This window comes from Actinoplanes missouriensis 431, from assembly GCF_000284295.1.
Taxonomy (GTDB): Bacteria; Actinomycetota; Actinomycetes; order Mycobacteriales; family Micromonosporaceae; genus Actinoplanes; species Actinoplanes missouriensis.
Window position 1 is genome coordinate 1884729 of the sequence record NC_017093.1, and the last position, 114916, is coordinate 1999644.

Consider the following 114916-nt stretch of genomic DNA (forward strand, 5'->3'; position numbering starts at 1 on the left):
TCCTCGGGGACGCCCGGGCCGCTGTCCTCCAGTCGCAGGTAGACCCGGCGGGCGTCGGAGTGGATACGGATCCGGGTGGCGCCACCGGCGTACTTGTCGGCGTTGGAGAGCAGGTTGAGCAGAATCTGCTGCAGGTGGCCGGGGTGGAAGAGGATCTCCGCGTCCTCGCCGACCACGGGAACGCCCGGCCCCTCGAGCACCTGCTCCAGCTCGTGGCGCACCGAGAGCCTCTGCCGTACCGCGTGGATGTTGCCGGTGTCGATGGTGACCATGGCGATCATCTCGCGGACGATGTCGTCGAGACGCTGCGCGTGCCGGTTGATGATCGCGATCGACCGGCCGTGCGGGGTCTCCGGCGGCAGGTCGTCGGCGAGCAGGTCGCTGTAGCCGAGGATCGCCGACAGCGGGTTGCTGATCTCGTGCCCGAGCATGCCGATGATGTCGAGCTTGAGGGCGTTGGCGGTCTCCAGTTCGGCGTTGCGCTCGGCCAGGGTGGCGGCCGCCTGGTCGCGGGCGCGTTCCGCGGCACGGCGCGCGGACGTGTCGGTGCAGACCAGGATGAGGTGCTTCGGGCGGCCGTCGGCGTCGCGGACCAGCGAGACCGTGGACTCGATGTCGACCAGCCGGCCGTCGGCGTGGCGGACCTGGATCTCCTGCGTGTACGAGTCGAACTCGCCGGCGAAGAGCGCGGCGATCTGCTGGTGCGCGGCACGCCTGTCCTCCGGCGTCATCACCTCCTCGTCGACGATCCGGCCGACCAGGTCCTCCGGGCGGCGGCCGAGCATCCGGGCGAACGCCTTGTTCACGGCGATCAGCGTCCCGTCGAGGGCACGGATCGCCTGACCGGCGGCGGAGTGCGTGAACTGGGCCCGGAACCGCTGCTCGTTGAGCGCGAGGGCCTGCTCGGCGGCGCGCGCCGCGGTGATGTCGGTGTTGATCTCCAGGACGTGCGGCGGCCCGTCGGACTGGTGGACGACCTGGCGGCTGAGCACCGTGACCGTACGGCCGGTGGCGGTCAGATGCTGCAGCTGACCCTCCCAGCGGCCGTCGGCGGCGAGCGCCGCGGACTGCTCGGCGAACGAACCCTCGCCGAGGAACGTAGTGCCGAGCAGCCGGTGCGTGGGCTTGCCGCGGGCGGCGTCGAGCGACCAGCCGTACAGCGTGGCGGCGCCGGAGTTCCACCACTCGATGGTGCCGTCCATGTCCCGCACGATGATCGCGGCGGGGATCGTCTCCAGCAGTTTCGCCTGCTGACGCAGACGCGCGTCGGCGGCGCGCTGCGCGGTGACGTCCTCCGCCTGCACCACGACGTAGGACGCCACGCCACCGGACTCGCGGACCACCGCGATCCGGACGTCCACCCAGATGGTGCGCCCGTCCTTGTGCCGGTACCGCTTCTCGGTCCGGATCGTGTCGACGCCCTCGGCGACCATCCGGCGCAGCGAGGTCTCCGTCGCCGGCCCGTCGTCCGGATGCTGCAGATCCCGGAAGCTCATCCGGGTCAGCTCCTCGGCGGTGTACCCGGTGATCGCTGTCATCGCGGGGTTGACCTGGAGATATCGGCCGAACATGGCGGGGTCGACGCTGGACAGGGCGAGTCCGAGCGGCGAGTTCTCGAAGGTCAGCCGGAACCGGGTCTCGCTCGCCTCGAGCGCCTTCAAGGCCCGGACCCGCCGGGCGTAGTCGTCGGCGTGCATGAGCGCTGACGCCAGCCCGGTGGCGAGCAGCTCCAGTTGGTGCACGTCGTCGTCGTCGAACGCGTCCCGCTTCGCGCTCGTCACCTTGAGCACGCCGATCACGTGGTCGCCGTAGTAGAGCGGCGCGACGCAGAGCGACCGTGCGTGGAGCCGCCGGCAGGCGTCGCGGTCCGCTCGCGGATCTACCCGGGTGTCCCCGGAGCAGGTCGCCTTGCGATCGAGGACGGCCAGGCCGCTGACTGATCCGCCGACGGGCAAGCGGTACCCGGCGTACTCGATCATGGTGCCCGCGCCGGACGTGTAGACGAGCTCGTCGCCCTGGAGCAGCTCGACCGCGGCGCCGTCGGCGGCCGGGAAGACCGTCACGGCCTGCTCGGCGACGACCCGCAGGGCCAGGTTCCGGTCGTGGGTGGCGAGCGTGACGGCCCGCTGCGCCTCGATCGTGGAGAGCAGCGCGTCGGTGCGCCGGGCCGCCCGCTCGGCAGCCGCCCGCTGCTCCGAGGTGTCCCGCAGGAACGCGTAGAAGTGCCGCTGCCCCTGCACCCAGGACGGCCAGATGGTCAGCTCGATCTCGACGCGGGACCCGTCGCGGTGCAGCGCCGGCAGGCTCACCGGGTGACCGATCACCGCCGGCCGGCCGGTGGCCATGTAGCGGGCCATTCCGGCGGTGTGCGCGTCGCGCAGCTCGGCGGGGATCAGCGTCTCGGTGAGCGGCTTGCCGACGACCTCGTCGGTCTCCCAGCCGAGCAGGCGGGTGGCGGCCGGATTCCAGACCGTGATCAGCCCGGCCTCGTCGATCGAGACGAGTCCGGTCGGGCCGGTGGCGATGACTTGGCGGAGCCGTTCCAGTTCGGCTCGCTCGTCCGCGCTGATCGCGTTCTGGGCCACATCTCGCCTAGTCGGCAGCGGCGGCGTGAACCTGAGCGGGGCGGTCGCGCCGTCCTGTCCCACGGGTCCGCGTGGTCCGTGGCCTGCTCTGTCGCCGGCGGGCCTGCTGTGTCGCCCGGCGGGCCTGCTCCCCGCCTTCCGGGACTGCTCCGTCGTCCGGCAAGCCTGCTCCGCGGCCGGCGGGCACGCTCTGCGGTGCGGCGGCATGCTTCGTCACCCGCGGGACCCGCTTCGTCAGGCGGCGGGGCGGAACACTCCCTCCAGCACCAGGTCGACCGATCGGTCCGCGGCGGCCCGGGCGGCCGTCACGTCGCGCGTCGTCTCGGCGACGGCCTGGACCATCGCGAAGAGCAGCACCAGATCCTCCGGGACCAGGTCGGCGCGGACGTGCCCGGACTCGCGAGCCCGGCGCAGCGGCACGGCGAACGCGGCGACGACCCTCTGCAGGAACCGCTCCTGCATCGCCGGATCGAGCCGGCGGGCCAGGCTGACCAGGCCGCGCAGGGTGATCAGGGAGTGCAGGGTCTCGCGGAGCAGGCGGCGGAAATCGGTGTGCGCCGCGTGCGTCTCCAGCCGCTCCAGCTGGTGGCCGATCACGCCGGCGAGCAGGGCGTGCCGGTCGGCGAAGTGACGGTAGAGCGTGGCCTGACCTACGCCGGCCCGGCGGGCGATCTCGGGCATCAGGGCGAAGCCCTCGCTGCGGGTCAGGACCTCGCTCGCGGCCTCGAGGATGGCCACACGGTTGCGCTGTGCGTCACGGCGACGCGTGGCCGGGGCTCCGTACAGCAACCTGCACCCCCTTTGCTACCGACGAGTCACGTTACTAGCCGGTAACGAGAATGTCACCATCGTCGAATTCTCGGAACCGGCGACGCGGTCGCCATCGGCGGCGTCCCGTCCCGTCCCGTCCGTCAGTCCCGGCCGGCCGGCCGCGGATCGTGGAACTTCGCGGGCCGGCTAGTGCACAGTGTCGCGAGAGGGGCCGGACGGCCTGGGGGATCGCTGAGGTCGCGGGGCTTCTCGGGGACGGGATCGGTGCTTCTGGGGGCTGCCGATCGCGTACTAGATCGGTTTGGTGCGGAGGGTGCGCAGCGAGGTCTGGTAGAGGTGGTTTTTCAGGGTTTCGTCGGGTAGGTCGGACAGGGACGGCTCGGCGCCGGCCATCACCAGGCCGCCGGCGACCATGAGGACGTCGACCCTGGTGGCGGGGGAGGGGTCGGGGCCGGTGAGCAGGTCGACCAGCCGGGTGATCGTGGACATGGCGGGGTGGCGGCGGACCAGGCGGGTGACGACCGGGTCGAAGCTGAGGACGGCGGCCAGGCGGCGGTGCCGGACGATCTCGTCGATGGCGGCGCCCAGGATGTAACGGCGGCGGGCGGCGGTGGTGCGGCGCCGGGCGGCCTCGGTGGCGATCGGCTGCAGACCCTCCATGATCGGGTCGATGACCGCCAGGACGATCTCCTCCTTGGTGGGGAACTGGTGGTAGACCGCCGCCTTCGTGACGCCCATCCGATCGGCGATCATCTGCAGCGACGTGCCGCTGACGCCGTGCTCGGCGAAGAGCTCCAAGGCTGCGGCCACGACCCGGTCCCGTGCGGTGCGCATGCCCGACAGCGTAACCAGATCTTGTCTGCTGATAGCCGAGCGGCTAGGTTGCCGAGCAACCAGCAGTAGCCGATCGGCTAGGAGATGCGACGTGGCGTTTGACCGTGAGATCGATGTGCTCGTGGTGGGTACCGGTGCGGCCGGGCTGACCGCCGCGATCGCCGCCGCCGACGCGGGGGCGAAGGTCCTCGTCGTGGAGAGCACCGGCAAGTGGGGCGGCACCACGGCGCTCAGCGGCGGCGGGCTGTGGATGCCGACGAACCCGCTGATCCGTGGCGAGGACTCGGTGGAGAAGGCGCTCACCTACATGGAGGCGGCGATCGGCGACGCCGGGCCGGCCAGTTCCCCGGAGCGCCGGAGGGCTTTCGTGGAGACGGTTCCCGAGGTGTACGCCCTGCTCAGCCGCCTGGGCGTGCGATGGGTCGCCTCGCACGACTACCCGGACTACTACCCGGACCGGCCGGGCGGCATGGTCGGGCGGGGCATCGAGGTCGAGCCGTTCGACACCAAGAAGCTGGGTGACTGGTTCGCGACGTTCCGCGGGCGGGACAGCATGCCGGCGCCGCTGAAGACCGACGACGTGTGGCTGCTGTCGCGGGCCTGGTCGACGCCGAGCGGATTCGTGCGTGGCGCCCGGTTCGTCTTCCGGGCGCTGTTCGGGCTGCTCAGCGGGAAGCGGCTGTTCGGGATCGGGTCGGCGCTGACGGCGAGCCTGTTCACGATCGTGCGGAACCAGGGGACCGAGGTGCTGCTCAACACGCCGCTGACCGAGCTGATCGTGGAGGACGGTGCGGTGGCCGGGGCGGTTGCCGGAAGTCTGCGGATCAAGGCGTCCAAGGTGATCCTCGGGGCGGGCGGGTTCGCCCGTAATACCGCCTGGCGGGAGAAGTATCACGGGGTGAGCGGCTACAGCTCCGCCGCCGACGGCGACACCGGTGACGTCATCCGGATCGCGGCCGACGCGGGCGCGCGGCTGGAGCTCATGGACGACGCCTGGTGGGGAGCGTCGGTGCCGCTGCCGGACGGGCATCACCAGTTCGTCCTCTCCGAGCGGTCGATGCCGTACAGCATCGTGGTGAACCAGCTCGGCGACCGGTACACCAACGAGTCCGCCAGCTACATCGACTTCGGTCACGCCATGCTGGAGGCGGAGAAGGCGAACCCGAGCTGGCTGATCCTGGACGTGCGGCACCGGCGGCGCTACCTGTTCAACGCGTTCCTGACCGGCACCAAGAAGCTGCGCGAGGCGGGCATCGTGCGCTCCGCGGACACGATCGAGGATCTCGCCGGGTTGCTCGGCATGGAGCCGGCCCGGCTGCGGGCCACGGTCGAGCGGTTCAACACCTTCGCCCGCAGCGGCGTGGACGCCGACTTCGGCCGGGGCCGGACCGTCTACGACAACTATTACGGCGACCCGACCGTGAAGCCCAACCCGAACCTCGGCGCGCTCGCGAAGGGCCCGTTCACCGCGGTCCAGCTGGTCCCCGGCGACCTCGGCACGAAGGGTGGTCTGCTCACCGACGAGTATGGCGCGGTGGTCGGGGTTTCCGGGCTCTACGCGGCGGGAAACACCACGGCGTCGGTGATGGGCCGGACCTATCCGGGACCCGGTTCGACGATCGCTCCGGCGGTGGTCTTCGGGTACCGGGCGGGCAGGGCAGCAACGGCGGACCTGCTCACCCGGTAACCTGGGAACTTCGCATCTCCAACAGCGAAGGAGTTGATTTCCGCCGTGGGCGGATACGGTTGGCAAGTTGTCCTCGTCGTAGTGCTTGTCCTGCTCAACGCGGCTTTCTCCGGCAGCGAGATGGCACTCATCTCGCTCCGCGAAGGCCAGCTGCAGAGGCTGGAGAAGCAGTCACGCACCGGGAGGACGCTCGCCAAACTGGCGCGGGATCCGAACCGGTTCCTGGCCACCATTCAGATCGGCATCACGCTTGCCGGCTTCCTGGCCTCGGCGGCCGCCGCGGTCTCGCTGGCCCAGCCGCTGATCGACCCGCTGAGCTTCCTCGGCTCCGCCGCGGAGTCGGTGGCCATCGTGCTCGTCACCATCGTGCTGACCTTCTTCACCCTGGTCGTCGGTGAGCTGGCGCCCAAGCGGATCGCCATGCAGCGCGCCGAGGGCTGGGCCATGCTCGTCGCCCGGCCGCTCGACGTCATCGCGACGCTGAGCCGCCCGGTGATCTGGCTGCTCGGCAAGACCACCGACCTGGTGGTGCAGCTGGCCGGCGTCGACCCGAACGCGGGTCGTGAGGAGGTCAGCACCGAGGAGATCCGCGACATGGTCGCCCAGCAGCAGGACTTCACGGCCGAGCAGCGCACCATCATCAGCGGCGCGTTCGAGATCGCCGACCGGATCCTGCGGGAGATCCTGGTGCCCCGCCGCGACGTGCTCATCCTGCCGGCCGACACGCCCGCCGTGGAGGCCCTGGACCGGCTGGTCGCAGGCGGTCACTCGCGGGCGCCGGTGACCGGTCCGATGGGGCTCGACGACGTGCTCGGCGTGGTCCACCTGCGTGACCTGATCGGCGCGTCCGGCCCGGTCCGCGACTACATGTTCAACCCGCTGTTCCTGCCGGAGACCCTCAAGGTGTCCGACGCGATGCGCCAGCTGCGCGCCCAGCACCAGCAGTTCGCCATGGTGGTGGACGAGCGCGGCGCGATCGACGGCATCGTGACCATGGAGGACCTGGTCGAGGAGGTCGTCGGCGAGATCTACGACGAGACCGACCGGGACGTGCAGTCGGTGATCCGGGAGGACGACGGGGCGATGCTGCTGCCCGGCACGTTCCCGATCCACGACCTGCCGGACATCGGGGTCGACATCGAGGAGCTCGACGCGGGCGACTACACCACTGTCGCCGGCCTGGTCCTCGCGCGGCTGGGTCACATCCCCACCGAGCCGGGCGAGACGGTCACCATCGACGGCCACGCCGCCGAGGTCGTGGAGATCACAGGGCGGGCCATCACCCGGTTGCGCCTGCGTCCGCTGGCGGAGAAGCCGGCGGAGGAGGAGGACGCTCACGTCTGACGCGCTCCCCGGTCGCGGTCCGGGGACACGCGCCTTACGCTGCGCTCCATGATCATCTCGCTGGCGCTACTCGGCGCGGTGCTCGCTTTCGCGGTGGCGCGGCCTCGGGGACTTCCCGAGGCCGCTGCCGCGGTTCCCGCGGCGTTGCTGGCCGTGGTGCTCGGCCTGGTCACCCCGGCGGCGGCCCTCCATGAGGTACGGGAACTCGCACCGACCGTGGCATTCCTGGCAGCCGTGCTGGTCCTGGCGTTCGCGGCGGAGAAACACGGCGTGTTCAGCTACGCCGGGGCGATCGTGGCCCGCTCCGGCAAGGGCCGGCCGCGCCGCCTGCTCACCGCGGTCTTCGGCGCTGCCGCGCTGACCACCGCCGTGCTCAGCCTGGACGCCACCGTCGTGCTGCTCACCCCGGTGGTCTTCGCGGTGGCGGCCCGCGCCGGAGTCCGCCCCCGCCCGCACGCCTACGCCTGCAACCACCTGGCGAACTCGGCGTCCCTGCTGCTGCCGGTCTCCAACCTGACGAACCTGCTGGCGTTCGCGGCGAGCGGCCTGACCTTCGCCGGCTTCGCGGCGCTGATGGCCGCACCCTGGATCGCCGTGATCGCGGTCGAATACCTGATCTTCCAGTTCTTCTTCGCCCGGGACCTGGCCGAACCGCCGGCGGCGGAACCAGCCCCGCCCGGACCGGCGCCGCGCTACGCCCTCGCGGTCCTGGGGGTGACATTGGCCGGGTTCGCCGCGTTGCAACCGCTCGGGGTCTCGCCGGCCTGGGTGGCGTTCGGCGGGGCGGTGCTGCTGGCCGTGCCGTTGCTGCGGCGGCGCTCGATCACGGCGCGGGCTCTGCTGGTCGAGGCGAACCCGGCGTTCTGCGCGTTCGTGCTGGGTCTGGGGGTGGTGGTGCTCGCGGTCCGGGACAACGGGCTCGGTGAGTGGGTGGACCGCCTGGTGCCGCAGCACGACGATCTGCTGGGGTTGCTGGGCGTGGCCGTGCTCGCGGCCGTACTGGCGAACCTGCTGAACAACCTGCCGGCCACGCTGGTGCTCCTGCCGGCCGTGTCGTCGTCGCCGGGGCTGCTGCTGGCGGTGCTGATCGGCGTGAACGTGGGACCGAACCTGACGTATGTGGGGTCGCTGGCGACCCTGCTGTGGCGGCGGATCCTGCACACGCGGGACGCGGCGCCGCGGGCGGGGGAATTCGTCCGGCTGGGCGCGGTGACGGTGCCGCTGGGGCTGGTGGCGGGGGTTACGGCGTTGTGGGCGGGGCTGCACCTGTCCGGCGTTTAGGGCGGGTGGGACGCGCTGGTCGGGCTGGGCTCGGGCACACGGTGGACCTTGAGCGGGGTGGGCGATCGGGGTTCGGGTGGGGCGGCGGGACGGGTGGGCTGTGGCGTACGGCGTCAACAGGGTGTGAATAACGCGGCCCGGGGCGTCTGCGCGGCGTGAACGGATCTGTGCACGCCACGCGCGGCGAGATTTGCTTCCGGGGTAAGCGAAAAACCCTTTCCTCAGGAGTTACCCCGTGGCTGATCTCGGGTTCGTCGTTCTCACGGTGGCGCTGTTCGCAGGCCTGACCGTGCTGATCCGGGCGGCCGAACGCTGATGAGCGCCGTCAATCTGGTCGGCCTGGTGCTGGCTGTCGTGCTGGCCGCCTTCCTGGTCGCCGCCCTGCTCTTCCCGGAGAAGTTCTGATGGCCGGCTGGATGTTCGTGTTGTCGCTGGTCGCGGCGATCGTCGTGGTGCACCGGCCGTTCGGCGACTACATGTACCGCGTGGTGTCCGGCACCCGGCACACCGTGGTGGAGAGGGCGGTCTACCGGACTGTCGGCGTGGACGCGGCCGCCGGGCAGACCTGGGGTGTCTACGCCCGGTCGGTGCTGGCGTTCTCGGCCGTCTCGCTGCTCTTCCTCTACCTCTTCCTGCGCGTGCAGGACGCGCTCTGGCTCTCCCTCGGGCTGCCGGCCGTGACCGACCACATCGCCTGGAACACCGCGGTCAGTTTCGTGACGAACACGAACTGGCAGGCGTACTCCGGTGAGTCCACGATGGGTCATCTGGCGCAGATGGCCGGGCTCGCCGTGCAGAACTTCGTCTCGGCGGCGGTCGGCATCGCGGTCGCGGTGGCGCTGATCCGGGGGATCGCGGCCCGGAAGAAGACCACGCTCGGCAACTTCTGGGTCGATTTGACCCGGATCACGCTGCGGATCCTGCTGCCGGTCTGCGTGCTCGCCACAGTCGTTTTCATGATCGCCGGGATGGTGCAGAACCTTTCCGGGGGTACGGAGATCAGCACGCTGACCGGCGGGACACAGCACATCACCGGCGGGCCGGTCGCCTCCCAGGAGGCGATCAAGGAGCTCGGCACGAACGGCGGCGGCTTCTACAACGCCAACTCGGCGCACCCGTTCGAGAACCCGACGACGTGGACCAACTGGCTGGAGATCTTCCTGATCCTGCTGATCCCGTTCAGCCTGCCGCGGGTGTTCGGCCGGATGGTCGGCCAGAACCGGCAGGGCTACGCGATCGCCGCGGTGATGGCCGTCCTCGCGCTCGGCAGCATCGCGCTGACCGTGGGGTTCGAGACGCACGGCGCCGGTACGGTCCCGCAGGCGGTGGGCGCGGCCATGGAGGGCAAGGAGACCAGGTACGGGGTGACGAACTCGGCTGTCTTCGCGGCGGCCACGACGCTCACCTCGACCGGCGCGGTCAACTCGTTCCACGACTCGTACACGTCGCTCGGCGGCATGATGCCGATGGTCAACATGATGCTCGGCGAGGTCGCGCCCGGCGGTGTCGGCTCCGGCCTCTACGGCATGCTGATCCTCGCCGTGATCACGGTCTTCGTCGCCGGCCTGATGGTCGGCCGCACCCCGGAGTACCTGGGCAAGAAGATCGGCGCCCGGGAGATGAAGCTGGCGTCGCTCTACTTCCTGGTGACACCGATCGTGGTGCTCGCCGGGACCGCGGCGGCGTTCGCCACCGGCAACAACGCGACGGCGCTGAACAGCGGACCCCACGGCCTCTCCGAGGTCCTGTACGCGTTCACCAGCGCCGCCAACAACAACGGCTCCGCCTTCGCCGGCATCACGGTGAACACCGGCTGGTGGGACACCGCGCTCGGCCTCGCCATGCTGCTCGGCCGGTTCCTGCCGCTGATCCTGGTCCTGGCGCTGGCCGGATCCCTGGCGAAGCAGCAGCCGGCGCCCGAGTCCGAGGGCACGCTCCCCACCCACCAGCCGCTCTTCGTCGGCATGGTCGCCGGGGTGACCGTCGTGCTCGTCGCGCTCACCTTCCTTCCCGCTCTCGCTCTCGGACCCCTCGCGGAGGGCCTGTCATGACCGCCGTACTGGAGAAACCCGCCGCCGCTCCCGCCGAGACCTCGGTGCGCGCCGGCGGAATCGACCCGAAGCAGTTCCGCCGGTCGCTGCCGGACGCGCTGCGCAAGCTCGACCCGCGCACCCTGTGGCGCAACCCGGTGATGTTCCTGGTCGAGGTCGGCGCGGTCTTCACGACCGTGCTGTCGATCGCCGACCCCAGCCTGCTGGCCTGGCTGATCACGGTCTGGCTGTGGCTCACCGTGCTGTTCGCGAACCTGGCCGAGGCGGTCGCCGAGGGCCGGGGCAAGGCGCAGGCCGCCGCGCTGCGGTCCGCCAAGCAGGACACCGTCGCGTTCCTGGCGGACGGCCGGGAGGTCGCCGCCACCGAGCTCCAGCTGGGCGACGTGGTGGTGGTCGAAGCCGGTCAGATCATCCCCGGCGACGGTGACGTGATCGAGGGCATCGCCAGCGTCGACGAGTCGGCGATCACCGGCGAGTCCGCGCCGGTGATCCGGGAGTCCGGCGGCGACCGGTCGGCCGTCACCGGCGGCACCAAGGTGCTCAGCGACCGGATCGTCGTGCGGATCACCCAGCGGCCCGGCGAGAGCTTCGTGGACCGGATGATCGCCCTGGTGGAGGGTGCGAACCGGCAGAAGACGCCGAACGAGATCGCGCTGAACATCCTGCTCGCGGCACTGACGATCATCTTCCTGCTCGGGGTGGTGACGCTGCAGCCGCTGGCGATCTACTCGAAGGCGTACCAGGCGGCGGCGCCGGACACCTCGGCGATCGACGCGCACGGCGTCACCGGGATCGTGCTCGTGTCGCTGCTCGTCTGTCTGATTCCGACCACGATCGGCGCGCTGCTGTCGGCGATCGGCATCGCCGGAATGGACCGTCTGGTGCAGCGCAACGTGCTGGCCATGAGCGGGCGGGCCGTGGAGGCGGCCGGTGACGTGAGCACGCTGCTGCTCGACAAGACCGGCACGATCACGCTGGGGAACCGCCAGGCCGCTGAGTTCGTACCCGTCGACGGGGTTGATCCGAAGGATCTCGCCGACGCGGCGCAACTGTCCAGCCTCGCTGATGAGACGCCCGAAGGGCGGTCGGTGGTGGTGCTGGCGAAGGAGCTCTTCGGTATCCGGGAGCGGGAGCCGGGGCTGATGGCGGACGCGACGTTCGTGCCGTTCACCGCGCAGACCCGGATGAGCGGGGTGGACATCAGGGACGGCCTTCAGTCCGACAAGGGGCGGGTGGCCGGGCGTCAGATCCGCAAGGGCGCCGCGGCTGCGGTGATCAAGTGGACCGGTACGGCGAGCGCCGAGGTCGACGCGATCGTCGACCGGATCAGCGACGAGGGCGGCACCCCGCTCGTGGTGGCCGAGAACGATCGGATCCTCGGCGTCATCCACCTGAAGGACGTGGTCAAGTCCGGGATGCGGGCGCGGTTCGACGAGATGCGCCGGATGGGCATCCGGACCGTGATGATCACGGGCGACAACCCGCGTACCGCGGCCGCGATCGCCGCCGAGGCCGGTGTCGACGACTTCCTCGCCGAGGCGACCCCGGAGGACAAGCTCGCGCTGATCAAGAAGGAACAGCAGGGCGGGCGCCTGGTCGCGATGACGGGTGACGGCACCAACGACGCGCCGGCCCTCGCGCAGGCGGACGTCGGCGTCGCGATGAACACCGGCACGTCGGCCGCGAAGGAGGCCGGCAACATGGTCGACCTCGACTCGGACCCGACCAAGCTGATCGAGATCGTGGAGATCGGCAAGCAGTTGCTGATCACGCGCGGCGCGCTGACCACCTTCTCGATCGCCAACGACATCGCCAAGTACTTCGCGATCATCCCGGCCATGTTCGCGGCGGTCTATCCCGGCCTGGACACGCTCAACATCATGCGGCTGCACTCGCCGGGCTCGGCGATCCTGTCCGCGGTCGTCTTCAACGCCATCGTGATCGTCTTCCTGATCCCGCTCGCGCTGCGGGGCGTGCGGTACCGGCCGTCGTCGGCGAGCGCGCTGCTGCGCCGGAACCTGCTCGTCTACGGCCTCGGCGGCGTGATCGCGCCGTTCCTCGGCATCAAGCTCATCGACCTGTTCATCCAGTTCATCCCGGGGATCTGATCCGTTATGAGACTGCCTTCGTGGCTGAGCCAGCACCTCGCGGCCCTGCGGGCGCTGCTCGTCTTCACCGTCCTGCTGGGCCTCGCGTACCCGTTGATCTTCGTGGGTGTGGGCAAGATACCCGGCATATCCGACAGGTCCGGGGACCTGACGCTGATCGGCCAATCGTTCACCGACGCGGACGGCAACCCGGTGACCAGGTACTTCCAGAGCCGCCCGTCCGCCGGCGGCTACGATCCGACCGCCACCGGGGCCAGCAACCTCGGGCCGGAGGACGTGGTCGACACGCCGGATCGGCAGAGCCTGCTCACCCAGGTGTGCGCCCGCAGCCTCGCCGTCGGCAAGCTGGAGGGTGTCGACGGCAGCCGTCCCTTCTGCACCGCCGACGGGGTGGGCGCGGTGCTCGCGGTCTTCCACCGCGACGGCTTCACCGGGCCGATCACCCGCGTCGTGTCGGTCAACCAGACCGGCGTCCCGTTCGTCGCGACATATCAGGGCGTCGTCGTCGAGCCGGCCCGGGAGGGCGACGACTACCGGGCGCTCGGCGGCGTGATCACGCCGATCCGCGGGGACGCCCCGGCGGAACCGGCAGTCCCGGCGGACGCGGTCACCGCCAGTGGCAGCGGCCTCGACCCCCACATCAGCCCCGCGTACGCCGAGATCCAGGCGCCCCGCGTGGCGCGCGAAAGGGGCATCAGCCTCGATCGCGTCCGGCAACTGATCACTGACAACACCGACGGGCGAGCGCTGGGCTTTCTCGGTCAGCCGGTCGTGAACGTACTGAAATTGAATCTGGCATTGGACCGCCCATCCAACCACCCCGACCACCGCCCCTGAAAAGGACTGAAGGCTGTCTGTCATGGCTCGCGGCGAGTTGCGGATCTACCTGGGCGCGGCGCCCGGCGTCGGCAAGACCTACACGATGCTGGAGGAGGCGCACCGGCGGGGCGAGCGCGGCACCGACGTGGTGATCGCGCTGGTCGAGACGCACGGGCGCAAGCACACCACCGCGATGACCGCGGGCCTGGAGGTGGTGCCGCGCCGGGAGGTGACCTATCGCGGCGCCGCCTTCGCGGAGATGGACCTGGACGCGGTGCTGGCCCGCCGGCCGGAGCTGGCCGTGGTGGACGAGCTCGCGCACAGCAACGTGCCGGGCTCGCGCCACGCCAAGCGCTGGCAGGACGTCCGGGAGCTGCTGGAGGCCGGGATCAGCGTGCTGACCACGGTCAACGTCCAGCACCTGGAGTCGCTCAACGACGTGGTCGCCCGGATCACCGGCGTCCCGCAGCGGGAGACCGTGCCGGACGCCGTGGTCCGCGCGGCCGAGCAGGTCGAGCTCGTCGACATGACGCCCGAGGCGCTGCGGCGGCGGATGGCGCACGGCAACATCTACCGGCCGGAGAAGGTCGACGCGGCGCTCGGCAACTACTTCCGTACCGGGAACCTCACCGCCCTGCGCGAGCTGGCCCTGCTCTGGCTCGCCGACAAGGTGGAGCAGCAGCTCGGCCAGTACCGCGCCGACCACGACATCGACTCCACCTGGGAGACCCGGGAACGGGTGGTGGTCGCGCTGACCGGCGGGCCGGAGGGGGACACGCTGATCCGCCGGGCAGCCCGGATCGCCGCGCGCAGCAAGGGCGCCGACCTGCTCGCCGTGCACGTGGCCCGCAGCGACGGCCTGGCCGGCGCGAACCCCGCCGAGCTGGCCCGGCAGCGGGTGCTCGCGGAGAGCCTCGGCGGCACGTACCACCAGGTCGTCGGCGCGGACGTGCCGCGGGCGCTGCTCGACTTCGCCCGCGGGGTGAACGCCACCCAGATCGTGCTCGGCGCGTCCAGCCGGGGCCGGTTCGCGCAGCTCTTCGCGGCGGGCGTGGGCGTCACCACGATCGCCCGGTCCGGCTCGATCGACGTGCACCTGGTCACGCACGAGCTGGCCGGCCGCGGTCGCCGCCGCGGGCCGCTGCCGCCCGCGCTCTCCCGGAAGCGGCGGATCATCGGGTTCGGCGTCGCGCTGCTCGGCCTGCCGCTGCTCACCGTCGCGCTGGAGGCCGGCCCGCCCCTGCCGCTGATCGACGACATCCTGCTGTTCCTGGTCGCGGTCGTCGGGGTGGCGCTGATCGGCGGGCTCTGGCCGGCGCTGCTCGCGGCGGTCGGCGGGTCGCTGCTGCTGAACTGGTTCTTCACCGCGCCGGTCGGCCGGTTCACCATCGCCGAGGGGCAGAACCTGCTGGCCCTGGCGATCTTCGTGCTGGTGGCGGTGGCGGTCAGCTGGGTGGTGGACACCGCGGCCCGGACCACCCGGCAGGCCGCGCGGGCGTCCGCCGAGGCGCAGACCCTGGCGGCCGTGGCGGGCGGCGTGCTGCGCGGCGAGCGGCCGCTGACGGCGCTGCTCGACCGGTTGCGGGAGACGTTCGCGCTCGACTCGGTGACGCTGGTGGAGAAGGGGCCCGGCGGGACCGGGACCGTCGTCGCGTCCGTGGGTGATCCGGTCTGCGTCTCGCCGGGCGCCGCCGACGGCGAGGTGACGGCGGACGGCGACCTGATGATCCTGCTGCGCGGGCGCACCCTGGAGGCGTCCGACCGGCGGATCGTGGAGGCGTTCGCGGCGCAGGCCGCCGTGGCGCTGCGTCAGGAGCGGCTGGCCGCCGAGGCGGCCACCGCGAAACCCCTGGCCGAGGCGGATCGGTTGCGCACCGCGTTGCTCGCGGCGGTGAGCCACGATCTGCGTACGCCGCTCGCGTCGGCGAAAGCAGCAGTGGCCTCGCTGCGCAGCTCCGAGGTGGAGTTCGACGACGAGGACCGGGCCGAGCTGCTCGCCACCGCCGACGAGTCGCTGGAGCGTCTGGACCGGCTCGTGGCGAACCTGCTCGACATGAGCCGGCTCCAGGCGGGCGCTCTCGGGGTGGTCCCGATCGAGGTGGGCGCGGAGGAGGTCGTACCCCGGGCTCTTGATGATTGTGGCCCGGAGGGCCGGAAGGTGGCCGTGCGCGTCCCGGAAGATCTCCCGCTGCTGCGGGCCGACCCGGGACTTCTGGAACGGGTGCTGGTGAACCTGGTCGCGAACGCGCTGCGCCACAGCCCGCCGGACGCGCCCCCGATGATCACCGGGAGCACCCACGGGGACATGGTGGAGCTGCGGGTGATCGATCACGGTCCGGGTATTCCGGCGGATCGGTGGGACGACGTGTTCCTGCCGTTCCAGCGGCTCGGCGACCGGGACAACCACACCGGCGTGGGTCTCGGTCTCGCGTTGTCCCGGGGCCTGACCGAGGCGATGGGTGGCACGCTGACGCCGGGGGAGACGCCCGGCGGCGGGCTGACCATGGTCCTGGCCCTTCCGGTGGCCCGGCTGTGCTGATCGTTACCGGACCGGGTAGTTGATCATGGGGCGGCGTAAGTTCGACACGTGGCGGGCGGGGAGTTCTGGGAGTGGATAGGTCGCGGCGCGTGGCGGACACCCACGCCGGCGCTGTCCCGCCGCCGGCGGGCCGCCGGATTCCTCGTCGTCATGCTCGGGCTGCCGTCGCTCACCGCGATCCTGCTCGCCGTGCCGGAGCAGCAACTCGTCACCGCGATCCTGCTGTTCCTGGTCGTGGTCGTCGGCGTGGCGCTGATCGGCGGACTCTGGCCGGCCCTGCTCGCCGCGGTCGGCGGGTCGCTGCTGCTGAACTGGTACTTCATCCCGCCGTACGGGCGGTTCCTGATCGCGCAGGAGCAGAACCTGCTGGCCCTGGCGATCTTCGTGCTGGTGGCGGTCGCGGTCAGCTGGGTGGTCGACGTCGCGGCCCGGACCACCCGGCAGGCCGCGCAGGCCTCCGCCGAGGCGCGGACTCTCGCCACCGTGGCGGGCAGTGTGCTGCGCGGCGAGCGGCCGCTGATGGCGCTGCTGAGCCAGCTGCGGGAGACGTTCGTGCTGGAGTCGGTGGCGCTCTGCGAGGGCGGGGAGACGGTCGCCGCGGTGGGCCGGCCGGTGCTGCGCCCGGAGCTCGCCGACGACACCGTGAAAGCCGACGGTGACCTGGTGATCCTGCTCAAGGGGCATCCGCTGGCGGCCGCCGACCGGCGGATCGTGGAGGCGTTCGCGGCGCAGGCCGCTGTCGCGCTGCGTCAGGAGCGGCTGGCCGCCGAGGCGGCCACCGCCAAGCCGCTCGCCGAGGCCAACAAGCTGCGGACCGCGCTGCTCGCGGCGGTGAGCCACGATTTGCGTACGCCCCTCGCGTCCGCAAAAGCAGCTGTCGCCTCGCTGCGCAGCTCCGAGGTGGAGTTCGACGACGACGATCGGGCCGAGCTGCTCGCCACCGCCGACGAGTCGCTCGACAAGCTGGGCCGGCTCGTCGCGAACCTGCTGGACATGAGCAGGCTGCAGGCGGGCGCACTCGGGGTGGTCCCGATCGAGGTGGGCGCGGAGGAGGTCGTACCCCAGGCTCTTGATGATCTTGGGGTTGAGGGGCGTGCGGTGACCGTGCGTGTGCCCGATGACCTGCCCCTGCTCCGCGCCGATCCCGGTCTGCTGGAACGGGTGCTGGTGAACCTGGTCGCGAACGCGCTGCGCTACAGCCCGCCGGACGCCCCGCCGATGATCACCGGAAGCGCGCGCGGTGACACGGTGGAGCTGCGCGTGATCGACCATGGACCCGGCATTCCCGCCGACCGGTGGGACGACGTGTTCCTGCCGTTCCAGCGGCTCGGCGACCGGGACAACCACACCGGCGTGGGTCTCGGCCTCGCGCTGTCCCGAGGCCTCACCGAGGCGATGGGCGGCACCCTCACTCCCGACGAGACGCCCGGAGGCGGCCTCACCATGATCATTTCGCTGCCGGCGGTCGCGTCGTGACCCGGATCCTGGTGGTCGACGACGAGCCGCAGATCGTCCGGGCCCTCCGGATCAACCTCAAGGCCCGGGGGTACGAGGTGGACACCGCCCGGGACGGCGCCTCCGCACTCCACCTCGCCGCGCACCACCATCCCGACCTGGTGGTTCTCGACCTCGGCCTGCCCGACATGGAGGGCACCGAGGTGATCGGTGGCCTGCGCGGCTGGACCACGGTGCCGATCATCGTGCTCTCCGGGCGGGCCGACAGCACCGACAAGGTGGCGGCGCTCGACGCCGGCGCGGACGACTACGTGACCAAGCCGTTCGGCGTCGACGAGCTGCTCGCCCGGATCCGGGCGGTCGCCCGCCGGGCGCAGCCGGTCGACGCCTCGCCGACCGTGCGGATCGGCTCCCACGTCGTGGACCTCTCCGAACGCTCGGTCACCCCCGACGTGCGGCTCACCCCGACCGAATGGCAGCTGCTGGAACACCTGGTCCGGCACCCCGGCAAACTGATCACCCAGCGGGACCTGCTGCACGACGTGTGGGGACCGCAGTACCAGACCGAGACGAACTACCTGCGGCAATACATGGCCCGGCTGCGCCGCAAGCTGGAGACCGACCCGGCCCGGCCGCAACACCTGATCACCGAACCGGGCATGGGATATCGCTTCCGCCCGTAGGCTGCTCACGTGCGGTTGTTCGGATCCCGTCAGACGGCCCCGGAGGTCGTGCGCCCGGTGCCGCGAGACGTCGAGGCCCTCGAGGAGCTGATGCTGGCGCTGGACAGCGCGATCGACGAGAGCACGGCCTGGCGGATCACGGTGGCCAGCACCGTCGAGTCCTACGGATTCGGGTACGGGGCGATCTGGGTGCCCGACGGCGGCCAGTTGCGGCTGTTCCACGAGACCGGCCGGATCACCCCGCAGCTGCAGGCCGCGTCCGGGGGGCTCACGCCGGGGCGGACCATGGCGGCCGACGACGGGATGGTCGGCAAGGCGTACCGGACCCGGCAGCCGATCTACATCGAGTCGCCCGAGGACGGCGTGGGGTGCCGGCGCACGCAGGCCGCCTTCCAGGCCGGCATGGTCGGGGCGGTCATACTGCCGATCTCGCGGGGCGCCGACGTGCACGCCGTCCTCGAGTACTACTCGCCGGCGCCGCTGCACATGGACGCGAACCGGCGGGACAAATTCAGCGCGATCGCCCGGATCGCCGAGCGGGCCCGGGCGGCCGCCGTCGCCTCGGCCGAGCTGCGCCAGGTGGCCGACGACCGTACCGCGGTGACCACCGTCGTCACGAAACTCGGCGAGGCCACCGACAGTCAGGTCGCGATCAAGATGGCCCTGGACAGCGTGCGCAGCGCGTTCGGCTGGGCGTACGGGTCGTACTGGGAGGTGGACCCGGACGCCAACGTGCTGAAGTTCGAGATCGAATCCGGCTCGGCCGGTGACGAGTTCCGCCGGGTCACGCTGGCCGCCACGTTCGCCGAGGGGACCGGCCTCTCCGGCCGCGCCTGGCGGGCCCGCGACCTGGTCTTCGTCCGCGACCTGGCCGAGCTGACCGACTGCGTGCGGGCGCCGGCGGCGCAACGGGCCGGGGTCCGCTCCGGCGTCTGCTTCCCGATCATGAGCGGCGACCGGATCATCGGCACGATGGACTTCTTCACCACCGAGTACATCGATCTGTCCGCGTCCCGGGCCGCCGCGCTGCGCAACGTGCAGCAGCTCGTCTCCCAGCGGCTCGACGTGATGCGCGCCGCCGAACGGTCCGCGGCGAACGCCCGCGCCCTGCTGGACACCGTGGAACGGCTGCGCAACGCCAGCGGCGACGCCACCTCGGTCGCCGAACAGGCCGTCGACCGCGCCTCCGCGATGACCGCCGAGGTCGCCGCGCTCGGCCAGGCGTCCGCCGCGATCGGCGACGTCATCAAGATCATTGAATCGATCGCCGAGCAGACCAACCTGCTCGCGCTCAACGCCACCATCGAGGCCGCCCGGGCCGGCGAGAGCGGCAAGGGCTTCGCCGTCGTCGCCGGCGAGGTGAAGGAGCTCGCCCGGGAGACCGCCGAGGCCACTCAGAAGGTCGCCGAGCAGATCGCCGGGATCCAGGCCAGCGCGGAGACCGTGGCGGCCGGCATCCACACCACCAGCGAGACGATCGGGATGATGGACAGCGTGCAGGCCCGGATGAACGAGGTCCTCGCCGAGCAGGCGGAGATGGCGCGGGCGCTCCAGGGCTGATCTTCCCTCGGCTTTCCCGACTCGTTCGGTCGAACATGCGTTTCAACCCCCACAGGTCCGCAGCGATGGGCCAGGATGTGTCATACGGCACACCGAGGGGAGCAGACATGAGCGGCGTTCGATTGCTGGTGGGCACCCGCAAGGGCGCTTTCGTCCTCACATCCGACGGCAAGCGGCAGGACTGGGAGGTGAGCGGGCCGCACTTCGCGGGGTGGGAGATCTACCACGTGAACGGCTCTCCCGCCGACCCGGACCGGCTCTGGGCGTCGGCGTCCGGGGGCTGGTTCGGGCAGGTCATCCATCGCTCCGACGACGGCGGGACGACCTGGCGGCAGGTCGACCACGACTTCACCTATCAGCCGCCGGTCGGAGACCATCTCTGGTACGACGGGACACCGCGCCCGTGGGAGTTCAAACGCATCTGGCACCTGGAGCCGTCCCGCACCGACCCCGACGTCGTCTACGCCGGGGCCGAGGACGCGTCCCTCTACAAGTCCACCGACGGCGGCCAGAAATGGGTGGAGCTGGCCGGACTCCGTACCCATGTCTCGGCACCGAAATGGCAGCCCGGCGCCGGTGGGCTCTGCCTGCACACGATCATCCTCGACCCGGTGAACAAGGACCGGATCTTCGTGGCCATCTCGGCCGCCGGCGCGTTCCGCAGCGACGACGGCGGCGTCAGCTGGCAGCCGATCAACCGGGGCCTGGTCTCCGAGGGCATCGCCGACCCGGACGCCGAAGTGGGCCACTGCGTGCACCGGCTCGCCATGCACCCGTCCCGGCCGGACACGCTCTTCATGCAGAAACACTGGGACGTGCTGCGCACCGACGACGCCGGCGGCAGCTGGCGCGAGGTCAGCGGCAACCTGCCCACCGACTTCGGCTTCCCGATCGCGGTGCACGCCCACGAGCCCGAGACGATCTACGTCGTGCCGATCACCAGCGACTCACTGCACTACGTCATGGACGGCAAGCTGCGGGTCTACCGCAGCCGCACCGGTGGCGAGCAGTGGGAGCCGCTGACCGTCGGACTGCCGCAGGAGAACTGCTACGTCAACGTGCTCCGCGACGCGATGGCGGTCGACACGCTCGACGAGTGCGGCATCTACTTCGGGACCAGCGGCGGTCAGGTGTACGGGTCGTCGGACAGCGGGGACAGCTGGCGGCCGATCGTCCGTGACCTGCCGCCGGTGCTCTCCGTCGAGGTGCAGGTGCTGCCGTGATCAGGGTGATTCTGCCGCCGCACCTGCGCACCCTCGCGAGCGTCGGCCGGGAGGTGCAGGTCGAGGTCTCCGGGGCGGTGACGCAGCGGACCGTGCTGGACGCGGTGGAGCGGGAGTACCCGATGCTGCTCGGCACGATGCGGGATCGGGAGAGCGGGCGGCGGCGGGCGTTGGTGCGGTTCTTCGCCTGCGAGGAGGACCTGTCGAACGAGTCGCCTGACGCTGAGCTGCCGGATCGGGTGATCAAAGGGGAGGAGCCGTTCATGGTGGTGGGGGCCATGGCCGGCGGGTGAGGTTCGCCGGTACCGATTCCGGCGGCCGGGCGTTGGGGCCGGCCGCCGGAGGGGTGCGGGGTCAGCTGGTGACTCCGGTGACGATGGTGACGGTTTCGGGGCTGCTGGTGGTTTCGGTGCCGGTCGTCGTTTCGGCGCCGGTGGTGCTGGTGTCGGTGGTGGCCGCCGTGGTTTCGGTGGCGGTCGCCGTGGTGTCAGCGCCGGTGGTTTCGGTGCCGGTCGCGGTGGTGTCGGTGCCGGCTGTGCCCGTGGCAGTCTCGGTGCTGGTCATGCCCGCACCGGTGTCGGTGCCCGCTGCGCCGGCGCCGGTGTCGGTGCCTGTGGTTCCGGTGTCCGTGCCGGTTGCCGCAGTGCCCGTGTCGGTGGTGCCGGCTGTGGTGTCCGCGCCGGTCGTGCCCGTGTCGGTGCCGGTTGTTCCGGTGTCGGCACCGGTCGCGCCGGTGTTGGTGCCGGTTGTTCCGGTCGCGGTGTCGGTCGATCCGGCCCCTGTGTCGGCGCCGGTGGTGCTGGTGGCGGTGTCCGCTCCGGTCGCGCCGGTGTCGGTGGTTCCGGTGGCGGTGTCAGTTGTCCCGGTTCCTGTGTCGGTGGCGGTTGTTCCGGTTCCGCCCGCCGTGTCTGTGCCGGTTGTTCCGGCGCCAGTTGCGGTGTCCGTGCCGGTCGTTCCGGTGCCAGCCGTGGTGTCCGTGCCGGTTGTTCCGGTGTCGGTGTTGGCGCCGGTGGTGCCTGCGCCTGCGGTTCCGGTGCCAGTGTCGGCGCCGGTGCCGGTGTCAGTGGTCCCGGCTCCGGTCGTTGCGGTGCCGCCTGCGCCGGTGTCTGCGCTGCCGCTGCTCGTGCCGCCGCTCGTGTCGGCGCCGCCACTGGCCGGGGCGCTGCCGCCGTTGTCCGCGCCGCCGCTCGTGGTGCCGCCGCTCGTGGCTCCGCCGCTCGTGTCGCCGCCGCTGGGGGCGCCGGCGTCCGTGGTGCCGGTACCGGTGTTGTGATCGGAGGGCATGCCCTGGTCATGGGGCTTGTCCGGCATGCCACTCTCGTACTCGATGTAGAGCACGTACAGCCGGTGTGTCCCGCCGAGATGCTTCTCGCAGTCGCCGAACTTGTCGTCCCACATGCCGAGGCGCGAGGCGATCCGGCTGAGGGCGTCGCACGCCAGCTTGGTGTCCTGGTACCCGGCGACGCTGTCGAGCTTCTCCGGCTGCGGAATCCCGGGGGACGCCTGCGCCGCGCTCATCCCGATCGTCGCGCCGGCCAGCACTCCGAGGCCGGCCGTGGTCAGGCACCGTTTTGCCTTGCTCATGTCGTACCTTTCTATCCGATTTGCCGTGTCCTGGTTAGCTGAGCACGCTTTAGGTGAGCGGTTCTCGCGTTCCACCGGGGCTGGCCCATCGGGGGCAAGGTGGGAGTCGGCTTACGATCGGAATATGGTCAGGCGTACGGGTGAAGCGACCCGCGAGGAGATCCGCACGGCGGCGACCCACCTGTTCCGGGAGCGCGGTTTCGCCCGGACCTCGGTGCGTGACATCGCCGCCCTCGCGAGCAGCAACCCGGCGCTGGTGATCCGGCACTTCGGCACCAAGGAGCTGCTGTTCCTGGAGACCATGCACCTGACGATCGACGACGAGCCGCTGTTCGACGTGCCGATGGAGCAGTTCGGGGAGCGCTTCATCGAGGTGCTGCTCGCCGACGACGACATCCGCGGGGTCTATCTGGCCCTGGTCCGGGGCAGCAACGAGCCGCAGATCAGGACCCGGTTGCAGGACATCCACGAGAAGATGTTCGTCGGCCCGGTGCGGGCCCGGCTCGCCGGTCCGGACGCGGACATCCGGGCGCGTCTGGCGGCCGCGGTCGTGGGCGGGCTGCTCTACGTGCTGTGGGTGGTCGGCGACGAGGCGCTCGTCGCCGCCGAACCCCGTGAACTGGTGGTGCGCTACGGCGCGCTGCTCCAGCAGGTGTTGACCGAGCGGCACTGACTCCGTCGGCAGGGCAGCGCTGAGCACCAGCCGGACCAGCCGGACCAGCCGGACCAGCCGGTGAACGGAAGGCTTTCCCCGGGGCGATCGGCGCACACGGAGGCCGTTCGTGGGCGCTCATCGCGCGCGGGGGGCGGCGGCCAGCGCACACGGAAGCCCGTTCGTGTGCGCTGATCGCGCGGGGGTGGCGGCCGGTGCACGCGGTGGGCTTTTGTGCGCTGACGGCTCGCGATCCCGCGGCTGTCGATCGTGGAAAGCTCGAGGCCGGCTGGCTGTCAGCGTTCACAAAACGGACACCAGGCAGCACTGGCAGCCAGCCGGGCAAGGCGAGCTGGCGCTCAGTGCTGTCGGCCGCCGCCGCGCCGACACTGAGCACCAGCCGGACCGGCTGGTTGTGGGTGCTGTCCGCACTGCACTGGGCGCCGGCCGGACCGGCCGGCCCAGCCGGCGCTCGGGGTCGCCGGCAGAGCCCGCGCGGGCGACTCGATCCACAGATGGACTACTGCACCGACCAGCCGCCGTCGGACGGGAGGATCACGCCGTTCAGGTTGATGCCGTCGTCGCTGAGCAGGAACGTGATGGACGCCGCCAAGTGCTCCGGCATCGCCACGCCCGGGATCGTGCGGATCAGCGGGCCGGTCCGGGCCATGCCGAACTCGGACTGGTCGCGCGGGACCATCCCGGTCGCCACGCCGCCCGGTGCGACCGCGTTCACCCGGATGCCGTCGGCCCCGTACATGAACGCGGTGTTCTTGGTGATGCCGACGACGGCGTGCTTGGACGCGGTGTAGGCGACGCCTGCCGCGCTGCCGCGCAGGGCCGCCTCGGAGGCCACGTTGACGATGGAGCCGCGCTTGGCGGCGAGCATCGACGGGATGACGGCGCGGGTCAGTTTGAAGACGCCGTCCACGTTCACCGCGAAGACCCGGTCCCAGATGGCGTCGGCGGTCTCGTGGATGGGGGAGAAGTCGTCGACGATGCCGGCCACGTTGGCGAGGCCGTCGATCGTGTCGCCGGCGGCCTCGACGATCCGGGCGATGTCGGCGTCGACGGTGATGTCCCCGGCCACCGGCACGACCGCGTCGCCGAGGTCGTCGACGAGCGCCTTGAGCTTGTCGGCGGTGATGTCGACGGCGATCACCCGGCCGCCCTCGCGGACGATGCGGGACGCGGTGGCCCGGCCGATGCCGGAGGCGGCGCCGGTGACGATCACGGTCTTGCCGTCGAAGCGGCCGCCGGTGACCTGCTCACGCCAGGCGCCGGACGACTCCTCGGCGGGTGCGAAGCCCCCGTTCACGGCCATGACGAGCTGGTCGACGGCCTCCTGCGGGATCTGGCCCTGGCTGAGGGCGACGAGCTGCTGGAGCGGCAGGCCCCGGGCGGGGGCGAGACGGGACTCGTCGAAGTCGCCGCCCTGCCCGAGAAGTGCCCGGATGGCCGGTCCGCCCTCCGGGTGGTCCAGCCATTCTCCGACCGTGCTGCCCGCGGTGAGCGCCATTTCGAATCCCCTCTATAAAAGCGAACGCAAAGCGAAGTCAACTTAGTTTACTTCGTCGAAAAGGCCAATGCCCGGAAGGGAAAGGAAGAGGATCAGGATCATGCCCGTCCTGAGCCGGCGACAGATCAACGTCGTCTTCGTCGCGATCCTGCTCGGGATGCTCCTGGCGGCCCTGGACCAGACGATCGTCTCGACCGCCCTGCCGACGATCGTGGCCGATCTCGGGGGCGCCGGGCACATGTCGTGGGTGGTCACCGCGTACCTGTTGGCGGAGACCATCGCCACGGTGCTGGCCGGCAAGTTCGGCGACCTCTTCGGCCGCAAGGTGATCTTCCAGATCAGCGCGGTGGTCTTCGTGGGCGGCTCGGCGTTCTGCGGCGTCGCGCAGGACATGCTGATGCTTGTCGCCGCGCGGGTGGTCCAGGGCATCGGCGCGGGCGGCCTGATGGTGACCGCGATGGCCCTGATCGCGGACGTCATCCCGCTGCGCGAACGCGGAAAATATCAGGGCGCGCTCGGCGCGGTCTTCGGCGTCACCACGGTCGTCGGACCGACCCTCGGTGGCCTCTTCACCGACCATCTGAGCTGGCGCTGGGCGTTCTACGTCAACGTCCCGATCGCGATCATCGTGATCGCGATGGCCGCCAAGACCATTCCATCGGTACGGTCCGAGGGCCGTCCCGTCATCGACTACGCCGGCATCGGCCTGATCGCCGCCGCCGCGACCACGATGATCCTGGCGCTGGAGTGGGGCGGCAGCGAGTACGCCTGGAGCTCGCCCACGATCATCGGGATGTTCGCCGGCTCGATCGCCCTCTTCGTGGCGTTCGTCGTCGTGGAGTCGCGTGCCACCGAACCGATGCTGCCGATGGGCCTGTTCCGCAACTCGGTCTTCACGGTCTGCTCGACGCTCAGCTTCATCGTCGGCTTCGCGATGCTCGGCGCGATGACGTTCCTCCCCACCTACCTGCAGTACGTGGACGGCGTCTCGGCGACCGCCTCCGGGGTGCGCACCCTGCCGATGGTGGCCGGTCTGTTCCTGATGTCGATGCTCTCCGGCAACATGGTGAGCCGCACCGGCCGGTACAAGATGTTCCCGATCGCCGGCGGCGCCGTGATGTCGGTCGGCCTCTATCTGATGTCGACCATGGGAGCGTCGACGAGCACGTGGCTGGAGTCGCTCTACATGTTCATCCTGGGCTGCGGCATCGGGTTGTCCATGCAGGTGCTCACGATCGCCGTGCAGAACACCGTCCCGTACGCCGATCTGGGGACGGCCACCTCGGGCGTGACCTTCTTCCGTACCCTCGGAAGTTCGTTCGGAACGGCGATCTTCGGCACGCTCTACAGCGGGCGGCTGGAGGACCGGCTGGCCGAGGCGCTCGCGCAGACCGGTGTCCCGGCCACGGTGGCGCAGAACCCGGAGGCGCTGAACGCGCTCGACCCGGCGCAGTCCGGGCCGATCATCGCGGCCTACGCCGACTCGATCAACTACGTGTTCCAGTGGGTGGTCCCGGTCGCGGTGCTCGGCTTCGTGGTGGCCTGGCTGCTCAAGGAGGTGCCGCTGCGGGACAGCGCGCGGGTCGCCGCGACCGACGTCGGGGAGGGTTTCTCGCCACCGGCGACGGACGACCGGGTCGGTCAACTGGAGCGACAGATCAGCGACACCATGCGGCGGGCGCGCGACGACCGTACCGTGCTCGATCGGGTGTTGGCGGACTCCGGCGCCGACGTCAATCCGTCACAGGCGTGGGCGATCGGACAGACGCATCTGCACGTGACCGCGAAGGGCCGCGCCGAGCTGCCGGCCATCGCCCGTCAGCACCGGATGCCCCCTGAAGTGCTGGAACCCACCTTCACCGATCTCGCGCAGGCCGGATATGCCCGGGTGGAGGGGGATCAGGTGCACCTGACCGAGGCCGGTCAGGAGCAGTTCGAGCGGGTCCGGCACGCGTGGCGGCAGTGGCTCGACGCGAACCTGGACGACATCGCGCGCACCGATCCGGACGACCGGATCCTGATCGATCAGGCGTTGAACAACATCGCCACCCGGCTGGTCGACGAGCATCGGCCCGCTTGATCTAGGGCCCGGCAGGCTACCGTGCACCAATGGGATTGCTGGACAGGTTCGTCGGCTCACCGCAGCGCCGGTTCGCCCAGCTCGCCCTCCGGGTGGCCCGCAACACCCCGGGGGTGGACCGCGCGACCTACCAGCCGGAGGAGTTCGCGATCGCCATTCATCGCACCGGCGACGCGGGTCCGGCCCATCTCTACCTGTCCAACGTCTTCCGGGAGACCGCCGACGCGACCCCGGCGGAACGCCGGGAGAGACTGGAGCGTCTGGTCCGGCTGATGGCCTCGCCGCCGGCCGAGGACACCTGGGAGACGGTACGGGGAAAGCTCCGTCCCGTGATCCGACCGGTGACGTTCGGGGCCGCCGGCCCGGTCGGCATGCGTCCGCCGCTGTCCCGCCCCGCCATGCCGTTCCTGCGGGAGCTCGTGGTCGTCGACAGCCCGGACGCGATGGCGTACGTGATCCCGGACCGTCTCGACGAATGGCACGTCTCCGCCGACGAGGTCTTCGACGCCGCCCGGGAGAACCTGGCCGAGCTGGCCCGCCGCTCGCTGAGCCGGCCGTGGCCGTCCGGGCCGAGCCTGATCCGGATGCTCGACGACGGCGACGGGTACTTCACGTCCCTGCTGCTCGCCTCCGGCTGGCTGGCCGACGTCGGCGAGCGGATGGGCACGCCGGTCCTGGCCTTCGCCCCGGACAACAACACGCTGCTCCTCAGCCCGCTGCCGGAGAACGAGGCGGACCAGCTCTACGCGGTGGTGGAGCGGACCTTCCAGGACGCGGTGCGCTACCTGTCCCCGGTCGGCTACGTAACGGCGCCCGGGGGCGCGGTGGTGCCGTACACGCCGCCGCCGGGTCACCTGCACTACCTGCCGGCCCGGCGCGCCGAGGCGGTGCTGGCGCTCACCGAGTACTCCAACCAGACCGACTGGCTGACCGAGCAGTACGAGAAGGCCGGCGTCGACGTCCACGTCGGCAAGCTGATCGCGGTCGAGCCGCCGGACGGCGGACCGGCCGAGACGATCGCCACCTGGGTCGAGGGTGTCAGCACGCTGCTGCCGCGCGCCGATTCGGTGGCGTTCGCCCGGGCCGACTCCGGAGTGGAGTTCCGGGTGCCGTGGCGGGTCGTCGAGCAGGAGGCCGGCCTGAGCCCGGAGCCGCTGCTCGCGCCGTCCCGTTACCGGGTGGAGGACTGGCCGGCCGCGGGTGTGCTGAGCAGCCTGCGACAGAGCGAGATCTGAGGTTGTTTGCTTGTCGATCTTCACGGCAGCAGACTGTGGCGCATGACGGACGAGGACGCCTCGCTACGGATCGGCGCTCCGGCGGACCACGCGGCGGGGCTCCCGGCCGTGCGGCTGAGCCTGGTCAACGCCGTACAGCGGATGGGTGTGCGCGCCGCGGTGCGCAACCTGCGCACGCTGAATCAGCACGACGGTTTCGACTGCATGAGTTGCGCCTGGCCGGACCCGCAGGGCCATCGGCACGCCGCGGAGTTCTGTGAGAACGGCGCGAAGGCGGTCTCCTGGGAGGCCGACCGGGCCACGGTCGGTCCGGACTTCTTCGCCGAGCACTCGATCGCCGATCTGGCCGGGCAGACCGATCACTGGCTGGAGAAACAGGGCCGGCTGACCCACCCGATGGTCCGGCGCGAGGGCGCGACGCACTATGAGCCGATCTCCTGGGACGAGGCGTTCGCGCTGGCCGGCTCGTTTCTGGCGGCACTTCCCAGCCCGGATGAGGCGGCCTTCTACACATCCGGGCGGGCCAGCAACGAGGCTGCGTTCGTCTATCAGCTCCTGGCCCGCGCGTTCGGCACCAACAACCTGCCGGACTGCTCCAACCTGTGCCACGAGTCCACCGGCACGGCGCTGCTGCGCACGATCGGCGTCGGCAAGGGCTCGGTCACCCTGGACGACCTGCACCGGGCCGACCTGATCGTGGTCTCCGGGCAGAACCCGGGAACGAACCACCCCCGGATGCTCACCGCCCTGGAGATCGCCAAGCGGGACGGCGCGAAGATCCTCGCGATCAATCCGCTGCCGGAGGCCGGGCTCCGGCGTTTCGACAACCCCCAGAGGGTACGGGGGATGGCCGGTCACGGCACCGTCCTGGCGGATCGGCTGCTCCGGATCCGATCCAACGGCGACCTGGCGTTGTGGCAGGCGATCGGGCACCTGCTGCTGCGGCGTGGCGTGGCCGACCGGGAGTTCATCGACAACAGCACCGTCGGTTTCGAGGCCTGGGCCCGGCATCTCTCCGAGATCGACAGAGACGCCGTGGAAGCGGCCACCGGCCTGCCCTGGGCCGAGATCGACGAGGCCGCCGACATGCTGGCGAACGCGAAACGGATCGTGCACTGCTGGGCGATGGGAATCACCCAGCACCGCAACGCGGTCGCCACCATCAAGGAGTTCGTCAACGTCGCGCTGCTCCAGGGCATGATCGGCAAGCCGGGCGCCGGACTCTGCCCGGTCCGCGGGCACTCCAACGTGCAGGGCGACCGGAGCATGGGCATCTGGGAGAAGCCGCCGCCCGCGCTGCTGGACGGGATCCGCGCCGAGTTCGGCTTCGAGCCGCCGCGGCATCACGGGTTCGACGCCGTGGACACGGTGAAGGCGTTCCGGGACGGCCGGGCGTCGGTGCTCGTGGCGCTCGGCGGCAACTTCGTCGCGGCGATGCCGGACACTGCCGTCACCGCGGCGGCGATGCGCGGAGCCGCGCTGACCGTGCAGATCTCCACGAAGCTGAACCGCAGCCACGTCGAGGCCGGGCGCACCGCGCTGATCCTGCCGACGCTGGGCCGCACCGAGCGGGACCACACCGGCGGCCGGGAGCAGCGGATCACCGTGGAGGACTCGATGTCCGCGGTGCACGCCTCGCGGGGCCGGTCCGCGCCCGCCGGTCCGCTGCTGCGCTCCGAGGTGGACATCGTCTGCGGCATCGCGGCGGCGACACTGGGCGATCGGCACGGGATCCCGTGGGAGGCGTTCGCGTCCGATTACGACCAGATCCGGGAGCGGATCGGGCGGGTCGTGCCGGGGTGCGCCGGGTATGCCGCCAAGATCCGTGACGAGGGCGGGTTCACGATGCCGCATCCGCCACGTGACGCCCGGACGTTTCCGACGCCTGAGGGCAAAGCGGTGTTCACCGTCAGCCCGCTCGAGGTCATGACGGTTCCGCCCGGGCGGCTCGTGCTGCAGACCCTGCGCAGCCATGACCAGTTCAACACCACGATCTACGGCCTCGACGACCGCTATCGAGGCGTCTACGCGGGCCGGCGGGTCGTCTTCATCAGCCGCGCCGACCTGGACGAACTCGGCTTCGCCGACGGTGACATCGTCGACCTGATCTCGGAGTTCTCCGACGGGGTGGAGCGGCGGGCCGACCGTTTCCGCCTGGTCGAGTACGACACCCCCAAGGGCTGCGTCGCCGCCTACTACCCGGAGACGAATCCGCTCGTACCCCTGGAATCGCAGGCCGCGGAGAGCGGCACACCCACCTCCAAGTGGGTCGTGGTCCGCCTGGTGCCGCGATGACAGGCTTCCTGGTGGGTCCTTCCGATCTTCGGGTACGGGCGACGCACACTCCCGTGGTCATCCTCGACGCGACGGTCGAACTCGCCAAGCCCGCGCGGGACGGTGACCACCGTTCGGCGCCCGGGCTGGCCGGCTGGGCGGAGGGCGGCATCTCGGCGACCACGCTCGGGCTGGCGCTGCGTGCGCTCGGGCGGGAGGACGTCGCCATCTATGACGGTTCCCTGGAGGAGTGGTCGGCCGACCCAGCGCTGCCGCTCGACCCGGGCCGGACGCTGCCGCCGGGCCGGGACCTGGCGCTGCCGGTTGACCGGGAACCGGCGCGGCCGCCTGGCCGGGACCTGGCGTTGCCGCATGGCGGGGAACCGGCGCTGCCGCCTGGCCGGGACCTGGCGTTGCCGCATGGCGGGGAACCGGCGCTGCCGCTCGACCTGGGCCGGGCGGGATGAGTGGACCGTGGGATGCCGCCGTTGACCGGGTCGTCGGCTGGGCCCGGCAGCAGCCGCCGTCGGCCGGGGACCGTCGGGTCATCGCGGTCGAGGGCCGTTCCGGATCCGGCAAGACCACCCTGGCCCGCGCCGTGAGTGAGCGGCTGGGCGCGCCACTGATCTCGATGGACGACCTGTACGCCGGGTGGGACGGCCTGGACCGGGGCGTGACCGCTCTGCGGGACTGGGTGCTGCGGCCCCTCGCCGAGGGCCGGCCCGCGTCCTGGCGGCGGTGGGACTGGGCGGCGGGGGAGTATGCCGGTCACTTCGCGGTACCGGACGGCGAGTGGCTCGTGGTTGAGGGGGTGGGTGCGGGTGGGGCGGTGGTCAGGCCGTACCTGTGTGGGGTCGTCTGGTTGGAAAGCCCCGCCGCGCTGCGCAAACGTCGGGCGTTGGCGCGCGATGGGGAGACTTATGCGCCGCATTGGTCGCGGTGGGCGCGGCATGAGGACGCGTTCTACGCGGCGGAGGCTGTTCGTGAGCACGCCGCCCTGGTGATCGAGAATGATGACGAGATGCCCGGTGCATCCGCCTGAGCTTTTTATAGCGTTTCGTGCGTTTTGTCGCGCTCACGTTCGCGCTCGCGGCGAGGCGGGTGGCGTGCGCGGCGAGGTAGGTGGCGTGCGCGGTCAGCTTGGGCGTGCGCCCGGTGGCGGCCCAGCGGTTGTCGATCTTGGAAACGCCGGTGCCGGCTGGTTCTCAACGTTCCCAAAACGGACATACGGCAGCACTGGCAGCCAGCCGAGCGGGACGAGCTGGCGCTGAGTGCTGCCATCGGCTCGCGCGCCAGCACTCAGCGCCAGCCGGACCGGCTGGTGGGGAGTGCTGTCCGGGCAGCGATCCGCGTCGGCCGGACCGGCTGGCGCGGAGAGTCGGCGGCCGGCATCAAGGGGGAGCGCGAAACGGGTCAGGGCGCGCGCTGAAGGCGCCCGCTACCCGTGGATCGGGGTGAGGCGGACGCGTTTGGTGAGCTCGGCTATCGCCTCGCTGCGACCCGTGCCGAGGCCGTGCCGCGTCACGTTGAGGGCGCCTGCCGCCGCGCCCGTCCGGACCGCCTCGTGCGGCTTGCCGCCTCGGGCCAGCACCGTCGCCACCCCGGCGGTCATCGAGTCGCCGGCGCCGCGGTGGTCGACCACCTGAAGCGTGGGCAGCTCCACGAGCAGCGGCTCCTCGTCGTCGATCAGGGCGATGCCAGGCTCACCGGCCCGGCTGATCAGCACCGAACCGGCTCCCTGTTTGCGCAGGTCGCGGGCCGCGTCGACGAGTTCTTCGACGCTGTCGCCGGTGGCCCGGCCGGCGTCCATCAGCTCCTCGTGGCTGACCTTGAGGAAGTCGACGCCGCCGTCGAGGACCGCTGTCAGATGGTCGCCGGAGAGGTCGGCGACGACTGTCGCGCCGTTCGCGCCGAGGTCGGCGGCGAGCCGGCGGTACACGTCGGAGGAGATCACGCCGGGCGCCGCCGGGCCGCTGAGGATGCTGACCCGGGTACGCATCCCGGCCGCCAGCGTGACGTTGTAGATCTCGTCGAGGGTGTGCCGTCCGAGCGCCTCGCCGGCGTGCTGGGCCACCTCGTCACGGGAGCCGTCGCGCCTGTCGTGCACGTACCATCCGCTGCCGGAGGAGCGGCGGACCGTGCGTACCTCGATCTGCTCGCTCTGCAGCAGAAGCGCGATGATCTCGCCGATCTCGCCGCCGACGGCGGCGCAGAGGGTGACCGACGCGCCCAGGCCGGCGCACATCCGGGCCTGCCAGACTCCCTGGCCGCCGGGGTGGACGTGCAGTTCGGGCTCGCCCGACTGCTGCTCGACGGTGACGGTCAGTTGGGGCACCGGTGCGAACACCATGATCGTGCCGGGCTCGTCAGCGGGCATCCCCGAGGCCTACCCGCTTGACCGGGCCTCAACCCTTCACCGGCCAGCTGTGACGCCCGCCACAGTCACGCGGAGGCCACCAGGCTCGGTGCCCGGTGTTCCGCGGACGCCGGGATGGTGAAGGCGAAGATCGTGCCGCCGCCGGGATTGGGCGCGGCCTCGATCCGGCCGCCATGCCGCTCCACGATCCGGCGGCAGATGGCCAGCCCCAGCCCCGTACCCGGATGGGCTCCGCCGTTGCTCGCCCGGTGGAAACTGTCGAAGACCAGGGCGTGCTCCCCGTCCGGGATGCCGATGCCCCGGTCGGCGACCTGGACCCGCACGTCACCGTCCGGCTCCCGGCGGCCGGTGATGTCGATCCGGGGCGCCTGGCCGGGCGGGGTGTACTTGATCGCGTTGCCGACCAGGTTGTCGATCACCTGCCGGAGCAGAACCGGGTCGGCCTGCACGGGTGGCAGCGAGCCGACGAAGATGTCCGGGCGCAGATCCGGGCCGTCCAGGTGGTCGGTCCGGGCGGTCACCACGTCGTCGACCAGCGAGCGCAGGTTCACCTCGTCGAGTCGCAGCGTGGCGTCCCGGGCCGCGGCGTAGTCGAGCAGCTCGCTGATCAGCTGTTCCATCCGGACCGCCCCGCTGATCACCTTGCCGGCGCTGCGGCGGGCCTGCTGGAGAGCGTCCGCGCCGCCACCGGCCTCCAGGTCGTCGAGGGCGTCGCCGATCAGCTCGGCGAACCCCCGTACCGCGGTGAGCGGGGATTTCAGGTCGTGCGCCACCACTCCGGCGAACCCGCGCAGCTCGGTCTCGACATGCTTGCGCTCGGTGATGTCGTGGAAGACCGCGACCGCGCCGCGCTCCCCGGTGGTGGTCTCGATCGGCCGGGCCGACACGCTGATCACCCGGCCCTCGGGATGGTCCGGGTGCCGGATGACCATCTCGACCTGGTCGCTGTCCTGCCCGGCGAGCGCGCGGACCAGCGGCAGCTGCTCGGTGTCGAACGGGGTGACACCGTCCACCTGGAACAGCCCGTAGTGCCCCTGCCAGGACTCCACCCCGGCCTCCGGGTTGCCCTTGCCGAGCATCCGGATCGCCGCCGGGTTGTGCAGCAGGAACTTGCCGTCCGGGCCGACCACGCCCACGCCGTCGCTGATCCCGTCCAGGACCGCACCGAGCAGATCGGCCTGACGGCGGCTCGCGGCCTCACCGGCGCGCAGCTCGGCGGTGGCCGCACGGACCCGGACGCGGGCCCGGTCCCGGCTGCTGGCGAGCACCCAGACCAGGGTGCTGAGCAGGGCGGTCAGCACCAGGCCGCCGAGGGCCATGGAGAGCGGGAACGCGCTGCGGGCGCCCGGCAGACCGGCCGCCGGCGCGCTCACCCGCAGCGTCCAGCTCTTGTCCGCGACCGGGATGTCGACGGTACGGACCAGGTCGCGCTCGCCCTCCGACGCGGCGCCCAGTTCGGCGACCGTCACCTCGCGCCGATCCGTGCCGGCCGCCATCAGTGTCAGGTCGAGCAGGCCCTGTCCCGCGTGCTGGAGGGTGTCGCCCATGAAGTTCTGCCCGCGTACACCGAGCATCACCCAGCCGAGGAACTGCTGCTCGGCGCCGCGGAAGACCGGCGCGGCCATCACGAACGAGTTCTGCCGCTGGTCCGAGGGCAGGTCCTGGTCGACGAGCAGCTGATACGTGTCGGAGACCGCCGGCTGGCCGCTGCGGCGCGCCTGGGCGAGCGTGTCGGCCGGCGCCACGGCCTGGGTCATGTCGATGCCGCCGAGCGGGCGGGTGCCGTCCAGCGGGATGCCGGCCACCACGAACGCGTGCTCGCCGTTGCCCTTCGGGGTCAGGGTGAGGTCCGGCGACCCGAGCCGCCGCCACCGTTGCTGGACCTCGGCCACCTCGTCGTCGGTGGCCGGCACGATCAGGACGATCGCGGTGGCGCCGGCCAGCTTCATGGTCTTCAGCGGCTGGACGATGTGCCCGTACTCGGTGGCGGTCAGGGTGTCCTGCGCCCCGGCCGCGGCCGCCGTGGTGCGCAGGATCTCCACGTAGCGCCGCGTCTCGGAGCGCACCGCCTCGGCGGCCGCCGCGGTACGCCGGTCCATCTGCACCTCGGCCGCCGCGTTCTCCCGCCGCACCAGCGCGGTGAAGACGGCCAGGGTGATGGCACAACCGATGACGGCCACCATCGCACTGAGGGCCGCCGTACCCGGTCGCTTCCGGCTCACCCTTACCTGATCGACCGGGAGGCCGGGGCTGCTGAGAGCAGCCCCGGACGAGCGTCAGGAGCTGACCGGGACCGGCGGCGGGGCGGCGGCCTCGGTGGCGGTGGCCTGTCCCAGAGCGGCCCGCGCGTTGATCTGGCGGCTGGTGACCGCCCGCTCCGGCCGGCGCCGGCCCAGGAAGGCGACCGCCCAGCGGATCAGCGAGCTCGCCCGGTTGCGTCCCCGCGGCAGGTACGCCCAGTGCACCCCGAGCCAGAGCAGCCAGCCGGCGAGCCCGCTCAGCCGCAGGCCGCGCAGGTCGGCGACCGCGGAGAACCGGGCGACGGTGGCGATGTTGCCCTTGTCGAAGTAGTGGAACGGCCTACCCGCAGGCTTGCCCGCGAGCCGGTCCCGGATGGTCCGGCCGACATACCCGCCGCTCTGGATGGAGACCTGGGCGACGCCGGGCAGCCGATCGAGGCTCATCAGGTCGCCGATCACGAAGATCTCCGGGTGGCCGGGGACGGTCAGGTCCGGGTTCACCTGGATGCGGCCGGCGCGGTCGGCCGGGGCGCCGGTGGCCTCGGCGAGACGGCGGGCCAGCGGGGCGGCCGCGACGCCGGCGCTCCAGATCTTGGTCATCGCCGCCAGTCGTTCGGTGCCCGCGGACGTCTCGACGGTCACGCCGGTGGCGTCGATGTCGACCACCTTCGTGCCGAGCCGGACCTCCACGCCGATCCGGCGCAGACGCTTCTCGGCGGCGGCCGAGGACTGCGCGGAGAACGTCGGCAGCACCCGGTCGACCGCGTCGACCAGCACGATCCGGGCCTTCGACGGGTCGATCCGGCGGTACTCGCCGGGCAGCGTGCGGCGGGCGATCTCGGCGAGCTGGCCGGCCAGCTCCACGCCGGTCGGGCCGGCGCCCACGACGACGAACGTGAGCCAGCGCTCGGCGGCGGCCGGGTCGGTCTCCAGCTCCGCCATCTCGAACGCGGAGAAGATCCGGGCGCGCAGCTCGACGGCGTCGTCGATGCTCTTGAGACCGGGGGCGAACTCGGCGAACCGGTCGTTGCCGAAGTACGACTGCCCGGCGCCGGCCGCCATGATGAGGGTGTCGTAGGGCACCTGGTAGGGCGTCCCGTCCGCGCCGGTCGCGGTGACCGTGCGGCTCTGCACGTCGACGTCGGTCACCCAGCCCTGCAGCACCTCGGTGTTGCGCTGGCCGCGGAAGAACTCGCGGACCGGGGTGGCGACCTCGCCGGGGGAGAGCAGGCCGGTCGCGACCTGGTAGATGAGCGGCTCGAACACGTGGTGGTTCGTCCCGTTCAGGATCGTCACCCGGGCGTCTGCCCTGCGCAGCGCACGGGCGGCGTACTTGCCGCCGAATCCGGCTCCGACGATGACGACTCGGTGCTGTCCCTGCTCGGTCATCATTTCACGCTCCTTGATCCACTTAATAGAACCGCGGATCAGGTACGGAAATGCCGTACGACAGTGATGACGATGATCACCAGGGGCGGCTGTCACAAACCGGTTGGTCATCTCGTCACACGGGGAAGGGGCCCGGCCCCTTCCCCGTGTCTCAGCAGGTGGTTGCGTTACTGGGCGACGAAGAGCAGGCGGTTCGGCGATCCCGAGCCGGGGCTGGTGACCACGTTCGGGGTGGCGCTGCTGATCAGCGACGAGGAGACCTGAGCCGGGGTGTAGCCCGGGTTGCGGGAGAGCACGAGCGCCGCCGCGCCGGCCACGTGCGGCGAGGCCATCGAGGTGCCGCTGATCGTGTTGGTGGCCGAGGTGCTGGTGTACCAGGCCGACGTGATCGAGGAGCCGGGCGCGAAGATGTCCAGCACGCTGCCGTAGTTGGAGTAGCTGGCCCGGGCGTCGGTACGGGTCGTGGCGCCCACCGTGATCGCCGAGGCGACGCGGGCCGGCGACGAGCTCGACGCGTTGGTGTTCGAGTTGCCGGCCGCCACCGCGTACGTGATGCCGGAGGCGATCGAGTTGGCGACCGCGTTGTCCAGCGCGGTGCTGACGCCGCCGCCGAGGCTCATGTTGGCGACCGCGGGCTTGACCGCGTTGGAGGTGACCCAGTTGACGCCCGCGATGACGCCGGCCGTGGTGCCGCTGCCGGAGCAGCTCAGCACCCGGACGCCGACCAGCTTGACGGCCTTCGCGACGCCGTACGTGCTGCCACCGACCGTGCCCGCGACGTGCGTGCCGTGGCCGTTGCAGTCCACCGCGCCGCTGCCGACCGCGTCGTATCCGGCCCTGGCCCGGCCGCCGAACTGGCTGTGGCTGTAGAGAATGCCGGTGTCGATGATGTAGGCCGTCACGTTCGACGCGGTCACCGGGTACGTGTAGGTGGTGCTCAGCGGGAGCGCGCGCTGGTCGATCCGGTCGATGCCCCAGGTCGCGTTCGTCTGGGTGGCGGCCAGGGAGACGACCTGGTTCTGCTCGACGTACGCCACCTTCGAGTTGGCCGCGAGCCGCTTGGCCTGGGTCTCGGTCATGGCGGCCTCGAACCCGTTGAGCGCCTTGCCGAAGCTGCGCTTGACGGACGCGCCGTAGGCCTTGCTCAGGGACGACTGCTGCGCGCCGGACTTGAGGACCACGATGTAGCTGCCGTCCACCGCGGTAGCGGAGCCGGCCAGGCGGATCTGTCCGAGCACCGGCGCCGCGGCCTCCGCCGGTGTCGCCGCCGCGACCGCTGCCAGTGCGAACAGACCTGCGGCCAGGATGCGGCCGTGCCGTCGAATCGCCATGTTCTTCCTCTCTCACGCCTGCCGGCGAACGTCCGGGGGGTATTGACGTTTGTCACTCGGCTTTGGGGAGAGCGTAGGCGGGAAGCCGCATCCCATCTATATATCGAAATGGATATATCAATTCAGTTAACCGCCGGACGTGCCGAACAGGCAGGTGTGACGAGGATGTCCGTTCCCGGCACGGCGGGCTTCGCGGCGCTCTACCTGCTCGCCCTGCCGGCAGGCCGGGCGACGATGCTGGCCGGTGAGCCGGTGGTGTGGCCGGCGGCCGGTGTGGCGGCGGTCTGGCTGCTGATCCGCTGGGAGTCGCGGTGGCGCTGGCTCGACGTGGCCCTGCTGGGCGCGCTGACCCTGGGCGGCCTGCTGGTGGCCGGGGCCGGCGTCCAGGCCTCGGCCGTGCACGCGGTCGCGGCGATGCTGGCGGCGACGGCCTTCGCGGTGGCGGCCGCCCGGCTGCTGCCCGGCGTCTGGACCGGCCCCGAAGGCGGCCGCCCGGTCGCCAGCCTCGCCGACCTCTGGCGGCTGCTGCTGGCCGCGGCGCTCGCCGCCGCGGTGGCGTCCTGTGCCGACCTGTTCGGCGGCCGGGGCCTGGGCGAGGAGGGCACGGCCCTGGTCTTCGCCGCCCGGGTGGTCCGCGACGTCGGCAGCGTTCTGATCTTCGGGGTCGCGGTCCGGCACGCCGGTTACCTGTTCCGCCGGGAACGGCCGTCGCTGCCGCGCAACCGCGCCCTGGAATGCCTCGCGATCCTCGTCGTCTCGGCCGGGGCGTACTACTACACGTTCACCGTCAACCACAGCCTGCCGATCGGGTTCGCGCTGCTGCCGCTCACCGTCTGGGCCGCGATCCGGATGCCGACGATTCTGGCGATCGGCCACTACCTGCTGTTCGGCTGCGCCGCGGCGATCTTCACGCAGCAGGGCCTGGGCCCGTACGCGGAGATCGCCGCCCCGGACACCCGGCTGCTGGTGATCGAGATGTACACGGTCATCCTCGCCGTGGTCGGCCTCGCCCTGGCGCTCAGCCGCGACGAGCGCGACGGGCTGATCGCCCGGCTCCGGGTCTCCGAGCAGGAGGCCACCGAGAAGGCCGGGATGATGACCACGATCGTCAACTCGATGACCGAGGGTCTGGCCATCCTCGACCAGAACGGCCGGCTGGTGCTGCGCAACCCGGCGGCCGGACGGCTGATCGGCAACGTCAGCACGGTCGGCGGCGGCGTGGCGCTCGGCAGCGATCACGGCTTCTTCCACCCGGACGGCGCCCCGCTCGCCGACGCCGACCTGCCCTACGCGCGAGCCCTGGCCGGCCAGGACGTGCCGCCGATGGACGTGCTGGTCCGCAACGCCGCGGTGCCGGAGGGCCGGATCGTGCGGTTCAACGTGGCCCGGATCGCCATGCGGCCGAACGGCCCGCAGCACGTGGTCGTGGTCTTCCACGACGTCACCGCGGACCGGCGGCACCGCGACGAGCTGATGTCGTTCGCCGGGCGGGTCGCGCACGACCTGCTCAACCCGCTCACCACGATCGAGGGCTGGGCCGAGGTCCTGGAGCAGGAGCTGGCCGGATACCAGCCGGCCGAGCGGGTCGGCCGGATCCAGCGGGCGGCGGCCCGGATGCGGACGTTCCTCAACGGCCTGCTCGCCTACACCGCGGCCCGCGACGGCAAGCTGATGCCGACCACGGTGAACCTGTCCCTGATGCTCGGCGACATCGTGAACAGCCGGTGGGATCTCGCGGAGAGCACCGGCTCGGCGCCGCCGTACTTCGAGATCGGGCAGATGGAGGCGGTCGAGGCGGATCCGGTGCTCACCCGGCAGCTGCTGGAGAACCTGATCGACAACGCGCTCGGGCCGGCGCCGCCGGGCGTGGCGCCCTACGTCGGCGTCTCCTGCCAGCCGGCGCCGAACGGGATGCTGCGGATCGACATCCTGGACAACGGCATCGGGCTGTCGGCGAGTCAGCGGCGGGACGTCTTCACGAGCTTCCACAGCGGCCGGGACGAGCGGGGCAACGGGATGGAGCTCGCCGTCTGCAAGCGGATCGTGGAACGGCACGGCGGGACGATCGAGGCGATGGTGAATCCCTACGGCAGCGGGACCCGGATGTCGTTCACGCTGCCGGCCGGGCGGTCGGCGTACGCGCGCACGCTGGAGACCCAGTGGGCGTCGCGGACCCCCACCCGTTAGAAGGCGCTCTCCAGCGTCAGGCTGAAGACGCTCCCGACCGGGTCGCCGGGCTGGTAGTCGACCGAGCCGCCGTTCGCCTCGGCCAGGCTCGCGACGATGTGCAGGCCCAGCCCGTGCCCGGAGGTCTGGGTGCCACCGGCCCGGGTGTAGCGCTCGAACAGGTGCTCGCGCAGCTCCGCCGGCACGCCGGGTCCCCGGTCGAGCACCACGATCCGGGTCGTCCCGGCCTCCGGGGTCACCTCGATCCCGGTCGCCCCGCCGCCGTACTTGCGGGCGTTGGTCAGGAAGTTGACCACGATCTGCCGCAGGTGCGCCGGGTTGACAAGCACCGTCGCGTGCGACGGGCAGTGCAGCGGGACGACCTGGTCGGCGGCGTCCAGCGCGTCCTGCAGCGCCTCGGCCAGCCGGACCGGGTGCCGGTCGGCGTGCAGCCGGGTCTCGCTCAGCATGCACATCGACAGCACGTTGAGCCGCAGCTCGTCGATCCGGTGCGCGGCGTTCATGATCTTCTCGGTGGGCTTCGCGAGGGGCTGCGGCAGCTCGCTCTCCACCAGCATCTCGCCGTACCCGAGGATCGCGGTCAGCGGCGTGCCGATGTCGTGCGACAGCATTCCCATGAGGTCGAGTTTGAGCAGGTTGGCGCGTTGCAGCTCGCTGTTCGCCCGTTCCAGCTGGGCGTTGCGCTCGGCGAGCACGGCCTGGGCCGCGTCGCGTTCCCGCTGCGCGCGCAGCCGGGCGGTGATGTCCTGGATGACGCCGATCAGATGCAGGGGAGCGCCGTCCGCGTCACGCACCAGCCGGACCCCGATGTGCACGTCGACCGAGTGACCGTCGGCGTGGATCAGCCGTTTGGTCCGCTCGTACGACTCCTGCTCCTCGGCGAAGAGCCGGGCCGTCATGAGAACGCCCTCGGCGCGGTCGTCCGGGTGCGTGAAGTCCTCGTTGCGGCGGCCGATCAGCTCCTCCGGCGAGTGCCCGAGCATCCGCGCGTACGCCTCGTTGACGTGCCGGATCACCCCGTCCAGCCCGACGATCGCCTGTCCCACGGTGGACTGGTGGAACTGTGTCCGGAACTGCCGCTCGCTCGCCTCCAGGCGCTCCTCGGCCCGCCGGCGCTCGGTGATGTCGGTGTTCGTCTCGATCACCTCGGGGCCGGCCCCGCCGGCGTCCGGGCGGACCACGTGCCGGCTCAGCGCGGTGAGCGTCCGCCCGTCGGCCCGGCGGTGCGTGACCTGGCCCTCCCAGCGGCCCTCCTCGTGCAGGGCCCGCTCGATCACGGCCTCGTCGTCGGGGAAGACGGTGGCGAGAAGACGGTGGATGTTCCGGCCGACGGCGGCGGCGGCCGGCCACCCGTACATCTGCTCGGCGCCGTTGTTCCAGAAATTGATCTTGCCGGTCGGGGTGCGCACGATGATCGCGGCCGGTGCCGCGTCGATGAGCTCGGCCTGCCGGCGCAGCTGGCTCGCGGCGGCGCTGCGCTCGCTGATGTCGTGCAGGAACGCGTGGAAGACCACGCGCCCGTCGTGCCGGGTGGACTGCACGGTGAACTCGACCGGGAAGCGACGGCCGTCCCGGCCCACCGCGGGGAGCTCGATGCGTTTGCCGGCGAGGGTGGACTGCCCGGTGGCGCGGACCCGGGCCAGCCCGGAGTGATGCGCGTCCCGGAACTCCGCCGGGATGATCAGCCCGGCCAGGTCGGCGCCGACCGCCTCCGCCCGGGACCGGCCGAAGAGGATCTCGGCCGCGGGATTCCACTCCAGCACCACACCTGCCGCGTCGATCGAGATGTACGCGTCCTGCGACACCTCCAGGATCCGCCGGACCACCGCGGACGTCTCCTCGGCGTGCCGGGCCGCCCGGAGCAGCGCGATCTCCGTCGACACCGCCGCGGCCAGGTCCTCCAGCACGGCCAGGTCGTCGGGAGACCACTCGCGGGGCTGCCCGTCGATGGCGCAGAAGGAGCCGAGCGTCCGGCCGTCGACCCGGATCGGCATCCCGGCGTACGCGATCACCCCGATCTCCGGGATCGCGAGGTTGTCCTTCAGCCGGTCGTTGAGCCGCGCGTCGCTGACCACGAGCGGCCTGTCGTCGTCGACGACGTGCCGGCAGAACGAGTGCGACAGCGGCGTCTGCCCGCGCTCGGCCCACGGCTCGGGCAGGCCGATCTGGCTGGCGAAGACCTGCCGGTCGTCGAGGACCAGGGAGACCAGCGCCGTGGGGCTGCCGACCAGGCGGGACGCGAGCCGGGTCAGGCGGCGCAGGCCGGGCGGCTCGGGGCTGTCCAGCACGCCGGTGGCGTGGACCGCCGCGACGCGTTCGGGGTCCTTGGTAGCGGCCACAACAACCTGATCGGCCCCGATCCGGGAGGACTTAGGGCACCGCGCCCAGCATCGCGAGAACCCCGGTGAACAGGGCGCTGGTGGCATCCTGGTCGAGATGCCGCGCCTGCCAGCCCCGGCTCTCGGTGCCCTGCAGCACGCCGGCCACCGTGGTCCGCACGGTGCGCAGCGTGGCGGGGGAGAGCAGCACCGCGGAGGTGCCGTCGGCGTGCGCGGCGCGCTCGGCGGCGCCGAGCGCCACCAGGGCCGCCGCGGCGCCGTTCAAGATCTGGGCGACGTGCAGGCGGTCCCGGTCCAGATTGAAGGCCGCCACGTGTACGGCCAGACCGAGCGCCGTGATCAACCGGCCGGTCTCGTCGCCGCTGAGCACGGCGGGCATGGTGGCCGCGTCGTCCTCGCTCGTCGTCGCCCCGGCGCAGAAGCCCTCGATGAGCTCACCGGCGATCTCGCCCGGCAGCACGACCGAGGGAGCCGGCGTGGCGCCGGGGAAGCGGCGGCTCAGCGCGGCCTCGACGGCATCGCGGACGATGTACTCCGGGACCACCCGCTGCTGCTCGCCGAGCCGGCGGACGATCTCCGCGACGACATCGCCGACCTTCATCGCACCGGGCCGATCCATCTTCTCACCGTAATGGTTGTCCGCCCGGTCCTTCAGCGGGCGCCGGGCAGGCGGATCCGGGCGGAGACGCCGTCCGCGGTGTTCCGCACGGTCAGCTCGCCGCGATGGGCCTGCACGATGTTGCGGGCGATGGTGAGCCCGAGACCCACACCGGGCACCGCCTGCTCCCGGGCGTGCCGGCCGCGGTGGAAACGATCGAAGACCAGGGGCAGCTCGTCCTCCGGGATGCCCGTCCCGCCGTCGCGCACCTCGATCGCCGGCCGGGGCGCGCTCTCCACCCGTACCGTGATGGGCCGGTCCGCGGGGGTGAAGGCCAGCGCGTTACGCAGCAGCTGCTCGACCGCGTGGGCGAGCCGGGCCAGGTCGGCGCGGACCAGCACGGGCCCGTACGAGGCCACGTCCACCGGGTCGCCGCGCAGCGTGATCAGCGACCGGCACGAGCTGAGGGCGGCCGCGACCACCGTGTTCAGGTCGACCGTCTCGACCGGCGCGGGGATCGGCGCCTCCGGCGGCCGGGTGCCGGCCAGGATGTGGTCGACCATCTCGACGAGACGCCGCCCGTTGCGGTGGATCGGGTCGATCAGCCGGCGGTACTGCTCCAGGCCGTCCTGGTCGCCGAGGATCTCCAGGTAGCCCTGGATGATCGCGACGGGCGTCCGCAGCTCGTGGGTGATCGTGGCGACCAGCTCGTCCTCACGCTGCGCCGCGCGGGCCAGCTCGTCGCCGAGGTCGGCCACCCGCAGCCGGCCGCGGACCGCGGACAGGTGACCGGCGGCCTGCCGGGCGAACGTCACCAGGTTGTCCACCTGACGGTCGCTGATCTCGCGGGCCTCGGTGTCGACCACGCACATGGCGCCGAGCACGTGGCCCTCCTCGTCGATCACCGGCGCGCCGGCGTAGAACCGGATGCCCGGCTCGCCGGTGACGTTCGGGTACGCCGCGAACCGGCTGTCCCGGGTGGCGTCCGGCACGATCAGCGGCGCCCGGGCCGGCACCACGTGCCGGCAGAACGACACGGCCAGCGGGGTCTCCGCCTCGGCCAGGCCGACCTGGCCGGCGAACCACTGCCGGTCCCGGTCGACGAGCGAGACCGCGGAGATCGGGGTGTCGAACATGCCGGCCGCGAGCTTGGTGAGGTCGTCGAGAACCACCGGACGGGGACGATCGAGGACCTGGTAGGAGCGGAGGGCGGCGAGTCGTGCGAGTTCGTCCGGATCTTGGCTCATCGGCGCGGTTCCCTCCACGACTGCTCTTCGGCCCGGGGGAGGTCGAACTGAGCGGATCCGGGGCCGGGCGGGATGGTGAACGTGAAGATCGATCCGCCGGCCGGGTTGTCGGCGGCGCCGATCGTGCCGCCGTGCCGCTCCACGATCCGTTTGCAGATCGCCAGGCCGAGACCGGTGCCGGCGTACGTGGCGCCACGGTGGGCACGGTGGAAGTTGCCGAAGATGGCGTCGTGCTGCCCGGCCGGGATGCCGATGCCGTTGTCCGCGATCCGCACCCGTACCAGGTCGTGGTCGGGTTCCGCGGTGATGGTGAGCTCCGGTGTCACCCCCGGCGCGGTGTACTTGATCGCATTGCCGATCAGGTTGTCCAGCAACTGCCGGATCAGCACCGGGTCGGCCTGCACCCGGGGCAGGTCGCCGACGATGAAGCGGGGCACCGGGAGCCCGGCCGCGATCGCCGCGTCCAGCCGGGCCACGGTCACCTCGGTCACCACATGACCCAGATCGACGGGTACGGTCGCCACCGTCGCGTCCCGTGCCGTCGTGTACGCGAGCAACCCGTCGATCAGCGCCCGCATCCGCTGGGCCGCCCGGTGCACCCGGGTCAGGCCGTCCCGTGCCTCCGCCACTTCCGGGCCGTCCGGCAGCAGGTCCAGCGCCTCGCCGGCGAAGTCGCTCCAGCCCTCGATCGTGGTGACCGGGTTGAGCAGGTCGTGCGCGACCACCCCGGCGAAGTTGGTCAACTCGTCGCGGTGCCGCCGCTCGGCCGTCGCGTCGTGGAAGAGCACCACCGCGCTGCGCCGTCCCGTCCCGTCGGTGAGCGTCGCGGCCCGGACGCTTATCACCCGGCCCTCCGGCACGCCCGGATTGCGGATCAGGATGTAGACGTCCTCCAGCACCTCGCCGGCCAGCGCCCGGACGTGCGGCATCTCCTCGTCGGTGAGTGGCGTGCCGTCCAGATGATGGAAGCCGGAATGGCAGGCCCGGGCGGGCTGCCCGGCCGGGCTCGTGTACCCGCCGAGCAGCCGGGAGGCTGCCGGGTTGCGCAGCGTGACCCGGCCCTCCTCGTCCACCACGGCGAGGCCGTCCGCGGTCGAGTCGATGATCGCCCGGAGCAGCTCGGCGCGCTGCGAGGCCTGTTCCCGCTGCTTCGCCAGCTCGGCCTTCTCGGCGGCGAGTTCGACCACGAGCGCGCTCCGCTCGTCGCGGCCGAGCGCCAGGGCGAGACCGATGAACGCGGTGAGCGACACGAAGAGCTGGGCGACGACGGCCCGTGAGGCATGATTGCTGATCTCCGCGAACGGCCCGGTGCCGTGGAGGGTGAAGAGCACCACGATGACCCCGGCCATCAGGTTGTGCAGCGCCACGAACGAGGTCGCCAGCCGGGTGCCGGCCCAGGCCGTGACGCCGATCAGCAGGAACGCCAGCGGGAGGCCGTGGCTGTAGGCGAAGCCGGCCAGGTAGGCGCCTGTCGAACAGACCACCAGCGCGATGTACTCCGCGATCCGGGTGCGGCGCATGTGCCGTACCCGATCGGTGGTCTCCCGCCAGGCTGCCGCGCCCCGGGAGAGCGCCGGACCCAGGCAGAAGCCCACCGCGCCGACCACCAGGATGCTCGCGACGTTGCGGGACAACCACACCGACGTCGCCGTCCAGGTGTAGTCGTTCGTCGCCAGCCAGACCAGGCCCGGCCCGAAGAACGCGCTGGTCAGCGTCGCGCCGGCGGCGGCGGCCAGCAGCGCCCAGAGATCCGGCGGGCTGCGCATCGGCTGGGTGCCGCCGGCGCCCCAGAGGGTGGGACGCCAGCGGCCGATCAACTGCGTGAAGGCGTACGCCTGAGCGAGGTTCGTGGCCACGAAGATCACCGACATGGCCGGCGCGGCGCCGGTGCCGGTGTTCACCACGACGGTGACGACCGCGAGGGCCAGCGCGTCCAGCCACCGCAGCGGGGCCTGCCGCTGCCGGCAGAACCAGATCACGGCGACTCCGGCGGCCGGCCAGACCAGGCCGATCGGCGAGTCGTCCAGGATGCTGGCCCGGCCCGCGTAGGTCGCTATCGCGTACGCCACCGTGAAGATCCCGGTGCGCGCCAGCGACCTGCGATAGGTCATCGCCCCGTCCTCCCGGAACCGACGTGTCCAGGGACCAATCGGCTGGAACCGGGGCGAACTGAGCGTCAGCTCACGGCGGCCCGGCGGGCGGTGTACTCGCCGGTGCGGTGACCCGGGTAGGGCGCCAGGTTGTCCGCCTGCTCCTCGTACGCGGTGTCGGCCCAGCGCCGGCCGGCCTGCTCCAGCGGCTCGGTGTCGTAGATCGACCGGTTGTGGAATCGCTGCGCGTACTCCATCATCCCGTCGACCAGCCGGTCCACGTCGGCGCTCGGGCGCACCACGAGACGCATGAACTGGCTGGTCATGCCGAGCTTGTTGCCGCACTCACGGGTCATGATGCCGTGGTTCGCGACCAGGTAGTCGCGCAGCGCCACACCGGACCACTCGGTCGGCAGCTTCACCAGGAAGAAGTTGCCCTGCGACGGGAAGACGGTCAGCCCCGGCACCCGGCTCAGCTCGCGGGCCATCGACCGGCGGTCACGGCTCAGCAGGCGCAGGCTCTCCTCGTACTCCATCTCGTGGTCGGAGATCATGTGAACGACCTTCTCGGCCAGCGAGTTGAGGTTCCACTTCGGCAGCATCTTGGCGATCTTGCCGGCGATCGCGGGGTTGGCCAGCAGATATCCGAAGCGGATGCCGTGCAGGCCGAAGTTCTTGCCGAGGCTCTTCAGCACCACCGCGTTCGGGCGGATCACCGCGTCCGGGCCGACCGAGGGATAGCGTTCGGCGTCCGAGAAGTCGATGAACGACTCGTCGACGACCACCAGGTCCAGGTCACTGAGCGCGTCCATGAAGCGGATCACGTCGCGGCGCGGCAGGTAGTTGCCGTCCGGGTTGTTGACGTTGCAGATCACCGCTACCCGGGACTTGCGCTCCCGGATGAACTCGACGTATTCCTCGAGGTCGAGGCGGAAGCCGTCCCGCTCCTGCAGCGGGAACATGTCCACCCGCTTGCCGGTCTCCAGCGGCTGGTCGGTCCACCGGCCGAAGGTCGGGATCGGGATCGCCAGGCTCTCCTTGACCAGCAGGTGGTCGATCCAGGTGATCAGCTCGGTGGAGCCGTTCGCCATCGCCACCGTCTGCGGGTGCAGGCCGAGCACGCTGGCCAGCTTCTTCGTGATCGTGGCCGAGTCGCTCGGGTAGTACTTGAGGATGCTCTTCAGGTCCCGGGTCAGCTCGTCGAACATCTCCGGGGTGGGGAAGTACGGGTTGCACGGAATGCAGAAGTCGACGATCTCCGCACCCTCGCCGGCCGCGCGAGCCAGGTCGAAGTAGGACGCACTGTGCGCTCCCTTGTGCAGGATCGACGTGTCGATTCCGGTCCGTGCCACGGTGTCCTCCCTCAGTTGGGCGTGCCGCAGTCCAGTACGGGCCGGAACCCGGAATCGTTCAGGGAAGCATCGGCGGGGACGGCCGGCCCGCTCGTGGCGCCATGCCGGCGGAACGCTTTCATCCTCGCCGGATGAGGCGCCCGCGGGCTCCTGGAACCAGGCTCGGGGCTGGTATCCCCGAGCGCCCGGAGGACGGCATGACCGGTATGAACGCACCGCTCGATCCGACGCCGCGCCCCGCGGTGAACGGCGGGAAGCTCTGGGCCGGCGGCGGGGCGACCGCCGCCGTCGCGGCCCTGATCGCCATCGCCGGCATCCTGCTCGGCCGGGGTCTCTTCGACATCGACGTGCTGGCGCCGAAGGGTCAGGGGACGTGGGGTGACGCGAGCACCGGCTGGTACGCCCTCGGCGCCGCGATCGCCGCCCTGGTCGCCACCGGCGTGGTGCACGCGCTGATCCTGACGACGCCGCGCCCGATGCGGTTCTTCGGCTGGGTGGTCGGGCTGAGCACGGTGGTCGCCATGCTGGCGCCGTTCGTCACGGACTCAAGCCTCGGCGCCCGGCTCTACACGGCCGGGCTCAACCTCGTGCTCGGTGTGGCGATCGGCTCGCTGATCTCCGGGGTGGCCCGCTCGGCGACCATCCTGATCCCACCCCGGCAGGCGCCCCGCCCCTACCCGCAGCAGTACCGCTGAGGACCACGACCGGAGTGAGGGATTCGCGATGAGCATGCTGGGACTGCTGCGGTTCGGCGACGTGGCGCTCGGCGCCGCGCTCCGTGCCAGGGAGAGCACCGCCGAGGTCGTGGAACGGTTCCGGGCGGCCACGCCGCGCCAGACCCTGCAGTCGAACCTGCAGGTGAACCTGCAACCGCACGCCGACGAGCTCCGGGAGAAGCTGGAGGCGCTGCGACTGCGGGGCGCGGCGGAGCGGCAGCGCGGTCAGGGCGCGGTGAGCGGCGCGATCGACGCCGCGATGACCGCGATCGCCACGTCCCCCCTGGTGAACCGGATCGTCGAGGTCCAGGCCGACCGGATGCTGGGGATGCTGGAGAAGGAACCGGAACGGATACAGGGCCTGGTCCGCAGCCAGCGCGACACCGTGGTCGGCGAGATGGTCGGCCGGGTGCGCAGCGGGGCGGCGGCCGGTGACGCGGCGGTGGACCGGCTCACCCTGCGGATGACCCGCCGGGGTGGCGCCGAATCGTCGTGAACGGTTATGGCGGGCTGGTCAGCAGGTCGATGGCGTACGCGGCGGACGCGTTCCTCATCGCCCTGCTGGCCGGCGGCTCGGCCACCGTCTTCTCCATGGTCGCGTCGGTGATCGGCGCGGAGGCCCGGCAGCTCGGCCAGATCGTCGTCTCGTCCTACCTGATCCTGCTGCCCGCGTTCATGGCCGTGTACTGCGCGCTATTCTGGCACCTGGCCGGCTGCACACCGGGCATGGCGCTGCTCGGCCTGCGCGTGGTCCGCGTCGACGGCCGGCCGATCGGCTGGGTGTCCGCGCTGGTCCGGGGGCTGCTGCTGGCCTACCTTCCGATCATCGCGCTCTGGCTGCTGGTGGATCGCCGCCACCAGGGCCTGCACGACAAACTGGCGAGGACCACGGTCGTCAGAGACCTTCGTTCCGGTACGGGCGGAGCCGCCCCGATGGGCCGGATCGCCCGCTGACTCCCGGCACACGGACTCCTGGCACACGGACTCCTGGCACACGGACGCGCCGGCCGCCGCGCGGACATGCGCTGCGACGGCCGGCGCGAGGCCGGTTCCCTACTGGTTGAGGATGCGGCTCTTCTGCGCGTCGAACTCGGCGTCGGTCAGCACACCCTGCTCCTTGAGCTCGCCGAGCTTCTGCAACTGCTCGATCTTCGCGGCCATCGGGTCCGGTGCCGGGGCGGGCGGGGGAGCGTACTGCGGCTGCGCGTATTGGGGCTGTGGCGCGGGCTGTGGTTGTTGCGGCTGCTCGTACTGCTGGCGCATCTCCTCCTCCTCGGCCTGGCGGGACCAGCGGCCGGCCTGACGGCGGGAGACACGGTTGGAGACGGCCGTCGCGGTGCCGGCGATCACGGCGGTACGGGCGATACCTCTCAGCAGACCAGGCATGCCGATCACCGCCCGCCGAGCTGGGAGACGGCCGGCACGAACGCCGACTCGGTCTCGTCGAGGGCTGCGAGCAACGCTTGCACCGGGATCCGGCCGCCCGCCACCAGCTGGGCGCCGTTGCGCCGCAGCGTGATCGCGAGGGGAGCCGCCCAGGTGTTCTCGTAGACCAGGATGGCCGCGGCGGAGCCGGCCGTCAGCACCTCGCCGGCCTCGCGCAGGTCGTCGCCGCCGAGCATGCCGGACGCCGCCCCGTGGAACGCGCCGAGCTCCTCGAAGTCGAGGTCCCGGCCCTCCATGGCGGTCACCGTGCCGTCCAGGTTCTTGCGGACGAACGCGATGTCGAGCACCCGGATGATGTGCCGGTCCACCAGGTCGAGCAGCAGCGGGAAGGCGTTTCCTTTGAGGCTCCCGTCCGGGAACTCCACGCACAGGTAGTCGATCGGACCCATGTCCTGCAGGTCGTCGGGCATCAACAGTCTCCTCAGATCGTCGTTCCGGTCAGGATTCGGCCGTGTCCCGGCGCGCCCGGGATGTGGGTGAGCGCCACGATGTTTCCCCGTGACGCGGCGATCGGGCCCGCGAGATCACGAACCCAGTGGTGCTCCAGCAGCACGGCGAGGGCGTCCGTCTGGTCGTCCACCATCGCCGCGACCTCGTCGATGTCCGACTCGGTGATCAGCCCGGTTGCCAGCCGGGCCAGTCGCACCCGGTCGCCGTGCAGACCGGGGAGCTCGCTGAGCTCCACGGCGCACGCGCCGCCCGCCGCGTCGGTGCGGACCACCAGCACGTCGACGATCCGCATCTCCCCGGCCGTGGTCAGCCTGTTCAGGGTGGCGCGGACACCGGCGGTGAGTTGGTCGGCGGGGAAGGACAACACCATCAGTTCGAGCGGGCCGAATGCCATTGCCTCAGCGTGCTCGACTCCGGGCGGGGCAGGCTCACCCGCCGCGGATGAACTCGGTGCCACTTCGGGGTTCATCCGCGGCGGGTGAGGTGCCGGCACACCCGCCGCGGGAGGGTCGGCGCTGTGCTGTCGGCGTGTTCCGCCGCCGGCGACTCGAGGAGGTCAGATGACTGTCCCGGCTGGTGAGTCCTATCTCGCGCGTCCGGACGAGCCGGACGAACCGGAGCGCTCGGGGGCGGCTCCGGTTGCGGTTGGTGAGGGGGCGTACCCCGTACCGGATGATCCGGAGATCGTGCGACTGCAAGCGGAAGTGGCCGCGTTGCGTGCCCAGTTGGACGCACGCCCCCGGCGGCGGCCGATGGCCCGGACCATCCGCTCGGGCCTCGCCGCCGTGCTCGTCGTGCTGGCGGCGTTCTGCCTGGTGACGAGCGTGGTGGGGCTGTGGGCGGCGCGCACCACGCTGAACACCGAGCGCTGGGTGGCGACGGTGGCGCCGCTGCCGGAGGATCCGCGGATCAACGCGGCCGTCGCGGAGTACGCCACCACCCAGCTGTTCGCCGTCGTCGACGTGCAGCAGCGGCTGCGGGAGGTGCTGCCGCCGCAGGCCGCGTTCGTGGCCGGGCCGATCGCCGGCCAGGTGCGCGAACAGGTGCACGACACGGTGGAGAAGGTGCTGGCCAGCGACCGGTTCGAGACGATCTGGGTGTCGCTCAACCAGCAGCTGCACCAGCGGGCGCTGGCCGTGCTGGAGGGGCGCAGCGAGGTGGTCACGGCCACCTCGGACAGCGTCCCGATCGACCTGTTGCCGCTGATCAACCAGGTGTTGCGGGAGTTGAGCGCGCAGCTGCCCACGATGTTCGGCAAGCAGATCACGCTGCCGGACCTGAGCAGTGGGGAGATCCCGCCGAACCTGCGGTTGCGGATCGAGGAGGCGGTGGGGGTCACGCTGCCGCCGAACTTCGCGCAGTTCACTGTCTACGATGCGGGGCAGTTGTACGAGGCCCAGCAGGCAGTGGTCGCCGCAAAGCGGTATCTGGTGGGATTTGTCGTTCTGACCGTTCTGCTGGTGCTCGCGGCCTTCGCGATCTCGCCGGGGCGCCGGCGCACCATGGTCCAGCTCGGCGTCTGGCTGGTCATCGCCGCGGTCGCGGTCACGGTCGTGCTGCGCGCGATCCGCCGGGAGATCCTGGAAGCCGTCCCCGAGGGCGTCTACCGGGACGGCGTCGACGCCACCGTCACCACGGTCTTCAGCGTGCTCCGTGAGCGCGGCGTCCAGCTGATCGTGATCGGCGTGCTGCTCGCGCTGATCGGGTACCTGGCCGGGCCCGGCCGGTTCCCGCGCTGGTTGCGCGGGCAGACCCGGCGCGGCGCGGTGGCCGCCTGGCACGGCGTGGCGGCCGGCGGGCGTGCGGTGACGACGCACGGGCCGGGATTCGCGGCCCGCAACCTCGACCCGATCCGGATCGGCGGGGCGATCGTGGCGGTGCTGGCGGCGCTGATCTGGTCGTCGTGGACCGGGCTGTTCGTGATCGTGATCCTGCTCGTGGTGTTCGAGGCGGGGGTGACGCTGCTGGCCCGGCGCACGGACGCCCCGGCCGAGCCGATCCCCGGCTGACACCCACGCAGCGTGCGGATGTCGGGTGTGCTGCGCACCCGACATCCACACGCGACGGTGGTTGCCCCGCAGCGTGTGGAGTGCGCCCGCACTCCACACGCTGCGGGGCGACTGTCAGATGCCGGGCCGGCTCTCCAGCTCGCCGCGCTCGACCGCCCCCGCGAACGCGGCGTGATCGCGCTCCGCCCGGTCGGCGTAGAGCTCGGCGAACTCCGCCAGCGCCTCGTCGAACTTCGGGCTCGAACCGAGGTACGCCGCGATCGCGATCCGGTCCCCGCAGCGGGCGTGCGCCCGGGCCAGTGTCCACGCGCAGAGCCCGCCGTAGACCCGCATCCCGGTCGCGTCCATCTCCTCGACCACCGCCCCGCCCTTCCAGTCGCGCAACTGGCGCACGTAGAAGTCGCGGGTCTTGCCGTCGAAGCCCTCGACGGTGTGCCAGCCGAGGAAGATGTCGCTGGCGGCCTGCATGAGCCGCTGCCCGGTGACCACCCGGCGTCCCTGCGGCTGGTCGGGCGGCGCGTCGCCGGGGTCGAGGACCGAGCGGCCGGCCTCCTTCACCTGCAGCAGCAGCGGGTCCTCGTCGTCCCGGCCGGTCAGCAGCACGATCCAGCAGCGGGTGCCGACGCTGCCCACGCCGACCACCTTGCGGGCCAGGTCGACGAACTCGAACGCGTCGAACAGGCGGCGCCGGTCCTCGGCGAGACTGTCCCGGTACCCGTCGAGCAGGATCCGGATCTGACTCTCCAGCTGCTTGCGGGCCAGGTCGGGAACGAGGTCCTGGACCGGCACGAGCAGCGGCGGGTCGGCGACGATCCGGCGCTCGCCGTCCACCACCGCCGTCAGTTTCCGGTACGCCTGCAGGCTGGTCCGGGTGCGCGCCTTCGCGCCGGCCTTGGTGAGCCGGGCAAGGCGGCTCTTGCCGAGCTGGTCGCCGAACTGGTCGTGCAACTCGTCCACGTCGGCGTGGGCGTACCAGAGGTCCAGCTCGCGCATCGCGGCGAAATCGATCATCGCCTCCCGGTAACGGCGGGCCGCGTACCGGACCGCCGTGGCCCGGTCCCGGCGCCGGAAACCGTTCGCCCGGCCGGCCATCGCGATGCTGGTGACGAGGCGTTTCACGTCCCACTCGAAGGGGCCCGGGAAGGTCTCGTCGAAGTCGTTGAGGTCGAAGACGAGGCGGCGCTCGGGTGAGGCGTACAGGCCGAAGTTGAACAGGTGGGCGTCACCGCAGAGCTGGGTGATCAACCCGGAGTGCGGCGCGGCGGCGAGGTCGGCGGCCATCACCCCGGCCGAGCCGCGCAGGAACGCCAGCGGTGACGCCGCCATCCGGGCGTGCCGGATCGGCAGCAGCTCCGGGAGCCGGTCCGCCTCCTCGGCGGTGAGCAGCGCGACCGGATCGGCCCGGTCGCCGCCGGCGCTCCAGCCGGCGTGCGCCGTGAGCGGCGCGAGCTTGCGGGCGGCGCGGCCCGCTGCCGCGCGCGCCGCCGGGTTGCGATTCTCGGGGGTACGGGTCATCGCGTGTGATCCCCGAACGTCTGGAGCAGGATCTCCTCCTCGCCCTCCGTCAGGTTCGTCGCGATCAGCTTGCTGTGCAGGCCGTGGAAGCGTTCGCCGAGCCGGTCCAGATTGCCGTCGGTGGTGACCAGGAAGAGCGCCGACGTCCCCTCGGTGATCTGGGTGCGGATGCGTTCCAGCTCGTCGCGGCCGATGCCGGTGCCCTGCAGCGACTTGTCCAGCGCGCCGACGCCGGCGCCCAGCACACCGCCGACGACCGGGACCAGGAACAGGCTGCCGATCATGAAGCCCCAGAACGCGCCCCAGCCGGCGTGCCGGAACGAGCTCGCGTGCTCGTGGTGGGTCTCCGGCTTCTCGGCGCCTTCCGGCCAGGTGACGACCGTGTAGTCGACGATCTTCACGAGGCCGTCGGCGGCGGCGTCGTGCAGGATCCGCGACATCTGCTCGGCCCGGTCCGGGTCGTCGAACTTCCATACCGTGAACGTGGTCATGACGTGCTCCTCGCGGGTCTGGTCGGTGGTGGTTCGGGGCTTGGCTTCGTCTCACTGGAGAGAAGGACGTTCACCCAGCGGGTGTCCGGGTCGATGTCGACGAGCAGGCCCTTCGCCAGCAGGGTCAGAGGGATCGCCAGCAGGGCGCCGAGCCCACCGAGGACCCAGGCCCAGAAGATCAGGGAGAGGAACGAGACAGTGGCGGAGAGCCCGACCGCGTTGCCGACGATCTTCGGCTGGATCACCGACTGGATGACGAAGTTGATCACGCAGTAGAGCGCGATCACGGTGAGCATCAGCTCCGGGCCGCCCTGCAGGAGGCCGAGCAGCGCGGGCGGGATGACCCCGATCACGAAGCCGATGTTGGGGATGTAGTTGGTGATGAAGGAGAGCAGGCCCCAGAGCAGCGGCAGCGGCACTCCGAGCGCCCAGAGCGCGAGCGCGTCGATCACCGCGACGATCAGGCCGAAGACCGTGGACACCCACAGGTAGCGCCGGGTGCCGGTGGAGAACGACCGGAACGCGGTGACCACCTGCGGCCGTTCGGCCATGGTGGCCTGGAGCCGGTCCGGGAAGGACACCGCGTCGAGGCACATGAAGAGCAGGCAGGCGAGCAGGAAGAGCGTGCTGGACAGGGTGCCGGCCAGCCCGCCGAGCAGACTCTCGATCACCTTGACCACGTTGCTCGGGTCGGCGCCGGCCACCGCCTTCTGCAGCTGGTCGGTGCTGATCCCCAGCCCGCTGAGACCGCTCACCAGGCTCGTGCGGAGATCGGCGAACTGCGACGCGTACTGCGGCATCAGGTCGATCAGCTGGGCGATCGAGACCGCCAGGGCCGCGCCCAGCGCGATCAGGATCGTGTTGACCGCCACGATCATGGCGAGCACCGCGACCCAGACCGGGGCGCCGTGCCGGCGCAGCCAGCCGGTGATCGGGCTGACCGTCACGGTCAGCATCAGCGCCAGGAAGACCGGCCCGATCAGGTCGGCGACGCCGCGCATGCCGCCCACCACCACGACGAGGCAGGCGGAGCCGAGCAGGACGATGACGCCACGGGGCAGGACCGCCTGAGTCAGCACGGCCCTGCCCGGGCGGGCGTCAGTACCGGACCTCACGGCCGTGCACGGTCAGCGCGTAGATGACGAGCACGTCCAGGGCGATCACGATGGTGGACCAGATCGGGTACGCGGGGAGGAACGCCAGGTTCGCCAGGGCGCTCAGAACCGCGATGATCACACCGACGACGCGGGCCCAGGTCTGTCCGTAGAGGATGCCGAAGCCGGCGCCGAGGGTGACCGCGCCGATGATCAGGTGGGTCCAGCCCCAGGCGCTGAAGTCCATCGGGATGATCAGACCGGCGTCGGTGGTCACGAAGAAGTCGTCCCGGAAGAGCGCGACGAGCCCCTCCACGATCTGGAACCCGCCGAGCATCAACAGCATGACGCCGGCGAACACCACCATGCCGACCCACCCGGTGGACTGGGGGCGCGCGGGGGAGCTGTACGGCGGGTCGTCGTACGACCGCTTGGATTCTGTGTCGGTCATGCTTCATCTCCTCGTCAAAGGTGCGGAGTCTCGATCGTGTGACTCGGGACCCGCGGGCACGCCATCCGTGGCGAATGAACCGGGCGTGACACGGCTCAGGCAGACCAGGTCGAGGCCGGACCTGTCCAGGCTGGTGAGCAACCGTTCCAGGTCTCGGTCGGTGAGCCGGCCGCGGATCGTGCTCTGCGCCGGCAGGGTGCGGCAGCGCAGGTCGCCGAAGGCCTTCCGCAACAGCGGGCCCAGAAAGCCGCGTACCCGGATCTCGTAATGCTCAGCCATCACCTGCTCCTTCGATGTGCCGGTACCGGATGACCGACGGTGGCCGCAAAGGCGTACCCGATGCCTCCCCCGCCGGGGATGAACGGCCCGCGGCGGGCCCGGGGGTGTGAAACGGATCAGTCCGCGGGGCCGGAGAAGTCATCCGTCCGGAATGAGGGAAGCCGATGCGTGCCGTGGCTGACTGGTTCGCAGACGCCGTGCCGCGCCGCGGCGGCACAGCACGAGAGGAGAAACTCCATGTCAACTCTGGTCGCCATCGGGTACCCCGACGAGACCACGGCGACGGCGGCGTCGCTGGAAGCCGACCGCCTGTCCAAGGACCTGATCATCCAGCCGGACGCGATCGCCGTGATCATCCGGGACCGCGAGGGCAAGTTCCACGTCACGACGAACCATCACGCCGTGGCCGGGGGCACGACCTGGGGCATGTTCTGGGGTCTGCTGTTCGGGATGCTCTTCTTCATCCCGGTTCTCGGCATGGCGATCGGCGCCGGCCTGGGCGCGCTGACCGGCAAGCTCACCAAGAACGCGATCAGCAAGGAGTTCCAGGACCGGATCCGCGAGGAGCTGCAGCCCGGCACGTCCGCGCTGTTCCTCGTGGTCGAGGCGGTCACCCCGGACAAGGCGGTCGAGGCGCTGAGCAGGTACGGCGGCACCGTGATCAAGTCGTCGCTGTCCAAGGAGGCCGAGGCCGACCTGCAGGAGGCCCTGCACGGTGGTGCCCAGCAGTAATCTTCGATCATGGCCGGACGCCGCCCGGATGACCGGGCGGCGTCCCTCGTGTCAGGGAGCGCACATGGCAGCGGCGGACTGGGTCCCGGGCTTGAAGGCCGTGTCCACCTATCGACCGGCCTGGCTGCCGAAGGACGTGATCGCCGGCATCGTGCTGACCACGCTGCTGGTCCCGCAGGGCATGGCGTACGCCGAGCTGGCCGGCCTGCCCGCGATCACCGGGCTCTACACCTCGGTCCTCTGCCTGCTCGGCTACGCCGTGTTCGGTCCGTCCCGGGTCCTGGTGCTCGGACCGGACTCCTCGCTCGGCCCGATGATCGCCGCGGTGATCCTGCCGATCGTCGCCTCGGACGGCGACCCGGCCAAGGCGATCGCGCTCGCCTCGATGCTCGGCCTGCTGGTCGGCGTCTTCATGACCGCGGCGGGCGTGCTGAAACTGGGCTTCATCGCCGACCTGCTGTCGCATCCCACCCAGCTCGGTTACGTCAACGGCCTGGCGCTGACGATCCTGATCGGCCAGTTGCCGAAGCTCTTCGGCTTCTCGGTGGACGGCGACGGGCTGATCGAGGAGACCACCGGGTTCATCCGCGGGGTCGCGGCCGGGGAGACGGTGCCCGCGGCCCTCGCGGTCGGCGCCGGTGGGCTGCTGGTGATCCTGCTGCTGCGGCGCTTCCTGCCGAAGATCCCGGGCATCCTGATCGCGGTGGCCGGCGGGATCCTGGCGGTCGTCGTCCTGGGCCTCACCGACGACGGCGTCGACGTGGTCGGACCGCTGCCGCAGGGTTTCCCGCCGTTCACCGTCCCGACCGTGTCCTGGTCGGATCTGGGCCTGCTCGCGGCCGGCGCGCTCGGCATCACGCTGGTCTCGGTGACCGACACCATCTCCACGGCGTCGGCGTTCGCCGAGCGCACCGGCCAGGAGGTGCGGGGCAACCAGGAGATGATCGGTATCGGCACGGCGAACCTGGCGGCCGGCCTCTTCCAGGGCTTTCCGGTCAGCACCAGCGGTTCACGGACCGCGGTGGCGTTCACCGCGGGTGCCCGCAGCCAGCTCACCGGCGTGGTCGGCGCGGGGGCGATCACGCTGATGCTGGTGTTCGTTCCGGGCCTGCTGAAGGACCTTCCGCAGCCGATGCTGGCCGCCGTGGTGATCGCGGCCTCGTTGTCGCTGGCCGACCCGGCCGGGCTGCGCCGGCTGTGGCGGCAGCGGCGCATCGAGTTCGGCCTGGCGGTGGCGGCGTTCCTCGGTGTCGCGCTGCTCGGTGTGCTGCCCGGCATCGCTGTCGCGGTGGCGCTCTCGGTGCTCAACGTGTTCCGCCGGGTGTGGTGGCCGTACCAGGCGGTGCTGGGCCGGGCCGAGGGCGTGGACGGGTACCACGACCTGCGCGAGTACCCGGGCGCCGAGCGGATCCCGGGTCTGGTGATGTTCCGCTTCGACGCGCCGCTGATCTTCGCGAACGCCCGGACGTTCCGTGAGGAGATCCGGCGGCTGGCACACGCCGACCCGGCGCCGCGGTGGATCCTGGTGGCGGCCGAGCCGATCACCGACGTCGACACCACCGCCGCGGACATGCTCGAGGACCTCGACGAAGAACTGAACGCGGCCGGGATCTCCCTGGTCTTCGCGGAGATGAAGAGCCCGGTCCGAACCAAGATCGACAGGTACGGGCTGACCCGCACGATCGACCCGGCGCACTTCTACCCGACGATCGAGGAGGCGGTGGCGGCGTACCGCATGATTTCATCCCTCCCGGAGGAACCCGCGACCTAGGGCCGGGCCGACGGTGGAGGCATGGCCACCTCTTCTTCCGGTTCTTCCGGCGCCGAACAGCGGCGCCTGCACGACGCCGACCACGCCGCCGCCGGTTGGCGGCGCTGGGGACCGTACCTCAGCGAGCGGCAGTGGGGCACGGTCCGCGAGGACTACAGCAAGGACCAGGACGCCTGGCACTTCCTCAGTCACGACGAGGCGCGCTCCCGTGCCTACCGCTGGGGTGAGGACGGGATCGCCGGGTTCTGCGACGACGAGCAGTCCGTCTGCATCGCGCTGGCGATGTGGAACGGCCACGACCCGATCCTCAAGGAACGGTACTTCGGGCTGACGAACAGCGAGGGCAACCGCGGCGAGGACGTCAAGGAGTACTGGTTCTACGTCGACGCGACGCCGACCCACTCGTACCAGAAGATGGTCTACAAGTATCCGCAGCGGGAGTACCCCTACAACGACCTGGTCGCCACGAACCGGGCCCGGGGCCGTGACGACTTCGAGTACGAGCTGCTGGACACCGGGATCTTCGCCGAGGACCGCTACTTCGACGTGGTCGTGGAGTACGCGAAGGCCGGGCCGGAGGAGATCCTGGCCCGGATCACCGTGCACAACCGGGGGCCGGAGGAGGCGAGCCTGCGCCTGCTGCCGACGATCTGGTTCCGCAACACCTGGTCCTGGGGGACACCGGGCCCGCGTCCGAGCCTGCGGGCCGCCGGCCGCTCGGTGATCGAGGCCGAGCACGAGCGGATCGGCACCCGCTGGTTCTCCGTGCACGGCGACCACCAGCCGATCTTCACCGAGAACGAGAGCAACGGGACCTACCGCAAGGACGCCTTCCACCGGTACGTCGTCGACGGCGACAAGGACGCGGTGAACCCGGCCGGGACGGGCACCAAGGCGGCCTTCGACATCGACCTGAGGGTGCCGGCCGGGGGCGCGGAGACGGTCCTGCTGCGGTTCGCCGACTCCCCGGCGGGACCGATCGGCGAGGAGGTGTTCGCGCAGCGGATCGCCGAGGCGGACGAGTTCTACGCCGCGTGCTTCGCGCCCGCCCTCGGCGACGCCGAGCGGCAGGTGTCCCGCCAGGCGGTGGCCGGGATGCTCTGGAGCAAGCAGTACTTCGGCTACGACGTGGAACGGTGGCTCACCGAGCACGGCCGGGACCCGCTGCAGGCCCGTGACCTGCGCAACGGTGACTGGTTCCACATGATCTGCCACGACGTGATCTCGATGCCGGACAAGTGGGAGTACCCGTGGTTCGCGGCCTGGGACCTGGCGTTCCACACGATCGCCCTGAGCCTGGTCGACCTCGGTTTCGCCAAGCAGCAGCTCGAACTGCTGCTCAGCCGGCGGTACCTGCACCCGAGCGGGCAGATCCCGGCGTACGAGTGGAACTTCAGCGACGTGAACCCGCCGGTGCACGCCTGGGCAACGCACCTGGTCTACCAGCTCGACAAGGCCCGCAACGGCGCGGGCGACCACGACTGGCTGGAGGCGATGTTCCACCAGCTGTCCCGGAACTTCAGCTGGTGGGTGAACCGCAAGGACGCCGACGGCAACAACATCTTCCAGGGTGGCTTCCTCGGCCTGGACAACATCGGCGTGTTCGACCGCAGCGCGCCGCTGCCCACCGGAGGTCACCTGGACCAGGCGGACGGCACCGCGTGGATGGCGCTCTACTGCCAGAGCATGCTCACCATCGCCCTGGAGCTGTCGATCGAGGATCCGGTCTACGTCGAGCAGGCGCAGGCGTACTTCGAGCACTTCGCCTGGATCGCGGTGGCGGTGAACCACGAGACCGGCAGCGCGACCATGTGGGACGACGAGGACGGGTTCTTCTACGACCTGCTCCGGCTGCCGGACGGCACCTCGCAGCGACTGCGGGTGCGCTCCCTCGTCGGTCTGCTGCCGCTCGCCGCGGCCACCGTCTACGACCCGGCGCTGATCGACCGTCATCCGCAGCTCATGGAGGGGATCCAGGACTTCGTGAAACGGCACCCCAGCGTGAGCGCGGTGGTGTCCGCCGGACGGCAGGAGGGCCGTCAGGGCAAGCGTCTGCTCGCGCTCTTCGAGGAGAACAAGCTGCGCCGGATCCTGGCCCGCCTGCTCGACGAGGAGGAGTTCCTCAGCCCGTACGGGATCCGCTCGGTCTCGCGCTTCCACGCCGAGCACCCGTTCGAGTTCCGGGTGGGCGATCGGACGTACTCGGTCGACTACGAGCCGGCCGAGTCGCACAGCGGGATGTTCGGCGGCAACTCGAACTGGCGCGGGCCGATCTGGATGCCGGCCAACACCCTGATGATCCGCGCCCTACTCAACCTCTACCTGGGGTACGGCGACGACTTCACCGTCGAGTGCCCGACCGGCTCCGGGGTGCGGATGAACCTGTTCGAGGTGGCCCGGGAGATCTCCGACCGGCAGACCCGGATCTTCCTGCCCCGGCCCGACGGCGGGCGGCCCTGTTACGGTGGCCAGGAGGTCTTCGCCACCGAGCACTGGCGTGACCTGATCCTCTTCAACGAGTACTTCCACGGCGACGACGGCGCGGGTCTCGGCGCGTCGCACCAGACCGGCTGGACCGGGCTGGTCGCGGTCTTCGCCAACATGTTCGCCGGCCTGGCCGGGACGGACCTGCTGGACCAGGGGATGCCCGGGATGCTGCACGCGCTCCCGGTGATCGACACGGAGGAACGACGATGAGCGGGTGGCCGGCCGCACCGGCGATCTACGAGATCGACACGTGGCCCTGGCTGACCGGCCTGGGCCGGCGGCTGGGCCGTCCCGTCACGCTCGCCGACGTGCCGGGCGAGATCTGGGACGAGGTGGCCGCGACCGGGCTGGACGCGGTCTGGCTGATGGGCGTCTGGGAGCGCAGCCCGGCCGGCCTGGCCCTGGCCCACGCGAACGAGAAGCTGCAGGTGGCGTTCCACGAGGCGCTGCCCGACTTCACCCCGGCGGACGTGGTCGGCTCGCCGTACTGCGTGCGCCGGTACCGGGTGGACGACCGGCTCGGCGGCCCGGACGGGCTGGCCGCGGCGCGGGCCGAGCTGAACCGGCGCGGGCTGCGGCTGGTCCTCGACTACGTGCCGAACCACACCGCCCCGGACCACCCGGCGACGGTCGAGCATCCGGAGTGGTTCATCCAGGGCACGCCGGAGGACCTCGCGGCCGACCCGGCGGGCTGGTTCCCGGCCGGCGGGCGGGTGCTCGCGCACGGCCGTGACCCGTACTTCCCGCCCTGGCCGGACGTGGCCCAGCTGAACGCGTTCGATCCGGGCCTGCGGGAGGCGACCGCGTCGGCGCTGATCGGCATCGGCGAGCAGTGCGACGGCGTCCGCTGCGACATGGCGATGCTGCTCACCAACGAGATCTTCGCGCGGACCTGGGGGCGGTTCGCGGGCCCGGCGCCGGAGTTGGAGTTCTGGCCGGCGATCGTCGAGCGGGTCCGCGCGGTCAACCCGGACCTGGTGCTGATCGCCGAGGCGTACTGGGACATGGAGTGGACGCTGCAGCAGCAGGGGTTCGACTTCTGTTACGACAAGCGGCTCTACGACCGGCTCGTGCACGAGGACGCCGACGCGGTGCGCAAGCATCTCACGGCCGGGCGGGACTATCAGGACCGGCTGATCCGGTTCCTGGAGAACCACGACGAGCCGCGGGCCGCCACCACCATGCCGGACGGCCGGGGGCGGGCCGCGGCGATCGCGGTGGCGACGCTGCCGGGGGCGATCCTCTGGCACGACGGGCAGTTCGAGGGCCGCCGGGCGCACCTGCCGGTGTTCCTCGCCCGGTACCGCGACGAGCCCGCCGATCTTGGCCTGCGGGAGTTCTACCACCGGTTGCTGGAGCTGGCCGCGCCGATCCGTGCCGGTGACTGGCGGCTGCTCGACTGCCACGGCTGGGCCGACAACCCGACGAGCCGTGACCTGCTGGCCTGGGCGTGGCACGACGGTGACCGCCCGCGGCACATCGTCGTGATCAACTACGGGGCGAGCAGCGCGCAGGGCCGTGTCGTGCTCCCCTTCCCGGATCTCGCCGGGCAGGCCTGGCGGCTCACCAACCGGCTCGACGGGCGGGTCTTCGAGCGCGGTGGGGACGAGCTCGCCGCGAGTGGCCTCTTCGTCGATCTGCCGGCGTGGGGAGCGCACGTCCTGACCGTGGAGTAGCTGGCGGGGCACCGAGGGTCACGATTATCCGATCCGGACGATGCGCGGGTGAGTTCACCCGGACGAGTCTGTATCCGGAGATCGAATGGGGTCGGCTCTCGGAGGTACAAGACGTGTCCACTGAACTGATCGAAAACCTGCACGGGGTGCCGGGTCTCGACGCGGACAATTCCTTGCTGGACTCCACGTTCGCGGTGCCGGCGGCACCGCCTTTCATGGTCGCGCGTCCCGCTCTGCTGGCCCGGGTCACCGAGGGGGTGCAGGGCCCGGTCACGCTCGTCACCGGGCTGGCCGGCAGCGGCAAGACGCAGCTGCTGGCCTCCTGGGTGGACAGCGATCCGGTGGACTGGCCGATCGCCTGGATCAGCGTGGAGGCCGGTGACGAGGACCTTCCGGCGTTCTGGACCTGCGTGATGGAGGGGTTGCGCCGGGCCGGGGTGGCCGTTCCCGCCGTGCCGGGGGGCACGGCGGGCCGGGCCGCCCTGGGCCGCCTCGCCGCGGCGATCGACGAGCAGCCCACCCCGGTGGTGCTGATCCTCGACGGCGTCTCCCAGCTGCCCGGCCGGGACTGGGCCACCGGTCTGGACTTCCTGCTCGGCCACGCGCGGCAGCTGCGGGTGGTGCTGGCCGGCCGGTGGGACCCGCCGCTGCCGCTCTACCGGTACCGGCTCGCCGGGCAGCTCCGCGAGCTGCGCACGGCGGACCTGGCGTTCAGCGCCGCCGAGACCGCCGAGCTGATGGCGTCGCACGGGGTCGAGCTCGGCCCGGCGGAGATCAGCCGGCTGCTGGAGCACACCGAGGGCTGGACCGCGGGGATCCGGCTCTGCGCCTGCGCGCTGCAGCGCAGCCCGGACGCCAAGCGGATGGTCGACACGATCTCGGGGGACGAGTCGACCATCGCGGAGTACTTCGTCGGCGAGGTGCTGCGGTCGCAGACACCGGAGGTGCGGCGCTTCCTGCTGGAGACGAGCGTGCTGGACACGTTCACCCCGGAACTCGCGGCCGCGGTCACCGACCGCACCGACGCGAGCCGGTTGCTCTCCACGCTCACCAAGGAGAACGCGTTCATCCAGCCGGTCGCCGAGGGGTCGGGGCTGTACCGGTACCACCGGCTCTTCGCCGAGCTGCTGCGCGCGCAGCTGGAGTGGTCCGAGCCGGACGAGGTGCCGGCCCTGCACATCCGGGCGGCGGCCTGGCTCGCCGAGCAGGGCCGCCTGGTGGAAGCGGTCGGGCACGCGGCGCAGGCCGGCGACTGGGCGTCGGCGGCGGCCATGGTGGTCGAGGACTACGCGGTGGGACGGCTGGTGATCGAGGGCAGCGCCGGACGGCTCGGCGGGATCTTCGCCACCATGCCGGAGCACGTGGAACTGCCGGAGGCGGTGATGGTCCGGGCCGCGATCGCCTACGGCGACCGGCGGCCGGACCGGGCGGCGGAGCTTCTGGCGTACGCCGGGAAACTGCTCGCCGTCAACGGCAGCACCTGCGGCGACGGGCTCACCCTGACCGGTTTCCTGGTGCAGGTCCTGATCCTGACCGGCGGCCCGGAGCCGGAACGGGTCGGCGAGCTGGTCGCGGTCGCCGAGACGTTCCTAGCGGTGGCGCCGCCCGAGCGCCTGGCCCGTCACCCGGAGCTGCGGGTGCTGCTGAAGGCGGCGGAGGGCACCGCGCTGAACAACCTGGGGTCGGTCGGGCCGGCCGTGGAGGCGCTCTCCGACGTGGCCGCGAGCATCCTGCCCGGCTGTGAGACGATCCGGATCGACTGTCTCGGGCAGCTGGCGCTCGCCGAGGCGTACCGGGGGCGGCTGGGCCGGGCCGAGACCGCCGCACGGCAGGCCCTGGAGCTGGCCTCGGAGGCCGGGCTGGACCGCGCGCACCGGCCGGGCGTCGCCGAGGTGGCGCTCGCCTGGGTGGCCCTGGAGCGCTACGACATCGAGGCCACCGACCGGCATCTGCGGCTGGCCCAGCCGCTCTGCGGTCCGGCCTCGGCCGCGCCCGCGATGCTCGGTTACGCGATCGTCCGGGCCCGCCGGCTGCACACCCGGGGCGAACTCCGGAGCGCGGTGAACACGCTGCGCGCCGCCGAACAGGCCGTCGACGGCCGGATCGCGCCCCGGTGGCTGACCCGGGAGACGCTGCTCGGCCAGGTCCGGCTGCTGATCGCCGGGGGCCACCCGGACCACGCGACGGATCTGCTGGAGCGCTGCCCGGACGGGTCTCTCCCGGACGTGGCGGTGGTGCGGGCCACCCTCGCGGTGAACCGGGGTGACACCCGGGCCGCGCACGACGTGGCCCGGACCGTCGCCGACGCCGCGGGCGCCCCGCTCCCGGTGGCCCTCGACGCCTGGCTGCTGCTGGCCGTGCTCGCGGCGCAGGCGGAGGATGCCACCGGCGCCCGGGAGGCGCTGCGGCGGGCGCTGCGGGTGGCCGGTACGGAGAGCCACCGGCGTCCGGTGCACCAGGCCTGGGGCCAGTTGCGCCGGCTGCTGCGCGACGACGAGCGGCTGGCTGTGCAGCTCGCGGCGCTGGGCGCGGCGCCGGGTGCGATGCCCGCCGGCACGGCCCCGGCCGCGGCCGCCGAGCCGGTGGTGGTGGAGGCGCTGAGCAAGCGGGAGCTGGACGTGCTGCGGGGGATGGCCGCCATGCTGCCGACCGAGGAGATCGCGGCGTCGCTCTACGTCTCGGTCAACACCGTGAAGACGCACGTGCGCAGCATCCTGCGCAAGCTCTCCGCGTCCCGGCGCAACGAGGCGGTGCGCCGGGCCCGGGCGATGAACCTGATCTGAGCCGGCCCTGATCCGGGCAAGCCCTGAGCCGATCACTCAGGGCTTGCTCCGCACGTCCCGCCCGTGCGCGGCGAGGGCGTAGATGACCAGGACGTCCATGCAGATCAGGATGGAGCACCAGACCGGCGCGGCGGCCAGGAAGGAGAAGTGGATCAGGGCGCCGATGCCGGCGATGACGATGCCGGTGACCCGGGCCCAGGTCTGTCCGGCCAGGACACCCGCGCCGGTCGCCGTCGTGATCAGACCGAAGATCAGATGACCCCAGCCCCAGGTGGTGTAGTCCGGCTGGAAGAGGAGGCCGTCCGCGGAGACCAGGTACACCTCTTCGCGGTACAGGGCGGTGAAGCCCTCGGCCATCTGGAAGCCGCCCAGGATGAGCATCATGATCCCGGCGAACACCACCAGGCCGATCCAGCCGGTGGTGTCCGGCGCCGCTCCGGCGCCGGCCGGGCGTTCGGTCGCGTAACTGCTCGACATCGTGCGATCCCCTTTACTCAGAAGCCGGGTGGTCCCACCAGGAGAGCCGGTGGGACGGGGCCGCACATCATTCGCAGCGGACGAGAGCGGGGCGCGGATTTTCTGGCACAGTCGCTGAACATGCAACTTGCAGATTGAGGAAATGGACTGACACTAAGGGTTGCTGCGTGCGTGCGCTCTGTGCTTCGGTTGCGGTGAGCGGAACGCAGGTTGATCACTCTCCGTGAAGTCCTTGGTCACATTCCAGGTTCTACATCCCAATAGAACCTCCGCGAAGGTGACGCTTCGTGTTTTCTGCGTGCCGGTGGCCGACCGGCAGTGTGCGGACCGGAACAGCGTGGCGAACGAGGCACGGAATGCGGGCGTCTCCTCCGCGAAGGGGGTGCCGGAGGTCGCACCGTGCTGATCGGGGGTGGTGAAGATATGCCCGACAACCATACGGATGCCCCTTCTATCAAGATCAATAAGGCGCGGCCCGTCCGCCCGAGAGCCCCGCAGGGCGTGCTGTGGCGGCCGCGTCTCACCGAGGTGCTGGACGCGGGGGTCCGCCGGCCGGTCACGGTGATCTGCGCCGGGCCGGGCTGGGGCAAGACCGCCCTGGCCGCCTCGTGGGCGAACACCCGATCGATCTCCGGACCGGTCGCCTGGCTCACGCTGGAGAGCCGGCACAACGAGCCGTCGGCGTTCTGGTCCGACCTGGTCCTGGCGCTGACCACCGCCGGGGCGAGCGGACTGCCCGAGGCGGGTCCGCTCGCCGGCGACGACCCCGGTTACCCGAACCGGCTGCTCACCGGCCTGGCCGGTCTTCCCGCGGTGACCGTCCTGATCCTGGACGGCCTGCACGAGGTGACCGATCCGCGGGTGCTGAACGGCCTCGCCGGGATGCTGCAGCGACTCCCCGAGCGGCTGCGGATCGTGCTGCTCAGCCGGGCCGAGCCGGGCGTGCCGCTGCACCGGCTGCGGGCCTCCGGCGACCTGACCGAGATCGGCGCCGAGGCGCTCGCCTTCCGGGTGGAGGAGGCGGAGCAGCTGATGGCGCTGCGGGGCCGCAGACCGTCCCCGGCGGAGGCGGCCGACCGGGTCCGGCACGCCGAGGGATGGGGTGCCGGGCTGGGGCTCGGCCTGGAGGACCCGGCCGGCTCGTCCGGCGCCGCTATCGAGGATTACCTGGTCCGTGAGGTGCTGGCCGCCCAGCCACCGCAGTTCCGCGAGTTCCTGCTGCGCACCAGCGTGCCGGACCGGATCTGCGGCGAGCTGGCCGAGGCGCTCACCGGGCAGCGGTACGGCCACCGCACCTTGGAACGGCTGGCCCAGGCGAACCTGTTCGTGGAGCGGATCGGGATGGGCCGGTGGTTCCGCTACCACCGGATGTTCCGGTCCGCGCTGCGCCATCAGCTCGCCACGGTCGAGCCGGAACGGGTGCACGAGCTGCACCTGCTGGCCGCACAGTGGCACGCCGCCACCGGCAACGGCCTGACCGCGATCAATCACGCGGCCGCCGGCGGCGACTGGGCCTTCGTGGCCCGGCTCGTGGTCGACCGCGGGCTGCAGCTCTACGCCTCGGCCGACGGGGAGGAGTTCCTGGCGGTGCTCGGGCGGATCCCGGTGCAGCGGCTCGTCGAGAGCGCCGAACTGGTGTTCTGCGCGGCGCTACGCGCGTTCGCGGAGGGTGACGTCGCCGCGGTGCCGCAGCGTATCGCCCGGGCCCGGATGCTGCTGGCCGGTCGTGGCGCCCGGTACCGCGCCGTGATCGACCTGGCCCTGATCGTCCTGGAGAGCGGCGTGGTGACTCGCCGGCAGGGGGACATGCCGGGACTCGTGGCGCTCTCCGCCCAGGCACTCGACGACCTGACCGCGCTGCGCTGGGACGAGGTGCCGGCGCGGCTGCAGTACCGGGCCATGATGCTCGGTCACAAGGGCGCCGGCCTGCTCTGGACCGGCCGTCTCGACCACGCCGAGCGGTTCCTCTGGGCCGCCGCCTCCGCCGCCCGTGCCGCCGGCAGCCCGCTCGTGGAGATCGACGCGCTGGCCCACCTGTCGCTGCTGGTCCACCTGCAGGGCGCGCTGAACACCGCTGACGAGCACGCGACGGCCGCGATCGACCTGGCCCGCCGGATCGACGCGCGGACCCGGCCGGCGGTCGCGCTCGCGCACCTGACCCGTGCCCTGATCGAGGCGGACCGGGGCCGGGAGACCGCCGCGGAGGAGTCGCTGCGCCGCGGGCTGCACGCGGTCGGCGACAGCCCGGAGGCGGCGTCCGCCGTGATGATCGCCGTGGTCCGGGCCCGGCTGCTGCTGGACCGCAGGGAGCCGCTCCCGGCGTGCGCCGTGCTGCACCGGGCGCGGGTCGACGCCGGGCCGCACTTCGACGCCCCGCTGCTGGACCGGCTGCTCGCGCTCAGCGAGTCCGAGGCCGACCTGGCCCTCGGCCGGCCCGCCGAGGTGATCAACCGGTACGCGCACCGCCCGCCCGTGCCCGCGCTGCTCCCCGCCGAGCAGGTCTGCCTGGCCCGCGCCCACCACGACACCGGCGACGAGGCCGCGGCCGAGCCCCTGCTGTCCCGGGTCCGGGCCGGCTCGGACCGGGTTGCCGCCGTCTCCGCCTGGATCCTCACGGCGCTCGCCGCCGACGCGCAGGGGCACGGCGGCCGGGCCGGTGAGGCGCTGTCACATGCCCTGGCCGACGCCGAGCCGGAGCTGCTGCGCCAGCCGTTCCGCCGGATCGGCTCCCCGCGCATGCTGGTCCTCGCGGAACGGCAGCAGTGGCTCAGCGAGGCCCGCGGCTCGACCCGGGACTCCGTGCTCGGGGAGATCACCGGGGAGCTGCCGGTGACCGGCGCGACCCCGGCAGCCGGGCCGCTGAGCGAGCGGGAGCTGGAGGTCCTGCAGTATCTGCCGACCGTGCTGACCGCCGGTGAGATCGCCGAGAACCTGGGCATCTCGGTGAACACGGTCAAGGCGCACATGCGGGCGATCTACCGGAAGCTGGGTGCCGGGCGGCGCCGCGAGGCGGTGGTGCTGGCCCGTCAGTCAGGACTTCTCTGACGACGTCAGGACGGCTCCCGCCACCGCGCAGAGCAGCAGGCAGAACGAGATGACGTAGAGCCAGCCGATGTAGGTGAAGGCCAGCCCGATCGTGCCGTACCGATCGGCGCTGGCCTGCAACGCCCGGGGCAGGTAGACCGAGCCGACCGCCCGGACCCCGACCATCGCGGCGCCGAAGACCGCTGCGGAGACCAGCAGCCGGTTCCGCGGCAGCCCGGGGCCGAGCAGGATCCGGGGCAGCATCACGGCCAGCACGAAATCGCTCAGCAGCGTGACCAGGACGCCGATGACGTGCGGTGCCGGAAGCATGCCGGTGAGCCAGCCGAGCACCCGGATGGCGACCAGGAAGAACACCAGCATCAGCACGGCGCCGATCTGCCAGGCGGTCGCGGCCGGGCCGCCCCGGCGGCCCGGCGCCGACCAGATCGCCCGGTACGAGCGGGCCAGCGCGCGCGCCAGCCCGGTCGCCGAGACGATCACGATGAGGCTGCCGACCACCCCGAACGCCCCGCTGCGGCTGCCGCTGAGCGCCTCGTCGATCAGCCTCGCGCTGCTGTCCGGGACCTGCAGCACCCGGTCCAGCTCGCCGCGTGCCCGGTGGCCGAAGAGCGCGCCGAACATGATCAGGATCGGGAAGATCGAGGTGAACGCCTGCGCGGCGAGCGTCATCGACCGGTCGAAGATCTGCACCCGGAACAACTCGCTCGCGATGCGCAGCAGCAGGGCGCCGGCCCGGTTGCCGAGGATCAGCTCCGCTCCCGGGCGCAGCCTGCGAGGCACCGCGGCGAGGATGCTCCCGGGGGTGAAGAGGCGATCGGGGTCGGTCACCCCGCCATGGTCGGCGACCGGGCCGGGGCGAAGCATCATCCGGCACGGATGGGGTGAGGGCCGCGGACCGTGCCGACACTGAGGCGCATGCCCTCCATCGTGGTCACCGTCATCCTCAGCGCGCTGGCACTGGGCGCCACCGTCGCTCTGATGCCCGGCATCAGCGCGGAGAACGGCTGGGCGGTTCTCGGCGCGGCGATCATCCTCGGACTGCTCGGCGCACTGCTGCGGCCGCTGCTGGTCCGTCTGCTCTCCCGCGTCGGCTGGGCCGGCGTGGTGGCGGGCTGGCTGGTGGCACAGGCCCTGCTGGTCTGGGCCGCGCTCTGGCTCGCGCCGGGCGTGCACGTGGACGGTTTCTGGGGAGCCTTCGCGGCGTCCTGGCTGGGCGCCGTCCTGATGAGCATCGGACTCTGGGCGGTCACCGCGGGACAGAGCGGCCCGGCCACCCAGCATCTGCTGCGGGTCAACCGGCGGTTCCGGAAGAAGGTCCCGCGCACCGAGACGCCCGGCGTCGTCATGATCCAGATCGACGGGTTGTCGGCGCCACTGGCCCGGTGGGCGATCGAGGCGGGCAACCTGCCGACGCTCGGCCGGTGGCTGCGCTCCGGCAGCCACGCCCTCACCGAGTGGCACGCCCAGTTGCCGGCCACGACGCCGGCCAGCCAGGCGGGACTTCTGCACGGCGCGAGCGACCAGATCCCGGCCTTCCGATGGTACGAGAAATCGTCCGCCCGTCTCGTCGTGACGAACCGCCCGAAGGACAGCGCGCTCGTCGAGTCCCGCTGCTCCGACGGCCGGGGCCTGCTGGCCGACGGCGGGGTGAGCGTGAGCAACGTGTTCTCCGGTGACGCCGCCACGTCGCTGCTGACCATGAGCACGGCCGGCTCGGCGGGACCGTCCCGCTACCTCACCGCGTACCTGATCGACCCGTACGGCCTGACCCGCTCCCTGATCCTCACCGTCGGCGAGATCGTCAAGGAGCTCTACCAGGCCCGCCGGCAGCGGCTGCGCGACGTGCGTCCCCGGATGCGCCGGCGCGGCTCCTACGTGTTCCTGCGCGGCGCCACCAACGTGCTGCTGCGCCACCTCAACCTGGCGATCATCACCGAGCAGATGATGCGCGGCGCGCCGTCGATCTACTGCGACTTCGTGGACTACGACGAGATCGCGCACCACGCCGGACCGGCCCGCCCGGAGTCGCTCGCCTCGCTGGAGGGCATCGACGGCGTACTCGCCACGCTGGAGGAGGTCGCGGCGGCCGCTCCCCGGCCGTACGTCTTCGTGGTTCTCTCCGACCACGGGCAGAGTCAGGGCGCCACCTTCGAGCAGCGGTTCGGCCTGCGCCTGGAGCAGGTGATCGGGCAGCTCACCACCGACGCCGAGGTGGTGGCGACCCGGGAGGACGAGCAGGAGGGACGGGCGCACGCTCTGCGCGCCGGCCTTTCCGGTACGGACAAAGCACCGCCCCCGCAGCCCGCGACCGTCCCGGATACCCCGGAGATCGTGGTCGCGTCCTCCGGCAACCTGTCCCTGGTCTACCTCGCCCGGCTGCCCGGCCGGGTGACGCTGGAGCAGATCGACGACCGGCACCCGAAGCTGCTCGACGGCCTGATCGAGCATCCGGGCGTCGGCTGGGTGATGGTCCGCTCCGCCGAGCACGGCGCCGTGGTGCTCGGCCGCAACGGCCGCCGCCGGCTGCGCGACGGTCACGTCGACGGACTCGATCCGCTGCTCGGGTTCGGCCCGCGCGCAGCCGAGGACCTGATCCGCCACGACGGCCTGGCCAACACCGGCGACCTGGTGATCAACAGCTGCTGGGATCCGGAGTCGCAGGAGGTCGCCGCGTTCGAGGACCTGATCGGCTGCCACGGCGGGCTGGGCGGCGATCAGAACCGGCCGGTGCTGATCCACCCCCGGTCCTGGCGGGTGCCGGTGGAGCTGGTCGGCGCGGACGCGGTGCACCGGCTGCTCTGCCGCGCCCTCTCCGAGACCGGCTGCCGCCCGCCCTCATCCGTGCGGGGTGAGCCCGGCGAGGCGGCCGGAGCGAGACGCTGAATTCCCCGTAGCGAGAGGAAGACCGATGTGCCGCTGGCTCGCCTATTCCGGTACTCCCATCCGGCTCGAGGAGCTGCTCTACAAACCACGCTTCTCCCTGATCGACCAGAGCATGCACTCCCGGCTCGGCGTGGAGACGACGAACGGTGACGGCTTCGGGGTCGGCTGGTACCCGGTCGACGGCCCGGCCGAGCCCGCCCTGATGCGCGGCGTCGGCCCGGCGTGGAGCGACGCCAACCTGCGGGAGGTCGCCCGGTCCACGGTCTCGCCGCTCTTCCTGGCGCACATCCGGGCCAGCACCGGCACCGCGGTGCAGCAGACCAACTGCCATCCGTTCCGGTACCAGAATTGGCTCTGGCAGCACAACGGCGCGATCCGCGACTTCGCCCGGCTCAAGCGGGACCTGGTCCTCGCGGTCGACCCGGACCTCTACCCGGCGATGACCGGCTCCACCGACTCCGAGGTGATGTTCTACCTGGCGCTCACGTTCGGCCTGCGGGACCGGCCGATCGCCGCGATCGAGCGGATGGCGGGCCTGGTCGAGTCGGTCGGCCGCGCCTACGGGGTGCCGGATCCGCTGCAGATGACCGTCGCCACCACCGACGGCGACCGGGTCTGGTGCGTCAGGTACTCCACCGAGGGGCACAGCCGGTCGCTCTTCTACAGCACCGCGACCTCCGCGCTGCACAAGCTGTACCCGGAGAACAAGCAGCTGGCCCGGCTCTCCGACGAGACCCGGCTGGTCGTCTCCGAACCACTCGGGGAGCTGGAGGGCGCCTGGCAGCCGGTGCCCGAGTCCAGCTACGGCGTGATCCAGAAGGGCGACGACGAACTCGGCCGCTTCGAGCCGGCCGTGCCCTGATGGGCTTTCACGTGGACTCCGAGACCGGCCGGCTGCGTCAGGTGATCCTGCACCGGCCCGGTGTCGAGTTGAGCCGCCTCACCCCGGACAACGTCCGCGGGCTGCTCTTCGACGGGATCCCGTGGGCCCGCCGGGCACGCGCCGAGCACGACGCCTTCGCCGAGGTGCTGCGCGAGCGCGGAGTCAAGGTGCACTACTTCGGCCGGCTGCTCGCCGACGTGATGGACATCCCGCGGGCGCGGGCCTGGGTGCTGGACCGGATCTTCACCGAGGACACCGTCGGGCCCACCCTGGCCGGCCCGCTGCGCCGGCTCGCCGAGCAGGCCGAGAGCGAGCGGCTGGCCGAGTACCTGATCGGCGGGGTGCTCAAGCACGAGCTGGCCGGGTTCACCGTGAACAGCCTGCGCTGGGAGCTGCTCGGCGCCGACGACTTCGTGCTCGACCCGCTGCCCAACCACCTGTTCCAGCGGGACAACTCGGCCTGGATCTACGGCGGCGTCAGCATCAACCCGATGGCGATGCCGGCCCGGCTCCGCGAGTCGGTGCACAGCGCCGCCGTCTACCGCTTCCACCCGATGTTCACCCTGTCCGACTTCACCATCTGGTACGGGGGTGACGACCGCCCGCATCATCCGGCCACGCTGGAGGGCGGCGACATCCATGTGCTCGGCGGCGGCGCGGTGATGGTCGGCCTGGGGGAGCGGTCCACCGCGATGGGCGCGGAGAACCTCGCGCGCAGCCTCTTCACGGCCGGTGCCGCCAACCGGGTGATCGTCGTCGAGCTGCCGCGCTCGCCCGCGACGATGCACCTCGACACGGTGCTCACCATGGTCGATCGGGACACGTTCGTGCTCTACCCGTACCTGCGGAGCCCGCTGCGGTCCTGGACCGTGCTGCCCGGCGACGACGCGGACGGGCTGCGCGTGGTCCGCAACGACGACCTGTTCGCCGCGATCGCCGAGACCGTCGGCGTCGGCAAGCTGCAGATCCTGGAGACCACCGAGGACGTCCGCGCCGCCCAGCGCGAGCAGTGGGACGACGGCAACAACTTCCTCGCGATCGAGCCCGGCGTGATCGTCGGGTACGAGCGCAACGTCACCACCAACACGTTCCTGCGGCGTCAGGGCATCGAGGTGATCACCGTCGCCGGTGGCGAGCTCGGCCGCGGCCGGGGCGGACCACGGTGCATGACCTGCCCGCTCGAACGCGACGCCGGGTGAGCGGCCGGCCCGTGGTCGTGGCGCACCTGTCCGACCTGCACCTCGGCGCGCACGATCGGGCGGCCGTGGAGAGCATCGCGGACGACGTGACACGGGCCGGGCCGGCGCTGACCGTGGTGACCGGGGACAGCACGATGCGGGCCCGCACCGGGGAGTTCCGCCGGGCCCGGCATCTGCTCGACCGGCTGCCCGGTCCGCTGCTGACGGTCACCGGCAATCACGACGTCCCGCTGGTCAGCTGGCGGCGCGTGCTCCGGCCGTACCATCGCTATCGGACCTGGATGGGCACGGACCTGGACCCGGACCGCACGGCCCCGGGTCTGGTCGCCCTGGGTCTGCAGTCGATGCCGCGGTGGCGCTGGAAGAACGGGCGGGTCTCGGCCCGGCAGGCCGCCCTGGTGACCCGGGTGCTCGGCGGCGCGCCCGCGGGCGACCTGCGGCTGCTGGCGCTGCACCACCCGCCGCTGGTCACCGGCCCGGACCGGCTGATCGGGCGGGCCCGGCTGCTCGACGCGATCCGCGCGGCCCGGGTCGACCTGGTCCTGGCCGGGCACACACACGTGCCGGACGTGCGCGTGCCGTGGCCGGGCGGGCCGGTCTTCGTGGTGGCGGGCACCTCGGTGAGCCGCCGGACCCGGCACGAGATCGGCTGCTCGTGGAGCCTGATCAGCGTGCACGAGGGTGAGGTCGTGGTGCAGGAGCGGTACCTGGTGGACGACGGCTGGACGACCGGCCGCGTGGTGACCGTGCCCCGTCCCGGTTCTTAGTGGAGCTGGGTTTTCAGCACCACCATGGCCACGCCGAACATGCCGGCCACCAGGGTGGAGACCAGCCGTTCCAGCGAGGTGAGACGGCCGCCCGCGCCCATCCGCCAGCCGCTCAGGCAGAGCAGCAGGGTGGTGCAGGCCAGCGACAGGATCTCCGCGGTGATCAGGCGGGTGCCGACCAGGCGGGCGACCACCAGGACCAGCAGCGGCAACGCGGACGCGGTGACGATCTCCCAGCCGGTGGTCAGCTGCCGGCGGACCGTGTGCCAGGTCGGGCGGTGACCCTCGTGGATGCGTTCGGCGACGATCCGGGCGTACCGTTCGGCGGCCCAGTAGATGGTGAGCGTGACCACCTCGGCGACGACGGCGGCGGCGGCGCTCTTCGGGTGCGCGGCGACGAGCACGGCGGCGCCGACGATCAGGCCGTAGATGCCGGATGCGGTCGCCTCCTCGGTGTCGCGGGTGACGCGGACCCGAAGTGGATTCGTCCCGGCCATACGGCTCCCTTCGTCCCGTTTTCTCTCTGCTTTCGCTCCGTTTACCCTCCGCTGAGCCTCGCCTGTCGCGGGCGTGCGGGCCTCGTCCGGCACGGATGAATCACCCGCTGCGAATGGGGACGGCGGCACCCGGCGTGACCATGCTTCTCGCCATGGGTAATCCGCTGCGACGGCGTTCCGACCGCATCGAAAGTCTGATGATCTTCACTCTGGTCATGCTGTTCCTGGCCGCCGCGCCCGGGCTCGGCTGGTGGGCCGGACGGTCCCACTACCTCGCCGGCGTCCGCGCCGAGAAATGGGAGCAGACCCATGTCTTCGCGGTGATGGCCGAACTGGTCAGCGAGCCCACCAGCCAGACCGGCACACCCGTGCCGCGCACCGCGCAGGCCCGCTGGACCGCGCCCGACGGCACACCGCGGACCGGCCTGCTGCCGGTCGAACTGGAGAGCCGGCTCGGCGACCGTACCCCGGTGTGGGTGGACGACCGGGGGAACCTGCGCGACCCGCCGCTGGACCGCAGCCCGATGGTGCACGCCGTGCTGGTCACCGGCGCGGTGGTGCTCGGCCTGGCCGCGCTTCTCGGCGGCCTCGGCAAAGCCGGCCGGGTGCTGCTCGACCGGCAACGGGCCCGGGCCTGGCAGCGCGAATGGCTCGAGGTCGGCCCGCGCTGGACCACCAGACGATAGGAGCGTCGTTCGATGGCACGATTCCCGGCACAACTGCGTCAGGCGTTGACCGCGTTCGCGCTGGCCCAGTTCATCTGCAGCTTCGCCGGCTCGAACATGAACGTGATGATCACCGACATCGGCGACGACCTGAACACCACGGTTCAGGGCGTGCAGCTGGCCATCACGCTGTTCCTGCTGGTGATGGCCGCGCTGATGATCCCCGGCGGCAAGCTGACCGACCGGCTGGGCCGCAAGTGGTGCCTGATCGCCGGACTGCTGCTCTTCGGCACCGGCGCGCTGCTCAGCTCGCTCGCCCAGAACCTCCCCCTGCTGATCATCGGGTATTCGATCTTCGAGGGGGTGGGCACCGCGCTGCTGATCCCGCCGGTCTACATCCTCACCACGCTGCTGTTCACCGGCGTCGCCGCCAGGGCCCGGGCGTTCGGCCTGATCAGCGCGATGGGCGGGGTTGGCGCGGTGACCGGCCCGCTGATCGGCGGCTTCGTCGCCTCGGTCATCCACTGGCGGGCCGCGTTCGTGCTGCAGGCCCTGATCTGCCTGCTGATCGTCCTGCTCAGCCGCAAGGCCGTGACGGATCCACTGCCGGCCGACACGTCCAAGCCCTTCGACACCGGCGGCGCGGTGCTCTCCGCGCTCGGCCTCATCCTGATCGTCAACGGCATCCTGCTGGCCGACAACAACGTCCTCGCCATGATCGCTCTGCTGGCTGCCGGGGCGCTCGTCCTGACCTGGTTCTTCCTTTCGGTACGGGCCAAGGAACGCTCCGGCCGGGAACCGCTGCTCTCCACCGCGCTGTTCCGCAACCGCACCTCCAACCTGGGCCTGGTCACCCAGAACACCCAGTGGCTCATGGTGATGGGCTCCTCCTTCGTGATCTCGACATACCTCCAGGTGGTCCGCGGGTACAACGCGATCGAGACCGGCGCGGTCTTCACGGCCACGACCGTCGGCGTGCTGATCTCCTCGCTCAGCGCGGAACGGATGGCCCGGCTCCGCCCCCAGCGAACCCTCATCATGGGCGGCTTCCTGATCACGATCGCCGGCATCGCGCTGCTGCTCGCGGCGGGTGGCACGGCGGGCAGCGTGTGGGGAATGGTTCCCGGGCTCTTCGTGATCGGCCTCGGCCTGGGCGGGATGCTGACCCCGTCGGTGAACGTGGTGCAGTCCGCCTTCCCGGAGCGGCTCCAGGGAGAGATCTCCGGCTTGTCACGGAGCGTGTCCAATCTGGGGTCGTCGCTGGGGGCGGCCCTGACCGGAACGATCCTCGTCGCGGGGGTGGACGGGGCGGCGCCGGGGCGAGCGTACCTGTGGGCGATGTGCTCGGTCGCCGTCGCCGGGGTGATAGGCCTGGTCGCAGCGTCGTTCCTGCCCCGCACCGCCCCGGCGAAGCAGCCTCCGACTCCCGGCCCGACCCCCGAACCGGCCCCCGAAGCGGGCGCTGACCCGACCCCTGACCTGGGGGCTGACCCGACCGCCGAGCCGCGCCGCGCTTGAGCCGGCCCCCGACCCGCACCGAGCCGACTCGCGCGCGGAGCCGCACCGAACCTCCCACCTGGGCGCGGAGCCACACCGAACCTCCCACCTGGGCGCGCAGCCGCGCCGCTACGAGCCGCCAGCCGCGCCAAGCCGCCGGGTGACACTGTGGACCGGCCGGACCGGCTGGCTCACAGTGTTGTCCGGACACGCCGGCGACAGCACTGCTAACCAGCTCGTCTCGCCCGGGGCTGGTCAGCAGTGCTGCCGGCCGTCCGTTTTGTCCGCGCTGAGCGCCGGCCGGCCTTCGGCGTTTCCAAGATCTGCGAGCCGGGGCCACAGGACACCGACGCAACCCTCGGCGAACCCGGTTCGTGGCAATGAGCGCGCCTGAAGTGCACACGCCGCGGGGTCAGGAGGGTGGGGTGGTCCACGTGTGGACCACCCGGTCTCCCGGGACCCGCTCCTGCTCGCGCGCCAGCAACGCCATCGCCCGCCCGTCGGCAGGCGTCGGCCGTCCGGTGTCCAGGGCCCGCGGCCACAATCGGGCATGCCGCACCACCGCGATCTCGGCGGCGAGCACGAGCACGTTGCTCACCACGTACAGCAGTGTGAAGGCACCGGCCACCGTGGCGAAGGCGCCGTAGACCCGCCCCGCCCGCCGTACCAGCTCAGGCAGCACCGACGCGCCCAGATCGAGCATCGCGGTCACGGCGAGGGCGCCGATCGCCGCGGCCGGGCAGAGTTGCGTGACCGGCGCCGGGCGGACCAGCAGGAGTTTCGCCACCAGCAGGAGCATCAGGAAGGCGGCGAGGCAGGAGCCGATCAGGGCAGCGGCCGGGGAGAGCCAGGCAGCGGCGGCCATGGCGAACAGGCCGGCCAGGATGACCAGCAGGCCGGCGAGGACCCGGAGGTAGCGGGAGATCATCCCGCGGTCGCGGAACGGGACTCCGGCGAGGTGGTTCAGGGTCTCGTAGGCGGAGAACACCACGCCGGTCCCGGAGAAGAGCAGCCCGATCACGCCGGCGACAAGCGCGACCGACGACTGCGACATCTCCGCGATGCCGGCTTCGATGCCGGGTTGCAGGGCCGGCGGGACGAGCGCGGCCACCAGCTCCTGCCGCATCTCGGGCCGGCGGGCCAGCACCTGGCTCACGATCGCCACCCCGAGCAGCAGCGTCGGGAAGAGACTGAGGAACCCGTAGTAGGTGATCAGGGCGGCCTCCCGGGCGCCCCGATCGTCGAGGTACTTGCGGATCACCGCCCAGCCGAAGCCGAGGACGGTGTGCCGCCGTTGCAGATCGTCGAGGCGGCGAAGGATCACTTCCCCTGCGCGTCCGCCACCTCGGCGCCGTGCCTCGCCACCGCCCACATCACCAGGACGGCCAGCACCAGCCCGATGCCCGACCAGATCGGATGCGCGGCGAGGAACAGGAAGTTGACGACGGCGCTGAGCAGCGCCAGCTGGAACGCCAGGATCCGGGCCCAGAGCCGGCCCAGGAACAGCGCGGCTCCGGTGATCACGGCGAGCGCGCCGATGGCCATGTGCACCCAGGCCAGTGCGGTCAGGGAGATCGGCAGGATCAGGTGGGAGCGGGTGCCGGCCAGCACCTCGGGGTCGGCCAGCGCCACCGATCCGACGAACAGGTGCACGCTGCCGAGCAGGACCATCATGATGCCGCCGAAGAGGACCAGGGCGACCCAGCCGGTGGCGCGGCTCTCCTCGACTTCCATCAGCAGCTCCCCGAGATCGCTTGGCGCAGGGCCCGGGCGCTGTCACCGACCGCGGTGATCGCGCTGCGCACGGCGGAGAACGTGGTGGCGCCCGGATCGGCCCGCGCGCTGTCCACACTGGCGGAGAGCTGGTCGACGGTGGTGCGCAGCTGGTCGGCCTGCGGCTTGAACTGCGCCTGCGCGTCGAGGACGAGCTGGTTGAGCTGTTCGAGGAGCTCGGTGACGTACGGGCGGACCGCCGCCAGCCCGTTCTCCGAGACGTTGGCGTTGCGGATCTGGGTGACCGTGTTCTGCACGGTCGCGAAGCTCTCGCACACGGCCGGGGCGTTCGCCTCGGCGCCGGAGCCGGCACAGCCGCCGGTGCCGAGGACGGCCGCCGCCAGGATCGCGGTGAGTATCCCGGGATTACGTGTCATACCGCCGAGGATGCCGCCGTGTGTTCCCGGTTACTTCACCCCGGCCGGATGAAGGCCACAGCGCGCCGTAGGAAGGTCACCGTGCGGTAGGAAGGTCACCGCGCCGGCTGAGGACCCGCTTCGGAGGAGGACCGGCCGAAGGCCAGGTGACGCAGCCGGGCCCAGTCCAGCTCGGGCGGGGGCGGCGGAACACCGGGACGGTTGCGGGGCACGCGTACCCGCAGGGCGCCGGGCCGGATCTCGCAGCGCACCGGGGTCGGCAGCACTACTGATTCGCCGTCGATCCCGACCGGCACGGCCGGCCCGTCGGCGTCGATCACCACCTCGCCGGTGTTGCGGACGGTGAGCGAGCGGGCCCGCCCGCGCCCGCTGATCAGCCCGGCGGCGTCGGCGGCGTTGCGCACGGTCACGGCCAGGACGCCGAGGACGCCGCCGTCGAGCCGGTGGCGGCGGCCCAGCCCGGCGATGTCGTCGGCCGCGTACGGGTTGTTGCTGACCAGCACGGCCTGCGGCCCGGTCACGGTGGCGCCGTCCACGGTGAGCCGGAGCCGGTCGCCGGCGCCGGCCAGCGCCCGTGGCAGCAGGTCCAGCGTGGTCCCGATCTTGTCGTCCCGGTAGGCCGGACTCTGCACGATGGACGCGTAGGCGCCGAACGACGCGTTGTTCACGAACGTCCGGTCGCCGATCAGGCCCAGGTCGATCCGCAGTTCGACGCCGTCGGTGAGCGCGTCCAGGCAGGCCGCCGGATCCTCCCGGTCGAGCCCCAGGTCCAGCGCGAAGTGGTTGCGGGTGCCCGCGGAGATCACCAGGAACGGTACGCCGTGCTCCGCCGCGATCCCCGCGACCAGGGCCTGGGTGCCGTCGCCGCCGGCCACGCCGAGCAGATCGGCGCCGTCGCGCACCGCCTGCCGGGCCACCTCGGCCACGTCCACCGCTGGTCCGTCCAGCAGGAAGACCTGCGCGCCGAGCGCGCGGGCCCGCTCGGCCAGGCGGTGCCGTTCCACCTTTCCGCCACCCGAGCGAGGATTCATGATCAGGTACGGGCGGAGCGGCGCCGGCGTCTCGGCCGGGCCCGGTTCGCCGTCCCCGGGGGGCGGCAACGCCAATGCCCGCCGCCCGGCCGTCACCGCCGCCGTCCACAGCAGACCGAAGACCACCACCACCCAGATCAGGTTCGCCCGCGCGAAGAGCACCGCGACCACCAGCGGCGCGAGCACCACGACCACCCCGGCGAGCCAGCGCAGCACTCCGCGATGGGTGAGGAACCACCAGGCGGCGGCGAGCGCGACGACCGTGCCGATGACGGCGACCAGGATCAGCAACAGGCTCGCTCGCACGCCGGCGACCGCGAGCACGAGCAGGACGGCCGCCGCGGCGGCGAGGAACGCGAGGCGGGCCAGCCGGCGCTGGGCCGGGGCGACGGGGTCGGCGAGCTGCATGACGCCAGCCTCGTGCGGCCGCCCCGCCCCGGCCTCATTCCGGCGGGATGAGGTGCGGCCGGGCGCTCCCGGTGGATCGTCGGCCTCTGATCCGCGACCGGCGGGCGGTGGCCTCATCCGTGCGGGGTGACGCGCGGTCACGTGAAGCGGAACAGGCTGTGACCATCGGCGAAACGAGGAGGACCGGATGGGTCAGAGGGCTGAACGTGGGCTGCGTCCTTGGCAGGTGGAACTGCTGAAGCTGCAGGCGCACCTCGAGGCCGAGAACCTCCGGATGATCGTCCTCTTCGAGGGGCGGGACGCGGCCGGCAAGGGCGGCGCGATCCGGCGGGTCACCCGGTTCATGAACGAGAAGCATTACCGGGTCGTCGCGCTCGGGCGGCCGACCGAGGAGCAGCGCTCGCAGTGGTACCTGCAGCGGTACGTGGCGCAGTTCCCGGCCGGCGGCGAGATCGTCCTGTTCGACCGCAGCTGGTACAACCGCGCGATGGTCGAGCGGGTCTTCGGCTTCTGCAGCGCGAAGGAGTACCGCGACTTCCTGCTCGGGGTCACCGGGTTCGAGAAGGACCTGGTCCGGCAGGGCACGGTTCTGCTCAAGCTCTACTACAGCGTGACGCGGGAGGTGCAGGCCGCCCGCTTCGAGCGCCGCCGCACCGACCCGCTGCGGCAGTGGAAGCTCAGCGAGATCGACCTGCAGGCCCAGGACCGCTGGGACGACTTCACCACGCACAAGTACGAGATGCTCAAGCGGACCGGCACCCGGGCGGCCCCCTGGCTGATCGTCCGCTCCAACGACAAGGAGCGTGCCCGTCTCAACACCATGAAGGTCATCCTCAACGCGGTCGACTACAAGGGACGCGACCGGGAGCTGGACTTCACCCCGGATCCGGAGATCGTGGTGCCCGGCATCGAGGAGATCGCGCTGATGGAAGCCGAGCGCAGGAACAGCGGCAAGTTCACCGGTTGAGCAGTCCGGCGAAGGGAGGGGGCAGCTCATGCCCGATGCGACATACCAGGTGCGGGTCTCCGGGGTGATCCCCGAGGAGGTCCTCGCGGAGTTACGCGATCTGAGAGTGAGTGTGGAGCCGCCCGAGACGGTGCTGCACGGCTCACTGCCGGATCAGTCGGCGGTGGTGGGCCTGATCTCCCGGATCCACGGGCTGGGGCTGCGGCTCATCGAGGTGCGCCGGCTCCCCGCGGACGAGGATCCGGACGCGCCACCGGGCACGTTGCGGTAAGGAGCGGCGTTGAGGAACCCTCCGGCGCGCGGCGGGTACGGCGCCGTGCTGGTGATGATCCTGGCGACCTACGTGCTGGCGCTCCTCGCCGGGAACCGGTGGATGGTGGCGCTGCTGCTCTTCGTGCAGAGCTTCACGGTGTGGCACGTGCTGCGGGTCGCCGGCGCCCGGGCTGGTTTCCGGCGGGCCGCCGCGCTGGTCTTCCTGCTCGCGCTGGTCACGGCGGTGCTCAACGTGTTCGCCGAGCAGTCTCCGCTGATCGGCTGGACGTTCTCGGCGGCCAGCGCCCTCTACCTGCTGGCGCCCTATCCGATCGTCCGGCATCTCGGCCGCCGCGATCGGGTCGACCAGCAGACCGTGATGGGGGCGCTCGCCGCGTACCTGTTGATCGGAATGTCCTTCGGGTTCGCCTACGAGTGCCTCGCCGCTCTGCAGCCCGGCCCGCTCTTCGGCGCCGAGGGCGACCCCGATCTCTCTCAGGCGCTCTTCTTCAGCTTCGTCACGATGACCACCACCGGGTACGGGGATCTGGTCCCGGCCGGCAATCCGGCGCAGAGCATCGCGGTGCTCGAAGCGCTGATCGGCCAGCTCTTCCTCGTCACGGCGGTGGCGAAGGTGGTGGAGAACTGGCGGCCCCGGAACTGGCGTGAGGCGGACGCCGGAAAACGTTCATTCACCGGGGATGACGTGCCGGGAACCGGCTCGCCATGAGCATGTTCCACGAGTGCTGACCGAGGAGTGCCCGTGCTGTTCGCTCTGATCCTTCTCCTGTTGCTCCTCACGGCCGTGGCGTTCGGCCGGGAACGGCGCGCCCGGCGGGCCTTCGTCGACGGCGGCGCGTTCGCCTGCCGGGTACGCGCGTGCGGGCCCCCGCCGTCCGGCTGGCGCCGCCTGCGTCCGCGCTGGTCACGGCGGCTCCTGGCGCACTGGGCCGGTGAGGCGCTGGTGGTCCGGCGCGGCCCGGTCCTGCATCGGATCGTCCGGCTGCCGGCGCGGGCCGCCGTGAGCGGCGTCCACCACCTGTCCCGGTCGGATGCCCGGCGGTGCGGCTCGCGCTCGATCGCGGTGCGGCTGCGGCTCGCCGACGGTGCCCTGATCGAGGTGACGACGGGCCGGGCGGAGCGCATCGACCTGGTCGGGCCGTATCTGGCCGCGGCCGTCAACGACCTGCCACGCGCGCCGGTCCGGCGGCCCGACGCCTGGCCGAACAGTGATGTCTGACCGAAAGGAGCACCGGATGTCGGATACCCGGACCCACCCCGAGGCCGAACCCACGATCTGGCCCGGCCTCGTCGTCTTCAGCGGGATGATGCTGCTGATCCTCGGCGGCTTCCAGGCGATCCAGGGCATCGTCGCGATCGCCCGGGACGACTACTACGTGACCACCAGCTCCGGCCTGGGGCTGACCCTGGACTACACCGCGTGGGGCTGGACGCACCTGGCGCTCGGCGTGATCACGATCGCGGCCGCGATCGGGGTCTTCTACGGCAGGACCTGGGCGCGGGTGATCGGCATCGGCATCGCCGGCATCAGCGCCCTCGGCAACCTGCTCTTCCTGCCGGCCTACCCGGCCTGGAGCATCATCATCATCGGCACCTGCGTGCTGGTCATCTACAGCCTCGCCGTGCACGGGCGGGAGGTGCGGTGATGGACCACTCGCGTTCCTGGCACTGGGCCCGGCTCGTCCTCGGCGTGGCAGCCGTGGTGCTGGGCATCGTCGCGTTCTCCTGGCCGGAGGCGACCCTGCGGGTGGTCGGCTTCCTGTTCGGCCTGAACCTGCTGCTGATGGGCGTGACCCGGATGCTGCTGCTGCTCTTCTACGCGCCGAACCATCCGGTGCTCTACCGGGTGCTCGGCATCCTGCTCAGCCTGCTGGTCGCCATCGTCGGCCTGCTCTGCCTGCGCAACATCGTGGCCTCGCTGGCGCTGATGCTGGTGCTCGTCGCGATCGGCTGGATGCTGGACGGTCTCGCCGAGATCTTCGTGTCGCTCGGCTCCGGCCGGGACGGCGGCGGGTGGCGGATCGGGCTCGGCATCGTCACGGTGCTGGCCGGCATCGCGATCCTGGTCTGGCCGAACATCGGACTGTCCGCGTTCCTCTTCATCGGCGCCACGGCGGTCGTCTTCGTCGGCCTGCTGCTGGTCATCAGCGCGATCTCGGGACTGCGCGGAGCCCGTACCGTGACCGCGTGATTGTGATTGTCGAGTAAGCAGCGAGAAGCGGGTCCGGCGCCCCCACGCCGGACCCGCTTCCCATGCCCGTCCTATCCGCGATATCGCTGGAGGCTGTACCGCTTCAAGAACTGGGCCTCGGCGAGCGCCAGACGGGCGATCTCACCGGGATCGACGCTCTCGTTGGGGGCGTGGATGAGAGCCAGCGGCTCCTCCACGCCCATCAGGATGATCTCCGCGTCCGGGTAGGTCCGGGCGAACACGTTGCAGAGCGGGATCGACCCGCCCTGACCGAGAGTGGTCATCTCCCGGCCGAACGCCTCCAGCATCGCCGCGGAGAGAGCCCGGTACGCCGGGCCCCCGGTACGCGCCTCGAACGGCTGACCCAGCGCCTCCGGTTCGACGCTCACCCGCACACCCCACGGCGCCGCCGCGTGCAGGTGCGCGATCAGCGCGTCCTGCGCCTTGACCGCGTCCGTGCCGGGCGGCACCCGCAGGTTGATCCGGGCCCGGGAGCGCGGCTGGATGGCCGCGGCCGAGCCGACCACCGGCGGGCAGTCGATGCCGAGCACGGTGACCGCCGGACGGGCCCAGAGCATGTCCGAGACCGTGCCGTCACCGAGCAGCCCGGCCCCGTCGACCAGGCCGATGTCCGCGCGGAACTGTTCCGGCGGGTAGGGCGCGCCGTGCCAGGTCTGGTCGTGCGCCAGCCCGGCGATCGTGGTGTTGCCGGCCCGGTCGCGCAGCGTGGACAGGATCTGGACGAGCGCCGCCAGGGCGTCCGGGGCGGCGCCGCCGAACATGCCGGAGTGCAGCTCGCCGTCGAGCGCCTCCACCGACACCACCAGGTTCACCATGCCGCGCAGGGTGACCGTCGCGGCCGGCACGCCGACCGCGGCGTTGCCGGTGTCGCAGACCAGGATGGCGTCGGCGCGCAGCAGGTCCGGGTGGCGCTCGACGAAGTCCTCGAGGCCGCCGGTGCCCTGCTCCTCGGAGCCCTCCACGATCAGTTTCAGGTTGACCGGCACGTCGTTCCCGAGGGCGCGCAGCGCGGTCAGGTGCATGACGATGTTGCCCTTGCAGTCCGCGGCGCCTCGGCCGTACCAGCGGCCGTTCACCTCGGTCAGCTGGAACGGCGGGGTGTGCCAGGCCTGGTCGTCGAGCGGCGGCTGCACGTCGTAGTGCGCGTAGAGCAGCACCGTCGGCGCGTCCGGTCCGGCGGCCGGCCGCTCGCCGTACACGGCCTTGCTGCCGTCGCTGGTCTCGCGCAGGCTCAGCCCGGTGAAGCCGACCTCGGCGAACCGATCCACCACCCAGGTCGCGGCCTTCAGGCACTCCTCGGGCGGATATTGGCGGGGATCGGCGACGGAGGGGATGGCCACCAGCTCGCCGAGATCGGTTCGGGCCCGTCCCATCAGGTCCTGGACACGGTGTTCGAGGCTCATGAGGCCACCTTCGCGAACTTGAGGTCGTCGACCACCTGCCGGAACGCCGCCAGCGTGTCCGGGCAGTAGATCGACATGATCAGAACCTGCCCCTGTACGACCTTGGCGTCGGCGATCACCGGACGCTGCCCCGGTCCGGCGGCGCCGTTGGTCAGCTGCTGGAGCAGGATGCCCCGCCGCAGCGCGTTGCCGGGGTCGAGGCAGACCGCCCCGCCGTCGTCGCCGAGCACGGCGGCGATCTGGTCTGCCGGGGGCGCCGCGATACCGGCGGCCAGCAGCTCCTCCCGCAGCTGTTCGGCCTGTGCGGTCGCCTCGGCGTTCTCCTCGGCGCTGTGGAAGGTGAGCAGGGAGATCACGGCGAGCACCAGGACCAGGACGCCGGCCGTGACGTACAGGACGGTGTTGTTCTTGATCATGCGACGGCCTCCTCGGAAGCGGAGGGCTCGGTCCGCCAGGACGGCTTGCGCAGGCGGAGGAAGAGGTACGGGACGAGCAGGCCCAGCCCGAGCGCGCCGCCGGCGACGACCGCCAGATAGAGCCCGACGCTGCCGGAGCCGAACTGCGAGGGCGGGACGAACCCGATCAGCAGGGCCGCGAGGGATGCCGCGAAGCCGACGCCGCAGAGGCCGGTGAGCATCGGGGCGCGGTAGCCGCGCGGGTGGTCGGGGTGCTTGCGGCGCAGCCGGACGGCGGCCACGAACATCAGCAGGTACATGATCAGGTAGACCTGCGTGGTGATCACCGAGAAGATCCAGTACGCGCTGGAGACGTCCGGGATGAACGCGTAGGCCAGGGCGATCAGCGTGGTGACCAGACCCTGCGTGACCAGGATGTTCTGCTGCACGCCGTGCTTGTTCAGCCGCTGCAGGAACGGCGGGAGGTAACCCTCCTGGCGCGAGATCAGCAGCAGGCCCTTGGACGGACCGGCCAGCCAGGTGAGCATGCCGCCGAGTGACGCGGCGACGAGCATGATCCCGAGGATCGGGGTGAGCCACTGCGAGCCGAACGCGGCGAACACGGCGTCGAACGCCTGCATCACGCCGGCGGTCAGCGACAGCTGCTCGGCCGGCACCACCCAGCTGATCGCCAGGGCCGGCAGGATGAAGATCAGCAGGACCAGCCCCATCGCCAGGAACATGGCGCGGGGGAACTCACGTCCCGGGTTCTTCAACGAGCCGACGTGCACCGCGTTCATCTCCATGCCGGAGTACGACAGGAAGTTGTTGACGATCAGCACCAGGCTGGACAGGCCCGCCCAGGCCGGCAGCAGGTTGCTCGCGGTCATCGGCGCGGCCGACTCGTTGCCCTGGCCGAGGAACGCGACGCCGAGGATGACCAGCAGCACGCCGGGGATCAGGGTTCCGATGATCAGGCCGCCGCTGGCCAGTCCGGCCACGCCGCTGGTGCCGCGGGACGACACCCAGACGCCGGTCCAGTAACAGACCATGATCACGATGGCGGTCCAGACGCCGCTGGACGCCAGGTCCGGGTTGATCACGTACGCCAGGGTGCTCGCCACGAAGCCGAGCAGACTCGGGTAGTAGAAGATGGTCATCGCGAACTGGCACCAGACCGCGAAGAAACCGGCCGGCTTGGAGATGCCCTCGCTGACCCACTTGAAGACGCCGCCCTCCCAGCCGGACGCCAGCTCCGCCGAGACCAGAGCGGTCGGCAGCAGGAAGACGACGGCCGGTATGACGTAGAGGAAGATGCTGGCCAGCCCGTACACCGCCATGGTCGGCGCCGGCCGGAGACTGGCCACCGAACTGGTGGTCATCAGCGCCAGCGCCACCCACGAGATGTACGCCACCGCTTTGGTCGATCGGGGTTTGCCCGCCGCCGCGGCCGGCGCGTCGGCCGGTCGTTTCGCGGGCACGTCCATTGCGCTCACGCTGCCTCCGTTTCCACGGTTCGGGATCTCGTCCCGGCGGCATCATCAGCGTTGCTGAATGCGTGACGCCTCATCCCCGGCGAGCGGTTCGGCCCGATGATCCGGCCGCCGTAGCAGCCGCCGACGACCGCGACGGCCAGGCCGAGCACCTCCATGGCGAGCAGGCCGGGACCGGCCAGCCGGTCCGGGCTGCGGACCCGCATCAGGGTGAGCACCGCGAAGAAGATCAGCACGCCGGTGTCCAGCAGCAGGCTGAGGAAGGCCTCCCGGGCGGCCTGCGGGCCGCGGGCGGTGAACGCGTCGACACCGCCGGCCAGGGCGGCGATCAGGCCACCGGCCAGACCCCCGACCAGGATCCAGAAGGCAAGCGTCCCGGCCAGCGGCGGTGCGCCGAGCAGGCTGGCCAGGTCGAAGAGGAGCGCCTGCACGAAGAGCCCGAGCGGAAACATCAGCAGCAGCGGCTGCACCGGGTGGCCGCCGAGGCGGAGTCGGCTCTGCACACCCACCAGCCTGGGCCCCGGCGGCCGATCAGTCCTCACCCCGGGAGGGTGATAACGCAGCTCCACCAGGTCGTCCTCGGTGGTGGTGCCGTCATGCCGGCCGGACCTTCCGGACCGTCCGGGCCAGCCCGCGGTAGAGCGGGTGCCCGCAGAGCACGCCGAGGGCGACGGCGAGCATCGAGCTGACCGCGCCGAGCAGGTCCTCGCTGCCGCGCACGGTGTCCTGCCCGAGGTACTCGGTCATCCCGATCAGGGTGAGCGCGCCGGGCACCAGCAGCCAGAACCCGGGCAGGAACGAGACCAGGGCCGGCGGCCCGGAGGGGAAGCGCTCCACGATGTACGCCACGACGGTCAGCGCGACCGCGCCGATGAAGCCGCTGAGGTAGCCGCCGAGCACCAGGTTGCCGAAATACTGGCCGGTCCAGCCCGCGTAGAGCACGACGCAGAGCCAGCCGAACGTCCGCGGCGGCCCGGCCAGCATCAGGAAGTTGCCGAGGCCGACGATCAGCGGGCCGATCCACGGCCCCCACCAGCCGAGGGCGCTGGCCGGCACATCGGCCAACGCGGTCGGCGGCGGCACGCCGACGAGCTGAGCGGCGCCGAGGATGCCGAACGCGAGCAGGAGCAGCTGCATGATGCCCGCCACCAGCCGGCTCGCCCCGGTGATCATCTCGTAGGCGGAGAGCTCGACGACGGCCATGGTCAGCATCGCGCCGGGCAGGAACGTCACGAGCGGGGCGACCATGGCGCGCAGGTCGGCGTTGATCCACCCGGAGCCGGCGATCAGGAAGGTGAGCGAGGAGACGGTGAGCGCGGCGACCACGGGCATCACCATCTGCGCCGCCGGCCATCGCACGCCGGCCAGCTTGAAGACACCGACGAGCACGCCGAAGAGGGCGGAGAGCGCGAGGTCGTTCCAGGTGGGCAGCAGGATCAGGCAGATGCCGGAGGTGAGCACGGCGTGGCCGGTCACCCGGACCGCCGGGCCGAAGCGGGGTGGCGCCTTCACCAGGGCGAGGATCCGGCGGCTGCCCTCGGCCGGGTCGAGCTCGGCGTGCTCGGCGGCCCAGAGGATCCGGTAGAGCTCGGCCGTCTGGTCCAGCCGCAGTCCGCCGTAGAGCTGCTTGGTCGGCTCCTGCGTGGCCGGGCGGCCCGGTTCCAGCGACACCACCAGCAGAGTCGGGAAGACGCTGATCCGGGCCTGCGGAGCGCCGTACGCCGCACCCACCCGTTGCAGCCGGTCCTGGATCTGGGTGACCGCCTCGCCGGCGGCGGTGAGCCCGCTGCCCAGGTAGAGCAGGAACTCGAGCAGCTCCTTCTCCGAGGTCGTCGGCTTCGTCATCACCACCTCCGCGAATGCACGGTAGGCGGAACCGCGCCGCAGGAAATCACCCGGCGCGAGGGATGCTCCGGCGCGGCTCCGGCGGGAATCTGACCGACATGTCGACGACCGGAACCGACCGCGCCGCGGGACTCGGCGTGCTGCTGGCCGCCTGCGTCTCGGCGCTCGTGGTCAACGCCAACACCTCGGCGGTCACCATCCTGCTCCCGGCGATCAGCGAGGACCTCAGCGTCCCGGTCGACACGCTGCAGTGGGCGGTCACCGGATACATGCTGGTGGGCGCCGCGGTGATCGTCACCTCCGGCGCGCTCGGCGACGTCTTCGGCCGTCGCCGGATCTTCCTGGGCGGCCTGGTCCTCTTCGTCGCGTCCTGCGTGCTGATCGCGCTCTCGGACGGCGCGGCCGGGGTGATCGGCGGCCGGATGATCCAGGGCGCGGCCGGCTCGACGATCCTGGCCTGCGGGATGAGCCTGCTCTCGGTGGCCTCGTCCGGCGCGGCGCAGATGAAGGCGATCACGCTGTGGGGCGCCGCGTCCGCGATCGGCGCGGCGGCCGGTCCGCTGATCGGTGGCGCGCTCGTCGACGCGACCGGCTGGCAGGGCCTGTTCTGGCTGGACGCGGCGATCGCGGCGGCCTGCATCCCGCTCACCCTGATGACGGTCACCGAGTCCCGCGACCCGAACCGGCCGCGGTCCATCGACTGGCTCGGCACGGTGCTCGTCGCCGTCTTCCTGGTCCCGCTGGTGCTCGCGCTGAGCAAGAGCGGCGACTGGGGCTGGCTCTCGCTGCCGACCATCGGCTGCCTGGTGGTCGCGGTCCTCGGCGCGCTCGGTTTCGCGACCGCCGAGCGCCGGGCCGCCGCGCCCCTGGTCGACCTGCGCCTGCTGCGCAACCGGGTGCTGGTCGGCTCGACGATCGCGATCCTGCTGGTCGCCGGCGTGCTTAACGCGCTGATGTACCTGTTCAGCCTCTACTTCCAGGATCCGTCCACGTTCGCCATGTCGCCGCTCGTGGCGGGTGTCGCGACGCTGCCGGCCGCCGCCGCGATGATCGCCGTCACGCCGCTGATCACGCCGTTCGCCATGAAGATCGGCCCGGCCCGCGCGGTCGGGATGGGCTTCGCGCTGGCCGCCGCCGGCGCGGCCGGGCTGGCCTTCGTGACGGCTTCCTGGTCGTACGCCGCCTTCGTGCTCCCGATGATCGCGATCGCGGTCGGCCTCGGCGTGGCGAACGGCCCCGCCTCGTCCGCCTCCACCTCGGCCGTCCCCGCCGACCAGGTCGGCCAGGCCTCCGGCATCTCCAACATGGCCCGGTACGTCGGCGGCTCGCTCGCCGTCGCGGGCGCCGCCACCGTCTCCACCGGCGTCACCACGAGCAGCGCCGACGGCGGCGCGTCGCCCGCCGACGCCCTCGCGGCCGGGCTGGCCGGGGCGTCCGTGCTGCTCACCGTGATGTCCGCGGCCGGTGTCGCGCTGATCGTGCTGATGCGGCGGCACCGGGCGGAGAAGACCACGGCGGCGCACCGCGCGGCGGCCGCGGCCGGCGTCAGCCACACCATCCCGACGCGACCAGTAGAGACCCGACGAGACCGGTAGAGACCCGACGAGAACCGGTAGAGACCCGACGAGACCGGTAGAGACGGCTGCCTCAGGAGGCCCACAGACATGACGTTCACCGCCAAGGACTTCACCCGGCGCATGGAGCGGGCGCTGGCGCAGGCCGCCGACGCCGGGCTCACCGGTGTGCTGGTGACCCCCGGACCCGACCTGGTCTACTTCCTCGGGTACCAGCCCACCGCGATCACCGAGCGGATCACCATGCTGGTCCTCGACGCCGATCACGACCCGCACCTGATCGTCCCGGTGCTGGAACGGCCGGACGCCGAGGCCGCTCCGGGCGCCGCGGCGGTGACGATCACCGACTGGGCGGACGGCTCCGACCCGTACGCGGCCACCGCCCGGCTGCTCGACCCGCAGGGCCGGTACGCGCTCTCCGACTCGGCCTGGGCCATGCACCTGCTCGGGCTGCAGGACGCGCTGCGGGAGACCCGGTACACCTCGATCACCGGGTCGCTGCCGATGCTGCGGGCGGTCAAGGACGCCGCCGAGGTGGACCGGCTCGCCGCGGCGGGCGCGGCCGCCGACGCGGCCTACGAGCAGATCGTCACGGTACGGTTCGCCGGCCGCACCGAGCGCGAGGTCGGCACCGACCTGGCCCGGCTGCTGCGCGAGCACGGGCACTCGCAGGTCGACTTCACCGTGGTCGGGTCCGGGCCGAACGGCGCGAACCCGCACCACGAGATGGGCGACCGGGTGATCCAGGACGGCGACATGGTGGTGCTCGACTTCGGCGGGCTCAAGGACGGGTACGGCTCGGACACCACCCGGACCGTCCACGTCGGTGAGCCGTCGTCATCGGAGCGTGAGGTCTTCGAGCTGGTCAGGCTGGCGCAGCAGACCGCGTTCGAGGCGGTCCAGCCGGGCGTCGCCTGCCAGGACATCGACCGGGCGGCGCGACAAGTGATCACCGACGGCGGGTACGGCGAGCAGTTCATCCACCGGACCGGGCACGGAATCGGGCTGACGACGCACGAGCCGCCGTACATGGTGGAGGGTGAACAGCTTCCGCTCGTACCGGGGATGTGCTTCTCGATCGAGCCGGGGATCTACCTGCGCGGGCGGTTCGGGGTACGGATCGAGGACATCGTGACGGTCACCGAGAACGCCGGCCGCCGTCTCAACGACACCAGCCACGAACTGCGAATCGTCGCGTGAGGGGCGGACTCGCGCTGGCCCTGGTGGCGGCGCTGACCATGGGCGTGGCGGGCTGCACCGGGGAGGGCGGTGACGGTGACGGGGTGTCGCTGCCGACCGCGCTGCCCTCGGTGGACCGGCCGGAACGAACAGCGACGAGGACCGCCGAGCCGACGCGAACCGAGGCGACGCGAACCGAGGCGACGCGCACCGAGGCGACGGAGGATCCCGAGGAGACGACCGGACCGACCCGGACGAGGGAGACAGCCGCGCCGGTGACGACGACCGAGCCGGTGAAGACCACTGAGCCGGTGAGGACCACTCAGCCGGCTCAGACCCGTACCCCGGAAAGGACAGTGACCGAGGCGCCTGCCGCGACCACCACCCCGGCGGCCGAGGCGACGCAGTCGGCGCAGGCCGCCGTGCCGGTCTCGGAGAGCGACGACACCGGGAGCTTCTGGCCCTGGCTGCTGCTCTTCCTGGCGATCGGGGGAGTGATCGGGTTGGTGCTGATCGGCAGGTCGCGCCGGGAGACGGCGTGGGACGGCGAGGGCCGAGCCCTGGCCGTCGAGACGCGCAGCCTGCTCGGGGTGCGGCTGCCGCCGGTGCTGACCGCCCGGACCGCGGCCGAGCGGGGACTGTCCTGGCCGCCGGTCCGCGACGACCTGCGTGACCTCTCGGCGCGATGGGGACTGCTGTCGCAGAACGCCCCGGACGGCGATCGGCACGCGAGCTCCAGCCAGATCGCGGTGCTGCTGCGCGACCTGGCGCCGGCGATCGACGCGGAGAACGAGGCGCTCGCCGCCGGCCGGGACTGGCGGATGCTGCGGCCGCAGGTGGACGCGATCCTGGACGGCCTGGCCGCGCTGCTGCAGCCGCAGCCACGGCCGCAGCTGCCCCCGCAACAGCCGCCGCAGCCCGGGCCGAACCGCCGCCCGCCGCCGACCGAGCCCTACTACGCGTGAGGGGGATCGATCACCTTGATTGATCTTGTGTCGCCTTGCTGACGGCGCTTGACCTGCTTCGATGCGAGGATGGCACCCTGTGCCGTTGGCGTGACGGCCGGGCCCCTCGCCACCGAGAGCCGGTTCACGCAGTCGCGCCCCGATCGACCACGGGGTGACAATGAAGTCCACGGAGCTGCCCGCCATAGCCGAGCCACACCTGATCCGCCCGCGCCTGCACGCCCTCCTCGACGAGGCGGTGCAGCGTCAGGTCACGACCGTCCAGGCCGGACCCGGCTGGGGCAAGACCACACTCGTCGCCGGCTGGGCCGGCGGGCAGCCACGCCGGGTGGCCTGGCTGACGCTGGGCCGCCGGCACGCGACGGTTCCGGCGTTCTGCGCGGGCGTCGCCTCCGCGCTGAACGCCGTGTTCCCGCCGGCCGCGGTGCCGGGCCGGTTCGGGTTCGTCGCGAACGAGGCGGCCCTGCGCCGGCTGGCCGCGGGATTCACCCGTCCGGTGCCGCTGATCCTCGACGACCTGCACACCATCGACGGCTCGCCGGCCCTGCGGGTGCTCGCCGCCCTGATCCGGCGGCAGCCGGCCGGGCTCCGGCTGGTGCTGCTCAGCCGGAACGAGCCGGACCTGCCCCTGCACGTGCCGCGGGCGGCCGGCCGCCTCTACCCGATCGGCGCCGCCGACCTGCGGTTCGACGACGGCGAGGCGGCCGCGCTGGTCGGCCTGCTGCGGCCGGCCCTGCCGGTCGAGGAGATCACCGCGCTCGCCGAGGGCTGGCCGGTGGCGTTGCGGCTGGGCGCGGGGGCAGGCCCGGCCGACCCCGGCGAGGTGATCGGTGACTACCTGTCCCGGGAGGTGCTCGCCGGGCAGACCGCGGCCGTCCGCCGCTTCCTGACCCGGACCAGCATCGTCGACGAGGTGACCGAGGACCTCGCCGGCGCGCTGACCGGCGGGGCCGCCGGCCGGCGCATCCTTCCGGCGCTGCAGCGGACCACCGGCCTGGTGGTCGGCGCCCGGTACCACCGGCTGCTCCGGGCCGAGCTGCGCCGCCGGCTGGAGCGGGAGGCGCCGGACGAGGTGGCCGCTTTGCACGCCCGGGCCGCCCGGTGGTACGCCGGCGCCGGGATGCCCCTGGAAGCGCTGCGGCACGCCGCCGACGCGGAGGACTGGGCGTACCTGAGCCACCTCGTCGTCACGATCGCGCCCGGCCTGAGTCTCTCGCCCCAGCGGGCCGAGCTGGCCGCGCTGCTCCAGCGGATCCCGCCCGAGCTGCTGCCCACCACCCCGGAGTTCGTCGTCTGCGCGGCCCTGCTGGTGCTTTTCAACACCGACCTGGGCGCGCTGCCGAGCCTGATCGCCCGGGCCCGGGAGCTGCTGCTCCAGCGCTCGCCGGACGAGCAGGTGGTGATCGGCACCATCGTGGACCTGATCGAGGCGAGCGCGCTGATGCGGGTCACCGGCGACATGCCCGGCATGGTGACGGCGATCGACGGCATCCTGGACCGGCTGCCCGAGGCCGAGCGGCTGGCCGTTCCGATCGCGGCGGTGGTCCGCGCGGTCGCGACGGTCAACAAGGGGGTCGGCCTGCTGTGGACGCTGCGGGTCGGTGAGGCCCGGCGCTACCTGCTCAGCGGTCTCGCCGTGGCCCAGGATCTCGGCATGCTGCTCACCGTGGTCAACGCGGAGAGCCATCTCGCGCTGATCGCGTACTTCGACGGGGATCTGCGCGAGGCCGAGAAGCAGGCGTGCGCGGCCTACCACCGGGCCGATCGCTTCGGCGCCACGGGAACGATTCAGGTCACCGGGGGATACCTCGCGCTCGCCCTGGTCGAGGTGGAACGGGACCGCCTCGTGGAGGCCCAGGCCGTGCTCCGCAACGCCCGGCACTCGCAGACCGACCCCGCCGAGGCCACGCTCGCCGTGGTGTCGATGCTGGTCCGGGCCCATCTCGCGATCGCCGGCGGCGACCACGGGGCGGCCGCCGCGGCACTGCGCCAGGCCCGCGACGAGGTGGGGCCGTCGCTGCGGGCGCCGCTGATCGACCGCTGGCTGGACGCCGTCGAGAGCGAGACAGACCTGCTGGGCGGGCAGCCGGAACGGGCGGTGCAGCGGCTGGGCGACGTGCCCGGGGCGTCCCCCGCCGAACTCCTCATCCTGGGCCGGGCCCACCTCGCGGCCGGCCACCGGTCCGAGGGGGAGGACCTGCTGCGACGGGTGACCGAGCGGTCCGATCCGCTCTCCGCGGTCTCCGCGTGGATCGCGCTCGCCCGGTCCGCCGAGGCGCGCGGCGACACGGCGCGGTGCACGTCGGCGATGGCCCGGGCCGTCGCGCTGGCCGAGCCGGCCGGGATCACCCGGCCGTTCCGGGCGCTCGGCGCCGAGCACCTGCGCCGGGCCGAGCAGGTGCTCGAACCGCTGACCGAACGCGAGCTCGACGTGCTGCGCTTCCTGCCGTCCGTGCTGACCGCCAACGAGATCGCCGAGGAGCTGGGCGTCTCGGTCAACACGATCAAGGCGCACCTGCGGTCGATCTACCGGAAACTGGGCGCGAGCCGGCGGCGGGAGGCGATCACCCGGGCCCGCCGGTCCGGCCTGCTCTGACGGTTCTGTCGTTCGGTGCGGATGAGCTCGATGCGGGATCAGCTCGGAGGGTCAGGACGTGCGCCACGCGCTCCACAGCGTGGCGTACCGGCCGCCGGCCGCGAGCAGCTCCGCGTGGCTGCCCTCCTCGACCACCCGGCCGTCGTCCAGCACCAGGATCCGGTCCGCGGCGGCCGCCTGGGTGAGCCGGTGCGCCACGATCAGGGTGGTCCGGCCCTCGGTGGCGGCGGCCGCGGCCCGTTCCAGGTCACGGGCGCCGGAACTGCCCGCCTCGGCGGTCGCCTCGTCCAGCACCGCGACCTCCGGGCCGGCCAGGACGAGCCGGGCCAGGGCCAGTTGCTGTGCCTGGGCGGCGGTGAGCTGGTGCCCGCCCTCACCGACATGGGTCGCCAGCCCGTCCGGCAGGCTCCGCGCCCAGGTCGCGCCGGTCCGCTCCAGCGCGGCAGCCAGCTCCGCGTCGGTCGCGCCCGGCCGGGCCAGCCGCAGGTCGTCGGCGAGCGGACCGGCGAAGACGTGCACCTCCTGGCTGATCAGGGCGATCCGCCGCCGGGTGGCGTGCTCCCCGAGATCCTTCAGGGGTACGCCCCCGAGCTCCACCGACCCGTCCGACGGCTCGATGATCCCGGCCGCGATGGCGGCGAGGGTGGTCTTGCCGGCGCCGCTCGCGCCGACCAGGGCGACCCGCTCGCCCGGTTCCAGCGTGAGCGTGACACCGGAGAGGACCACCGGCCCGTCGGAGTACGAGTGCTTGGCCACCCGCACGGTCAGCCGCCCCGACGTGTGCGGCGTGATCGTCTTCTCCACCGGCACCGGCAGCGACGCCACCCCGACCAGCCGGGACAGGCTCGCCCCGGCCTGCAGCACCACGTCCGCCTCCATCAGCAGCAGGCCGATCGGGTTGAACAGCCGGTGGAAGTAGAGCGCCGCCGAGGTGGCCGCGCCGACCGTCGCCATCCCGTTGTCGACCAGCAGGAACCCGGCGATCAGGACCGCCGACAGACCGATCAGCTCGGACATGTTGATCCGCGAGCTGAACCGGGTGTAGAGCGTGAACACGTCCAGCGCCAGATCGCGGGTGACCCGCGACCGCTGGTCGATCAGCGCGGTCTGCTCCCGCTCCCGGCGGTACGCCCGGACCGTCGCGGCGCCCTGCAACGCGCCGGCCATCGCCTGCGCCCGTTCCGACGAGGCGACCCGCTCCCTCACGTAGAACGGCATCGACCGGGGCAGGTACCAGCGCAGGCTCAGCGCGTACCCGGGGGCCGCCGCCAGACCGGCCAGGCCGAGCCGCCAGTCCAGGGCGAACAGCCCGGCCGCGGTGAGCACGATGGAGAGCAGCGCGCCGACGAACATCGGGCCGCCCCCGGTGATCGCGTTCGCCACCACCGCGACGTCGTCACCGGTACGCGCCACCAGGTCCCCGGTCCCGGTCCGCTCCAGGGTGGCCGACGGCAGGTGCAGCGCCCGGTCCACGACCCGCTCCCGGAGCCGGGCCAGCACGGTCTCGCCGAGCCGTGCGAAGACCGCCGCGCCGGCCGCCGTGAGCAGCCCGCCCACGATCGCCGCCGCCGCGATCACCGCGACCCGTCCGAGCACCTGCCCGGTGCCCGCCCCGGCGATCACGTCGTCCACCAGCCGGCCCAGCACCCACGGCGCGACCAGGCCGGTCGCCGACGCGCCGACCAGCAGCACCACGGCCGCCGCGGTCAGGCCGGGCAGCCGGGCGAACTCGGCCCGGGTCGCCGCCCACGTCTCGCGCGGCGTGGCGGTGGGCAGCAGCATCCGGCTCATCGGAGCACCATCTCCCGGTAGCGCGGCTGGGCCGCGACGAGCTCGTCATGGGTTCCCTCGGCGACCACCGTGCCGCCGTCCAGCACCGCGACCCGGTCCGCGGCCCGCAGCAGCGCAGGACTACTGGTGATCACGAGGGTGCCGTGCGCGTCCCGGCCCCGCGTCGCCGCCAGCCGGTCGGCGATCAGCGCCTCGGTGACCGCGTCCACGGCGGTCGTCGGATCGTGCAGGACCAGCACCGGCGGCTCGGCGGCGAGGGCACGGGCCAGCGCCACCCGCTGCCGCTGGCCGCCGGAGAGGTTCGCGCCCCGCTCCAGCAACTCGTGATCCAGGCCGGCGGCGACCAGCACGTCCTCGGCGGCGGCCGCGTGGATCGCCGCGGTCAGCTCGGCGTCCGGCCGGCCACCGAGGTTCGCCCGCAGCGTCCCCTCGAAGAGCGTGACGTGATGCGGCTCGACGAGCACCACACCGCGCGACCCGGCGATGTCCAAGGTCTCGGCGGGGGCGCCGTCGATCAGGATCGTGCCCCGGTAGTCCTCCCGCGCCACGGAACCGGCCAGCAGGGCCAGCAGGGCTTCGGCGTCCCGCGCGTCATAGGCGACCAGGCCGACGATCTCCCCGGATCGGACGGTCAGCTTGAGGTGCTCCAGACCCCCGTACCCGATGCCGGAGAGGACGACCCGCTCCTGAGCCGGCGCCGGAACGCCCGCGTCGCCCGGCCGGATGGCCGGCGGCGCGCCGAGAACCCGGGACACCCGGCCGGCCGACGCCCGTGCCGTCGCGAACAGCTGCACGCACCAGCCCAGCGTCTGCACCGGCTCGGCGATGAACTGCGCCAGACCCACCACCGCGACCAGCTCACCGATGGTGATGTCACCGCGCAGCGCGAGCCACCCGGCGACCCCGGTGATCGCGGCCAGCAGCAGCCCGTTCACCGCCGTGGTCAGACCCAGGTGCAGACCCTTCGTGTTCGCCGTCCGCAACGTCTGCGCCAGCGTGTGCCCACTCGCTGCGGCATACCGCCCGGCCGCGTGATGCTGCGCCCCGATGCCGCGCAGCACCCGCAGCCCGGTCACCAGATCGACGGCCAGCGCGGTCGTCTCGGCAAGAGCCGCCTGCTGGGCGTCACTACGGCGAGTCAGCAGCGGCGCCAGCCGCTGCAGAGCAAAGAGCGCCAGGGGTACGGCGACGAGCACGCCCGCCCCGAGCGGAGGATTCACCACGATCAGCGCGACCGCCGACACCAGCAGCGCGGTGCACGCCGCGGCGGCCAGCCCGACCGCCCGTACCCCTTCCACCGCCTGCTCGGTGTCCCCGGCCGCGACGCTGAGCAGCTCACCGTCACGCAGTCCGGACTTCTGCCCGCGCGGATCCAGCGCCTTCTCGGCGATCTCCACCCGGAGCTGGTGCGCCTCCCGCTCGGCCGCCCCGAACCCGAGCCGCGACCCGAACCGCCAGGCGCCCGCCAGAATCGTGAAGAGCACCGTCAGCCCGGCCAGGGAGAGCAGCAGCGCGCCGCCGTCACCGGTCGCCACCGCCCGGTCGATGACGATGCCGATCGTCACCGGAACCATCGCCTCGGCGGCCTGGTGCAGGCAGAGAAGGGCGATCCCGCCCGCCAGGCGGCCGCGGTGACGTTTGATGGCACGTAGGAGAAGGCTGTCCGTCATGATCCCCACTTCGACAAGTTAGGACAGGCTAACTTGTGGGTGGGCGGGGCTTTTGGGTGGCGCGGGTGGGTTGCTTTGCCGGTGGCGCTGCGGGAGTTGTCCACGGGCTCGGCCGGGCGCCGCGGATTTGCGGCACCTTGGCCGGATGCCCGCTCCGCTGACCGTGCCGTTCCGAGGCTCCGCCGCGACCGCCGCCGGCCCGCTCACCAAGGGCCAGCTCCGCGGTCCCACCTGGCAACGCCTGCTGCCCGGCGTCCACGCCCCCCGTGACCTGCCACTCGACACCGGGTCCGGTGCCGCAGCCGCCCTGCTGCTCCCGCCGGGCACGGCGATCGGCGGGCTCAGCGCCGCGTACCTGTGGGGCACCGAGCTGGTACGCCCGCAATCCCCGGTGTCCGTCGTCGCACCCCGCAACGGCTGGACGATCCGTGATCACCGGATCACCAGGCACTAATTGATGATCAGGGATTGCCGACAGCACTACGCACCAGCCGGACCAGCTGGTGCGCAGTGCTGTCCACCTTGTCCGACTTGTCAGACTTGTCGTGTCGGAAGGCTCGGCCGCGCTACGACACTGCCTTTATCAGAGACTTCGCCGCACCCATCAGCTCCGGGCCGTCGAGCAGCGTCCGGTCGTTGTGGTCGGCGCCGGGAACGACCACCTCCCCCGCGAGCAGCCCCGCCCGCCGTGCCACCTCAGCGCTCTGCGTGGCCGGCACCACCGAATCCGCAGTCCCATAGACCACCACCGTAGGTGCCCTCACCTGGGAGATCTGGTCCGCCACCGGATACCTGTCACGGAGCAGCGCCCCCACCGGCAACCACGGGTAGTGCACCCGCCCGGCCGCCGCCAGTGACGTGAACGGCGATCTCAGCAGCAGACCCGCCGGGGGATGCCGCACCGCGAGCGACGTGACCACCCCGGCCCCGAGGCTCTCCCCGTAGTAGACGACCGGCATGCCGAGGGTGTCGAGGAACGCCCGCCCGGCGACCGCGTCCCGGTGAAGCCCGTCCTCACTGGGCCGCCCCGGATTTCCGCCGTAACCGCGGTAGTCCAGCAGCAGCACTGTCACGCCGAGCGCCGCGAGTGCCGAGGCCAGTGGCATCCGGCCCGCACGGTTGCCGCCGTTGCCGTGGGCAACGAGCACGGAGAGTGGTCGTTCGGGCGTACCCAATGGGGGCCTGACCAGCCATGCTCCCAGCCGCAGCCCGTCGTCGGTGCGGAGGGTGACGGCGCTTGCGCCGACGGCGAGGGGTGGTGCGGCGCGGTCCGGGAAGTAGATCAACTTGCGCTGCAGGGTCCAGATCACAAGAGCAATCATGAGTACGGCCAGGGCCCCGCGCAGCAGGAGCACTCGACCCATTGAGTTAGGTTACCCTAACCTCCCGACTGCCCCCGGAGGTTCGATGTCCAACTTCAAGATTCGTAAGCCGGTCGATCCGCATGTGCTGATGCTGGAGGTGATCGGCAGCGCGCGGGTCTCCCCGAACGTCGTCCGGGTGACGTTCGGCGGAGCGGGGCTGGACCGGTTCACGCCGCTCGGCTACGACCAGTGGTTCCGGCTCTTCCTGGCGCGCCCCGGGCAGGACTCGCTCAAGCTGCCGACCCGCACGTCCGGCCTCTGGTACGCGCAGTACCTGGCGACCGCGAAGCCGAAGCGCCCGTTCGTCCGGAACTACACGGTTCGCGCGCACCGGCCGGGCGCGCTCGACGTCGACTTCGTGGTGCACGTGGACGCGGACGGGCACAGCGGTCCGGCGAGTTCGTTCGCGCTGAACGCGAAGCCCGGTGAGCAGGTCGGCCTGCTCGATCAGGGGTGTGGGTACAACCCGCGGAGCGAGCACGACTGGACGCTGATGGTCGCCGACGAGACGGGGCTTCCGGCGGTCGCCGGGATCTGCGAGTCGCTGCCGGACGACGCGCGCGGGATCGCCATCGTGGAGTTGCCGTCGATCGAGGACAAGCAGGACTTCCGGGTGCCGGCGGGCGTCCGGCTGGTCTGGGTGCCGCGGGACGGCGCGGACGGGGTTCCGGGGCAGCGCGCGCTCGCCGTGCTGCGGGAGACGGAGCTGCCGGGCGGGACGGTCTACGCGTACCTGGTCGGTGAATCGTCCCTGGCCACCGGCGCGCGCCGGCACCTGGTCGGCGAGCGCCAGGTGCCGAAGCAGAGTGTGGACTTCATCGGATACTGGCGGCACGGTCACGCCGCTGGCTGAGGGCGGCGACCGCGCCGGGCAGCCACACGCTGATCACCGTTCCGCCGTCCGGCGCCTCGTCCACCGCGATCGTGCCGTGGTGGCGCTCGACGATCCGCAGGCAGGTGGAGAGCCCGACGCCGTGTCCCCGGCGGCGGGCCGGGTCCACCTGCGTGAACATGTCGAAGACGCGGCCGCGCTCGGTCGCCGGGATGCCGACGCCGTTGTCGGTCACGGTGATCAGATGGCCGCCGTCGGTGTGCCGGCCGGCGATCTCGACGCGCGGTGCCCGTTCCGGGTGGTGGTACGTGACCGCATTGTCGATCAGGTTCTGCAGCAGCTGCCGGAGCAGGGTGGGGTCGGCGTTCAGCTCGACGTTGCCGCGTACCCGGACCTCGGCGCCGTGGCTCTCGATCAGCGTGCGCAGGTCGGCGGTGGCCGCCGCGGTGGCCTCGGCGAGGGTGACCGCGGAGCGCACGCAGGGCGCGTTGCCGGCCTTGGCGTAGGTGAGCAGCGCCTCGACCAGCTGCCGCATCCGTTCCATCGACTCGCTCGCCCCGGCCAGCCAGCCCGCAGCGCGCTCGTCCAGGCGGTCGCCGTAGAGCTGGTCGATCAGCTCCAGGTATCCGCTGGTGCTGGCGAGCGGGCGGACCAGATCGTTGCTGACCGCCGCCGCGAATCCCTCCAGCTCCTCGTTGGAGCGGCGTAGCTCGGCGTGTGCCAGTTCCAGCCGCCGCCGGTCGCGTTCGGCCGCGGCGGTCGCCTGCTCGGCGATCCGGGTCTGCCGGCGGCGTTCGAAGAGCCCGACGAGGATCTCGGCCAGGTCTTCGAGCCGGGCCAGCTGGGCCTCGGTGAGCGACTTCGCCTCGGTGTCGAAGACGCAGAGCGTGCCGAGGGCGTAGCCGGACGGGGTGACCAGCGGGACCGAGGCGTAGAAGCGCACGGCGCCGATCCGGCCGTCGACCCACGGGTTGCCGGCGTAGATCGGGTGCCGGCTCGCGTCCGGCACGTGCGCGATCCGGCCGCCGCGGAACGCGATGGCGCACATCGAGTCGGATCGCCGGGTGGTGGACCCCTCGAAACCGACGGTGGTGAGCTGGCACTGCCGGCTCTCGTCGATCAGGTTCAGGGTCGCCGTCGGGACGTCCGCGATGGTCGCGGCGATCCGGACGACGGCGGTCACCTCCGCGTCGGCGGGGGAGTCCAGAAGCGCGTACTCGTGCAGTGCGGCGAGACGGGCCTCTTCGAGATCGAGCATCAGCGTCGGCACGACGACGGTATCGGCAGGCCGTGCACCGGGCTGAGAAGACTATGTGGTCAGACCGTTGACCAGCGCCACGATGTCGCCGCGCAGGTCGGTGGCGCAGACGATCAGGCCGGCGATGACGAGCACCGCGAGCAGGACGTACTCGACGCGGTGACGGAACGACTCCACACCGGATCGGCCGGCTGGTTCAGGCGTGCCCATGGATCCCTCTGGTAGTGAACGGGGATCGCCCGCGACCGGGAAGGGTCACGGGCGATCGGCGAACGCGGAGGTCAGCGGTGTCAGCGGTCGAGCAGCCGCACGGCACGGTGGCTGTGCTCCTCCAGCAGGGCCACGGTGGTGGCGTCGAACGAGTCCGGTTCGGGGGCGAACGCGCAGAGCGTGCCGACGACCGTGCCGCCGACGCGCAGCGGGACACCCGCGTACGAGCGGGCCGTCCCGTAGAGGTCGGCCGAGCGGAACGGACCCCACTGCTCGGCGTGCAGGTCGACGACGATCAGCGCCTTGTCCGGATTGACCACGCGCGGGCAGATCGACCACCCGGCCGGCACGCCGCCGGTCTCCGCCACCCAGCCGCTGACGCCGGTGGCGGCGGCGATCAGGACGGCGTCCGGGCGTACCAGGTTCAGCGCCACGACCGGAACGCTCAGCCGCGCCGCCACGCCGGCGACCACCGCCTGGAGCTCGTCCCGGACGGGCGCGCTGTTCGCCAGCAAGTTGGTGACCGTCTCGGTGCGTGAGTCGACCAGCACGTCGAGAGAGGTCGCCTCGTAGCCTGACTGGGGCATCCATGATCCTTTCGGTCGTCCGAGGTGCTCCGGTGAACCCTCCTCCGGGACGGGTGCTTCGCCGTACACCTGACGTTGCTGTCCGGTAGCGATCACCGTGACCGCCGTCTCATCGCATCGGGAATTATCGATGTAGTGCCCCGGTTGCACCGGCCGCAACGTCCGGTGGTGAAACCCAGGGGAGTGAGTCGGATGAGCGAGAAGAAGGTCATCGCAGTCGTCGGAGCCACCGGTGCGCAGGGTGGTGGCCTGGTCCGAGCGATCCTGGCCGACCCGGACGGTGGGTTCGCGGTGCGGGCGCTGACCCGCGACGTGACCTCGCCGGCGGCGCAGGAACTGGTCAAGCTCGGCGCCGAGGTGGTGCAGGCGGACAACTACGACCCCGAGAGCCTGGTGCGGGCGTTCACCGGGGCGTACGGCGGGTACTTCGTGACGAACTTCTGGGCCCACATGTCCGCCGAGAAGGAGCTGGTGGAGGCGACCAACCTGGCGGACGCGGCCGGTCGCGCCGGGCTCGAGCACGTGGTCTGGTCGACGCTGGAGGACACCCGGGACCACATCCCGGTGACCGGCGAGCGGATGCCGGTGCTGCAGGAGAGGTACAACGTCCCGCACTTCGACGCGAAGGCCGAGGCGGACGAGCTGTTCCGGGCGGCCGGGGTGCCCGTCACGTTCCTGCGGACCACGTTCTACTGGGAGAACCTCGCCAGCGGGTGGGGCGCCACACGCGACGCCGGCGGGGTGCTCACGCTGAGCCTGCCGATGGGTGACAGCAGGCTCGCCGGGATCGCGGTGGAGGACATCGGGCGGACCGCGTACGGGATCTTCAAGGCCGGAAATGATTACGTCGGGCAGACGGTGCACATCGCCGGTGAGCACCTGACCGGCGCGGAGATCGCGGCGGGTTTGAGCCGCGCGGTGGGGGAGCCGGTCGTGTATCGCCCGCTGAGTCATGACGCCTATCGGGCGCTGGGATTCCCGGGTGCGGACGAGGCCGGGAACATGCTGCAGTACTACACGGAGTTCGACGAGTACTTCACCGGTGTGCGTGATCTGGAGACGGTGCGGAAGCTGAACCCGCGGCTGCAGAGTTTCGACCAGTGGCTCGCGGTGAACGGGCACACGATCCCGCGGGATTGATCGTTGGCGAGCTTCGGCGAGCCGCCGCATCGGGAGCGCGTGTTCTTGCGAGCCGCCGCATCGGGAGCGCGTGTTCTTGCGAGCCGCCGCATCGGGGCGCGCCTTTTTGCGAGCCGCCGGATCGGGGCGCGTGTTTTGCGAGCCGCCGCATCGAGACCCGGTCCACCACAGCCGGGCTCGGTGCGGCGGCTCGATCAAACCGTATCCAAACCGGGCAACTGACCACCAGCATTTATGAGCCTAGCCTCCTAGGATGGCCGGAGGCAGCGTTACGCTCGGGACTTGTGATCTCCATTGCCACGCCGGCGCACCGGGACCGGATCGTCAGCTCGCTCGTCGCCGCGTTCACCGCCGATCCCGTGATCCGGCACCTCTTCCCCGACGACGAGACCTATCCGGTGTACGCGGCCGCCTTCTTCGGTCACCTCTTCGACAAGCGGGTGCACCGTCAGTCGATCTGGATGGCGGGGGATGGGTACTCGGCCGCGATCTGGGAGCCGCCGTCCGTTCCGGCCGCGACCGTGGAGACTCACGCCACGACCATGGAGACGCGCGCCGCGACCGTGGAGACTCTCGCGCCCGCCGCCCTGCCGCCTGCCGAGTTCGCCCGGATGCGGGCCTACGACGACGCCATCCACGCCGCCCTCCCGTCGTACCCCTACTGGTACCTGGGCGTCCTCGGCACCCACCCGGACTGGACCGGCCGCCGCTGGGGTCACGCCGTGATGGCCGCCGGCCTGCGCCGCGCCGCCGAGGACGGCCTGCCCGCCGTCCTGGAGACCAGCACGCAGGGCAACGTCGAGATGTACCGCCGGGCCGGCTGGGAGGTCATCGCCACCGTCGAGCATCCGCTGCGGGCGTGGGTCATGCAGCAATCAGCGCCTCCCGCGGCTGAGGCCGTGCCGCCGTCAGCCACACGGTGAGGATCAGGACCAGCTCACCCAGGTTGCTCAGCCACAGCACCGCCGCCCCGGCGCCCGCCGCCGCGAACATCACCACCCCGCCGGCCAGCAGCCACGGCCAGCGGGCGCGGACCAGCAACGCGACGCCGATCCCGATCATCACGAGGATCGCGATGACGGCCGGGACGGGTGGCCCGTTCGCGGCGGCGTTCGTGTAGCGCAGCGTGTCGGCGTACCGGGTCGGCTCCAGGTCCAGCGTGACGATGTCGGCCCAGGCGCCGGCCGCGATCAGCAGCAGCGTCAGCGCGCCGAACGCGGCCGGGACGACTCGTCCGGCGAGGAACCGCACGCCGTGGTGGCGGCCCAGACCCACCGCCACCATGATCAGCAGTGGTACGAGCAGGGCGTGGGTGACGTACCGGGGAAGGGAGAGGGACCGGAGCAGCGAGCCCTCGCCGAGGGTGCTGCCGATCGCCACCACCACGTTGTCGTAGATCAGCGCGAGGATGACGAGGACGAGCAGGCTCAGCGTCCAGTCCGGTTGCCGCCGCCGCAGCGCGATCACGAGGCCGAGCAGGGCGATCTCCGCGACGGCGATCAGTCCGAACAGCACGCTCACCACGACGGCTCCCGTTTCGTTGAGGGAAACGATGTTCCGTCACGGTAGACGTGCGGCCGGGTGCGGTCAATGAACCTCGAGGCCGAGCAGCCGATCGAAGACCCGGTATCTCAGGACGACGGTCAGGGTCCCGTACCAGAAGAGAAGTGCCGGAACGACGACCAGGAAAACCGGGCGCGACGGGCCGGTGAGGCCGAAATACTGCCAGAGAAACGGAATGAAGAGCACCGCGCTGAACACGATGCACAGTCCCAGAACCAGCAATGCCGGCCGGGTGTCCTTGGTGGGCGTCGTCCAGGCGGCGAAGAACCGCGATCGGGGCGCCAGGAACAGGATCAGCCCGAACGAGGCGAAACAGAAGAACGTCGACAGCCCGGTCTGGGCAAGAATGGTCGCCGCCGCGGTCGTGAAGTCGGCGTCGATCCCGTACGTCAGGCCGGTGTAGCTCTCGAATTCGTCGATGATCTGATGCGGGGTGCGCCGTCCCGAACTGAACCCGGCGACCACAATCTCGTAGAGCGCCGTGTAGACGGCCGCGCCGAACGTGGCGGTCACGATGGAGGCCGGTAAGACGAATCGCACCAGATTCCGGAGCATGAACGGATCGGGCCGGGTCGGCTTCGCCCAGAACGTGAGGAACACCGTCGGCACGCCGACCGTGAACATCGTCAATCCCACCTGCGTCGGCGAATAGGGAAAGCCGAGACCCAGCATCGTGACGGTGAGAATAACGAGGCCCTGGCTGACCACGCGAGCGAGGAAGACGTACAGGGAAATGCCGATGCCGTTGATGATTTTCCGCCCTTCCAGCTGGGCGGGCGGCAGTGCCGCGAACGAATCCTCGACCAGCACGATGTCGGCGACGTCCTTGGTCACCGCGCTGCCGCTGCGCATCGCGACGCCGATGTGCGCCTGTTTCAGCGCCCGCGCGTCGTTCACCCCGTCGCCGATCATCGCGACGTAATGCCCCTGCCGCCGCAGTGACCGGACGATCCGTTCCTTGTGCTCGGGGGCCACCCGGCCGAAGACCGCGGTGCGCGCGACGACGGCGTCCAGCGCGGGGTCGTCGAGATCGTCCAGGGCGGCGCCAGGCACCGGCTCGTCGGCGTCGATTCCGGCACGGCGGGCGATCGCGGCGACCGTACGCGGGTCGTCCCCGGACAGGACCTTGAGCGAGACGCCCTCGTCGGCGAACCGCCGCACCGTCTCCACGACCTCGTCGCGCAGCTCGTCGGCGAGCGCCACGAGCGCGACGGGCGCGAGCATCGGCAGCTCGGGATGCCCCTCGGCGTCACGGAGGCCGGTGGTGTCCTTCTCGGCGCGGGCCAGCAGCAGCACCCGCAACCCCAGCCCGGTGCGCTCGGTGACCTCCGTCGCCGGAAACGGTTGGCGCAGGCGGGGCGCGAGCGCGTCGGGCGCGCCGAGCACCCAGGTGCCCTCGTCGGTGACCAGGCCCGACCAGCGCAGCGACGACGAGAACGGCACCTCGTCGCGCACCTCCCAGACATCGCCGGGCAGTGCCGCGACCAGGGCGAGCGCTGTCAGGTTCGGCGTGGTGGCGTTGTGGGCGAGACTGCCGAGCGCCGTCGCCACCTCGGCGTATTCGTGCTCGCCGATCGGCACGATCTCCTCGAGCGAGAGCTGCCCGGTGGTCAGCGTGCCGGTCTTGTCGGTGCACACCACGTCCACGTTGCTCACCGACTCGACCGCGTTGACCTGCTGCACCAGCGCGCCGTGCCGGGCGATCCGGACCGCCCCGGCGGTGTAGGCGAGCGCGATCAGAAAGAACAGACCATAGGGTACGAGTCCGGACAGCACCGCGGTGATCTGCACGACCCGCAGCACGCTGAACCCCTCGATCGCCGCCTGCGCCAGAATCGCCCCGCTCATCAGCGCGGCCAGCACCATCACCAGCCGCACGATGAACTCGATGCGCCGCTGCAAGGGCGTCTTGTCGGTGGTCGAGCGCCGCGCCTCGGCGGTCAGCCGCCCCGCGTAGCTGTGCGCGCCCACGTCCCGTGCCTGCTGATGCCCGCCCCCGGCCACGCACAGGCTCCCGGACCGCAATTCATCACCGGGGTGTTTGACTACCGGGTCGCTCTCCCCGGTCAGCAGCGACTCGTCAGCCTCCAGCCGCCCGCCGTCGAGCAGCGGCCCGTCCACCACGATCTGATCACCGGGCCGGACCCGCAGCACGTCGCCCCGCACCACCAGCTCCGGCGAGATCTCCAACTCCTGACCGTCCCGGATCACCATCACCCCGGCCCGGTCCAGCAGTTGCAATCGGTCAAGCTTCCGCTTGGCCCGAATCTCCTGCGCCGCGCTGATCACCGCATTGATCAGACCAAGTCCGACACTGACCAGCGCGTCGCTGTACCGCTCCAGTGCCAGCAGCGCGGCGCCGATCACGAACAGAATCAGATTGAAGAACGAAAAGACATTGGTCCGCAGGATCTCGCCGTAACTCCGCGAGCCCCCCTGCACCGCGGCGTTGCCCTCACCCCGCCGCCGCCGAACCTCAGCCTCCGCGCCGGTCAGCCCCTCGGCCGGCGCGAGCATCACCTGTTCCATTCGATCGCCCCGGATCAAAAGTACATTTCGGGCGAGCTTTTTTCCTTTGTACGCGTAACCGGTCGCCCCCAACCGCACCAGCGCAGTCCCCGGGAGTCCGCGCGACCACGCCAGCGGCGCAAGGCCGTCCGGCGCCTCCCGCGACGGCTGCCCACGCACGCCCCGTCAAACCGCCACGCCCCGTCAAACCGCCGCGCCCTGTTAAACCGCCACGCCCCGCCACGCCGCAGCCTCGTCGTACAGCCCCTCCAGCCGCCGCGTCTGTTCCTTCAGGTCGAAGCGATCCGTCACCCGCCGATGCCCCAGCGCCCCCATCCGCCGCCGCAGCGCCGCGTCCCCGAGCAGCCGCCCGATCGCCGCCGCGAGTCCGGCCGGATCCCCCTCCGCACAAAGCAGCCCGGTCTCCCCGTCGACCACCGCCTCCGGGATACCGCTGTGCCGGGTGGCCACCACCGGCAGTCCCAGCGCGGCGGCTTCCAGGATCGTCGTGGGCAGCCCCTCGGTGTCCCCGTCCGGCGCGATCTTGGAAGGCGCCACCAGCATCCGGGACTCGGCGAGGTGGCGCTGCACGACGAGGGGCGGGTGACTGCCGAGGAACGTGGCGTCCAGCCCCAGCTGTTCGGCCCGCGCCCGCATCGACGGCTCCAGCGGACCGTCCCCGATGAACAACGCCCGAGGCCGCGGCGAATGTATCGACGCCAGGGCGGTGAGCAGGTCGTCCACCCCCTTCTTCGGGACGAACCGGCCCACGAACGCGACGTCCCACCGTTTCGGGACGACGGGCGGGGACACCGGAACAGGCACGCCGGTGTAGTGAACGCGTACCCGATCGGGGTCTGCGCCGCAGGCGATGGCTCTTTCCCTGATCACCTCGGAGACGGCGACGACCAGGGCGGCGCGCCGGAACACGGTACGCAGGTTCTGCCGGTACCGGATGCCGCGCACGCCCGGGCTCTCCGGCTGGCGGGTGACGTCGTGGCCGTGCACGGTGACGACGAGCGGGACGCCGAGGCGGGCCGCCGCGCCGCTGGCCAGCCAGCCGTCCCCGCCGAAATGCGCGTGGACCAGGTCCGGCCGCTGGGCGGCGAGAACCCGGTCGAGGCGGGGTGACGAGCCGGTGAGGCGCAGGCGCAGGAAGGCCCGCCGATCCGCCCCAAACGCGATCACGTCGTCCGGGCGGGACAGCGGCGACGCGGTACGGGTGGCGCCGACGTACGTGGGCCGCCACCGGGTCAGCGCGTCACCCTGCCCGCGGACGAACGTCTCGGACCCGGCGAGCAGGGCACTGCGCCAGATCACCACACGAGAGGGATCAGGCGACATGCCGGCGACTCACGATCATGTCGCGGACCCGGTGGCGCAGCGACGGCGGCAGCGCCCAGATCTGCAGGTGCGTCAGGTAGTCGAGGGCACCGGGCCGGCCGTTGCCGCGAGCCTCGGCGAGCAGCTCACGGAAGTGCCTGTGGTCCCGGCCGGGCGCGGCCATCGAGCTGAGCACGCTGAGCGCGAACGCCGCGTACGCCCGCGGGGTGAACAGCGACCGGTTTGCGCGCAGCCAGGCGAGCTGCTGCTCGTACGGCATCTCCAGGCTGATCCGATGCCGATCCTCGTCCTGGTGCCAGAGCACGAGCGGCTCCGCCGCGTAGATCAGCTCGACGCCGTCGTGGCGGACCGCCCGCAGCGTCCAGTCGAGTTCCTGCTGGCGGCGCAGCCCCACGGTGAACGGCACGGCGCGCATCAGCTCCGTCGGCGCCATGATCGTGGAAGTCTGGATGAACCCGTCGCCGTAGAACAGTCCCCGCCGCACGGTGAAGTACTCGCTGAGCGGCTCACCGTCCGACGGCAGCCGGCGCGGCATCACCGAGTCGGCGCGCGGGGTGCGGTTGATCAGCCGGGTGGCGACGACCGGGTACGCCGCGCCGGACCGCCCGGCCAGCTCCAGCTGGGTGGCGATCTTCGCGGGCAGCCATTCGTCGTCGTCGTCGAGGAACGCGGTGAACCGGGCCCGGGCCTCGCGGACGCCGACATTGCGGGCGTACGGGGCCCGGCCACGTTCCGGGAGCACCACGACACGCAGCCGGGGGTCGCCGATGCCGGACAGCTCCTTGACGGTCTCCTCGTCGGGGCCGTCCACGACCACGATCACTTCGAGGGCGCGGTGCGTCTGTCCCAGCGCGGACGCGACGGCACGGGTGGCGAGATGCGGTCGGTTGCACGTCGGGATGACGACGCTGACATCCAGCTCGGTCGACATGAGGCCCGACGCTAGGTGCGGAAGGCGAGGGTTGCGGAAACAGCCCCCGACCAACAGGCGAACGCCCCCGGCCAACTAGCGAACGCCCCCGGCCAACTAGCGAACGCCCCGGCAACCGAACTCAGTACCGCAGGCCGTGTCCGAACGGAACACCGGGTCGGCGGTGTCGCCGCTCCCCCGGTCTCGGTGAGGATGGCGGGCCGGTCCAGGTAGATACCTTGATCACCGGTCTGGGCTACGGCTGAGGCCGGCGAGCCGTAGCGGGGAGCGGCTATCCGGGGTTGATCACATGCCGGGGCTACGGCTGGGCGCTCGGGTTCCACGATCGGCAAGCTCAGGACGCACACAGCGGTTCGGTGTGCCCGCATCCCGGCCAGGGCGACGATGTCGGCACACAGACGGCTTCCGTGCGCCCTCACCCACGCCGACGCGGTCTTGCGTGCGCCCTCACCCACGCCGGCGTGGTGCTGCGTGTGCTTTCGTCCGCGGCGGTGGGGCGGTGCTGGTCCGGGACGGGCCTCTACTGCTTGCGGAACTGGTGGAGGGCGGTTCGGGCGGCTCGCTTTCCGGTTCGCAGGGCGCCCCGCACCGCCGTCGCCGCCCGGCCGGGGACCGTGCCCTTCAGCAGCGTGATGATCCGGTGGGCGCGGACGAGTTCGGCGTCGCGGGCGGTGAGCCGTGACTCGTACCAGTCGAGCCGGGCCTGCGCCTCGCCCAGCTCCCGCGCCAGACGGTCGCGCTCCGCCGTCACCTCGCGCAACGCGCCCACGCCCGGCCGGACCGGCGCGTATCCGGGGGCGGCACCGGCCATCGCCGTGATCAGTTCGGCCAGGTCCGCGGGTGCCGCGTCGGCGAACCGGCCCAGCGCGACCCGCGGTTCCTCCGCCGCACCGAGCCCGAGATCGTGCAGCTCTCCATCGGAGTCCACGACGAGCCCGTCGGCGGGGATGCCCGCGAAGTCGCCACCCTGCCAGGCCGTGAGCAGCGCCCGCATCGCCGGAACGTCCCGCCCCCGAGCAGCCACGAGCAGCGCGTCCATCAGGTTGCGGCCCATCGGCACGGCCGCCGGGTCGTGGTCACCTCGATGCCATCCCCGCGCCGTGCGGCTCACCCGGACGACACCAGGATCGGCGGTGAGGATCACCTCGGGGAGGGACAGCTGTCCGCCGCGGGTCGCCACCACGAACCAGCCCGGTGCGAGCTCGCCGGCCAGCTCACTGGTGAGCAGCTGCACGGCGATCGGCCGCGGGTCCGCCAGCACGGGCTCATCCGGCGACCAGGCCCGCCGCACCACCCCGGCCAGCAGCCCGCGCAGATCCGGATCGGCCAGCGCCGCCGCCCCGACGAGGGCTTGCGGGGACCGAACCCCCGGATAAGCCGCGTATTCTGCCGACACTTCCAGCCCCGCGGCGACCAGAGCCGACCGCAGCGCCGCGGCCCCCGCCGGCCGGGACGGGTCGTCGAAGGCCGGCGCCCCCCACTGTTCGTCACCCGGCTCAGCCGGCAGGGCGAGCAGCCGGTGCAACCCCGCCGGGTTCTCACAGCCCAGGACCAGCCGCCCACCGGGCCGCAGCACCGCGAGCAGCACCGCGAGGCTGTCCGCCCAGGTCAGCCCGTCACTCTCGGTGGAGGTGAGCCGTTCCAGGCCGTCTAGGGCGAGCACGGTGTCGTACGCCGGGACCGCCGCGAGTTTCTCCAGGCTGCCGCAGCACACCTCGAGGCCGGGCCGGGACGCGTACCGGGCGGCGAGTTCCTCGGCGTCCGGCACGCCGCGGACCAGCACCGTGACCCGCCCGGCCGGCACCGCGTCGATCAGCGGGGACGCGTGCGGGCCGACGATCAGCGTGTGCCCCCGCGCGGCGGACGCAAGCACGGCCAGCGCGTCACCGCCGGCGGGACCGCGGTCCGAGGGGGAGCCGCCGGCCGGGCCGCGGTCCGAGGGGGAGCGGTCCGAGGGGGAGCCGCCGGCGGGGAAGGGGGAGCCATCTGACCAGTGGGGCATCTCGCCACCGAGCAGGAGCGGTTTCACGCGGCCACCGCCGAGGCCGAGGACCAGTGGAACAGGGCGCGCAGCTCGGCCGGCGGCAGCAGCCGGTCCGCGCCCAGCTCGTCGACGGCTATCGCGTGCGCCACCGCCGGGTCGACCTCTTTGCCGTGCAGCTCGGCCCACTGCCGGCGGATGCGTGGGCGGCCGCCGAACAGATCCCGTTCGCCGTGCAGCTGCATCGGGTCGCCGTAGACGGCCGGCTCGCAGCCGGCCAGCGCGCCGTAGAGGACGGCGCTGCACAGCCGGTTCGACGCGACCCGCCGGTGCCGGAGCAGTTCGGCCAGCTGCCGGTCGAGGAAGCCGGGGTCGAGATCCTTCCACCAGCCGCCCCGGTACCCGTGGCAGATCACCCGGAACCCGGCCCGCTCGTAGCGGCGGCGGACCGCGGCGGTGCGGTATTCCTGCCAGTACAGGCAGACCGTCACCGGCCCCGGCTCGGTCTCGGTGATCTCCGCGATCAGCCGGTCGTGGTCGCCCTGGACGTGCTGACCCTCCCAGCCGTGGAACGGGTACCAGATCGTGCCGTCACGAGGGCCCGGCGCAGAAGACAGCGTCAGCAGGTAGGCCATCGGCGCCCCGGTGACGTGCACCCGGCGGCGCCCCATCGACCAGGCGCGCCGCCGGGTCCGCTCGCTCCAGACGAACGAGCCGATCCCCGGTACGTACTCGTGGTCGGGCGCGAGCCCGTCCCCGATGTTCCAGCCGTGCTGCAGATAGCCGTGGATCCGGGGCGGGACGTCGCCGGGGGTCAGGCCGCAGTACCGGGCCAGGGCGTACGAGTGCCCGTAGTAGTGGTTGGCGTGGTGCACGGCCCATCGAAGCGCGCCGAGGCGTCCGGCGCGCCAACACCAGGCGACGGTCAGGCGTCGGGTGGGTCGGCCAGTGGCCATCCACCGGCCGCCAGGTGCGCGGACACCCGGACCACGTCCTCCGGCGTGGCCTCCTGCAGGACGGTGCTGCTCACCATCTCCTCGATGTCGCGCGCGGTGATCGGCTCGACGGCCTGGGCGGCGAGGTCCGCGGCGATGCCCCGGATCTCGTCCTCGGTGAGCGTGCGGCGCAGCAGCCCGAGCAGCACCACGTAGTCCTGTTTCGGCACGCCGTCCGGGTATCCGGCGCGCAGCCAGCCGAGCGCGCGGGTCAGGAAGTTGCTCCGTGATTCGGCCATCGCTCAGTCCTTGCTGACCAGGGTGGGGTAGACGTGGTCGAAGCTGAGCTCCTTGCCGAACCCGGTCGCCACGATGAACGTGATGCCCAGCGCCACGCCGAGCAGCACCACGCCGAAGCAGGCGTAGCCGACCGGCCGCGCGCGGGACGCCAGGGCACGGATACCGACCGCGAAGATCGCCGGGAGCCCGGCGCCGATCAACAGGCCGGCGAGCAGCACCTTCCAGGAGGCGTCCAGGGCGAGTGTCAGGTTGTTCATGGCGACCTCAATTCCCTGCGCGAGCGGGGGCCGGGGCGGCCTGCCACTCGTCGTTGACGTTGTTGTGGTCGATCGGCGTGCGCCGCGAGAGCCGCCACATGAATGCGGCCGCGGCCAGCATCAGCAGGAACACGGTGACCGCTCCGGCCACCCCGCCGATCAGGTCGGCGACGAACCACATCAGAGCGCCGGTCAGCCCGGCCGCCGGCAGGGTGATCAGCCATGCGGTCACCATCCGCCCGGCGACGCCCCAGCGGACCGCGGCGCCCGGCCGGCCCACCCCGCTGCCCAGGATCGATCCGGTCGCCACCTGCGTGGTGGAGAGCGCGAACCCGAGGTGGCTGGAGGTCAGGATCACGGTGGCGGCCGCCGACTCGGCCGCGAAACCCTGCGGCGGCGCGATCTCGACGAGGCCTTTCCCGAGGGTACGGATGATCCGCCAGCCACCGAGGTATGTCCCCAGGGCGATGGCGAGCGCGCAGCTCACCCGTACCCAGAAGGGAATGT

At 71.7% G+C, this 114916-nt stretch carries 98 protein-coding genes and 1 pseudogene (2 of these 99 only partly in view); 50 read left to right on the top strand and 49 right to left on the bottom strand.

The features are described from left to right. From AMIS_RS40325 to AMIS_RS08755, 3 genes are all read right to left on the bottom strand, one after another. Nucleotides 1–2585, bottom strand: the 5' portion of a protein-coding gene (locus tag AMIS_RS40325) for a PAS domain S-box protein (protein ID WP_014441856.1). Its footprint begins 190 nt before the window's first position; 2585 of the gene's 2775 nt are visible here — the first part of the coding sequence; it begins with the start codon at nt 2583–2585; its stop codon lies beyond the left edge, outside the window. Between the two features lie 234 nt (nt 2586–2819). After that, nucleotides 2820–3323, bottom strand: a complete 504-nt coding sequence (locus tag AMIS_RS08750) for a helix-turn-helix domain-containing protein (RefSeq protein ID WP_014441857.1) — start codon at nt 3321–3323, stop codon at nt 2820–2822. Between the two features lie 324 nt (nt 3324–3647). Beyond that, on the bottom strand, nt 3648–4190 hold the full coding sequence (locus AMIS_RS08755) for a TetR/AcrR family transcriptional regulator (RefSeq protein ID WP_014441858.1): 543 nt from the start codon (nt 4188–4190) through the stop codon (nt 3648–3650). A 91-nt stretch (nt 4191–4281) separates the two neighbouring features. On the opposite strand from AMIS_RS08755, the gene AMIS_RS08760 reads away from it, so the two are divergent. The 13 genes and pseudogenes from AMIS_RS08760 (at nt 4282) to AMIS_RS08820 (ending at nt 21233) form a co-directional block, all read left to right on the top strand. Continuing rightward, nucleotides 4282–5877, top strand: a complete 1596-nt coding sequence (locus AMIS_RS08760) for an FAD-dependent oxidoreductase (RefSeq protein ID WP_014441859.1) — start codon at nt 4282–4284, stop codon at nt 5875–5877. A 45-nt stretch (nt 5878–5922) separates the two neighbouring features. Next, the gene (locus AMIS_RS08765; protein WP_014441860.1) at nt 5923–7221 is read left to right on the top strand and encodes a hemolysin family protein; all 1299 of its coding nucleotides are present in this window, start codon (nt 5923–5925) and stop codon (nt 7219–7221) included. Nucleotides 7222–7269: 48 nt separating this feature from the next. Next, nucleotides 7270–8502 carry an SLC13 family permease gene (locus tag AMIS_RS08770; RefSeq protein ID WP_014441861.1) on the top strand — a complete coding sequence of 411 codons (1233 nt, stop codon included), beginning with the start codon at nt 7270–7272 and terminating at the stop codon, nt 8500–8502. Nucleotides 8503–8817: 315 nt separating this feature from the next. Continuing rightward, nucleotides 8818–8907 (top strand): K(+)-transporting ATPase subunit F, encoded by a 90-nt coding sequence (kdpF, locus tag AMIS_RS08775; RefSeq protein WP_041829638.1) that lies wholly within the window; start codon nt 8818–8820, stop codon nt 8905–8907. Further along, entirely contained in the window at nt 8907–10553 is a 1647-nt protein-coding gene (kdpA, locus tag AMIS_RS08780) for a potassium-transporting ATPase subunit KdpA (RefSeq protein ID WP_014441862.1), read from the top strand. Before kdpF ends, kdpA begins: the two co-directional genes overlap by 1 nt. After that, nucleotides 10550–12661 carry a potassium-transporting ATPase subunit KdpB gene (gene kdpB / locus AMIS_RS08785; protein WP_014441863.1) on the top strand — a complete coding sequence of 704 codons (2112 nt, stop codon included), beginning with the start codon at nt 10550–10552 and terminating at the stop codon, nt 12659–12661. Before kdpA ends, kdpB begins: the two co-directional genes overlap by 4 nt. A gap of 6 nt (nt 12662–12667) precedes the next feature. Further along, nucleotides 12668–13498, top strand: coding sequence for a potassium-transporting ATPase subunit C (locus AMIS_RS08790; RefSeq protein ID WP_014441864.1), 831 nt, complete (start codon nt 12668–12670; stop codon nt 13496–13498). Between the two features lie 22 nt (nt 13499–13520). Further along, nucleotides 13521–16019 (top strand): sensor histidine kinase, encoded by a 2499-nt coding sequence (locus AMIS_RS08795; RefSeq protein ID WP_014441865.1) that lies wholly within the window; start codon nt 13521–13523, stop codon nt 16017–16019. 78 nt (nt 16020–16097) lie between these two features. Beyond that, nucleotides 16098–17495: pseudogene (locus tag AMIS_RS08800) on the top strand (sensor histidine kinase); the annotation flags it as partial. After that, entirely contained in the window at nt 17492–18157 is a 666-nt protein-coding gene (locus AMIS_RS08805) for a response regulator (RefSeq protein ID WP_014441867.1), read from the top strand. The pseudogene AMIS_RS08800 and the gene AMIS_RS08805, both read left to right, overlap by 4 nt. Before the next feature lie 9 nt (nt 18158–18166). After that, nucleotides 18167–19717 (top strand): methyl-accepting chemotaxis protein, encoded by a 1551-nt coding sequence (locus AMIS_RS44580; RefSeq protein WP_014441868.1) that lies wholly within the window; start codon nt 18167–18169, stop codon nt 19715–19717. Nucleotides 19718–19824: 107 nt separating this feature from the next. Next, on the top strand, nt 19825–20940 hold the full coding sequence (locus AMIS_RS08815) for a WD40/YVTN/BNR-like repeat-containing protein (RefSeq protein WP_014441869.1): 1116 nt from the start codon (nt 19825–19827) through the stop codon (nt 20938–20940). Beyond that, nucleotides 20937–21233, top strand: coding sequence for a MoaD/ThiS family protein (locus AMIS_RS08820; RefSeq protein ID WP_014441870.1), 297 nt, complete (start codon nt 20937–20939; stop codon nt 21231–21233). Before AMIS_RS08815 ends, AMIS_RS08820 begins: the two co-directional genes overlap by 4 nt. Before the next feature lie 61 nt (nt 21234–21294). On the opposite strand, the gene AMIS_RS40330 is transcribed toward AMIS_RS08820, so the two are convergent. Next, nucleotides 21295–22524 (bottom strand): hypothetical protein, encoded by a 1230-nt coding sequence (locus tag AMIS_RS40330; RefSeq protein WP_014441871.1) that lies wholly within the window; start codon nt 22522–22524, stop codon nt 21295–21297. A gap of 124 nt (nt 22525–22648) precedes the next feature. Here AMIS_RS40330 and AMIS_RS44585 point away from each other — a divergent pair, with 124 nt between their 5' ends. Beyond that, nucleotides 22649–23197, top strand: coding sequence for a TetR/AcrR family transcriptional regulator (locus AMIS_RS44585; protein WP_014441872.1), 549 nt, complete (start codon nt 22649–22651; stop codon nt 23195–23197). 499 nt (nt 23198–23696) lie between these two features. On the opposite strand, the gene AMIS_RS08835 is transcribed toward AMIS_RS44585, so the two are convergent. Then, on the bottom strand, nt 23697–24695 hold the full coding sequence (locus tag AMIS_RS08835) for an SDR family NAD(P)-dependent oxidoreductase (protein ID WP_014441873.1): 999 nt from the start codon (nt 24693–24695) through the stop codon (nt 23697–23699). A 100-nt stretch (nt 24696–24795) separates the two neighbouring features. On the opposite strand from AMIS_RS08835, the gene AMIS_RS08840 reads away from it, so the two are divergent. Genes AMIS_RS08840 through AMIS_RS08860 form a run of 5 tightly spaced genes read left to right on the top strand, consistent with a single transcriptional unit; the run spans nt 24796 to nt 31326 of the window. Continuing rightward, the gene (locus AMIS_RS08840; protein ID WP_231859261.1) at nt 24796–26775 is read left to right on the top strand and encodes an MDR family MFS transporter; all 1980 of its coding nucleotides are present in this window, start codon (nt 24796–24798) and stop codon (nt 26773–26775) included. Between the two features lie 29 nt (nt 26776–26804). Continuing rightward, a complete protein-coding gene (locus AMIS_RS08845; protein WP_014441875.1) occupies nt 26805–28010 on the top strand; it encodes a hypothetical protein in 1206 nt (401 codons plus the stop codon). A gap of 42 nt (nt 28011–28052) precedes the next feature. Continuing rightward, complete coding sequence (locus AMIS_RS08850) at nt 28053–30305, top strand: FdhF/YdeP family oxidoreductase (protein ID WP_014441876.1); 2253 nt, start codon at nt 28053–28055, stop codon at nt 30303–30305. After that, nucleotides 30302–30751 (top strand): hypothetical protein, encoded by a 450-nt coding sequence (locus AMIS_RS43620; protein WP_014441877.1) that lies wholly within the window; start codon nt 30302–30304, stop codon nt 30749–30751. The genes AMIS_RS08850 and AMIS_RS43620 overlap by 4 nt, the downstream gene beginning before the upstream one ends. Beyond that, a complete protein-coding gene (locus tag AMIS_RS08860) occupies nt 30748–31326 on the top strand; it encodes a nucleoside/nucleotide kinase family protein (protein WP_014441878.1) in 579 nt (192 codons plus the stop codon). Before AMIS_RS43620 ends, AMIS_RS08860 begins: the two co-directional genes overlap by 4 nt. 396 nt (nt 31327–31722) lie before the next feature. Here AMIS_RS08860 and AMIS_RS08865 read toward each other — a convergent pair whose 3' ends face one another. From AMIS_RS08865 to AMIS_RS08880, 4 genes are all read right to left on the bottom strand, one after another. After that, nucleotides 31723–32661 (bottom strand): 1-phosphofructokinase family hexose kinase, encoded by a 939-nt coding sequence (locus tag AMIS_RS08865; protein ID WP_014441879.1) that lies wholly within the window; start codon nt 32659–32661, stop codon nt 31723–31725. Between the two features lie 65 nt (nt 32662–32726). After that, entirely contained in the window at nt 32727–34844 is a 2118-nt protein-coding gene (locus AMIS_RS08870; protein ID WP_014441880.1) for an ATP-binding protein, read from the bottom strand. A 93-nt stretch (nt 34845–34937) separates the two neighbouring features. Further along, the gene (locus AMIS_RS08875; RefSeq protein WP_014441881.1) at nt 34938–36293 is read right to left on the bottom strand and encodes an NAD(P)/FAD-dependent oxidoreductase; all 1356 of its coding nucleotides are present in this window, start codon (nt 36291–36293) and stop codon (nt 34938–34940) included. Nucleotides 36294–36457: 164 nt separating this feature from the next. Beyond that, nucleotides 36458–37621: a S8 family peptidase gene (locus tag AMIS_RS08880; RefSeq protein ID WP_014441882.1), complete on the bottom strand. Its 1164-nt coding sequence runs from the start codon at nt 37619–37621 to the stop codon at nt 36458–36460. Between the two features lie 165 nt (nt 37622–37786). Between AMIS_RS08880 and AMIS_RS08885 the strand changes: the two genes are divergently transcribed. Then, complete coding sequence (locus AMIS_RS08885) at nt 37787–39808, top strand: sensor histidine kinase (RefSeq protein ID WP_014441883.1); 2022 nt, start codon at nt 37787–37789, stop codon at nt 39806–39808. On the opposite strand, the gene AMIS_RS08890 is transcribed toward AMIS_RS08885, so the two are convergent. The 5 genes from AMIS_RS08890 to AMIS_RS08910 form a co-directional block, all read right to left on the bottom strand. Beyond that, a complete protein-coding gene (locus AMIS_RS08890) occupies nt 39805–42147 on the bottom strand; it encodes a sensor histidine kinase (protein ID WP_014441884.1) in 2343 nt (780 codons plus the stop codon). The genes AMIS_RS08885 and AMIS_RS08890 overlap by 4 nt on opposite strands. 31 nt (nt 42148–42178) lie before the next feature. After that, the gene (locus AMIS_RS08895) at nt 42179–42766 is read right to left on the bottom strand and encodes a hypothetical protein (RefSeq protein WP_014441885.1); all 588 of its coding nucleotides are present in this window, start codon (nt 42764–42766) and stop codon (nt 42179–42181) included. A gap of 32 nt (nt 42767–42798) precedes the next feature. Continuing rightward, nucleotides 42799–43992: a GAF domain-containing sensor histidine kinase gene (locus AMIS_RS08900; protein ID WP_014441886.1), complete on the bottom strand. Its 1194-nt coding sequence runs from the start codon at nt 43990–43992 to the stop codon at nt 42799–42801. After that, nucleotides 43989–46103 (bottom strand): ATP-binding protein, encoded by a 2115-nt coding sequence (locus AMIS_RS08905; RefSeq protein ID WP_014441887.1) that lies wholly within the window; start codon nt 46101–46103, stop codon nt 43989–43991. The genes AMIS_RS08900 and AMIS_RS08905 overlap by 4 nt, the downstream gene beginning before the upstream one ends. A 65-nt stretch (nt 46104–46168) precedes the next feature. After that, nucleotides 46169–47434 (bottom strand): pyridoxal phosphate-dependent aminotransferase, encoded by a 1266-nt coding sequence (locus AMIS_RS08910; protein WP_014441888.1) that lies wholly within the window; start codon nt 47432–47434, stop codon nt 46169–46171. A 197-nt stretch (nt 47435–47631) separates the two neighbouring features. Here AMIS_RS08910 and AMIS_RS08915 point away from each other — a divergent pair, with 197 nt between their 5' ends. From AMIS_RS08915 to AMIS_RS08925, 3 genes are read left to right on the top strand one after another with little or no spacing between them, the layout of a single operon-like run. Then, complete coding sequence (locus tag AMIS_RS08915; RefSeq protein WP_014441889.1) at nt 47632–48129, top strand: DUF6069 family protein; 498 nt, start codon at nt 47632–47634, stop codon at nt 48127–48129. A 28-nt stretch (nt 48130–48157) separates the two neighbouring features. Then, nucleotides 48158–48646, top strand: coding sequence for a hypothetical protein (locus AMIS_RS08920; protein WP_014441890.1), 489 nt, complete (start codon nt 48158–48160; stop codon nt 48644–48646). Next, a complete protein-coding gene (locus AMIS_RS08925; protein ID WP_014441891.1) occupies nt 48643–49104 on the top strand; it encodes an RDD family protein in 462 nt (153 codons plus the stop codon). The genes AMIS_RS08920 and AMIS_RS08925 overlap by 4 nt, the downstream gene beginning before the upstream one ends. Nucleotides 49105–49203: 99 nt before the next feature. Here the strand turns inward: AMIS_RS08925 and AMIS_RS08930 are convergent, their stop codons facing one another. From AMIS_RS08930 to AMIS_RS08940, 3 genes are read right to left on the bottom strand one after another with little or no spacing between them, the layout of a single operon-like run. Next, entirely contained in the window at nt 49204–49536 is a 333-nt protein-coding gene (locus AMIS_RS08930) for an SHOCT domain-containing protein (RefSeq protein WP_041830636.1), read from the bottom strand. A gap of 5 nt (nt 49537–49541) precedes the next feature. Next, nucleotides 49542–50006 (bottom strand): DUF6325 family protein, encoded by a 465-nt coding sequence (locus tag AMIS_RS08935; protein WP_014441893.1) that lies wholly within the window; start codon nt 50004–50006, stop codon nt 49542–49544. Nucleotides 50007–50017: 11 nt separating this feature from the next. After that, the gene (locus AMIS_RS08940; protein WP_014441894.1) at nt 50018–50440 is read right to left on the bottom strand and encodes a DUF6325 family protein; all 423 of its coding nucleotides are present in this window, start codon (nt 50438–50440) and stop codon (nt 50018–50020) included. Between the two features lie 166 nt (nt 50441–50606). Here AMIS_RS08940 and AMIS_RS08945 point away from each other — a divergent pair, with 166 nt between their 5' ends. Continuing rightward, the gene (locus tag AMIS_RS08945; RefSeq protein ID WP_157434779.1) at nt 50607–52055 is read left to right on the top strand and encodes a hypothetical protein; all 1449 of its coding nucleotides are present in this window, start codon (nt 50607–50609) and stop codon (nt 52053–52055) included. A 114-nt stretch (nt 52056–52169) separates the two neighbouring features. Here AMIS_RS08945 and AMIS_RS08950 read toward each other — a convergent pair whose 3' ends face one another. From AMIS_RS08950 to AMIS_RS08970, 5 genes are read right to left on the bottom strand one after another with little or no spacing between them, the layout of a single operon-like run. Then, nucleotides 52170–53570 (bottom strand): DUF2252 domain-containing protein, encoded by a 1401-nt coding sequence (locus AMIS_RS08950; RefSeq protein WP_014441896.1) that lies wholly within the window; start codon nt 53568–53570, stop codon nt 52170–52172. After that, nucleotides 53567–54061, bottom strand: coding sequence for a DUF1269 domain-containing protein (locus tag AMIS_RS08955; protein ID WP_014441897.1), 495 nt, complete (start codon nt 54059–54061; stop codon nt 53567–53569). The genes AMIS_RS08950 and AMIS_RS08955 overlap by 4 nt, the downstream gene beginning before the upstream one ends. Continuing rightward, nucleotides 54058–55176, bottom strand: coding sequence for an AI-2E family transporter (locus AMIS_RS08960; protein WP_041829640.1), 1119 nt, complete (start codon nt 55174–55176; stop codon nt 54058–54060). Before AMIS_RS08960 ends, AMIS_RS08955 begins: the two co-directional genes overlap by 4 nt. Beyond that, nucleotides 55160–55606, bottom strand: coding sequence for a DUF7144 family membrane protein (locus AMIS_RS08965; protein WP_014441899.1), 447 nt, complete (start codon nt 55604–55606; stop codon nt 55160–55162). The genes AMIS_RS08960 and AMIS_RS08965 overlap by 17 nt, the downstream gene beginning before the upstream one ends. A 3-nt stretch (nt 55607–55609) precedes the next feature. Next, complete coding sequence (locus AMIS_RS08970; RefSeq protein WP_014441900.1) at nt 55610–55885, bottom strand: hypothetical protein; 276 nt, start codon at nt 55883–55885, stop codon at nt 55610–55612. A gap of 237 nt (nt 55886–56122) precedes the next feature. On the opposite strand from AMIS_RS08970, the gene AMIS_RS08975 reads away from it, so the two are divergent. From AMIS_RS08975 to AMIS_RS08995, 5 genes are all read left to right on the top strand, one after another. Then, nucleotides 56123–56617, top strand: a complete 495-nt coding sequence (locus AMIS_RS08975; protein WP_014441901.1) for a DUF1269 domain-containing protein — start codon at nt 56123–56125, stop codon at nt 56615–56617. A 64-nt stretch (nt 56618–56681) separates the two neighbouring features. Next, nucleotides 56682–58388: a SulP family inorganic anion transporter gene (locus AMIS_RS08980; RefSeq protein WP_157434780.1), complete on the top strand. Its 1707-nt coding sequence runs from the start codon at nt 56682–56684 to the stop codon at nt 58386–58388. Nucleotides 58389–58409: 21 nt separating this feature from the next. Then, nucleotides 58410–61085 carry an MGH1-like glycoside hydrolase domain-containing protein gene (locus AMIS_RS08985; protein ID WP_014441903.1) on the top strand — a complete coding sequence of 892 codons (2676 nt, stop codon included), beginning with the start codon at nt 58410–58412 and terminating at the stop codon, nt 61083–61085. After that, complete coding sequence (locus AMIS_RS08990; protein WP_014441904.1) at nt 61082–62551, top strand: alpha-amylase family glycosyl hydrolase; 1470 nt, start codon at nt 61082–61084, stop codon at nt 62549–62551. The genes AMIS_RS08985 and AMIS_RS08990 overlap by 4 nt, the downstream gene beginning before the upstream one ends. Before the next feature lie 113 nt (nt 62552–62664). After that, a complete protein-coding gene (locus AMIS_RS08995) occupies nt 62665–65334 on the top strand; it encodes a LuxR C-terminal-related transcriptional regulator (RefSeq protein ID WP_014441905.1) in 2670 nt (889 codons plus the stop codon). A 36-nt stretch (nt 65335–65370) separates the two neighbouring features. Here AMIS_RS08995 and AMIS_RS09000 read toward each other — a convergent pair whose 3' ends face one another. Further along, nucleotides 65371–65811: a DUF7144 family membrane protein gene (locus AMIS_RS09000; RefSeq protein ID WP_014441906.1), complete on the bottom strand. Its 441-nt coding sequence runs from the start codon at nt 65809–65811 to the stop codon at nt 65371–65373. 423 nt (nt 65812–66234) lie between these two features. Between AMIS_RS09000 and AMIS_RS09005 the strand changes: the two genes are divergently transcribed. Then, nucleotides 66235–68856: a LuxR C-terminal-related transcriptional regulator gene (locus AMIS_RS09005; protein ID WP_063711134.1), complete on the top strand. Its 2622-nt coding sequence runs from the start codon at nt 66235–66237 to the stop codon at nt 68854–68856. Here AMIS_RS09005 and AMIS_RS09010 read toward each other — a convergent pair. Further along, nucleotides 68842–69684, bottom strand: a complete 843-nt coding sequence (locus tag AMIS_RS09010) for a YhjD/YihY/BrkB family envelope integrity protein (protein ID WP_231859262.1) — start codon at nt 69682–69684, stop codon at nt 68842–68844. The two genes, AMIS_RS09005 and AMIS_RS09010, sit on opposite strands and share 15 nt — an antisense overlap. Nucleotides 69685–69771: 87 nt before the next feature. On the opposite strand from AMIS_RS09010, the gene AMIS_RS09015 reads away from it, so the two are divergent. From AMIS_RS09015 to AMIS_RS09030, 4 genes are read left to right on the top strand one after another with little or no spacing between them, the layout of a single operon-like run. Then, nucleotides 69772–71739 carry a phage holin family protein gene (locus AMIS_RS09015; RefSeq protein ID WP_014441909.1) on the top strand — a complete coding sequence of 656 codons (1968 nt, stop codon included), beginning with the start codon at nt 69772–69774 and terminating at the stop codon, nt 71737–71739. 25 nt (nt 71740–71764) lie between these two features. Continuing rightward, nucleotides 71765–72601, top strand: a complete 837-nt coding sequence (locus AMIS_RS09020; RefSeq protein ID WP_014441910.1) for a class II glutamine amidotransferase — start codon at nt 71765–71767, stop codon at nt 72599–72601. Between the two features lie 11 nt (nt 72602–72612). After that, complete coding sequence (locus tag AMIS_RS09025; protein WP_231859263.1) at nt 72613–73821, top strand: arginine deiminase; 1209 nt, start codon at nt 72613–72615, stop codon at nt 73819–73821. Further along, nucleotides 73818–74588 (top strand): metallophosphoesterase family protein, encoded by a 771-nt coding sequence (locus tag AMIS_RS09030; protein ID WP_014441912.1) that lies wholly within the window; start codon nt 73818–73820, stop codon nt 74586–74588. Before AMIS_RS09025 ends, AMIS_RS09030 begins: the two co-directional genes overlap by 4 nt. Here the strand turns inward: AMIS_RS09030 and AMIS_RS09035 are convergent. Continuing rightward, nucleotides 74585–75085: a hypothetical protein gene (locus tag AMIS_RS09035; RefSeq protein WP_014441913.1), complete on the bottom strand. Its 501-nt coding sequence runs from the start codon at nt 75083–75085 to the stop codon at nt 74585–74587. The genes AMIS_RS09030 and AMIS_RS09035 overlap by 4 nt on opposite strands. 152 nt (nt 75086–75237) lie before the next feature. On the opposite strand from AMIS_RS09035, the gene AMIS_RS09040 reads away from it, so the two are divergent. Both AMIS_RS09040 and AMIS_RS09045 read left to right on the top strand, forming a co-directional pair. Beyond that, on the top strand, nt 75238–75771 hold the full coding sequence (locus tag AMIS_RS09040; RefSeq protein ID WP_456236343.1) for an Rv1733c family protein: 534 nt from the start codon (nt 75238–75240) through the stop codon (nt 75769–75771). 12 nt (nt 75772–75783) lie between these two features. Continuing rightward, complete coding sequence (locus AMIS_RS09045; RefSeq protein WP_014441915.1) at nt 75784–77268, top strand: MFS transporter; 1485 nt, start codon at nt 75784–75786, stop codon at nt 77266–77268. A gap of 391 nt (nt 77269–77659) precedes the next feature. Here AMIS_RS09045 and AMIS_RS09050 read toward each other — a convergent pair whose 3' ends face one another. The 4 genes from AMIS_RS09050 to AMIS_RS09065 form a co-directional block, all read right to left on the bottom strand. Continuing rightward, complete coding sequence (locus tag AMIS_RS09050; RefSeq protein ID WP_014441916.1) at nt 77660–78571, bottom strand: YihY/virulence factor BrkB family protein; 912 nt, start codon at nt 78569–78571, stop codon at nt 77660–77662. Further along, nucleotides 78568–78981, bottom strand: coding sequence for a DUF7144 family membrane protein (locus tag AMIS_RS09055; protein WP_014441917.1), 414 nt, complete (start codon nt 78979–78981; stop codon nt 78568–78570). The genes AMIS_RS09050 and AMIS_RS09055 overlap by 4 nt, the downstream gene beginning before the upstream one ends. Next, a complete protein-coding gene (locus AMIS_RS09060; protein WP_014441918.1) occupies nt 78981–79397 on the bottom strand; it encodes a hypothetical protein in 417 nt (138 codons plus the stop codon). The genes AMIS_RS09055 and AMIS_RS09060 overlap by 1 nt, the downstream gene beginning before the upstream one ends. A gap of 95 nt (nt 79398–79492) precedes the next feature. Further along, the gene (locus AMIS_RS09065; protein ID WP_014441919.1) at nt 79493–80836 is read right to left on the bottom strand and encodes a diacylglycerol/lipid kinase family protein; all 1344 of its coding nucleotides are present in this window, start codon (nt 80834–80836) and stop codon (nt 79493–79495) included. 187 nt (nt 80837–81023) lie between these two features. Here AMIS_RS09065 and ppk2 point away from each other — a divergent pair, with 187 nt between their 5' ends. From ppk2 to AMIS_RS09095, 6 genes are read left to right on the top strand one after another with little or no spacing between them, the layout of a single operon-like run. Then, nucleotides 81024–81803: a polyphosphate kinase 2 gene (gene ppk2, locus AMIS_RS09070; RefSeq protein ID WP_014441920.1), complete on the top strand. Its 780-nt coding sequence runs from the start codon at nt 81024–81026 to the stop codon at nt 81801–81803. A 28-nt stretch (nt 81804–81831) separates the two neighbouring features. Beyond that, nucleotides 81832–82074: a hypothetical protein gene (locus tag AMIS_RS09075; RefSeq protein WP_014441921.1), complete on the top strand. Its 243-nt coding sequence runs from the start codon at nt 81832–81834 to the stop codon at nt 82072–82074. A gap of 9 nt (nt 82075–82083) precedes the next feature. Continuing rightward, a complete protein-coding gene (locus tag AMIS_RS09080) occupies nt 82084–82785 on the top strand; it encodes a potassium channel family protein (RefSeq protein WP_014441922.1) in 702 nt (233 codons plus the stop codon). A gap of 33 nt (nt 82786–82818) precedes the next feature. Next, entirely contained in the window at nt 82819–83295 is a 477-nt protein-coding gene (locus tag AMIS_RS09085; RefSeq protein ID WP_231859266.1) for a hypothetical protein, read from the top strand. 16 nt (nt 83296–83311) lie between these two features. Then, nucleotides 83312–83722: a DUF7144 family membrane protein gene (locus AMIS_RS09090; RefSeq protein WP_231859267.1), complete on the top strand. Its 411-nt coding sequence runs from the start codon at nt 83312–83314 to the stop codon at nt 83720–83722. Beyond that, on the top strand, nt 83722–84267 hold the full coding sequence (locus tag AMIS_RS09095) for an HdeD family acid-resistance protein (protein WP_014441925.1): 546 nt from the start codon (nt 83722–83724) through the stop codon (nt 84265–84267). The genes AMIS_RS09090 and AMIS_RS09095 overlap by 1 nt, the downstream gene beginning before the upstream one ends. 71 nt (nt 84268–84338) lie before the next feature. Here the strand turns inward: AMIS_RS09095 and AMIS_RS09100 are convergent, their stop codons facing one another. The 5 genes from AMIS_RS09100 to AMIS_RS09120 form a co-directional block, all read right to left on the bottom strand. After that, on the bottom strand, nt 84339–85691 hold the full coding sequence (locus AMIS_RS09100) for a dipeptidase (RefSeq protein ID WP_014441926.1): 1353 nt from the start codon (nt 85689–85691) through the stop codon (nt 84339–84341). Further along, nucleotides 85688–86107, bottom strand: a complete 420-nt coding sequence (locus tag AMIS_RS09105) for a hypothetical protein (protein ID WP_014441927.1) — start codon at nt 86105–86107, stop codon at nt 85688–85690. Before AMIS_RS09105 ends, AMIS_RS09100 begins: the two co-directional genes overlap by 4 nt. Continuing rightward, nucleotides 86104–87573: an APC family permease gene (locus AMIS_RS09110; RefSeq protein ID WP_014441928.1), complete on the bottom strand. Its 1470-nt coding sequence runs from the start codon at nt 87571–87573 to the stop codon at nt 86104–86106. Before AMIS_RS09110 ends, AMIS_RS09105 begins: the two co-directional genes overlap by 4 nt. A gap of 5 nt (nt 87574–87578) precedes the next feature. After that, the gene (locus tag AMIS_RS09115; protein WP_014441929.1) at nt 87579–88082 is read right to left on the bottom strand and encodes a DUF2231 domain-containing protein; all 504 of its coding nucleotides are present in this window, start codon (nt 88080–88082) and stop codon (nt 87579–87581) included. Nucleotides 88083–88173: 91 nt separating this feature from the next. Beyond that, the gene (locus tag AMIS_RS09120) at nt 88174–89424 is read right to left on the bottom strand and encodes a threonine/serine exporter family protein (protein ID WP_014441930.1); all 1251 of its coding nucleotides are present in this window, start codon (nt 89422–89424) and stop codon (nt 88174–88176) included. Nucleotides 89425–89522: 98 nt separating this feature from the next. Between AMIS_RS09120 and AMIS_RS09125 the strand changes: the two genes are divergently transcribed. From AMIS_RS09125 to AMIS_RS09140, 4 genes are all read left to right on the top strand, one after another. Further along, the gene (locus AMIS_RS09125; RefSeq protein ID WP_041830643.1) at nt 89523–91019 is read left to right on the top strand and encodes an MFS transporter; all 1497 of its coding nucleotides are present in this window, start codon (nt 89523–89525) and stop codon (nt 91017–91019) included. A 69-nt stretch (nt 91020–91088) separates the two neighbouring features. Continuing rightward, the gene (locus AMIS_RS09130; protein WP_014441932.1) at nt 91089–92198 is read left to right on the top strand and encodes an aminopeptidase P family protein; all 1110 of its coding nucleotides are present in this window, start codon (nt 91089–91091) and stop codon (nt 92196–92198) included. After that, on the top strand, nt 92195–93142 hold the full coding sequence (locus AMIS_RS09135) for a hypothetical protein (protein ID WP_014441933.1): 948 nt from the start codon (nt 92195–92197) through the stop codon (nt 93140–93142). The genes AMIS_RS09130 and AMIS_RS09135 overlap by 4 nt, the downstream gene beginning before the upstream one ends. Nucleotides 93143–93302: 160 nt before the next feature. Continuing rightward, nucleotides 93303–95738 (top strand): LuxR C-terminal-related transcriptional regulator, encoded by a 2436-nt coding sequence (locus tag AMIS_RS09140; RefSeq protein WP_014441934.1) that lies wholly within the window; start codon nt 93303–93305, stop codon nt 95736–95738. Nucleotides 95739–95789: 51 nt separating this feature from the next. Here AMIS_RS09140 and AMIS_RS09145 read toward each other — a convergent pair whose 3' ends face one another. Beyond that, complete coding sequence (locus AMIS_RS09145) at nt 95790–97529, bottom strand: ABC transporter ATP-binding protein (protein ID WP_014441935.1); 1740 nt, start codon at nt 97527–97529, stop codon at nt 95790–95792. Further along, nucleotides 97526–99199, bottom strand: coding sequence for an ABC transporter ATP-binding protein (locus AMIS_RS09150; RefSeq protein WP_014441936.1), 1674 nt, complete (start codon nt 99197–99199; stop codon nt 97526–97528). The genes AMIS_RS09145 and AMIS_RS09150 overlap by 4 nt, the downstream gene beginning before the upstream one ends. A 145-nt stretch (nt 99200–99344) precedes the next feature. On the opposite strand from AMIS_RS09150, the gene AMIS_RS09155 reads away from it, so the two are divergent. Then, nucleotides 99345–99653 carry a hypothetical protein gene (locus tag AMIS_RS09155; protein ID WP_014441937.1) on the top strand — a complete coding sequence of 103 codons (309 nt, stop codon included), beginning with the start codon at nt 99345–99347 and terminating at the stop codon, nt 99651–99653. 112 nt (nt 99654–99765) lie between these two features. On the opposite strand, the gene AMIS_RS09160 is transcribed toward AMIS_RS09155, so the two are convergent. Next, nucleotides 99766–100563, bottom strand: a complete 798-nt coding sequence (locus tag AMIS_RS09160) for an alpha/beta hydrolase (RefSeq protein WP_014441938.1) — start codon at nt 100561–100563, stop codon at nt 99766–99768. Between the two features lie 43 nt (nt 100564–100606). Here AMIS_RS09160 and AMIS_RS09165 point away from each other — a divergent pair, with 43 nt between their 5' ends. Then, nucleotides 100607–101416 (top strand): siderophore-interacting protein, encoded by an 810-nt coding sequence (locus AMIS_RS09165; protein WP_014441939.1) that lies wholly within the window; start codon nt 100607–100609, stop codon nt 101414–101416. Here AMIS_RS09165 and AMIS_RS09170 read toward each other — a convergent pair. From AMIS_RS09170 to AMIS_RS40335, 3 genes are all read right to left on the bottom strand, one after another. Further along, the gene (locus AMIS_RS09170) at nt 101379–102665 is read right to left on the bottom strand and encodes a sensor histidine kinase (protein ID WP_051041883.1); all 1287 of its coding nucleotides are present in this window, start codon (nt 102663–102665) and stop codon (nt 101379–101381) included. The genes AMIS_RS09165 and AMIS_RS09170 overlap by 38 nt on opposite strands. Nucleotides 102666–102704: 39 nt before the next feature. Continuing rightward, a complete protein-coding gene (locus AMIS_RS42370; RefSeq protein WP_014441941.1) occupies nt 102705–102863 on the bottom strand; it encodes a hypothetical protein in 159 nt (52 codons plus the stop codon). Nucleotides 102864–102943: 80 nt separating this feature from the next. Then, complete coding sequence (locus AMIS_RS40335) at nt 102944–103450, bottom strand: GAF domain-containing protein (RefSeq protein ID WP_014441942.1); 507 nt, start codon at nt 103448–103450, stop codon at nt 102944–102946. Nucleotides 103451–103642: 192 nt separating this feature from the next. Here AMIS_RS40335 and AMIS_RS09180 point away from each other — a divergent pair, with 192 nt between their 5' ends. Both AMIS_RS09180 and AMIS_RS09185 read left to right on the top strand, forming a co-directional pair. After that, nucleotides 103643–104590, top strand: a complete 948-nt coding sequence (locus AMIS_RS09180; RefSeq protein ID WP_014441943.1) for an NmrA/HSCARG family protein — start codon at nt 103643–103645, stop codon at nt 104588–104590. Nucleotides 104591–104874: 284 nt separating this feature from the next. Continuing rightward, the gene (locus AMIS_RS09185) at nt 104875–105513 is read left to right on the top strand and encodes a GNAT family N-acetyltransferase (protein WP_014441944.1); all 639 of its coding nucleotides are present in this window, start codon (nt 104875–104877) and stop codon (nt 105511–105513) included. Here AMIS_RS09185 and AMIS_RS09190 read toward each other — a convergent pair. From AMIS_RS09190 to AMIS_RS09230, 9 genes are all read right to left on the bottom strand, one after another. Beyond that, entirely contained in the window at nt 105455–106114 is a 660-nt protein-coding gene (locus AMIS_RS09190; RefSeq protein ID WP_014441945.1) for a hypothetical protein, read from the bottom strand. The two genes, AMIS_RS09185 and AMIS_RS09190, sit on opposite strands and share 59 nt — an antisense overlap. 63 nt (nt 106115–106177) lie before the next feature. Further along, nucleotides 106178–108682 carry an HAD-IC family P-type ATPase gene (locus tag AMIS_RS09195; protein WP_014441946.1) on the bottom strand — a complete coding sequence of 835 codons (2505 nt, stop codon included), beginning with the start codon at nt 108680–108682 and terminating at the stop codon, nt 106178–106180. A 201-nt stretch (nt 108683–108883) separates the two neighbouring features. Then, on the bottom strand, nt 108884–109981 hold the full coding sequence (locus AMIS_RS09200) for a glycosyltransferase (protein WP_231859268.1): 1098 nt from the start codon (nt 109979–109981) through the stop codon (nt 108884–108886). Between the two features lie 13 nt (nt 109982–109994). Next, nucleotides 109995–110936 carry a glycosyltransferase family 2 protein gene (locus AMIS_RS09205; RefSeq protein ID WP_014441948.1) on the bottom strand — a complete coding sequence of 314 codons (942 nt, stop codon included), beginning with the start codon at nt 110934–110936 and terminating at the stop codon, nt 109995–109997. A 520-nt stretch (nt 110937–111456) separates the two neighbouring features. Further along, the gene (locus AMIS_RS09210) at nt 111457–112965 is read right to left on the bottom strand and encodes a methyltransferase domain-containing protein (RefSeq protein WP_014441949.1); all 1509 of its coding nucleotides are present in this window, start codon (nt 112963–112965) and stop codon (nt 111457–111459) included. Beyond that, complete coding sequence (locus tag AMIS_RS09215; RefSeq protein ID WP_014441950.1) at nt 112962–113792, bottom strand: hypothetical protein; 831 nt, start codon at nt 113790–113792, stop codon at nt 112962–112964. Before AMIS_RS09215 ends, AMIS_RS09210 begins: the two co-directional genes overlap by 4 nt. Before the next feature lie 50 nt (nt 113793–113842). Then, nucleotides 113843–114151, bottom strand: coding sequence for a DUF3349 domain-containing protein (locus AMIS_RS09220; protein WP_014441951.1), 309 nt, complete (start codon nt 114149–114151; stop codon nt 113843–113845). A gap of 3 nt (nt 114152–114154) precedes the next feature. Beyond that, nucleotides 114155–114409: a hypothetical protein gene (locus AMIS_RS09225; protein WP_014441952.1), complete on the bottom strand. Its 255-nt coding sequence runs from the start codon at nt 114407–114409 to the stop codon at nt 114155–114157. Between the two features lie 7 nt (nt 114410–114416). Next, nucleotides 114417–114916: the end of an inorganic phosphate transporter gene (locus AMIS_RS09230; protein WP_041830648.1), read on the bottom strand. 709 nt of this gene lie beyond the right edge of the window; only the last 500 of its 1209 coding nucleotides appear in the window; its start codon lies beyond the right edge, outside the window — the gene reads right to left on this strand; the stop codon is at nt 114417–114419.

What these genes read in the sequence shown, in the direction of transcription:
- AMIS_RS09225 (WP_014441952.1), bottom strand. Translation starts at nt 114,409, where the DNA reads ATGAACAACCTGACACTCGCCCTGGACGCCTCCTGGAAGGTGCTGCTC.
- AMIS_RS09035 (WP_014441913.1), bottom strand. Translation starts at nt 75,085, where the DNA reads ATGGCCGGGACGAATCCACTTCGGGTCCGCGTCACCCGCGACACCGAG.
- AMIS_RS08875 (WP_014441881.1), bottom strand. Translation starts at nt 36,293, where the DNA reads ATGATGACCGAGCAGGGACAGCACCGAGTCGTCATCGTCGGAGCCGGA.
- AMIS_RS08930 (WP_041830636.1), bottom strand. Translation starts at nt 49,536, where the DNA reads ATGCCTGGTCTGCTGAGAGGTATCGCCCGTACCGCCGTGATCGCCGGC.
- AMIS_RS09165 (WP_014441939.1), top strand. Translation starts at nt 100,607, where the DNA reads ATGTCCAACTTCAAGATTCGTAAGCCGGTCGATCCGCATGTGCTGATG.
- AMIS_RS08850 (WP_014441876.1), top strand. Translation starts at nt 28,053, where the DNA reads ATGACGGACGAGGACGCCTCGCTACGGATCGGCGCTCCGGCGGACCAC.
- AMIS_RS08975 (WP_014441901.1), top strand. Translation starts at nt 56,123, where the DNA reads ATGTCAACTCTGGTCGCCATCGGGTACCCCGACGAGACCACGGCGACG.
- AMIS_RS09205 (WP_014441948.1), bottom strand. Translation starts at nt 110,936, where the DNA reads ATGTCGACCGAGCTGGATGTCAGCGTCGTCATCCCGACGTGCAACCGA.
- AMIS_RS09015 (WP_014441909.1), top strand. Translation starts at nt 69,772, where the DNA reads ATGCCCTCCATCGTGGTCACCGTCATCCTCAGCGCGCTGGCACTGGGC.
- AMIS_RS08895 (WP_014441885.1), bottom strand. Translation starts at nt 42,766, where the DNA reads ATGGATCGGCCCGGTGCGATGAAGGTCGGCGATGTCGTCGCGGAGATC.
- AMIS_RS09075 (WP_014441921.1), top strand. Translation starts at nt 81,832, where the DNA reads ATGCCCGATGCGACATACCAGGTGCGGGTCTCCGGGGTGATCCCCGAG.
- AMIS_RS08935 (WP_014441893.1), bottom strand. Translation starts at nt 50,006, where the DNA reads ATGCCCGACGACCTGCAGGACATGGGTCCGATCGACTACCTGTGCGTG.
- AMIS_RS09095 (WP_014441925.1), top strand. Translation starts at nt 83,722, where the DNA reads ATGGACCACTCGCGTTCCTGGCACTGGGCCCGGCTCGTCCTCGGCGTG.
- AMIS_RS08845 (WP_014441875.1), top strand. Translation starts at nt 26,805, where the DNA reads ATGGGATTGCTGGACAGGTTCGTCGGCTCACCGCAGCGCCGGTTCGCC.
- AMIS_RS09020 (WP_014441910.1), top strand. Translation starts at nt 71,765, where the DNA reads ATGTGCCGCTGGCTCGCCTATTCCGGTACTCCCATCCGGCTCGAGGAG.
- AMIS_RS40330 (WP_014441871.1), bottom strand. Translation starts at nt 22,524, where the DNA reads ATGAGCAAGGCAAAACGGTGCCTGACCACGGCCGGCCTCGGAGTGCTG.
- AMIS_RS09125 (WP_041830643.1), top strand. Translation starts at nt 89,523, where the DNA reads ATGTCGACGACCGGAACCGACCGCGCCGCGGGACTCGGCGTGCTGCTG.
- kdpB (WP_014441863.1), top strand. Translation starts at nt 10,550, where the DNA reads ATGACCGCCGTACTGGAGAAACCCGCCGCCGCTCCCGCCGAGACCTCG.
- AMIS_RS09130 (WP_014441932.1), top strand. Translation starts at nt 91,089, where the DNA reads ATGACGTTCACCGCCAAGGACTTCACCCGGCGCATGGAGCGGGCGCTG.
- AMIS_RS43620 (WP_014441877.1), top strand. Translation starts at nt 30,302, where the DNA reads ATGACAGGCTTCCTGGTGGGTCCTTCCGATCTTCGGGTACGGGCGACG.
- AMIS_RS08985 (WP_014441903.1), top strand. Translation starts at nt 58,410, where the DNA reads ATGGCCACCTCTTCTTCCGGTTCTTCCGGCGCCGAACAGCGGCGCCTG.
- AMIS_RS40335 (WP_014441942.1), bottom strand. Translation starts at nt 103,450, where the DNA reads ATGCCCCAGTCAGGCTACGAGGCGACCTCTCTCGACGTGCTGGTCGAC.
- AMIS_RS08840 (WP_231859261.1), top strand. Translation starts at nt 24,796, where the DNA reads ATGCCCGTCCTGAGCCGGCGACAGATCAACGTCGTCTTCGTCGCGATC.
- AMIS_RS08815 (WP_014441869.1), top strand. Translation starts at nt 19,825, where the DNA reads ATGAGCGGCGTTCGATTGCTGGTGGGCACCCGCAAGGGCGCTTTCGTC.
- AMIS_RS08885 (WP_014441883.1), top strand. Translation starts at nt 37,787, where the DNA reads ATGTCCGTTCCCGGCACGGCGGGCTTCGCGGCGCTCTACCTGCTCGCC.
- AMIS_RS09195 (WP_014441946.1), bottom strand. Translation starts at nt 108,682, where the DNA reads ATGGAACAGGTGATGCTCGCGCCGGCCGAGGGGCTGACCGGCGCGGAG.
- AMIS_RS08980 (WP_157434780.1), top strand. Translation starts at nt 56,682, where the DNA reads ATGGCAGCGGCGGACTGGGTCCCGGGCTTGAAGGCCGTGTCCACCTAT.
- AMIS_RS09100 (WP_014441926.1), bottom strand. Translation starts at nt 85,691, where the DNA reads ATGAGCCTCGAACACCGTGTCCAGGACCTGATGGGACGGGCCCGAACC.
- AMIS_RS09150 (WP_014441936.1), bottom strand. Translation starts at nt 99,199, where the DNA reads ATGACGGACAGCCTTCTCCTACGTGCCATCAAACGTCACCGCGGCCGC.
- AMIS_RS08835 (WP_014441873.1), bottom strand. Translation starts at nt 24,695, where the DNA reads ATGGCGCTCACCGCGGGCAGCACGGTCGGAGAATGGCTGGACCACCCG.
- AMIS_RS08955 (WP_014441897.1), bottom strand. Translation starts at nt 54,061, where the DNA reads ATGACCACGTTCACGGTATGGAAGTTCGACGACCCGGACCGGGCCGAG.
- AMIS_RS08950 (WP_014441896.1), bottom strand. Translation starts at nt 53,570, where the DNA reads ATGACCCGTACCCCCGAGAATCGCAACCCGGCGGCGCGCGCGGCAGCG.
- AMIS_RS08965 (WP_014441899.1), bottom strand. Translation starts at nt 55,606, where the DNA reads ATGACCGACACAGAATCCAAGCGGTCGTACGACGACCCGCCGTACAGC.
- kdpA (WP_014441862.1), top strand. Translation starts at nt 8,907, where the DNA reads ATGGCCGGCTGGATGTTCGTGTTGTCGCTGGTCGCGGCGATCGTCGTG.
- AMIS_RS09140 (WP_014441934.1), top strand. Translation starts at nt 93,303, where the DNA reads ATGAAGTCCACGGAGCTGCCCGCCATAGCCGAGCCACACCTGATCCGC.
- AMIS_RS09000 (WP_014441906.1), bottom strand. Translation starts at nt 65,811, where the DNA reads ATGTCGAGCAGTTACGCGACCGAACGCCCGGCCGGCGCCGGAGCGGCG.
- AMIS_RS09145 (WP_014441935.1), bottom strand. Translation starts at nt 97,529, where the DNA reads ATGAGCCGGATGCTGCTGCCCACCGCCACGCCGCGCGAGACGTGGGCG.
- AMIS_RS08880 (WP_014441882.1), bottom strand. Translation starts at nt 37,621, where the DNA reads ATGGCGATTCGACGGCACGGCCGCATCCTGGCCGCAGGTCTGTTCGCA.
- AMIS_RS09155 (WP_014441937.1), top strand. Translation starts at nt 99,345, where the DNA reads ATGCCCGCTCCGCTGACCGTGCCGTTCCGAGGCTCCGCCGCGACCGCC.
- AMIS_RS09060 (WP_014441918.1), bottom strand. Translation starts at nt 79,397, where the DNA reads ATGACACGTAATCCCGGGATACTCACCGCGATCCTGGCGGCGGCCGTC.
- AMIS_RS08870 (WP_014441880.1), bottom strand. Translation starts at nt 34,844, where the DNA reads ATGGTGGCCGTCATCGGTTGTGCCATCACCCTGGCCGTCTTCACCGCG.
- AMIS_RS08970 (WP_014441900.1), bottom strand. Translation starts at nt 55,885, where the DNA reads ATGGCTGAGCATTACGAGATCCGGGTACGCGGCTTTCTGGGCCCGCTG.
- AMIS_RS09110 (WP_014441928.1), bottom strand. Translation starts at nt 87,573, where the DNA reads ATGGACGTGCCCGCGAAACGACCGGCCGACGCGCCGGCCGCGGCGGCG.
- AMIS_RS08900 (WP_014441886.1), bottom strand. Translation starts at nt 43,992, where the DNA reads ATGAGCCAAGATCCGGACGAACTCGCACGACTCGCCGCCCTCCGCTCC.
- AMIS_RS08990 (WP_014441904.1), top strand. Translation starts at nt 61,082, where the DNA reads ATGAGCGGGTGGCCGGCCGCACCGGCGATCTACGAGATCGACACGTGG.
- ppk2 (WP_014441920.1), top strand. Translation starts at nt 81,024, where the DNA reads ATGGGTCAGAGGGCTGAACGTGGGCTGCGTCCTTGGCAGGTGGAACTG.
- AMIS_RS08790 (WP_014441864.1), top strand. Translation starts at nt 12,668, where the DNA reads ATGAGACTGCCTTCGTGGCTGAGCCAGCACCTCGCGGCCCTGCGGGCG.
- AMIS_RS08865 (WP_014441879.1), bottom strand. Translation starts at nt 32,661, where the DNA reads ATGCCCGCTGACGAGCCCGGCACGATCATGGTGTTCGCACCGGTGCCC.
- AMIS_RS08905 (WP_014441887.1), bottom strand. Translation starts at nt 46,103, where the DNA reads ATGACCTATCGCAGGTCGCTGGCGCGCACCGGGATCTTCACGGTGGCG.
- AMIS_RS08755 (WP_014441858.1), bottom strand. Translation starts at nt 4,190, where the DNA reads ATGCGCACCGCACGGGACCGGGTCGTGGCCGCAGCCTTGGAGCTCTTC.
- AMIS_RS08770 (WP_014441861.1), top strand. Translation starts at nt 7,270, where the DNA reads ATGATCATCTCGCTGGCGCTACTCGGCGCGGTGCTCGCTTTCGCGGTG.
- AMIS_RS09220 (WP_014441951.1), bottom strand. Translation starts at nt 114,151, where the DNA reads ATGGCCGAATCACGGAGCAACTTCCTGACCCGCGCGCTCGGCTGGCTG.
- AMIS_RS08915 (WP_014441889.1), top strand. Translation starts at nt 47,632, where the DNA reads ATGACCGGTATGAACGCACCGCTCGATCCGACGCCGCGCCCCGCGGTG.
- AMIS_RS08920 (WP_014441890.1), top strand. Translation starts at nt 48,158, where the DNA reads ATGAGCATGCTGGGACTGCTGCGGTTCGGCGACGTGGCGCTCGGCGCC.
- AMIS_RS09045 (WP_014441915.1), top strand. Translation starts at nt 75,784, where the DNA reads ATGGCACGATTCCCGGCACAACTGCGTCAGGCGTTGACCGCGTTCGCG.
- AMIS_RS09160 (WP_014441938.1), bottom strand. Translation starts at nt 100,563, where the DNA reads ATGGGTCGAGTGCTCCTGCTGCGCGGGGCCCTGGCCGTACTCATGATT.
- AMIS_RS09040 (WP_456236343.1), top strand. Translation starts at nt 75,238, where the DNA reads ATGGGTAATCCGCTGCGACGGCGTTCCGACCGCATCGAAAGTCTGATG.
- AMIS_RS08945 (WP_157434779.1), top strand. Translation starts at nt 50,607, where the DNA reads ATGACTGTCCCGGCTGGTGAGTCCTATCTCGCGCGTCCGGACGAGCCG.
- kdpF (WP_041829638.1), top strand. Translation starts at nt 8,818, where the DNA reads ATGAGCGCCGTCAATCTGGTCGGCCTGGTGCTGGCTGTCGTGCTGGCC.
- AMIS_RS09090 (WP_231859267.1), top strand. Translation starts at nt 83,312, where the DNA reads ATGTCGGATACCCGGACCCACCCCGAGGCCGAACCCACGATCTGGCCC.
- AMIS_RS09055 (WP_014441917.1), bottom strand. Translation starts at nt 78,981, where the DNA reads ATGGAAGTCGAGGAGAGCCGCGCCACCGGCTGGGTCGCCCTGGTCCTC.
- AMIS_RS09065 (WP_014441919.1), bottom strand. Translation starts at nt 80,836, where the DNA reads ATGCAGCTCGCCGACCCCGTCGCCCCGGCCCAGCGCCGGCTGGCCCGC.
- AMIS_RS42370 (WP_014441941.1), bottom strand. Translation starts at nt 102,863, where the DNA reads ATGGGCACGCCTGAACCAGCCGGCCGATCCGGTGTGGAGTCGTTCCGT.
- AMIS_RS09180 (WP_014441943.1), top strand. Translation starts at nt 103,643, where the DNA reads ATGAGCGAGAAGAAGGTCATCGCAGTCGTCGGAGCCACCGGTGCGCAG.
- AMIS_RS09105 (WP_014441927.1), bottom strand. Translation starts at nt 86,107, where the DNA reads ATGATCAAGAACAACACCGTCCTGTACGTCACGGCCGGCGTCCTGGTC.
- AMIS_RS08795 (WP_014441865.1), top strand. Translation starts at nt 13,521, where the DNA reads ATGGCTCGCGGCGAGTTGCGGATCTACCTGGGCGCGGCGCCCGGCGTC.
- AMIS_RS09005 (WP_063711134.1), top strand. Translation starts at nt 66,235, where the DNA reads ATGCCCGACAACCATACGGATGCCCCTTCTATCAAGATCAATAAGGCG.
- AMIS_RS09120 (WP_014441930.1), bottom strand. Translation starts at nt 89,424, where the DNA reads ATGACGAAGCCGACGACCTCGGAGAAGGAGCTGCTCGAGTTCCTGCTC.
- AMIS_RS08940 (WP_014441894.1), bottom strand. Translation starts at nt 50,440, where the DNA reads ATGGCATTCGGCCCGCTCGAACTGATGGTGTTGTCCTTCCCCGCCGAC.
- AMIS_RS08860 (WP_014441878.1), top strand. Translation starts at nt 30,748, where the DNA reads ATGAGTGGACCGTGGGATGCCGCCGTTGACCGGGTCGTCGGCTGGGCC.
- AMIS_RS44585 (WP_014441872.1), top strand. Translation starts at nt 22,649, where the DNA reads ATGGTCAGGCGTACGGGTGAAGCGACCCGCGAGGAGATCCGCACGGCG.